Origin of the sequence: Faecalibacterium sp. I3-3-33, assembly GCF_023347295.1 — a bacterium.
Classification (GTDB): domain Bacteria; phylum Bacillota; class Clostridia; order Oscillospirales; family Ruminococcaceae; genus Faecalibacterium.
The window spans coordinates 2,518,173-2,633,515 of record NZ_CP094469.1 but is presented as its reverse complement, the minus strand read 5'-3'; the positions used below and the strand labels follow the sequence as shown (position 1 = coordinate 2,633,515).

Below are 115,343 nucleotides of genomic sequence, written 5' to 3'. Positions count from 1 at the left end.
AACGAACCGGATACAACAAGAACGGCTTTTTCAGGCAGGGGGGAGCCCGCTGCCCTTATAACTTTTTTTATGCGCCTTACTTGCCGTTCTGTTGGCAAAATTGGCAAAAAATGCTTGCATCTAGGCGGTTTTGATGATAAAATTACACTGTTACAGTACGCCCAAAATCGGGGCATCATAGGAAGGTAAATTTGTAAATTGCGGCAACAGGGTGTACCGCGTGCTGCCAAGGTGCGGTGCGCGGAGAAAAAGGCAGGAAAGGTAAAATGGAAACAGGCGAGACAATAAAAAAAGGATTTCTGCGGCTGGAACGCTATGCACAGAATATACCGGGCGGCTTCCATTGCTGCGCAGAGGATCCTGAAAACGGCTATCCCTTTATTTATATCAGCGACCGTTTTCTGGAGATACTGGGGTGGGAGCGGGAAGAATTTGCGGCAAAGTTCGATAACCGATACACCGCGCTGGTGCACCCGGATGATCTGGAAAGCGGGCTGCGCTACCGGAACGCGGAAAACAGCGCGGCCTACGCGGAAAACGGTGACAGCATCTTCCGGCTGTTGGGCAAAAACGGCTACCGCTGGGTCTCCAACGCGGCCAACCGGGTGGAATGGTACGGCAAAGGCTATATCGTGAGCACGATCACGGATATCACCCCCTATGTGGAACTGCGGGAAAAGCTGGAACAGCAGAGCCGTGCCCAGAAGGAAGCGCTGGAAAACGCTAACCATAACCTGTTGCGGATGATGCAGCAGATGGAGGAGCAAAAAGCGCGGTTTGCCCAGACCGCCGCCCGGAATATGGAAAAAGAAAAGCACTACCGGCAGCGGCTGAACCATGACGCCCTGACTGGCACCTACAACCGCCGCTATTACGAGGAAGTGGTGCGTAATAACATCGGCCCGGCGGGCATCGCCCTGATGGATATCGACGATTTCAAGATCTGCAACGATACCTACGGCCACCACGCCGGAGATCTGGCGCTGGAAACCGTTGCAAAGGTTGTCCGCAGCTGCATCCGGGAAACAGATCTGCTGATCCGCTACGGCGGCGATGAGTTCTTGCTGGTGCTGCCCGGCATCCCGGCAGATTACCTCAAGACAAAGCTGGAGCAGATCCGCGATGCAGTGCAAAAGGCTGTGGTGTCGGGCTACCCTCACTTCCGGCTTTCGCTGAGCATCGGCGGCGCGATGCAGACCCTTGCCGACCCCATGGAGAACGTGGTGCGCCGGGCAGACCTTTTGATGTATCAGGCCAAGAATCACAAGGACGCGGTGGCGGTGGACACACAGGACAGCCAGCTGGCTGCACAGAAGGATGTCTTAGGGGAAAAGCCCGTCATCCTGCTGGTGGATGATTCCCTGATGAACCGCATGATGCTGGCCAGTATTCTGGGCGAGGACTACCGTATTCTGGAAGCCGGGAACGGCAAACAGTGTCTGGATCTGCTGCGGGCAAAGGCGGGGCAGATCTCGCTGGTGCTGCTGGATATCAACATGCCGGTCATGGACGGCTTTGAGGTGCTGCGCACCATGAACACCAACCACACCATCGAGGATGTGCCGGTGATCATGATCTCCAGCGACGACTCGGAGGAAGCCATCCGCAAAGCCTACGAGCTGGGCGCAAGTGACTACGTCAACCGCCCCTTTGACGCCAAGATCGTCTACCGCCGGGTGTCCAACACCATCAAGCTGTACGCCAAGCAGCGGCGGCTGGTGCAGATGGTCTCCGACCAGATCCGCGCCCGCGAAAAGAACACCGATGTGCTGGTGGGCGTGCTGAGCCAGATCGTGGAGTTCCGCAACGGCGAGTCCGGCTCCCATGTGCGGCACATCCGCACTATCACCGAGACGCTGCTGCACCGGCTGATAGAGCTGACCAACCACTACGACCTGACCCCCGAACAGCAGGATAACATCCCGCTGGCCTCGGCGCTGCACGATATCGGTAAGATCGGCATTGACGAAGCCATCCTGAATAAACCCGGCAAGCTGACCGCAGAGGAATTTTCGGTGATCAAGACCCACAGTATGCTGGGCGCAGAGATGCTGCAAAAGACCGAAAGCTTTGCGGATCAGCCGCTGTTGCAGACCGCCTACGAGATCGCCCGCTGGCACCACGAGCGCTGGGACGGCAGGGGATACCCGGACGGGCTGAAAGGGGACGATATCCCCATCAGCGCGCAGCTGGTCTCCATGGCAGATGTGTATGACGCGCTGACCAGCGAGCGGTGCTACAAAAAGGCTTTCCCGCACGAGACCGCCGTTCAGATGATCACGAACGGTGAATGCGGCGCGTTCAACCCGCTGCTGACACAGTGCCTGCTGGATGTGCAGGGAGAACTGAAACAGGAAATTTTACAATGGTAATGTGAGGACAACTACGCGTGACAAAACAGCGATCCAACCATAAAATACCCCGCCGCACCTTTTTAAAGGTGTGCGCGGCGGCAGCGGCAGCCGGGCTGACCGCTTGCGGCAAAACGCAGGCGGCGGCAGCGCTGCCCGAGCTTACGGTGGGCAGCGATAACTACCCGCCTTTTATCTACATGAACAATGACAGCACGCCCACCGGCATTGATGTGGACATTGCCACCGAGGCCTTTGCCCGCATGGGGTATGCGGTACGGTTTGAAATCATTGACTGGGAGCAGAAAACCAATCTGGTGGAAAGCGGTGCTATCGACTGCATCTGGGGCTGCTTTTCCATGAACGGGCGGGAGCAGCTGTACCGCTGGGCAGGGCCGTATATGGTCAGCCGTCAGGTGGTGGCGGTCAATGCCAACAGCGGCATTGAAACGCTTGCCGACCTTGCAGGCAAGACCATGATGGTGCAAAGCACCACCAAGCCGGAGGAAATTTTCCTCGCCGGCACCGACCCCCGCATCCCGCAGTTTGGTGAACTGCTGAGCACCGAGGACCGCAGCGTGCAGTACGCCATGCTGAACTGCGGCTATGTGGACGCCATTGCCGCCCACGAGACCGCCATTTTGCAGTATATGCAGGATTGCAATGCCAACTTCCGCATTCTGGAGGAGCCGCTGCTGGTCACCGGCATCGGCGTGGCCTTTGCACTGAACGACACCCGCGGGCTGGATGAAAAACTGACCGAGACCTTTGCCGCCATGCGCGCCGACGGCACGATGAAGCAGATCGTGGGCAAATATCTGCCGGACCCGGAAAAGTATCTGGAGGTGGACGCCCTTGAACCGTAACAAGAAAACGTTCACGCCCAATATGCGGGTGGCGGCGCTCTATCTGCTGATGGGCGTGCTGCTTTTGCTGGCAGTCACCCTCTTCTCCGGGCAGGAGTCCATGCGCGCTACCGAGGAATACTTTGACCGCACCATCAACTTTGTAAAGGTGCAGTCCACCAGCTACGAAAAATACAACGATACCATCACCGCAAAGTCGCTGCGCCGGATGGCAGTGTCGGTGCGGCAGCTGGCTGAAAATGACGCTTTGGATATTTGCGACCCCGAAGCCCTCCGGGCAGAAACGGAGTCTCTCTGGCTTACCGGCATTGCTGTGCTGGACGAAAATGGAGAATTACTGTGTGAATATACAGATAATAATATCAGCTATGCGCAGTTTGCGGAATCTCTGCGGGAGCAAGCCGCGCTGAACGTGCTGCAAAACCCGCAAAAGACCTACCTCAAGCGCATTCTGTTACAGGATGGTACAGCGGTGGATGTTGCCACCCGCCGCGCCGCAGCAGGGGACGCCGTGCTGCTGGCGTACCGGGTGACCCCGCCGGAGTTTGTGGAGGGCGCAGCCCCGTCCATCCAAAGCGTGCTGGACGGCTACCCGAAGAACATCAGCGGCACCATCTTTATCGTGCAGGACAACAAGGTGATCGCTGCAAATGACCCGAGCCTCATCGGACGGTACGCCACGAGCAGTCCGCTGGTGCAGGGCATCCGCAAGGCCGGTGCGCCCGACATTCTGACCCACACCCGCGACTGGGCAAATTCCGGCTGCTATTTCGGGATGTACAGCAACGGACAGAATTTTGACCTGTATCTCTATATCAACGAAAAAGCGGTGTTCCGCAATTCCAGCAGCGCACTGCTGACGGCACTGATCTTCTATCTGATCTGCGTGGCAGTGCTGCAAACGCTGCGCCGCCGCTCTATGAAGCTTGCGGAGCAGCAAAAAAGGAGCAGGAGCAGAAGTACCACGCCCAGCTGGAGGAACAGAACCGCAAGCTGGAGCTTGCCGTCCGGCACGAGGCAGCGGCGAACCGCGCCAAGCGGGAGTTTTTGTTCAACATGAGCCACGACATCCGCACCCCGATGAACGCCATCATCGGCTTCACCTCGCTGGCGGCGACCCATGTTGATAATAAGGAACAGGTGCTGGACTACCTGAAAAAGATCTCTACCTCCAGCCAGCACCTGCTTTCCCTCATCAACGACGTGCTGGACATGAGCCGCATCGAGAGCGGAAAGGTAAAGATCGAGGAAAAGACGGTGCATCTGCCGGATCTCGTGCACGATGTACGCTCCATCATCCAGCCCAACATCAGCTCCAAGCGGCTGTCGCTGTTCATCGACACCATGGACGTGGTGGACGAGGACATCATCACCGACCCGCTGCGGTTGAATCAGGTGCTGCTGAACATCCTTTCCAATGCCATCAAGTTCACCCCCACCGGCGGTATGGTGAGCATCCGTATCGCCCAGAAGCCCGGTGCGCCCAAGGGCTGCGGCAACTACGAATTCCGCATCAAGGATAACGGCATCGGCATCAACAAGGAGTTCCAGAAGCATATCTTTGAGGAGTTCACCCGAGAGGAAAGCTCCACCGTCAGCGGCATTCAGGGCACGGGTCTGGGGCTTTCCATCACCAAGAATATCGTAGACCTGATGGGCGGCACCATCGCCCTTGAAAGCGAACCGGGCAAGGGCAGCGAGTTCATCGTGAATCTCTGCTTCCCCCTCAGCGGGCAGAAGGTAGAAATCAAACAGCTGCCCCAGCTGGAAGGGCTGCGGGCACTGGTGGCAGACGACGACACCAACACCTGTCTGAGCGTCAGCACCATGCTTTCCAAGATCGGCATGCGCCCGGAGTGGACCATCTCCGGCAAGGAAGCGGTCATCCGCACCAAATACGCCGTGGAGCAGGGCGATGCCTTCAGCGTGTATATCATCGACTGGCTCATCCCGGATATGAACGGCATCGAGATCGTGCGGCAGATCCGCAAGGTCATCGGGGACAGCTGCCCCATCATCATTCTGACCGCCTACGACTGGGCGGATATCGAGGAGGAGGCGCGCGCCGCCGGTGTGACCGCCTTCTGCGAAAAGCCGCTGTTCCTCTCGGAGCTGCGCAAGGTGCTGGCAGAGCCCTTCCGGGTGCAGCCGGCGCAGACGCCCGCCCCGCAGCCCAAGGCAGACTTCAGCGGTAAGCGCCTGCTGCTGGTGGAGGATAACGCCCTGAACCGGGAAATCGCCGTGGAGATCTTAAAGGAAGCGGGCTTCCTTGTGGACACCGCCGAGGACGGCGTTGAAGCAGTGGAAAAGATGGAGCATTCCGCACCCGGGCAGTACGACCTGATCTTGATGGACATCCAGATGCCCCGGATGGATGGCTACGAAGCCGCCCGGCGCATCCGCGCCCTGCCCGACCCCCGCAAGGCGGGCATCCCCATTTTTGCCATGACCGCCAACGCCTTTGAGGAGGACCGGCAGAACGCCCTGAATGCGGGCATGAACGGCCATATCGCAAAGCCGCTGGATATCCCGCACCTGATGAAGGTGCTGGAAGAAGCGCTGCAATAAGACTCTCTCAGGCAAAGCCTTACGGCTTTGTCAGCTCCCCCTCGGGGGAGCTTTTTTGTTTCTGCCGGTCAGCGCTTGAGCGAGTTCAGCCCGGCGGGGCATTCCAATCTGTCCCGCGCAGCAAAAAAAGCCGCCGCACAAAAAGTGCAGCGGCTTTGCGGGGTATCACATCACAGCCAGCGCTCAGAGATGATCCACCACATACCGGGCAGGTTGATCCGACCCAGCAGATGCTCCAATACGATCAGCATGGTATTCTCCTTTCAGACCGTCCGTTTCAGCCGAATAGCCCCTTCAGTAAAAACAGAAGCAGCTTAGTCAAGCTGCCGCCGCCCAAAAGGTTGAGCAGCGGCCCAAGGCCTTGAAACATGGAAGGGTTGCTCCTTTCGTTTCATTCCGTCCCGGCGGCTGCCGGGTGCCGGTCTGCCTTGTATACGAACCAGCCCGCCGCAGGATTGCAAATGCTGTGGTGGTAAATATTGGAAAGACGATTGAAAATGGCCTCCGCGTGCGCTTTGGCCATCCTTCAAGGAATATTGTTTATATTTCGCGTTTGTCGCGGCCTGCGGGAACTTGTCGGGGCAAAGCCCCTCCATCTGCTCACGCAGACCGCTCCGCCGCTTAAAAGCCCCACTGGGGCTTTCATTGCTACGCAACCGCGGCCTACTCCAAACGCACTTTCACAGAAGGAGTCACAATGGGAAGCAGCTGCCGTTTGCCTTTACGCCTTTCCTGTGAAAAGGGTACACCGGAGCGTCCGCAGACGCTCCGGTGTACCGAATTATAAATATTATTTCCGCTGAAAATGCCCAAAGCAGCGCGGAGGGCATTCCAAATCGTCTTACTTAAAATGCTTCCATGCCGGGGTAGACGGCGCTTTCGCCCAGCTGCTCCTCAATGCGCAGCAGCTGGTTGTACTTTGCCACACGCTCGGTGCGGCTGGGCGCGCCGGTCTTGATCTGGCAGGTGTTCAGCGCCACAGCCAAGTCTGCAATGGTGGTGTCCTCGGTCTCGCCGGAGCGGTGGGAGCTGATGGCGTTGTAACCGGCCTTGTGTGCCATCTTGATGGCCTCCAAGGTCTCGGAGACAGAGCCGATCTGGTTCAGCTTGATCAGGATGGCGTTGCCCGCACCCAGCTGGATGCCCTTTGCCAGACGCTCGGTATTGGTCACGAACAGGTCGTCGCCCACCAGCTGCACCTTGCCGCCCAGCTCGCGGGTCATCTGCTGCCAGCCTTCCCAGTCCTCTTCGTCCAGACCGTCCTCGATGGAGATAATGGGGTACTTTTCCACAAGGCTCTTCCAGTGCGCGATCAGCTCGGCAGAGGTGAACTCGGTGCCCGCCTTGGGCAGCTTGTAGAAGCCCTTGCCCTTGGGGCTCTTCCACTCGGAGGCGGCGGCGTCCATTGCCAGCATAAAGTCCTTGCCCGGAACATAGCCCGCCTTTTCGATGGCAGCCAGAATGGTCTCGATGGTCTCCTCATCGCTGGAAAGGTTGGGCGCAAAGCCGCCCTCGTCGCCCACGGAGGTAGCCAGCCCCTTGGACTTCAGGATAGCAGCCAGTGCATGGAACACCTCGGCGCACCAGCGCAGCGCTTCTTTAAAGGAGGGTGCACCCACCGGCATGATCATGAACTCCTGCGTGTCCACGGTGTTGGTGGCGTGTGCGCCGCCGTTCAGGATGTTCATCATGGGCACGGGCAGACGGTTGCCGTTTACGCCGCCCAGAAACCGGTACAGCGGCATTTCCAGCGAAGCGGCAGCTGCGCGGCAGGCTGCAATGGACACTGCCAGAATGGCGTTTGCGCCCAGATTGGACTTATCCTTGGTGCCGTCTGCTTTGATCATGGCGGCGTCGATGGCGTAGATGTCGGAGGCATCCATGCCCACAACGGCGTCCGCGATGACCGTGTTGATGTTTTCCACCGCCTTGGTCACGCCCTTGCCCAGATAGCGGCTCTTGTCGCCGTCCCGCAGTTCCAGCGCCTCAAACTCGCCGGTGGATGCACCGGAAGGGGCGCAGCCGCGCGCCACAGTGCCGTCTGCCAGCGTGATCTCGGCTTCCACGGTGGGGTTGCCGCGGGAGTCTAAAATCTCGCGGCCTACAACAGATTCAATTTCCAGATAATTCATCTTGAAACCCTCCTGAATATCATTTTCCCTCCCATACCGCCCGGACGGGCAGACGGGGAACTGCTCTATTTTGGATAGTTATATCTAACTAACCATTCATATCCTACCACGCTTTGCGCCCCGGCGCAAGAGCCGGTGCGGATGTTTGCAGCCCTAAATTTTTAACAAGGACGCAAACCGCCGTGGAAAACCCGTTTACAGTCTGCCCCTTTGCGGCAGCGGGGATGCACTATGACTGCCATGTAAATTTCGTATGGCAGATATACCAAAAATTCTCTTTACTTTTTGGTGGTTCGGTTCTATACTGGTTGCGGCGTTTACGCTGTTTTTCCATTTATAGGTCGTTATAGAGGAGGATTTTTGCAATGAATAAGGATCTGACGGTGGGCAAGCCGTCACAGGTATTGTGGCAATTCTGTCTGCCCATGTTCGGCAGCATCATTTTCCAGCAGCTGTATAACATCGCCGACAGTCTGGTGGCGGGCAAGTTCATCGGCGAGAACGCACTGGCTGCGGTGGGCAACAGCTACGAGATCACCCTGATCTTCATCGCCTTTGCCTTTGGCTGCAACATCGGCTGCTCGGTCATCGTGTCCCGCTACTTCGGCGCAAAGGAATACGGTGAGATGAAGACCTCGGTCTACACCTCCCTCATCGGCTCTGCGGTGCTGTGCGCCGTGCTGATGGGCATCGGTCTGTTTGGCTGCGATGCCCTGCTGGAGCTCATCAACACCCCGGAGGAGATCCTTGCGGGCTCTGCGCTGTATCTGGACATCTACGTTCTGGGCCTGCCCTTCATGTTCTTCTACAACATTGCCACCGGCATCTTCTCTGCCCTTGGCGACAGCAAGACCCCCTTCTACTTCCTTGCGGTCTCGTCTTTGTCCAACATCGGCGTGGATATCCTGTTCGTCGCCGGTTTTAAGATGGGCATTGCCGGTGTGGCATGGGCTACCTTCCTGTGTCAGGGCGTCAGCTGCGTGCTGGCCATGGTGGTGGTGTTCCGCCGCATCCGCGCCTTCCGCACCGAGGGTCATGTGCAGCTGTTCTCGTGGAATATGCTGGGCAAGGTGGCCGTGGTGGCTGTGCCCAGCATTCTGCAGCAGAGCTTTGTCTCGGTGGGCAACATCATCCTGCAGAGCATCATCAACACCTTTGGCGCCAGCGTCATTGCAGGCTATTCTGCCGCCGTCAAGCTGAACAACATGGTCATTACCTCCTTTACCACCTTGGGCAACGGCATCTCCAACTACACCTCCCAGAACATGGGCGCAGGCAAGATGGACCGCGTCAAGGAAGGCTTTGGCGCAGGCCGCAATCTGGTGTGGCTGCTGTGCGTGCCGCTGGTGGTGCTGTACTTCTTCTTTGGCCGCTTCCTGCTGCTGCTGTTCATGAACGACCCGCAGGGCCCCGCCATTGACACCGGTATGCTGTTTTTGCGCATCCTCTCTCCCTTCTACTTTGTGGTGTCGGTCAAGCTGGTAGCAGACGGCATCCTGCGCGGCTGCGGCCTGATGGTACGGTTTATGATCGCCACCTTCACCGACCTGATCCTGCGCGTGGGCATTGCCGCCGTTCTCAGCGCCACCGCGCTGGGCTCCACCGGTATCTGGATGGCATGGCCTGTGGGCTGGTGCATCGGCACGGCGCTTTCCATGGTGTTCTACGTCACCGCCATCCGCAAGGCACTGGCAGAGCCGGTGGCTGTTGCCGAGGCCGAGGGACAAGCCGCAGAGATCCGCGCCGAGGCCGAATTTGCCGCCGACGCCGAGATGGAGACCCTGTAACCTTTTTGCAACTTGTGAATCTGTTTCATGTCACAGATAAACAAAATGAACAATTTGAAATAGTGCACAAAATCGCGCTTTAATTTTTGTATAAAGTATCAACAAAGCCGAGAAAATGCGCCCAAAAGTATGGACGGTTTGTGAATTGCGGATTTGAACCCAGATAGCTATAATAACAGACAAGAACAGAAGCAAGGCCGCTTTTAGAGGGGAAGGGCCTTGCTTCCGTTTTTATCCTTGATTCTATTCTAGCCTATAAATTACTCCGAAGGAGGAGATTTTTATGAAAAAGGTGTTCACTCGTCGTCAGTTCATGGCCGCTGCCGGTGTTGTTGCCGCAGCAAGCGCTCTGACTGCCTGCGGCGGTTCTTCCGCAAGCACGGCCGCTTCTTCTGCCGGTTCCGCTGCTGCTTCCGGCAGCACCATCAAGGTGGGTGTGCTGGGACCCCTGACCGGTGACAATTCCGTTTACGGTCAGGCTGTTGTAAACGGTGCCAGCCTGTACTTGAAGCAGGTCAATGCCGATGGCGGTGTCAACGGCAAGCAGCTGGAGATCATCACCATGGACGAGCAGGGCGATGCTACGCAGGCTGTAACCAGCTTTACCAAGATGGTGGATCAGGGCATCACCGCTCTGGTGGGCGATGTTACCACCACCCCGACGCTGGCTGTCGCCGCTGAGAGCGCCGATTACAATATGCCCATGGTCACCGCTTCCGCTACTGCCGAGGCTGTTACCTACGATGCCGAGACCGACACCGTGAACGGGAATGTGTTCCGCGCCTGCTTTACCGACCCGTTCCAGGGCGTGAAGATGGCAGATTACGCTTACAAGAAGCTGGGCTACACCAAGGCAGCCGTCATTTTCCTGAAGGGCGCAGACTACAACGAGGGTCTGGCCGAAAACTTCGTGACCGAGTTTGAGAGCCTGGGCGGCACCGTCGTCGATCAGGAGAGCTACTCTGAGGGCGATGTGGACTTCAAGACCCAGCTGACCAGCATCCTTGGCAAGAACCCCGAGATGGTGTTCTGCCCCAACTACTATCAGGAAGTGGGTCAGATCCTGGCTCAGGCCGAGAGCGTCGGCTTGACCGTTCCGTTCCTCGGCGGCGACGGCTGGGATGGTCTGGAGGGCTACGCCACCGCCGACCAGCTGAAGGACTCCTACTTCTGCGCCTGCTACGCTAAGGGCTCCAGCGCCGCGTTTGAGGATGCCTACAAGGCCGAGTACGGCGAGGCCTACCCCAACGGCTTTGCACCCTTGGGCTACGATGCCGCCATGACCGTCGTGTACGGCATCAAGGCTGCCGAGGAGCAGGGTCTGGAGGCCGGTTCTGACGAGTACAAGCAGGCTGTCATCGATGCCATTGCCGGCGGCACCATCGAGGGCATCACCGGCACCTTTACCTTCGACGAGCACCACAACCCCGTCAAGAGCACTGCCATCCTGACCTATGTGGACGGCAAGCCCGAGCTGAAGGAAATGTTCTGATCCGCGCCGTTCCATCCACCGGTGATGAAGCCGCCCGCACAGAGCAAACCCCATGATTTTTTTGGAGAACGCCGGAACAGCTTTTTTCTGGTCAGGCGTTCTCCGTTTTTTATATCAAAAAGCGTAAACGCCGCAAAGAAAGGAAGTATCCAACCATGACAGTGTTCTTTAGCCAGCTGATCAACGGCTTGTCCCTTGGCAGCATCTATGCACTGATCGCACTGGGCTACAGCATGGTGTACGGCATTATCCTGCTGCTGAACTTTGCCCACGGCGATGTCATCATGGTGGGCGCATACATGTCCTGGTTCGTCATGAACCAGCTGGGTCTTGGCCCGGTCACCGCTGTATGCGCCACCATCATCACCTGTACGCTGCTGGGCGTGGTGATCGAAAAGATCGCCTACACCCCCCTGCGCAGCGCACCCCGTATCTCGCTGCTGATCACCGCCATTGGTGTCTCCTTCTTTCTGGAGTACACGGCAGAGCTGATCCTTGGCTCGGGTGCAAAGGTGATCCCCGCCTACTACACCAACCAGACCTTCCGTCTGGGCAAGGTGCCGCTGGGTCTTACCTCCATCATCACGCTGGTGGTCACCGTGCTGTCCATGCTGGTGCTCACCTTTCTGGTGCAAAAGACCAAGCTTGGCAAGGCCATGCGCGCCGTCTCGGAGGATATGGATGCTGCCCGCCTGATGGGCATCAACGTCAACAGCACCATCTCCTTCACCTTTGCCGTGGGCTCGGCGCTGGCAGGCATCGGCAGCGTGCTGTACTGCTGCTCCTACCCGCAGGCTACCCCCACCATGGGCTCCATGCTGGGTCTGAAAGCCTTTGTTGCCGCCGTGCTGGGCGGCATCGGCTCCATTCCGGGCGCTATGGTCGGCGGCATTGCCATCGGCCTGTGCGAGTGCTTTGTTTCTGCCATCGGCCTTTCTGCATGGAAGGACGCTGTCACGTTTGCAATTCTGATCATCGTGCTGCTGGTCAAGCCCACGGGCTTCCTTGGCCGCAAGGTGCAGGAAAAGGTGTAAGGGGGCATAACGATGAATACCAAACGCAAGACCCTCAAAATGCCCGTGCGCTACCTGATGAATCTGGTGCTGGTGGGGCTGCTGTTCGTGGGACTTTCCTATGTGACCGGCAATATGCTGTCCACCTACCAGAATAAGGTGCTGCTGACCGTGGGCATCAATATCATTCTGGCTGTCTCGCTGAACGTTGCCACCGGTTATCTGGGGCAGCTGCCGCTGGGTCACGCCGGTTTTATGGCGGTAGGCGCCTACGCCTGCGCCCTGTTCACCAAATCCTCGGGCCTGCCTAAGGGCGTGGCTTTTGCCATCGGTCTGGTGCTGGCATGGGTGATCGCCGGGCTGTTCGGGATGCTGATCGGTATCCCTGCCCTGCGCCTGACCGGCGACTATCTGGCCATCCTGACGCTGGGCTTTGGCGAGATCATCCGCATCACCTTGAACAACATTGATGATGTGCTGGGCTTCAAGCTGTTCTACGGCTCCAAGGGCCTGAAGAACATCCCCAAATATTCCAACTTTACCAACGTGTTCCTGTGCGTGGTCATCACCTGTTTCCTCATCCACGCCATGATGAAGAGCCGCCACGGCCGCGCCGTGCTGGCTATCCGCGACAACGAGATCGCCGCCGAGAGCTGCGGCATCCAGACCACCTATTATAAGGTGATGGCCTTTGCCTTCTCCGCCGCCTTTGCAGGCTTGGCGGGTGGTCTGTACGCCTGCTACATCGGCGTGCTGAACCCCTCCACCTTCGGCTTTATGAAGTCCATCGAAATTCTGGTCATGGTGGTTCTGGGCGGCATGGGCTCCATGCTGGGCTCCATCCTGTCCGCTACCGTGCTGACCATCCTGCCCGAGGCGACCCGCAGCTTTGAAAGCTACCGCATGGTGGTCTACTCGCTGGTGCTGGTGCTGATGATGATCTTCCGCCCGGGTGGACTGCTGGGCAGCTACGACTTCTCCCTGAGCCGCATCGTGGAAAAGGCCATGAATGGCGAACTGTTCCGCAAACATACCAAAAAGGAGGCCGCTGACCATGAGTGAGTTCAAGACCAGACTGCACAGTGTGCCCTCCGGCGGTTTTCTGACCGACCGCGACAAGGACAAAAAGCCCATTCTGGACGTGCGTGAGCTGGGCATCGACTTCGGCGGTCTGACCGCCGTGGACAACTTTAACCTGATGATCGGCCGCAACGAGATCGCCGGTCTGATCGGCCCCAACGGCGCAGGCAAGACCACCGTGTTCAACCTGCTCACCAACGTCTACCAGCCCACCCGCGGCTCCATCCTGATCGACGGGATGCCCACTGCCGGGAAAAAGACCTATCAGGTCAACCGCATGGGCGTGGCGCGTACCTTCCAGAACATCCGCCTGTTCAAGGAGCTGAGCGTCATCGACAACATCAAGGTGGGTCTGCACGAGTCCATGAAGTATAATCTGGCGTCCTCTCTGCTGCGGATGCCGAACTACTGGAAAGAAGAAAAGCAGTGCACTGAGCGTGCGCTGGAGCTGCTGGACATCTTCCACATGGCAGACCTTGCCAACGCACAGGCCGGCAGCCTGCCCTACGGCGCACAGCGGCGGCTGGAGATCATGCGCGCACTGGCCACCGGCCCGAAGCTTCTGCTGCTGGACGAGCCTGCCGCCGGTATGAACCCCTCCGAGACTGCGGAGCTGACCGAGACCATCCGCCGCATCCGCGACGAGTTCAACATTGCCGTGCTGCTCATCGAGCACGACATGAGCCTTGTCATGGGCATCTGCGAGGGCATTGCGGTGCTGAACTTTGGCCGCATCATCGCCAAGGGCACCCCGGACGAGATCCGCGATAACCCGCAGGTCATCGAGGCCTATCTGGGCAAAAAGGAGGGCTGAGCCATGGCTGATACATTACTGAAGGTGGACGGCATCAACGTCTACTACGGCAACATCCACGCCGTAAAGGATATCTCTTTCACTGTCAACGCGGGCGAGATCGTCACCCTGATCGGTGCCAACGGCGCGGGCAAATCCACCACCCTGAAAACCATTTCCGGCCTTTTGAAGCCCCGCACCGGCGATGTGTTGTATAAAGGCAAAAGCATCAAGGGCGTGCGCGCCCACAAGATCGTGGAGAGCGGCCTTGCACAGGTGCCGGAGGGCCGCCATGTGTTTTTGCACATGACGGTGGACGAGAACCTTGACATGGGTGCCTACACCCAGCCCGCTTCCACCATTGCCGCCAACAAGGAAAAGGTGTTCACCCTGTTCCCCCGCCTGAAGGAGCGCCGCAAGCAGCTGGCGGGCACCATGTCCGGCGGCGAGCAGCAGATGCTGGCCATGGGGCGTGCGCTCATGAGCAACGCTTCCATGCTGATGCTGGACGAGCCTTCTATGGGGCTTTCGCCGCTGCTGGTGCAGGAGATCTTTGACATCATCCGCGACATCCACAAGGAAGGCATGACCATCCTGCTGGTGGAGCAGAACGCGCAGATGGCGCTTTCGGTGGCCGACCGCGCCTATGTGCTGGAGACCGGCCGCATAGTCATGGACGGTACCGGTGCCGAGCTGCTGACCAACGAGCGCGTCCGCAGCGCCTATCTGGGCGGGTAAACGGAAAAATAGTTTGATTTGCAGTTCCGAAACGCCTATGGGCGTTTCGGAACTGCTTTTTCCTGCTATCACTTTACTTTCGTAAAAAATTGTGCCATAATGGGTGCAGTATTCCGGCTTTGCAAAAGCCACGCCCCGGCTCGGGAAAGCGGGGCGCAAACCACATAGAATGAGGGGTAAACGTTATGAGCAAGATCATCATCCCGGCAAACTACAAACCCGCGCTGAACCTGTACGACACCCAGCGCGCCATCGGCACGGTGAAGCGGCTGTTCGCCGATACCCTGTGCGCCACGCTGAACCTGTACCGCGTGTCTGCACCGCTGTTTCTGGAGGCTTCCACCGGCCTGAATGACGACCTGAACGGCGTGGAGCGCAAGGTGACCTTTGACATCAAGGACAGCGGCATCGAGGCACAGGTGGTGCAGTCGCTGGCAAAGTGGAAGCGGCAGGCCCTGAAGGACTACGATTTCCATGTGGGCAAGGGCTTGTACTGCGATATGAACGCTATCCGCCGGGACGAGGAGCTGGACAACCTCCACTCCATCTATGTGGATCAGTGGGACTGGGAAAAGGTCATCACGGTGGAGGACCGCAACGAGACCTACCTGAAAAACGTGGTGCGCTGCATCGTGTCTGCGGTGTGCGCCACCGAGATGAACCTGCACGCCATGTTCCCCCAGCTGCAGGATCTGCCCCTGCACACCCCCAACGTGACCTTTGTCACCACGCAGGAACTGGAGGATAAGTACCCCGATCTGACCCCGAAGGAGCGGGAGAACGCCTTTGTCAAAGAGAACGGCACCACCTTCCTGATGAAGATCGGTGCACCCCTGCGCAGCGGCAAGCCCCACGACGGCCGTGCCCCGGACTATGACGACTGGGATCTGAACGGCGACCTGCTGTTCTGGAACGACCCGCTGCAGTGCAGCTACGAGCTGAGCAGCATGGGCATCCGCGTCAGCCCGGAGAGCATGGACAAGCAGCTGACCATGGCGGGCTGCGATGACCGCCGCACCCTGCCCTTCCACAAGGCAGTGCTGGCTGGCGAGCTGCCCTATACCATCGGCGGCGGCATCGGCCAGAGCCGCCTGTGTATGCTGCTGCTGGGCAGCGTCCACATTGGCGAGGTACAGGCCAGCGTGTGGGACAAGGCCACCCGCGAAGCCTGCGCTAAGGCTGGAATCCCGCTGCTGTAAGCGGAACGATTTCGACGGAAAAATATTTTTGATTTGAAATACAGCCAAGCCTGCGGGCTTGGCTGTATTTTGTTTTCACGGGAAGACTTTTGCTCAGGGGGAGAATTTGATTTCCATACAGGTTGAAAAGCATGGTTTTGCGTCTATTCTGCAAACTTTTTGTGAACCCTATTGACAAAGTGGGTGGACAGGAGTATATTTTTAGCAGTCGAGCAGATAGAGTGCTAAAAACAAAACAAACTGCTCCGCAGGAGGTGCGCAAGACCATGAAGAAGAACATCTATACAATTCAATCACGGCTCTGCCGCCGCTGGGCGCGGAGCTATTAGCACAGAACTTATCCGTCCGCTAAAATAAACCTTCCGGTATGAATGGAGGCTTGACTTTATGAATACCAATCAATATACCCAAAAGACCCTTGAGGCATTGCAGGCAGCCCAGCAGCTGGCTGTGGAGTACCAGCACAACGCGCTGGAACCCGCCCATCTGCTGCACGCACTGGCTGCGCAGGAAAACGGCCTGATTCCCCAGCTGCTGCAAAAGCTGAACGTTGACCCCGGCAGTTTTGCCGCCGCTGTGGCCGAAAAGCTTTCCGCACTGCCCCGGGTGTCCGGCTCCGGCCGCGACCCCGATAAGGTCTATATCTCGCAGGCCACCGATAAGGTGCTCAGCGCCGCCGCCCGCGAAGCTAAGGCCATGAAGGACGACTTCATCAGCGTGGAGCATCTGTTCCTTGGTCTGCTGGATGAGCAGGACCAGACCACCAGTGAGCTGTTCCGCGCCTTCAACCTGAAAAAGGATGCCTTCCTGCAGCAGCTTACCGCCGTGCGCGGCAATCAGCGGGTGACCACCGATAACCCGGAGGATACCTACAATGCCCTGCAGAAGTACGGTCAGGATCTGGTGGAGCTTGCCCGCAAGCAGAAGCTGGACCCCGTTATCGGCCGCGATCAGGAGATCCGCAATGTGATCCGTATCCTGTCCCGTAAGACCAAAAACAACCCCTGCCTGATCGGTGAGCCCGGCGTTGGTAAGACCGCCATCGCCGAGGGTCTGGCGCAGCGGATCGTGCGCGGCGATGTGCCCGAAAACCTGAAGGATCGCACCGTGTTCAGCCTGGACATGGGCGCTCTGGTGGCCGGTGCAAAGTACCGCGGCGAGTTCGAGGAGCGCTTGAAGAGCGTACTGAACGAGGTGAAGAAGAGCGAGGGCAAGATCATCCTCTTCATTGATGAGCTGCACACCATTGTGGGTGCCGGTAAGACCGACGGCGCCATGGACGCAGGCAACCTGCTCAAGCCCATGCTGGCCCGGGGCGAGCTGCACTGCATCGGCGCGACCACGCTGGACGAGTACCGCCAGTATATCGAAAAAGACCCCGCGCTGGAGCGCCGGTTCCAGCCGGTGCAGGTGGATGAGCCTACCGTGGAGGATACCATCTCCATCCTGCGCGGCCTGAAGGAGCGCTACGAGGTGTTCCACGGCGTAAAGATCAACGACAGTGCGCTGATCGCCGCCGCCACCCTTTCCGACCGCTATATCACCGACCGCTTTCTGCCGGATAAGGCCATCGACCTTGTGGATGAAGCCTGCGCTATGATCAAGACTGAGATGGACAGTATGCCCAGCGAGATGGACGATCTGGCACACCGCATCACCCAGCTGCAGATCGAGCAGGTGAGCCTGAAAAAGGAGACCGACGCCCTGAGCCAGAGCCGCTTGAAGGATCTGGAAAAGGAGCTTGCCGAATTGCAGGATAAGTTCCGCAGCATGAAGGCAAAGTGGGAGAACGAGAAGAACGCCATTGGCAAGGTGCAGAGCCTGCGTGAGCAGATCGAGCAGACCAATGCCGCCATCGAAAAAGCCCAGCGCGAGTACGACCTGAACAAGGCCGCTGAGCTGAAATACGGCAAGCTGCCCCAGCTGCAGAAGCAGCTGGCCGAGGAGGAAAAGGTTGCTGCCGCTAAGAAGGAGGACAGCCTGCTGCGTGACCGCGTGACCGATGAGGAGATCGCCCGCATCGTGGCACGCTGGACCGGCATCCCGGTAGAGAAGCTGGTGGAGGGTGAACGCGAGAAGCTGCTGCATCTGGACGATGTGCTGCACCAGCGGGTCATCGGGCAGGACGAGGCCGTGACCAAGGTAAGCGAAGCCATTCTGCGCAGCCGCGCCGGTATCGCCAACCCCAACCGCCCCATCGGCAGCTTCCTGTTCCTTGGCCCCACCGGCGTCGGCAAGACTGAGCTTGCCAAGGCGCTGGCACAGGCTCTGTTTGACGACGAGCGCAACATGGTGCGTATCGATATGACCGAGTATATGGAGAAGTTCAGCGTCAGCCGTCTGATCGGCGCGCCTCCGGGATATGTCGGTTATGAAGAGGGCGGTCAGCTGACCGAGGCTGTGCGCCGCAAGCCTTACAGCGTGGTGCTGTTCGATGAGGTGGAAAAAGCCCACCCCGATGTGTTCAACATCCTGTTGCAGGTGCTGGACGATGGCCGCATCACGGATAGTCAGGGCCGCACCGTGGACTTCAAGAACACGGTCATTATCCTGACCTCCAACCTTGGCAGCGATATCATCCTGAACGATCTGGAGCAGCGCCGTGCGCAGGGCTCCAACGAGTTGAGCGAGGATGCAAAGCACCAGATCGATCTGCTGCTCAAGAGCAAGTTCCGTCCCGAATTCCTGAACCGTCTGGACGAGATCGTCTACTACAAGAGCCTGACCAAGGATGAGATGCGCAAGATCGTGGATCTGCAATTGCAGGATCTGCGTAACCGCATGGAGGAGGGCAAGCACCTCAAGCTGGAGGTCACCACCGCCGCCAAGGACTTCATCATCGATTCTGCCTACGACAGCGTTTATGGTGCACGTCCCATCAAGCGCTTCATCCAGAGCCGCGTGGAGACCCTGATCGCCAAGGCCATCATCAAGGGCAATTATGCCGAGGGCAACACCCTGACGGTGGATTATGACGGCAGCGCACTGGTTCTGCGCTAAAATTTACCGGTTTTGTACATGGAGTACGGGCCAAAAGCTTGCACCCGTGTGCAGAATATGTTATTATAAAAAGTAACATTGATGTGCTTTTCATCGCGGAAATGGCAACGATGGAAAGCACATTTTTGTATGTAAGAAAAATATAGGCAAAACCCTCTCAGGCGCGCTGCCGGAGAGGGTACAATTTAAAACAGAAAGTTGAGTGTGATTTCCCTTTTTATGGACGATGGCAGTAGTATGACGCTCTGGGTAGCGCTGGTAGTATTGGTGGCATTCTCCGCCTTTTTCTCCGCATCCGAGACCGCATTTTCTTCCCTGAATCAGATCCGCCTGAAAAGCCGCGCCGAGGACGGCGATACCTCTGCCGCCCGTGTGCTGGCAATGGCTGAAAAATACGATAAGCTGCTTTCCACCATCCTTATCGGCAACAATATCGTGAACATTGCAGCAGCTTCCATCGGCACCATCATTTTCACCAAGATGCTGGGTGCAGAGCGGGGCGCTACGGTGTCCACCATGGTGCTGACCGTGGTGGTGCTGATCTTTGGCGAGGTGACCCCCAAGAGCCTTGCCAAAGAGATGCCGGAAACGGTAGCCACCGCAGTTGCACCGGCGCTCAGCCTGCTGATGCTGGTATTTACCCCGCTGACGTGGCTGTTTACCCAGTGGAAGCGCTTTCTGGGACGCTTTGTCCACAGCACCGAGGAGGACACCATCACCGAGGGCGAGTTGATGACCATGGTCAGCGAGGCCGAGAACGACGGCGAGCTGACCGACCGGGAAAGCGAACTGATCCGCAGCGCCATCGAGTTTGATGACGTGGAGGTGGAAGAGATCCTGACCCCCCGCGTGGATGTGATCGCGGTGGAGGACGATCTGCCGCTGGAAGAGGTGGCACAGACCTTTGCCGAGTCCGGCTACTCCCGTCTGCCGGTGTACCACGACACCATTGATAACATCATCGGCGTGGTACATGAAAAGGACTTCTACATGGCACGCCTGAAAAAGGAGGTCAAGCTGGAGGATCTGGTCAAGCCCACCCTCTACACCACCGGCTCCACCCAGATCTCCCAGCTGCTGCGCACCCTGCGCGAGCAGCACCACCACATGGCTGTGGTGGTGGACGAGTACGGCGGCACCGAGGGCATCATCACGCTGGAGGACATTCTGGAGGAGCTGGTAGGCGAGATCTGGGATGAACACGACGAGGTGACCGAGGACTTCCGCAAGCAGTCAGACGGCAGCTGGATCGTGCTGGGCAGCGCCGGTGTGGACGACCTGTACGAGCGGCTGGGTCTGCCGGAGGACGAGGAGATCGACTCCAACACGGTAAACGGTCTGGTGCAGGAAAAGACCTGCCGCCTGCCCAAGGTGGGCGACCGCTTCACGCTGGGCAGCTACGACGGCGTGGTGACCCGCACCGCCAAGCGCCGCGTGACCGAGGTGCGTCTGACCCCCGCAGAAAAGCCCGAGCCCAAAAAGGACGAAGAGGAAAAAGGCCACTTTGGCCGGATAACCTCTAAATAAAATATCAATCGGCTGCTGCACATAAAACGTGCGGCAGCCGGTTTTGTTGAAGGCCTGCCGAGGGATGTTCTCTTTTGACACCAAAAGAGAACCAGAAAAGTGCCAGCGATTTCGACGCGCTGGAGCCACGAAAAAGGGGCTGCTCGCCCCTTTTAACCCCAAAGAGGAGGGCTGCACCGGAAAAAACTGAAGATTCACGCCTGTTCGGCGTGAAGATCTTTTAACCGTTTTTTTCGGCTCCGCCAATTTAAAACCCTCTCAGGCGCTCCCGCGCCAGCTCTCCCAAAGGGAGAGCCAAGCCGTTACGTTCGTTGCTAAAGTGTTAGGAATAACGAGAAAGCTTCAGGGCGTGCTAGCTCCCCCTCGGGGGAGCTGTCGCGCAGCGACTGAGGGGCTATAAATGGAGAAGCGAAAAAAGCGTTAAAGCGATAGCGCCGACTGGCGCAGCGCTAGCTTTTTTGTGCTTCGACTTCTTCTTTAGGATTGTCAAGGGCGAGCAGCCCTTGACGACGGGTTGCGGCTCCCAGCATCCGCTTCGTGCCTTGGGCGGCACTCGCGTCTTGCTGGCCGCTGCCCCAACAACTGCTCCCTGTTTCCGCCGCTGGCGGCGGTCGCAGTTGTTGCATTGTGGGGTGGGTGGAGTCCAGAGGTAGGGAGGGGGGAGTCGGAACACCCCTCCCTGCCTCTGGCCCAGCGGAGCGTCTTTGCACGCTAAAGACAGTTAGAAACTTCCCCGCGCAGCGGAGCGCATTTAAAATCGTCTAATTTGCCTATAAAAATCCCCCCGGCGAGCAGCGCCGGGGGGATTTTTTCAGGATTTACTTAGGCTGGCGGCCGATATAGGCCAGAATGCCGCCGTCGGCGTAGAGGATCTGGCCGTTCACGAAGTCGGATGCGTGGCTGGCAAGGAACACGCAGGGGCCAACCATGTCCTCCGGGTCACCCCAGCGGCCTGCGGGGGTCTTGGCAACGATGAACTGGTCAAAGGGGTGACGGCTGCCGTCCGGCTGGATCTCGCGCAGGGGCGCAGTCTGGGCGGTGGCAATGTAGCCGGGGCCCATGCCGTTGCACTGGATGTTGTACTCGCCGTACTCAGAGGCGATATTCTTGGTCAGCATCTTTAGCGCACCCTTGGCGGCGGCGTAGGCAGAAACGGTCTCGCGGCCCAGCTCGCTCATCATGGAGCAGATGTTGATGATCTTGCCCTCGCGCTTTTCCATCATGTCGGGCAGCACGGCCTTGGAGCAGTTGAAAGCGCCGCCCACATGGACGTCGATCACCCGCATAAAGTCGGCGTGGCTCATCTCGATCATGGGCACGCGCTTCATCAGACCGGCGTTGTTTACCAGAATGTCCACAGAGCCGACCTCGGCCTTGATCTTTGCCACCATGGCGTTTACGGCGTCCTCGTCGGAAACGTCTGCCACATAGCCGTGGGCGTCGATGCCGGCAGCCTTGTAGGCGGCCATGCCCTTTTCTAAGCTGGCCTCAGAGGAGCAGTTGAAGCAGATGACGGCGCCGCACTTGGCCATGCCCTCTGCAATGGAAAAACCGATGCCGTGGGCACCGCCGGTGATCAGGGCTACCTTGCCCTGCAGGTTGAATGCAGACAGATCCATGATGTTCTCCTTTTTTCACAGTATCCAAGTTAATTTTTTAGCAAAACGCCCCGTACCGGCAACCCGGTACGGGGCGTTTGATTGGTGCTTTTTAGCGCAGGTCAGTGGTAGCGATGTTGTCCATGTCGTCAAACTCCATGTTCTCGCCGCCCATTGCCCAGATAAACGTATAGTTCGAGGTGCCTACGCCGCTGTGAATGCTCCAGGAGGGGCTGATGACAGCATCCTCGTTGTGCATCACGATGTGGCGGGTCTGGGTAGGCTCGCCGCACATATGGAACACCACCTGCCCCTCGGGCAGTTCAAAGTAAGTATAGATCTCCATGCGCCGCTCGTGGGTGTGGCTGGGCATCGTGTTCCAGTTGGAACCCGGTGCAAGCTCGGTCATACCCATGCTCAGCTGGCAGGTCTTCAGCACATCCGGGTGGATGAACTGGTTGATGGTGCGCTTGTTGCAGGTATCCACGCTGCCCAGCGGGCGGTGGTTTGCATCAGCCATCTTGATCAGACGGGTCTGGTAAGCGCAGTGTGCCGGAGCAGAGACCATGTAGAACTTGGCGGGATGCTCCGGGTCGGCGGAAGCAAAGGTGACTTCCTTGGTGCCCTGCGTAATGTACAGGCAGTCTTTATAGCCCAGCTCGTACTTTACGCCGTCGGCCACCACGATACCGGTGGAATCCTTGCCGATGTTGAACATGCCGATCTCGCGGCGCTCCAGGAAGTAGTGGGTGCCAAAGTTGGCCCAGATGTCGATGCCCTTGTCGATAGACACGGTCTCGTGCACCGGCATACAGCCCAGTGTGACCATGCGGTCCACATGGCTGTAAACGGCCACCACTTCATCTGCCTTGTACAGGCCGGTGATCAGCATCTCGTCCCGCATTTCCTCGGTGGTATAGCGCTTGAAATCCTTCTGGTTGCAGGAATAACGGATATCCATAGCGGACTCCCTCCTGCGCTTAGCGCTGGATACGGCCGGAACCGTCGCCGCCGGCCAGCTTCTCGACCTCGGACACGGTCATCATGTTGTAGTCGCCCTCGATGGAGTGCTTCAGAGCGGAAGCTGCAACTGCGAACTCGACAGCCTCCTGAGTGCTCTTGCCGGTCAGCAGGCTGTAGATCAGGCCGCCGCCGAAGGAGTCGCCGCCGCCAACGCGGTCGATGATGTGCAGGTCGTACTTCTTGGAGAAGCAGTACTCGTTAGAAGCAACATCGTACAGCATAGCGCTCCAGCCGTTGTCGAATGCGCTGTGGCTTTCACGCAGGGTGATAGCCACCTTCTCGAAGTGGAACTTGTCAGCCAGCTGCTTGGCAACGCTCTTGTAGCCCTCAGCGTTCAGCTTGCCGCCGTAGATATCGGTAGCCTCGGCCTCGATGCCGAACACGTCCTTTGCGTCCTCCTCGTTGGAGATGCACACGTCAACGTACTGGCACAGATCGGTCATGGCAGCGCGGGCCTGCTCACGGGTCCACAGCTTGCCGCGGTAGTTCAGGTCGCAGCTGATCTTCACGCCGTGAGCCTTAGCAGCCTTGCAGGCCTCGCGGCAGATCTCGACAACGTTCTCGCCCAGAGCCGGGGTGATGCCGGTGAAGTGGAACCAATCCACGCCCTCGAAGATCTTGTCCCAATCAAAGTCGGAAGGCTGAGCCAGCTGGATAGCGCTGTTGGCACGGTCGTAGATGCAGACGGAGCCACGCTGAGAAGCGCCCTTCTCGTTGTAGTAGATGCCCACACGGTCACCGCCGCGGGTGATCATGCTGGTATCGACGCCGTAGCGGCGCAGGCTGTTGACAGCGGCCTGACCGATGGCGTGTGCGGGGAGCTTGGTAACAAAAGCTGCGTCCAGACCGTAGTTGGCCAGAGAAACAGCAACGTTGGCCTCGCCGCCGCCGAAGGTGAACTCCAGGCTGTTAGCCTGAACGAAACGCTCGTAGTTGAAGGGCTGCAGACGGACCATCAGTTCGCCAAAAGTAACGACTCTCATTGGTTATTCTCCTTTATATCAGGTGTTTCATCATCCCGCCGCAGGGCATACCCGCTGCGGTGGGGCTTTTACGGGTAAAAGGGGACAGGCGCTTATGCCTGCACCAGATGGAAGGCAAAGCCGGCGATCTCATCTGCCATGTAGCAGGCAACAGTCTTGCCGTTCTTCACGTTCTTGCTGTCCAGATCGAACTTCACGCCGCGCTGAGACAGGTGGTAGATGGCGCGGTCCACGTTGTTGCAGCCGATGGCGATGTGGCCATTGGTGCCGCGGCCGGGCTTCTTCATGATCTCGAACTCCTTGTTGCCGACAAAGATGCTGGAGTTGCCGGGAGCGACCTTCATGTTCAGCATAGCGCCGATCAGGTTAGCCACCTTCATGGCCTCTTCCTCGTTGTCGGTGTTGATGCCAACGTGCAGCAGCTTCAGACCCAGCATGGTGTCAACAGCTTCCTTGCTCTGTGCGGTGATCTTTGCCCAGTCGCCGGCCTTGATCACATCGCTCTTGCACATCCAGGTGCCGCCCACGGCAAAGATCTGGTCATAGCCCAGATAATCGTTGACGTTCTTGGCGTTGACACCGCCGGTGCACATCCAGCGAGCGCCCTTCAGGGCAGCGCCGATGTTCTTCAGCATGCCAACACCGCCGTTTGCCTCAGCGGGGAAGAACTTCAGAGCCTCGCAGCCCATGTTCATAGCCTGCTGCATCTCGCCTGCGGAGCAGGTGCCGGGCATCATGATGCCGCCCTTGGCGATGACGTGCTTGCAGACCTCGGGGTCGAAGCCGGGAGCAACGATGAAGGAAGCACCGGCAGCCATAGCACGGTCGGCCTGCTCGCAGGTCAGAACGGTGCCGGCACCCAGCAGCATCTCGGGCATCTCCTCGTGGATCTTGCGGATGCACTCTTCAGCACAGGCAGTGCGGAAGGTGACCTCAGCTGCGGGCAGACCGCCCTCAGCCAGAGCCTTGCACAGGGGCAGGGCCTCATCAACGCTGTTGAAAGCGATAACAGGGATAATGCCGATCTGATAGACCTTTTCTACGATGGGATTCATAACGCATTTCTCCTTTTATATTTGAACTCTCTCGGTGCGTCGGGTTTGCTCCTGTGGGCGCAATACCCCCATACGCGCTTATGATACTAGTATAAACGAACAGCCCGTCTTTGGTAATACTCAACAAGCACAATGTTTAGCATAATAGCTTGTATACATTGCACAAAAATGACGAACGACCCGAAAAATCGGGTCAGAACCCGGTGAAAATGCTGTGAAATTGCTGTAAAAACTGGCTCAGATGCCAAGAGTTTCCAGTATCTCCGCTACGCCGTCATGGTCGCAGTCGGCCTTGCTGACAAGGTGCGCCAGCGCCTGAATTTCCGGCATGCCGTTTGCCATCACAGCAGCCACCCCGGCCTTTTGCAGCATGGCGCGGTCGTTCTCGCTGTCGCCCACCGCAAGGGTGGATGCGTGGGGGACGCCCAGCCGGTCGGCCAGCGCGCGCAGTGCCTCGCCCTTGTCCACACCGGCGGCGGTCACCTCCACATTTTTCGGCGACCCCTGCACGATCTCCACGCCCGGGACGGCGCGGAAGCGGGGCAGCGCAGCCGCAGCCTGCTGCGGGTTTTCAAAGAACACGCAGAGCTTTTCAATGGCAAAGGCGTTGCGGCTCATCCACTCGGCTGCGTCCCGTAGGATGGTAAAGCGGCCATCGTTGGGCTGGCGCGCTTCGGTGCTGTCCTTCTTTGCAGCCCGGGCAGCGGCCAGTGCAATGCTGCGGGCATCGGTGCAGGCGTATCCGTCCGAGAAAATGCGCAGGTCGGCGTGGCAGCTCTCGCAGACCGCAAAGGCTTCGCGGGCAGTCTCCACCGGCATCAGGCTGTGCAGCAGGCAGACCGGCGTGCTGGTGCGGTGCTCTTTCGCGTTGGAATAGCGGCTGTACACGGCGCCCACGGGGTCGGAGCCCAAGTCCCACACGGCGGCACCGTTGCAGGTGATGACGTAGCGGATGCCGGGCAGCTGCGCCACCTCCGGCGGCAGACTGGCCAGCGGACGCCCGGTGGCGGGCACGATGTACACGCCCTTGTCCACGGCGGCCTGCAAAGCGGCACGGGTGCGGGGCGTGACGTGCCCCTCGCGGTTCAGCAGGGTGCCGTCCAGATCCAGCGCGACCAGACGGATGGCGGGAAATTCTTGTGGCATGACGTACTCCTTTTATAAATAAGATCCAGCTTATTTTTATTGTATCGCAGGGAAAACATTTGCGCAAGTGGACGGAATGTGCTATAATAGCACGTCAATTCACATAAAAAATAGGAGAAACGACATGAAACTTAGCCAACTGCGCAGCCGGTGCCGCCCGCACCTGTGGTATCAGCTGTACTGGGTGGTGTACCTGATCTGGTTCTTCTGGCTGGATCTCACCGTCACCGCCCCCAAATATATCCTGCACAGTCCGCTGGACGATCTGATCCCCTTCAACGAGTGGTTCGTGCTCCCTTATTGCAGCTGGTTTCTGCTGCTGGCGGGGGTGACGGCGGCACTGTGGTGGTGCGATACCGCCACCTACGATAAGCTTTGCCTGACCATGTTTTCCGGCATGACCTTCTGCCTGATCGTGTACATGATCCTGCCCAATGGGCTGGAGCTGCGCCCCGCCGTGGAGACCCTTGGCCGGGATAACCCGGCGCTGCGGGTCATGCAGCTGCTGTGGAAAGCGGATGCCGCCGTGAACGTCTGCCCCTCCATCCACTGCCAGAGCTCCGCCTGCATGGCAATGGCTTTCAGCCATAGTAAGCTGGCAGAGGGCAAGCCCCTGCGCAAGGTGCTGGCATGGGTGTGGGCGGCGCTGATCTGCCTGTCCACCGTGTTCACCAAGCAGCACTCGGTCATTGATGTGGCCTGCGGCTTGGCAGTGGCTTTTGTGTGGCTGCCGGTGGTGTACCGCCCGGCGCGGGCACTTCATTGAACAAAATAGCAAAAAATTGACCGCAATTTTCGGTTGCTCCTGCTATTGACAGTTGCCCGGCAGTTGGGTAATATGGTCATATACTAGTATATTACAAGATTTACCACCAACTGACCCCGAAGGGAGAACACTGCAATGGCATCTTTGAGTGCGAGGGAACAGGCGTATCAGACCATCCGAAGCCGGATCATCACCATGGAACTGAAGCCCGGCGACCCCCTGAACGACAGGGAACTTGCGGAGCAGATGGGCATCAGCCGCACCCCCATGCGGGAGGCGCTGATCATGCTCAACATTGCCCACATGGTGGACATCAAACCCCAGAGCGGTACCCATGTGGCGCCCATCGACCTGAAGCGGATGGAGCTGGAGCAGTTTGCCCGCTTCACCCTTGAAAAAGAGATCTTGAACCGCGTGCGCGGCCGTTTGACCGACCAGCAGGAGCAGGAGTACCGGCAGGTCATCGAGAACTATCGCCTGCTGGAGGCCGACCTGACCCAGCCGGACCGGGAGACCCACCTGCTGGAGCTGGACAACCAGTTCCACCGCAAGGCCTTTGAGATCACCGGCATGGAAGAGCATTTTGACCACATGTTGGGCGAGCTGCAGCATGTGGAGCGCATCCGCAAGTTCAGCCTGCAGACCAACGAGAACAAATCCGTCTGCGCCGCCCACACCCGCATTCTGGAAATGGTGTTGCACGGCACCGCCGAAGAACTGGGCGAGGCACTGGAAAGCCACCTGAACCGTTATAAGCTTTCGGTGGAGCAGGCGCGCAGCGTTCACCCGGAGTATTTCACCGAGGGGTAAAATACCGCTTGCCGCCGCGCGGATATTTCCGCAGGAAACCAGCGCGGCAGATGTCGTTTGCCGTTACGACCCCTCCTGTGAAAAAGTAGTTTCAAAACGCCCGCAGGCGTTTTGAAACTACGAAATAAAAATAATCTTTCCGCTGAATGTGCCCAGAGCAACGCGGAGGGCATTTCCAATCGTCTTGCTTACCTATTATAGAAAAAAGCCCGTCGGCAGAGCAGTGCATCGCTGTCTGTCGGCGGGTTTTCTGTTAAGCAGGGGGGAAATATTAGTTCTGTTTGCAGGTCTCGGCCTTCATGGCGTTGTAGCCAATGAGCACGGTCCAGACGTAGGCGCAGGTCTTGGGGATCATCAGCATACCGATCAGGGGGTTGACGTCTGCCCACAGGACAACGGGGATATAGAAGCCGAAGCTCAGCACGATGGTCAGCCACATCCAGCGGAAAGCCTTGTCGTTGTTCTGCTTGGCGCTGCGGTAGAACAGCACGATGATCAGCAGACCCAGCAGGGCAAAGGGCACATTGCGCAGGATGCCCCATGCCAGCGGGGTGTGGTTGGTGAGCCACTGGTTCTGCGGCATCATGCACAGCACGATGCGCACAGCGGACAGGGCGTACACGGCGGCGGTCACGTTCTTCTGCCCCTCGATCTGGTAGCGCTTGCGCCAGACGTAGTACAGCAGCACATAGAACACGGTCATAGTCACAGAGGTGATCCACTTGCCCAGACCCAGCGGCACGGCATAGTTTTCCAGACCGGTGGTGCACAGTGCCAGTGCACGGGGCACCAGATGGAAGGAGTCGCCCGCGCCCAGCACTACGGCCATCAGGCCGAACAGGCGGAACTGGGTGCCAGCCTTGCTGCCGCAGATCATGCGGACGCCCACCGTGAGCACGGTGACCAGATAGAAGATATCGAAAACGGTTTCAATAACAGCTCTCATACGTTTTTCTCCTTTATTTGTTTTGATTGCAGTTTTTTTGATTTTATAGTGAACCGGCGCGGCAGAGCCGTACCGGAGGCATCGTAGGGAAAAGGGTTTACAGTAGTATGTTCTGCGGGGCACAGGAGCCAAATTGAACGATGTTCATATTCGAGCTTAAAAACATCCCACAAGGGCTGTGGGATGTTTTTTTACTTAATAAATGGTTCTGCGCACGATCTCCAGCACCGCAGAGGGGTCAAAGCTCTGCTGCACCACCGCGGACAGCATCAGGGAGAACAGGATGCCCGCGAACTGCTCCGGGGTGAACTGCTCGGTAAAAGCGTCAGGACGGACTTTGGCATCGTGGCGCAGCACGTTGCACAAGGCATCCAGAATGTGCTGCCATGTCTGCCGCATCTGCTGCTTGCCGTCGGCAGTGTCCTGTTGCACAAAACCCAGCGCATGGTGTGTGAAGAAGCCGGGATATTGCTGGCAGCCGTATTCCATCTGCCGGTACATCCACCGGATGCAGGACAGGGTGTCCTGAAACACGGCTTCGTCCTCCGGGTGGTGGAAGATGTCGTTCCAGATGCTTTCCACGGCTGCGCTTACCAGCTCGGTCTTGGAGCCGAAGTAGTTGTAGATGCAGCCCACAGAGACCCCGCAGGCGGCGGCGACCGCACGGATGTTGACCGCTGCCCAGCCGTTCTGCTGGATCAGCTCCCGGCTGGTTTTCAGGATGTCCGCCTTGGATGTTGCCATTGGATTCATACGCTCACCTCCCAACATGAACACTGTTCACGATGCACAGTATACAGCGGCGGTGGGGTGTTGTCAAGGGAAAAATAAAAATTTCTTGTCCGCTCCCCGGCAGGCACACGGGGCAGAGCGGAAGGGACATCAACGATTTGCTTCAAGTTTGCATTTCCTAAAATGTGCCAAATTCATGTCAAAATAGTAACAGTTCTTGTTTTATCGTTGATTTTTGCCGAAAAAAGCTTGCCTTTTTTGTCAACATGCGTATAATGAAAGAACATCAGGCCAACCAAGGCAGTTGGTATGCTGCCGGGGGCCTGACACCAACATAAGAATAAAAAGGAGATTTCCCTATGAAGCTCAAGACTGTTGCAATTGCCGCTGCCGCTCTGGCACTGGCTGTTGGCATGACCGCCTGCGGCGGCGCTGCCTCTACCGCTGCATCCTCCACCGCATCCTCTGCTGCTGCCTCTTCCGAGGCTGCTTCCTCCGAAGCCGCTTCCTCTGAGGCTGAGGCCACTTCTGCCGAGTACACTGTGTACAACACCACCGGCAGCAAGGTGACCGAGCTGTACCTGTACGATGCAGGCTCTGAGGACAAGGGCGAGAATCTGGCAGGCGAGGGTCTGGCTGACGGCGAGAGCGTCGTCATCACCCGCGATGTCGAGGCTGACAAGCAGGCTGACGTTGTCTACGTTCTGGAGTTCACCACCGAGGACGGCAATACCCAGAGCTTTGACACCCTGCACTATGAGGTGGCTCCTATCTCTCTGAAGAGCGTGGACGCTGCTGCCGGTGCTACCGCTATTGCTTTCGAGGCTCCCCAGAAGTAAGAGCGACCCCTTACATCCGCAAACAGAAAAAGGCTGCTGCACCGTGCGTGCAGCAGCCTTTTTTGGTAAGGTGGACGATTTTGAATGCGCTCCGCGATGCTCTGCGCATCAATAGCGGAATTTTATTTTTATTTGTAAATCGGGAAAATCTGCGGATTTTCCCGATTTACTTTTTCACGGGGAGAGATGCAGCGGTTGACAGGTAGTTTCCCTTTACGACCCCTCCTGTGAAAATGGGATAGCGGAACGCCCGCAGGCGTTCCGCTATCCCGAAATTTAAAATAATTTTTCCGCTGAATAGGACTAGAGTGCAACGACGACGACCGCCGCCAGCGGCGGAAACAGGGAGGAGTTGTTGGGGCAGCGGCCAGCAAGACGCGAGTGCCGCCCAAGGCACGATGCGGATGCTGGGTGCCGCAACCCGATAGCGGAAGCCATTTCAAATCGTCCTCTTCCCATCACATTCTGAATCCACGGAAGCCCCAGCCGCCGCAGCAGCAGTTGCACAGCAGGTTCAGCAAGATCATGCTCCAGCACCAGCGCAAAAGCCCGCCGGGCTGGGCGTAGGTGGTCTGGGTGCGGTAGGTCTGGCCGGGGTTCTGCATCCGGCGCAGATGCATCTGGTACTCGGTGTTGTTCGGGTCCAGCTGCACGGCGCGGCGGGCGTCCTGCAAAGCGTCCACGCTTTTGCCAAGCCCCTGATTGGCCAGCGAGGAGAGATAATACCACCGCGCATTGCGGCCGGTCATGCTGTCCAGCACCCGGCGCGCCTCGGCGTAGCGGCCATTGGCCACAAAGTTGCGGGCAGCCTGCATCTCCGGGGTATCCGTACCGGAAGCACTGGGCCCGGCCTGCTGGTAGCCGCCAAAGCCAAAACCGAAGCCAAAGGGGTCGAAGCCCTCAAACCCGTCAAAGCCGTCAAAACCGGTGTAGCCGTAGTTCTGCTGGCCGTAGCCCTGCTGCCCATAGCCTTGCCGGTTATAGCCCTGCTGCTGGTAACCGCCGTAGGGGTTGCCGCCCATCTGCGGGCCGGTGTCGCCCTTGGTAATGGCATCATAGGCGGCCTGCACCTCTTTGAAGTGCTCCTCGGCCGTGGGGTCGTTGGGGTTCAAATCCGGGTGCCAGCGCTTGCACTTGGCGCGGTATGCTTTTTTGATCTCGTCGTCGCTTGCGCCGCGCTGAACGCCCAGCACCTCATAGGGATCTCTCATGCTCGGTATACTTCCTCACTCATTATACTGACGGTACAGCACCGCTGCACCGCATCCGTTTTATTTTACCGGAATATCGGCATAAAATCAAGACGCATCGGGCTTTCCGGTGCGTTTTGCGTTTTTGCAGTTGTATTTCAGCCACACGCCGGAATACAGGATGTTGCGCAGCAGGTCTGCGTCCTCCACGCAGGGCAGACGCTCAAAGTTCTGCGCGCAGCGTGCCAGCAGCAGCTCAAAGATGTCCAGCATCTCTTCCTCGTAGTCCGGGCGGGTGCTCAGCTCCCGCAGGGGGTTGTACGCGCCCCGGCGCTTGTCGCGGGGCAGGTCGTCGTAGGCGTCCAGCAGGTAGATGAACTTGCCCAGATGGAAGCCGATGCTGCGCAGTTCCGGTGCCCAGCGGTCCTGCCGGTAGTCGAACAGTTCCGCCATCAGCGCACCGAAGCAGCCGGATACCGCGTCAAGGTCGGTGCTGCCGGCTGCCTCGTACTCGGCAAGCTTGGCGAGACACGCACGGATGGCATTGCACTGGCGCGGCCAGCGCAGAGCGGCTTCGGCGGTGCTGTTGTCCAGCAGGGCGCTGTACCCCAGCGCCAGCAGATTGCGGTCGTCCTGCCATTTGTCCTGCGCGTTATAGTAGTGCAGCGCCACGCTCAGGTCGGCGCAGTAGTCGGTAGGGTCGGCGCTGCGCCAAAGTACACCGTGTACCGGGTGGATGGGGCAGCGGCTGATGCCGCTGTCTGCGGGGGTCTCGCCCTCGTACAGACTGCACAGCAGGATGTTCAAAAAGGTTAGGTCATAGCTCAGGCTGAACCGTCCCCGCAGCCCGTGCAAAGCGTCGATGCGGCGGCACAGCCCGCAGTAGGCCGAGCGGTAGCGGCTCTGCGCTTCCGGGCTGAGGCTGGCCCGATCCGGTATCACATATCCAAACATGGCGGCTCAGCTCTTTTTGATGAACTGGGTGCCGCAGCGCGGGCAGGAGATCTGGATGCGCCCGCGTCCCCGGGGCACGCGCAGCTTCTGGCGGCACTGGGGGCAGCGATAGTAGTGGTACAGCTTGCGGTTGGCCCACTGCTCCTTCAGGCTGCGGAACTTGTTGCTGAACCGGTCCTTCAGGCTGTAAAAGCGGTAGTTCTCCTCGGTGCGCTTGGAGATGTTGCGGCTCAGGCTGCGGTAGTAGCACAAGATCAGCAGCGCCGCGCCCAGCCATGTGAACAGGGAAACGCGGGTAAGCAGCGACAGCAGCAGCATCACGATGGAGCTCATGCTCAAAAACTGGTTCAGGCCATCGGTGCCGTAGCGGCCAACCATGAATTGACGGAATTTTTCTCTCATAGGTTTTCGCATCCTCTTCTCTGGGGCTTTACACACGGAAACGCAGGGCAGCAGCGCCGCCCTGCGGAATACTTTGTACTTCTAGAATATCAGCCAACCATGATAAAATTTTGAACAGACTGCAAATCTATCATGAAAGGACGAAAATCAACCGGGATTCAGGAAAAAATAACCATTTGAAAATATAATACCACAAAGTTGTGAACGAAAAAAGCGCTTACAGAAGGGTTTGCACCATTTTTCCACAGAGAAAGCGGGCAACGGGGAACAAAAACGAATATGGCCGAGGAAGTGTGGCGTATTTGCACAAAAAAGACGCTGAATTCTGTCAATGTGAACGAATTCTTCCGATGACTGGAAATTTGCCGGAGAAAGGGTTGCGGAAATGCGGCATGCGGGCGTAAAATGTAACAAAGTGGTTGGTATGACCGCTCGGAAATAAAAAAGGAGGAACGTGTATGAAAAAACTTATGCGGCTGCTGGCAGCAGTGCTGGCACTGACGATGCTGTGCGAGATGCTGCCGCTGGCGGCGTTTGCCCAGTCCGACATCGGGCAGGCGGTAACGGCTGCGGTGCAGGGGATTGAGGAAGAAAACAGCCTTTCGGGTTCTTGCGGAGAAAATGCGACTTGGGAGTTTGACTATAGCACACTGACTATCAGCGGAACCGGTGCAATGGAAGACTATGGTTTTTACGATAAAGCACCTTGGTACGAATATATGTATTATATCAATAAAGTTGTAATCCAGAAAGGTATTACAAGTATCGGAAAAAATGCGTTTTGGGACTGCGAATGTTTGACAGGTGTTACAATTCCGGAAGGTGTGGAATCCATTGGAGATAACGCGTTTTCGATCTGTAAAAGGCTGCGGCGTATTACAATTCCAGACGGCGTAACACATATTGGAAGGGGTGCATTCTGGGGTTGCGTAAGATTGGTAGATATCACCCTTCCGGAAAGTGCAACAAGCATTGGGGAAGGTGCAACAAGCATTGGGGATGGTGCATTTGAAGACTGCGATGCAATAGAGAACATTGCGCTTCCATCTGGTATGACAAGTATCGCAGCTCGTACATTTTCTGGCTGCCGTGCATTGAAGAATATTGTGATTCCGGACGGAGTGACAAGTATTGGGGAACACGCGTTTAGCTATTGTGGCCTGACGGATATCATGATTCCGGAAAATGTAGAATATATTGGCGAGTGGGCCTTCCGCGGTTGCGAAAAGCTGGAAAGCATTGTGATTCCTGACGGTATAACAAGCATTGGAGATTATACGTTCTGCGAGTGCAGCAGTTTGACAGATATTACGCTTCCCGAAAGTGTGGAGAGCATTGGCAAACATGCATTTGAAAAGAGCTCCATAACAAATATTACGTTTTCGGACAATGTGACAAGCATCGGAGAATCTGCGTTTGCTCAGTGCAATCAATTAACAGATGTTTACTACGGCGGCTCAGAAGAAAAATGGAAAGAAATCGACATCAGCATTTCTAACGATCCGCTTATAAATGCGACCATTCATTATAATTATTCCGGCACAGAGGAAAAACCGAGCAAAGAGTTTGAGTTTAAAAAGGATAATCTGAGTTTTTTGAATAATAGAGGATACTTCTTTTCGTTTGAAGATCGCTTCGTACATGCGGTCAATCAGACGATTCTTCTTAAACCGTTTAGCGAATCAACACAAAATACAAACTATTCGTACCGAATTTCAAATGAGAAATTTAATCAATTGATTGAAGGACTTACACCGGCTACTAAAAAATATATTACGAGCAATCGCTTTGCCGAGTGGGGTGGCTCTTGCCGGGGAATGTCTACAGTTGTGATGCTTCATTATTCCTACCCGGATAGGATCAAACTTTCAAACCTGCCGTCAGTAGCTACAGATACTGTATATGAACTATCTTCGCCAAAAGAAAATTCGGATGTGCAGGATTTAGTTAACTATTACCAACTCGCACAGTACTTGCCGACATATCAGTTAAAAAAAGCCAAAACTCGAACGGACTCTTTTAATAATTTTGAGGAAACGCTTGCGGATTTGATTGCAGCTTTGAAAAAACAGCCTGTGCTTATTGGAATGGCAAGCAATGATGGTGGACACGCGGTTGTTTTTCTTGAAATATTGGAAGAACTGGAAGATTATTACCGAATCAGTATTTATGATCCCAATTATACAGAGCCGCAGACATTAGTCCTTTTTAAAACGCCGTATGCTATGGGCGGAGATGAAAAAGGCGATGACTATGGTTATATGCATGTAATGTACGGGGATTATAAATATATCACCAGCTATATCAAAGCAGACGATTTAAAGAACTTAGACATCAGAAGCTATTTTGGAATGGATGACCATGAATATTACACGAATTATGACATTTCGTATACAAGCATTGCGCCGGGATCGGATATCTCGCTGAGTGTAAACAACGAACTGTATTTCGTTATTAAAAATGGACAAATTGCCGAGAAAAACTCGCTGGTCAATACATTTTATGACGAGGGAGAAGATACTGCCGGTGCTTCTAAGCTTAATATCACCTACCCTGCTATTCAAAGTGGAGATAAAATTGAATTAGAACTCACACCGCGTGAGGACATTTCTGATGCAAGCATTCTCCTCAATGATACATTGCTCAATGTTTCCTCCGACGGCCCTGTAAAACTGACCTACGATGAATCCGCCCGCACGGTGGATGTGAAAGCGGACGACCCCACTGCGGTGAGCCTGCTGATGACCCAGAACACGGTCAACGATTCGTGGCCTTGGCACAGCTGGGCAGTGGATACCACAGGCACCACCACCCTCCATGCCGAACTGGACAGCGAAGGATTGCACCTGACCGGTGACGGCCTGACCGGTGCCAAGTATGCCACCGAGAATGCAGATACAGAGCAGACCAGCAAGGGCACCGTCAATGTCCGGCCGGATGAAACCGGCAAGACCAGTGTGACCATCATCAACAAAAATGATGGTGACACCGATGATACCGAAGTCAAGGGCGAGGACAAGGCGGAAGAAACCACCTATACCGTTACGGTGAACGGTGGTACGGCATCCCCTGCCAAGGCAAAGGAAGGCGAGACCGTTACCATCACCGCAGAAAAGACGGATACCTTCCAGAACTGGACGGTCGTGACAGGCGGCATCACGCTGGAAAACGAGAACCTTCCCACCACGACCTTCACGATGGGCAAAGAAAATGTCGTTATAACGGCAAACTATTCGAGCGGCGGCAATATCACGCCGCCAAGCCCCGGTGAACCGGGACAGTCCCCCTCCGATGATGGCGGCGCAGGCATTGTGCTGGCCATCGGTGCCGCGGCAACCGTGGCGGCAGGCATTGGTGCTATTGCGTTGATGCCGGTCAAGGTAGAGGGCAAGGTAGAACTGGCCGACCATACCGCGCTGCCCGGTGCAAAGATCGCGCTGCTGCAAAACGGGAAGGTCGTGGCGCAGACCACCACCGATGCAGACGGTAAGTTTGCACTCAAGGTCAAGCGCGGCAGCTATGAATTGACGGCGGCTTATACGGATGCCAACGGGCAGCTGATGCACAAAACCGCTTCCTTCAAAGCACCTGCAAAGAACCTGACTGTGACATTCTGACCCCGGCAATGAGAAACCGATAAAAACATAAAAACCCGGAACCATCCTGCCCCTTTAAGGGGAAATGGTTCCGGGTTTTGTGTTGCAAAAAATTACCGGCAGCGCACAGTGAGCACCGCTTCGGTGTCCAGCGCGCCCTCCATGCGGCAGTGCAGCACGGCGCGTCCGGCCTCGCCGGTGGTGGCAAGGTAGGTGCCCGCCATGCCGCCCCGCAGGGGCACCACGCTGGGGCCCAGAATTTTCAGCGGCCCCTCCACGGACAGGCAGACGGCCTCGCCGCAGTAGGGCAGCAGGTTGCCGTTCTGGTCGATGGCGCGCAGGCTGACCGCAGCACAATCCCATGTGGGGCCATCGGTCAGCAGGGGGTTATGCACGGTGCATTCCAGCCGGACGCTCTGCACCGGCTCCCGCACCACAGTGCGCACGGCGCGGCCATGCCACACCGCCTCGAACCGGTACACCGGCGCGGAGCTGCCCAGCACACCGATGTATTTGTAGTACATTCGCAGCAGCTCGTTCCAGCTCAGCCGCAGCGAGAGCATCCGCGCCTTGGAAAGGGGCGAAAGCACCATGGCGTCCCGCCGCAGCTCGTTAAGAATGGCAGCGACCTGCGCACTGGTGGTGTGATCCATGCCCTCGTACTTTTCCAGCAGCGAGCCCACAAAATCGTTGATCTCGATGGGCGGGTGGGGCAGGGCGGCAAAGCGTCCTCGGCGGTCGGGGGTAAACTCGGCCACAAAGTCATTGCCGCGGTACAGCCGCACGCTCTCGGCGTTGGTGAACACCCAGCAGGCGGCGGCTGCGCCGCCGGGCAGGTCGCCCAGCGTCATGGCAGAGGAGACCTCCAGCACGATGTCGGAGGGGGCGCGGGGCGTTTTCTGACTGGCATAGACGGCGGCGGAGAGTTTCGGGTTGCGGAACAGGTCCATCACACCGTGGTAGCAGATGCGGTCGCCGCTGCCAAACTCCCGGTGGGTGTTGTAGTCGGTCATGCACCAGCCAAAGCTGCCCGCCACGCCCGGCTGGGCGATGCTGTCGTTCAGCACGGCGGCGTGGTGCAGCGCCTGTACCAGACGGTGGGGTTCGTCGTCAAAGGGCTTGGCAGGGAAGTTCTGCCCGCCGAATTCGCTGATGAGGTAGCCCTTGCGGGTGTCGGGGGTCACGGCGGCGCGGTTCTCGCAGCCCGCGCCGCGCCCGGCGTAGGAATAATCGTTGTAGGCGTAAACGTCCTCCAGCAGTTGGCTTTTGCGGGTGCTGCGGGTGCCCGCCGTGGGGCGGGTGGGGTCCAGTCGGTGGATGGCTTCGTTGGTGCGCTTGTAAAAAGCTTCGTTGTCAGGGCTGCCGCAGATGCGGGCACCCCACAAAAAGATGCTGGGATGGTTGCGGTACTGGCACACCATCTCCCGGCAGTTCTGCAGCGCCTGCGCCTGCCACACTTCGTCACCGATGTGCTGCCAGCCGGGCATCTCGATAAATACCAGCAGACCCAGCTCATCGCAGGCGTCCAGAAACGCCGGGCTGGGGGGCGCATAGCAGGTGCGCACGGCGTTGCAGCCCAGCTCCTTTTTCAGCAGCTGAGCGTCCAGCCGCTGGATGCTGTCCGGCATGGCGTAGCCCTGATAGGGGTAACTCTGGTGCCGGTCAAGACCGCGCAACTCCACCCGCTGCCCGTTCAGGTACAGCCCGCCCGCCACGAACTGCACGGTGCGGAAGCCGAACCGCACGGTCTTTTCGTCCAGCACCCGGTCGGGCAGACCGCCGGTGCCGGGGCGGATGAGCCGCACGGTCAGGGTGTACAGGGTAGGGTGCTCCAGGCTCCACGGGTGCACGTTGTTCAGCGTGCCGGTGATGGGCAGGGAAAGCTCACCGCTGTACACCGCCCGGCTCCCGGCGGGGCTGCGGATCTCGGCCTGTAGGGTGCAGCCGATGGTCTCGCCCACGGTGGCGGTGTAGATGCGGAAATCACCCTCCGCCTTTGCTTCAATAAACACGTCCCGCAGATAGGCGGGCTCCTTGATATCCAGACTGACGGCGCGGTAGATGCCGCCGTAGGTCAGCGCATCCAGCTGCCCGCCGAAGGGCGGGATGTTCAGATCCTCCCGGCTGTCGCAGCGCACAGCCACCACGTTTTTCTGTCCCAGACGCAGCGCGCCGGTCAGGTCCACCGTAAAGGCGGTGTAGCCGCAGCCATGGTGGAACACCCGTCGCCCGTTGCAGAACACGGTGGCGTCGTGCGCCACCGCCCCAAAGGTAAGCAGCACGGTGCGGCCCAGCCACTCCTTGGGCGCAAAAAACTCCCGCCGGTAGCCGCACAGGCGCTGGTAGTCGTTCTCGCTGCAATAGTTATAGGGCAGGGGCTTGACCGTGTGGGGCAGCCGCACCGGGGTAAGGGAAAGCTCCGGGCACTCCGGGCGCACCAGCGCCGGGTCAAAGGTGGGGGCGAACAGCCAGCCCTCGTTCCAATCGTAGTGTTCCATAGCAGGATCTCCGTCTGAGTGATAAGCTTATAGAGGTATGGTATCACAAAGTTATGAACGAAAAAAGCATTCACGCCCCTTTTGTGCCGGAACAGCAGAAATTTTGCAGTGCGCGGAAGCTGCCGATGACAGGTTGCCCAATAAATGCCGGGTGAAAATTGTGCAACCATCCAAAAAAGAATCGGATGGGCAGAAAAAGGGAAAAAAGGGCTGAAAATACCGCGAAAAGCGGTACAATAAAAAACAGAAGTATAGGGTATGCTTCCGGTGCAAATAAAATAGAAAGGAATTATGAACAATGAAACGAATCCTTGCGGTGTTTCTGACACTGGCAATGGCGCTGAACATTGCGCCCATGGCGGCTTTTGCGGCTGCGGACAGCGATGCGGCATCCATTGTTGCAGTGGAAGAAACCAACGAGACCTCCTCGCCCCAGCTGGACGAGGAAACGGCGAGAGCCATCGCATCCGACCCGTTTTTGCAGACAGCCTATGCCCAAACGGAACAGGAGCAGACACAACAGAAAGCAACTTCTGAAATGTCGGTGACGGGTACGAACAGCTTGGGCAAGCTGCTGGTGAACGGCATCGAGGAACAAAACGGAGCGTCCAGCGGCAGCACCAGCCGTGTTACCAAATTGAAGATGGACGGCAGCACGGCGAAAGTGACGTTTGTGACGGAGAGTGCGGCCGATTTGGTGGTGGCAGTCTACACAGACAGCACTGCCGAAGAGATGGTGGCCAGCGGTACTGTGAAGGTGTTTAGCGATGATACGTCGGCATCGGTGACAATTCAGGGCGAGCTCCCGGAGTATTACACGGTAAAGGCGTTTCTACTGGCTCAGGAAAGCCACGAACCGCTGAGCCCGGTCTACACGGATCAGTCCAACAATGAGGCTATCAAGGATCTGGAAAATGCAACGGCAGATAAGTTCCCGGAAGATCGTGTCATCCAACTGGACAATCAGGATACCACGACGAACTTTGCGGTGGTGAACGACAATACCACGCTGGTGACTTATGAAAACAATACAGATGACCGGAATCAGGTCATTGAAGCAGACGATGACGGCCTGGAGTACATCATCAGAAACCCGGATGAAAGCATCCGCAGCCTGCAGCCGGGCAGAATCCTGACCTATGAGTATGAACCGGGTCAGTTGCTGATCGTCCGGGTGAAGAGCATTGAGGTTGAGGACGATCGGGTGACGATCCAAGGTGATGATGATCTGGAACTGACCGATGTGTTCGATGTGCTGAAACTTGAGGAATCAGCAGGTTCCGGTGAATTTATCCATAGCAACGAGGGCATGGACCCAGCCGTAGAATATCTGGGTGTACATGAAGATACGACGGATCAGACGAACAAGGTACACATTGAGGATGGCGGCATTACGGATACGATCCCCATTGTAGATACGAACGTCCATGATTTCAAGGTTGATGGAAGCGGCAAGAGCGATGCAGCTGGCTCACTTACTGCTAAGGTGACCGGTACACTGTCGCTGAACGTCAACATGGACTTTGCTTATTTTATTTCGGCAGGCCGTCAGTATGCTTTACTGTCGGACGATGTCAATCTTTCGGGATCGGTTTCTGTGAGCGGTGCAGTTACGACCAAGTTCCCGCTTGGCTTGCTCCATACCCCGAAAGGGCTGCAAAAACTTGGCGTTGAAGCGGAAATCACCCCGAATTTTGTGGTGGAAGTTACAGCAAAGTTTTCCTTTAAATTCCAATATTCACAGTATACAGAGTTCTATTATTCCAACACCTTGCCGGATGGTTATGAAGATCGAAGCGAACCGGGTAAGGGCAGCGTAGAACCCGTCAAGGAAAATGGCACCAGTACGTCGGTGGAAATCCAGATCTTTGTTGGTGTGGAAATAGGCCCGAAGATTGATGCTCTGGACAAGCTGCACATGGAGTGCAAACTCAAGGGCGGCGGACAGGTCACATTGAAACTCTCTGATCCGGGCGATGGCATAAAACATGACTGTGCGATTTGCTTTGATATTTCCATGTCTGTGGTCGGTAAACTTACGATCTCGCTTATCATCTGGAAGAAGGATCTAACCAAGGGCACGATCCCGGCAGAACTCAAGTTTTTGGATATCAAGCTCGGCGACTTCTACTGGTCGTTGGATTACGACGAGTTCGGTGCCGATCATTGCCCACATTTGAGTTATCGAGTGCGAACGCAGCTGGACGGCATCAGCAAGGCGGGCATCACCATCTACGAGAGAGATTACACGAGTAATGCGCTCCATCCCACGACGACCAAACTAGGCACGACTGATGCAAATGGTACGTTCGATGCGTACCTGAAACCGGGCTGGCATGAGTTGGTGGCTGTGGTAAATCAGAACGGAGAGGACAAGGAGTACAGCGGCCAAGTGACACTCGAGAAAAAGCCGACGACCCTTGTGCTGAAAACGAAAGCCGGAACGGTCACACCCAATCCGGATCCCGATACGCCCGATACCCCGGTGTACGATGTCTGGACGCTGAAAAACGGCGTGCTGACGGTAGAAAAGATGGGCTTCTACAGCAAAAAAGAGGATGCACCGTGGAACGACTCCCGGGATAAAATCAAGGAAATCGTGATCGCAGGTGATATGATTACCCTGATCGAAAAGTGTGCCTTTGAGGACTGCACGAATCTGACCAAGGTGACGTTCAACCATCATATTGCAGGATTCTACGATAACGCGTTCAAGGGCTGCACATCCATCACGGATGTATACTGCCTGAACGATACCATGAGACAATGGCTGAAGCTCGATGCAGGAAAGGGCAACGAAAGTATTATGGGGGCCAAGATCCACTGTACGGATGGTACGCTCCTAAGCTCCGGTACCTGTGGCAAAAGCCTGAACTGGATCCTTTCGGAAGATGGAACGCTCCGTATCACAGGTACAGGCAATATGGATGCAGACCCGACGTGGCCCAAGGAGCAAATCGTAAAGGTAGTGGTCGGCAAGGGCGCGACCAGTATCAGCGCTAAAGCTTTTATGGACTGCACGAACCTGACCACGATTTCTCTGCCGGAAACGCTCAGAACCATTGGAACCAGTGCGTTCTATGGTTGCAGCAATCTGGATGGCGTCACCCTTCCGAGCAGCCTGACCGCCATCGGCACAAGCGCATTTGCCGAGTGTACGGCATTGACCAGTGTGGCAATTCCGTCTGGCGTGACGACCGTTAACATGGAAGCTTTCAAGAACTGCAAGAGCCTGACGGAGGTGACGGTTGCTGCCGGTGTTCAGAAGATCGACGATAATGTTTTCGAGGGCTGCGAAAATCTGGAAAGCATTTTGCTGCCGAGCAGTCTGAAGACTCTGGGATGGTATGCATTCTGGAATTGCAAGAGCCTGAAGAGTGTGACGATTCCCAACGGTGTCACCAGCATTGGAGATTGGATGTTTATGGGCTGCTCAAGCCTGACGGAAGTTTCTATTCAGGGAAAAGTAACGGAGATCGGCAAGGGTGCTTTTAAGGACTGCACAAATCTGGAAAGTATTTCGCTGCCGGATAGTGTGAGCAAAATTGACTGGTGGGCTTTCGATAGTTGTACAAAGCTGAAGAGCATCAATCTTCCGGCAGGCTTGAAAGAACTTGGCTTCTGCGCGTTCGTGGACTGCAGCAGTCTGGAAAGCATTACCATTCCGGGCGGTGTGCAGGTCATTAATGATCGGACGTTTATGAAGTGCACGAATCTGCAAAGCGCTGTGATTCAGCCCGGTGTGACGGCAATTGAAGACGGCGCGTTCCAAGAGTGCATCAATCTGGAAAACCTTGAACTTCCGGATACGCTGCAGAAAATTGTCTCTGCTGCATTTTCGGGCTGTGATAAACTGACGGAAATTAAGATCCCGGCAGGTGTGACGGAAATCGAAAGATTTGCGTTTGCGGGGTGTCCCATTAAGGAGATTGCAATTCCGGCAGGCGTGACCAAAATCATGGAGGCTACATTTGAATATTGCAGAGAACTGCGGAAAGTAGATCTTCCGGCAGGCTTGACAGAAATCGAAGAGTATGCATTCTATGGATGCGAAAAGTTGCAGAGCATTATCATCCCGGATGGTGTGACAACCCTCAATGAACGAACCTTTGAAGACTGCACAGCTCTGGCAGAGATTTCCTTGCCGGAAAATCTGACGACTATTATTGGAGATTATGTGTTCCTTAATTGTAAAAGCTTGAAAACGGTCATTTATCGGGGAACCATGGCACAGTGGAATGCGAATCCGAATGTCTGCAAAAAATTCCCGTATGTTGCCACCATCCACTGCACCGATGGCGACATTGTCCCCAATACGGAAAACTCCATCACCACCGGTACGGCTTCCACTTCAGACAGCAAGTTCCAGGCTGCCTTTGCGAATGCCAAGGCAGGCAAGGAGTATGTGGTGCTTGTCAGCCGCTCCGGCAGCGACCCGCTGAATGCGGACAACCTGATCTACATCAACCAGATCACGGCAGATGCCGATGGCGAGCTGACTGTGCCGTTTATTACGGCAGCAGACGCAGCAGAGATGACCTATGTGGTCGCCTGCGCACAGGATGATGCAACGGTCGAACCCGGCCAGCCCGGCGGGGACGAGCCCTCTTCCGGCGGTGACGGCGGCGGCGCGGCCATTATCCTGATCGGCGGCGTGGCAGCTGTGGCGGCGGTAGCCGGTGTGGTGCTGCTGATGCCGGTCAAGGTGGAAGGCACCGTGAAGCTGGCCGACCAGCCTGTGGCAAATACCACCGTACAGGTGCTGAAGGGTGATGCCGTCAAGGCAGAAACCGTGACGGACGCAAACGGCCACTTTACCGTCAAGGTAAAGCGCGGCGGCTATACCCTGCGTGTGCAGTGGACGGACGCCAGCGGCCAGCCTGTGACGCGCACGGTGGACTTCAAGGCACCCGACGCAAATCTGAACGTGGCGGCATAAGCTGCGCGTAACAGAAAAGCAGACCCAATAAAAAGACCGGAACGGCCTTGCCTTTTAGGGGCAGAGCAGTTCCGGTCTTTTGTGCGTTTTTTAGCGGATAAAGCTGGTCATGGGGCGGGGCGGGTTCTGCGGATGGTCGATACCGGCAGCCTTACCGGCCTCGATGCAGTGCAGCAGCCATGCCATGTTGCGGCCCAGTTCCTGCATCACGGCGCAGCCCTCGGCGTCCTGCAGCACCTGCTCGGGGTTGGAGCCGTGCACCATGGCCCAGTAGGAGCCGTTGACCAGCGGCATCTGGAAGAACTGGGGGTATTTGACCAGCTGGTCAAGGGTGGAGGTGGTGCCGGCGCGGCGGGCAGAGCAGCAGACGGCGGCGGGCTTGTAGGCCAGATACTTGCCGCCCGCGTAGGCCAGACGGTCCATAAAGCTGGCCATGTTGCCCGCAGCAGAGGCGTAGTGCACCGGACTGCCGAACACAAAGGCGTCGGCGGTCTTGGCCTTCTCGATGGCCTCGTTGACCACGCCGCCGAATACGCACCCGCTGCCGCTGCGGCAGCCGCCGCAGCCGATGCAGCCGCCCACGGGCTGACCGCCGACGTGCAGGATCTCGGTCTCGATACCCTGTGCCTTCAGCTCCCCGGCAATAAGGGAAAGGGCGGTGTAGGTGCAGCCCTTCTCGTGGGGGCTGCCGTTGATGAGCAGAACTTTCATGCTGTATACTCTCCTTTGCTGAAATGCGCCGTAAAATGCGCAATATTGCTGCTATGATTGTAGCACAAAGCCGTCCGCAGCGCAATGCGGGCTCTTGACAATGCTATGCAGTTGGGAGATAATAAAGGATACGAAAGAGTTCAAACCGGCTGCCGCGGGGGCGGCAGCTACGGCAAGGAGGTAACATCATGCGCGTGATCGCAGGAGAAGCCCGGGGCCGCAGGCTGGAAGCACTGCCCGGCACCGATGTGACCCGCCCCACCCTCTCGCAGGTAAAGGAGGCGATGTTCAGCATCGTACAGTTCGACCTGCCCGGGGCCCGGGTGCTGGATCTGTATGCCGGCAGCGGCCAGCTGGGCATCGAGGCGCTGAGCCGGGGTGCGGCCCGGTGCGTCTTTCTGGACGAGAACCGGGAGGCCGTAAGCATCGTGATGCGCAACTGCAAGGCCTGCGGCGTGTTCGACCGCAGCCGAGTGAATATCGGCGAGGCTGCGCGTTTTCTGTCGGCTTGCCGGGAGCAGTTCGATCTGGTGCTGCTGGACCCGCCCTTCCGCGGCGGCACGCTGGAAAAGATCCTGCCGGCCGTGGAAAAGTGCGTTGCCCCCGGCGGCATCGTGCTGTGCGAGAGCGAAACAGGCATCGTGCTGCCCGCGCAGGCGGGCAGTCTGACCCTGCAAAAACAGTATAAATACGGCAAGGTGCTGCTGTGGAAGTACACAAAGCCCATGCAGCCCGCCGCTGAGCAGGAGGGAGAAGCCTTATGAACGTGAACGAGCTTTTGGATACCATTGAGGATGCACTGGAGGAGAGCGCAAATGTGCCCCTTTCCGGCGGCAAGCGCATCGTGGATGTGGAGCAGATCCGGGATTATCTGGACGAGGTGCGGGCGGCTCTGCCCGGTGAGCTGCGGCAGGCGCAGCAGATCGTGAACGACCGGGCGCAGATCGTGGACAGCGCCAACGCACAGGCACAGGCCATTGTGAAAAAGGCCGAGGAACGCGCCCGCATTCTGGTCAGCGATGCTGAGATCGTCAAGGCCGCCCAGCAGCGCGCTTCTGAGATCACCTCCGCAGCCCAGACCGAGGCGCGCACCCTGCGCCAGACCGTGACCGACTACTGCGAGAACATGCTGCGCACCACCGAGGACACCATGGTGGAAAACGCCGCACAGGTCAAAAACATCCGTAACAGCCTGCGCCAGAACGCCAAGAAAAACGGCTGATAACAGCCAACTTTCCACACAAATTCCACACATTGCGGAAAACACAGTCCCTGCGAGCAAAAATGACGGCTCACAGGGACTTTTTTTGTGGATTTTTGCGGCAAAAAGCCGCCCGAAAACCCTTGCATTCACGGGTCTGATTTGCTACAATAAAGATGTATCGGTGGGGCAAAGTGGGTAAAAGTAGGGCACACGCCCTGCGAACGCCCCTGAAAGGGGGAGCAGCGCGTGTTCTTTGGCCGTTATGATTACACCATCGACGCCAAGGGGCGGCTGAACTTCCCCGCAAAATTCCGCGATGCCATGGGCGAGAGCTTTGTGGTGCTGGAATGGGTGGACAACTGCCTGTTCGCACTGCCCATGGAGGAAGTCCAGCGGCTGGCGGACAAGCTGGAAAGCGACGAGCTGATGGACAGCTGGGCCATCTCCGGCGATCTGTTCAGCACCGCCTGCGAGGTAGCGCCGGACAAGCAGGGACGCATCCTGCTGCCCGCCGAGCTGCGCGCCTACGCCGGACTGGAAAAGGACGTGACCATCATCGGCAACCGCAACCACGCCGAGATCTGGGCCACCGAGGTCTGGAACGCCCGCCGCGCCGCCGTGACCAACGACCAGCGCGCCGAGCGGCTGCGCAAGCTGCACCTCTGATACAAAAAACTAAAACCGAGAAAGGAGGCCGTGCCAATGGCCTTTGAAGAACAGCAGCCCTTTGACCCGGCCTCGTTTGAGCATATCCCTGTTTTGCTGAACGAGTGCCTGACGGGGCTTGCCATCGACCCGGCGGGCACCTATCTGGACGGCACCGCCGGCGGCGCGGGACATTCCCGCCAGATCGCCCTGCGGCTGGACGCCGCCAAGGGCGGCAGGCTCATCTCGCTGGATCAGGACCCGGACGCGGTGCAGACCGCGCGCTCCCGCCTTGCCGGGCTGCCTGCCACCGTAGTGCAGATCAACTTCCGCTATGCGGGACAGGCGCTGGAGCAGCTGGGTATTGAAAAGATCAACGGCGCACTGCTGGATCTTGGCGTTTCCAGCCACCAGCTGGACGATGCCGCCCGGGGCTTTTCCTACCGGGCAGACGCACCGCTGGATATGCGCATGAGCCAGCAGGGCGAGACCGCCGCAGACCTTGTGAACACCGAAAGCCGCGAGGAACTGGCCCGCATCCTGCGGGACTACGGTGAGGAGCCCTACGCATGGCAGATCGCAGGAAAGATCGTGGAGGCGCGGGAAGCTGCCCCCATCCTGACCACCCTGCAGCTGGCAGACATTGTAGCAAGCGCCATGCCCCCGGCAGAGCGCCGCAAGAACAAGAACCCCTCCCGCCGCACCTTTCAGGCACTGCGCATTGCAGTGAACCACGAGTTGGATGCGCTGGAAGAGGGCCTGGATACCATTTTTGATCACCTTGCACCGGGCGGCCGGTTGTGCGTGATCACCTTCCACTCTCTGGAGGACCGGCTGGTCAAGAACAAGTTCCGCCGCTGGTCCACGGCCTGTACCTGCCCGCCGGAGTTTCCGGTGTGTGTATGCGGCGGCAAGGCAAAGGCAAAGCTTATCACCCGCAAACCGATTGAAGCTGACACGCAGGAGCTGGAGGAGAACCGGCGCAGCCGTTCTGCTCACCTGCGTGTACTGGAAAAATGCTGAGATGCCGGAAGCACCGGCATCGTGAGGAGGAGAGGAACCATGGGTCAGCCAGCATACGATCGTAACGCGGCGCGCCGCCGCAGGGCACCGCAGCCGCAGCGCAAAGCAAACCTGCGGGTAGCAAAGGGCGGCAAGCGGCGGTTGAACCCGCTGCAGGCCGCCTTACATAACGCCATGAATCTGGTGGCGGCAGCACTGCTGGTGGGCTTTGCCATCAGCCTGCTGTGGAGCGAGGCACAGCTGGTGGAGCTGAACGACCAGATCCAGGCCACAAAAGCGCAGCTGGTCAGCGAGCAGAGCCAGTATACCTACTACAACAGCACCCTGAACAGCAAGACCAACATTGCCAGCGTGGAGGAGACCGCAGGGCGGCTGGGTCTGATGAAGGTAGACCCCAGCCAGATCACCTACATCCGCTTGGGCGAAAGTGGTGAACTGGTACGCCGGGAATCCACCGTGCGGCAATGGACCGACTTTTTGTACACCGGCGCGGTGAACATTCTGGGCACCGTGAGATAAACGGAAAAAGCGTGCGGCAGCGCACGCTTTTTTCGGTTTATGGACACCGCAGTCTGAACAAATAACAGCGCAGGGCGTGCGGAATGCAGTGCACGCCCCGCAGGAGAGAACCAATGCAAGAACCTTTCCGTAACAAAAAAAGCAGGGGCTACCGTCTGCGTCCGGCCTCCGGCCGGGACCGGCTGGACAGCCGGGTGCGGCGGCTTTGCAGCCGTCTGGGCATCCTTGCGGTGGTGGTGGCGGCTGCCATCGTCATCCGCAGCCTGTATAAGATCCAGATCATCCACGGGGCAGAGTACCGCCAGTACGCCGCCCAGCAGCAGCTGCTGGATACCACCATCAAGGCCACCCGGGGCGAGATCTACGATGCCTCCGGCATTACCCTTGCCTCCACCAGCGTGGTGTGGACCATCTGGGCAGACCCCAGTTACAGCAGCATCCTTTATACCAGCAAGACCAACGATGACGACACCGTGACCAAAACGCTGGACCCCGCCATGTGCGCCGAGGTGAGCCGGGAGCTGACGTTGCGTCTGCTCTCCGGGGACGGCGAAAGCATGGACAGCGTGGACACCTCCTCGGCAGAGTACCAGCAGCAGTACCAGACCGTCTACGATGCGCTTTCCCGGCTGGATTCTGCCTACGTCACCCTTGCCACCAAGGTGAACAACGCGGTGAAGCTTTCCATTGAAAAATACGTCACCAGCTTCAACAAGGCGCACAAAAAGGCTACCGACACCTCCCGCAAGGGACGCATCTCGGTGTCCTCGGAAAAGAGCTTCCAGCGCAACTACCCCTACGGCGCCTTTGCCGCAGCGGTGCTGGGCTTTACGGATGCGGATGGCGTCGGCGCCTACGGACTGGAAAAATCCTACCAGTCCACCTTAGCCGGTGTGGATGGCCGCACCATCACCCAGCGCAACGCGGTGGGCAACGCCATTGCAGACGCCAACGCCACCACCTTTGCCGCCAAGGACGGCTCCAATCTGGTGCTGTCTCTGGATGTGAACGTGCAGGAGATCGCAGAGCGGTACCTGAACGAGGCCATTGCAGCCAACACGGTGGAAAACCGCGGCTGCGCCATTGTGATGGACGTCAAGACCGGTGCCATCCTTGCCATGGCCTCCAAGCCGGACTTTGACCCCAACGATCCGCTGAACTACACCGCCAACGAGGCCTACCTCAACGAGCTGGTGCACGCAGAGCCGGAACTTTACGGCATCTATAAAAAGGACGCCGACGGCAACTACATCACCGATGAACAGGGCAATAAAATCTTGGACGAAGAAGCGGACTATTCCGGCTACTACCGGGATATCCTGTGGAAGAACAAGACCATCACCGAGCTGTACTACCCGGGTTCTGTGTTCAAGGTCATCACCTCTGCCATGGGCATCGACTCCGGCGTGGCGACCATGAACACCACCTTTACCTGCTCCGGCGCTTACGGCGTAGCCAAGGAGACCTACCACTGCGCAGGGCGCAAGGCGCACGGCCTGCTCAATATGGCCGAGGCGCTGCGCAAGAGCTGCAACATCTACTACATCCAGCTGGGGCAGCATGTCGGCTCGCAGCAGTTCTATAACTACTTCGATGCCTTCGGTTTTACCGCCCGCACCGGCGTGGACCTGCCCAGCGAGACCAACTTTATGCAGTACTACCGCGCCGACCAGCTGGGCGAGGTGCAGCTGGCTTCCTCCTCCTTCGGTCAGGCCATGGCCATCACCCCGCTGCAGATGTGCACCGCCATTGCAGCCACTGTCAACGGCGGGTATCTGGTCACCCCCCACGTGGTGGATAAGATCACCGATGCCAACGGCAATGTCATTCAGGAGATTGGCGCAAACGTGCGCCGTCAGGTCATCAGCCAGAGCGCCAGCGAGGTCATCCGGGAGATGATGGAGTACGAGGTGGGCAACGGCACCGGCGGCGGCAAAAACGCCTATGTGTCCGGCTACCGCATCGGCGGCAAGTCCGGCACTTCCGAGCAGCTGAATATGCACCGCCGCGCCGATGGCGACTATAAAAAGGTGGCCTCCTTTGTGGCAGTGCTGCCCGCCAACGACCCGGAAATTCTGGTCTACGTCATGCTGGACGACCCCAACAACGCCCGGACGGACTATTCCTCCATCCTTGCAGCCCCTGTGGCGGGCAATATTATCAGCGAGGTGGCTCCCTATCTGGGCATCGCCACCGACGGCGAGGACCGCAGCGGCACCATCGTTACGGTGCCGAACCTTGTGGGCACCGAGTGGAGCAACGCACAGGTGAGCCTGAACATTCAGGGCTTGAAGCATCAATTGCAGGAGAGCCAGAGCAGCCAGTCCGCTGCCCCGGTCACCTACCAGTACCCCCACGCGGGTGCAAAGGTGCCCTACGGCACCACCATCTACCTGTATACCGATACCTACGAGGGCAGCCGCACCGAGGTGCCGGATGTGACAGGCAAGAGCCCGGACTTTGCCCGCCAGATGCTGAGCGCCGCCGGGCTGAACTGCGTGGTGGAAGGTAGCGGCACGGTGCAGGCGCAAAGCGATGAGCCCGGCTCCAGCGTGCAGCGCGGCACCATCATTACTCTGACCTGTGGGTAAAAACGATTTTATAGCGCGTTTTCCGCTGCGGCTCCATTCGTGAAAATGCGATTCCGGGCAGACCGCAGTCTGCCCGGAATCGCCCAATTTATAAGATGATTTCCGCTGAGAATGGCCAGAGCAGCGCGGAGGCCATTTCTAATCGTCAAACGCCGAAAAGGCCGCTGTACAAAATACGGTGCGGCGGTTCCCTATAATAGATAGAACGAGAGGGGATAGAACAATGGAAAAGATCCATGTAAGCAAGCTTCTGGCAGGGCTGGTGCCTGCCGGAAAACTGACCAGTGACCCGGAGGTGGAGCTGGTCACCACCGATAGCCGCGAGGTAAAGCCCGGCTGCATTTTTGTGGCCTTCCCCGGCGAGCGGTTCGACGGCCATGATTTCGCCGCCCGTGCGCTGGAGCAGGGCGCGGAGTATGTGGTGGTCAACCATCCCGTGCCCGGTGTGCCGGAGGAAAAGGCCATCCTTTGCCCGGACAGCTACCACGCCATGATGGTGATGGGCGCAAACTACCGCAGCCAGTACCACCCCAAGATGGTGGGCGTGACCGGCAGCGTGGGCAAGACCACCACCAAGCAGATGACCTACGCCGCCCTGAGCAGCTTTGGCGAGACCATCAAGACTGAGGGCAACCAGAACAACGAGCTGGGAATGCCCCGCACCCTGATGCGGCTGGAAAGCAGCACCGAGTACGCAGTCATCGAGATGGGCATGAGCCACGCCGGTGAGATCGACCGTCTGGTGCGGGCAGCACGCCCGGATGTGGGCATCATTACCTGCATCGGCGTGTCCCACATCGGCAATCTGGGCAGTCAGGAGAATATCTGCAAGGCAAAGCTGGAGATCTGCAACGGTCTGCCGGAGGGCGCGCCGCTGGTGCTGAACTACGACGACCCCTTCCTGCGCAAGGCAACGCTGCCCGCCCATGTGCGCCCGGTGTGGTTCAGTCTGAGCGACGAGAACGCGGACGTCTGCGCCCTGTCTATCCGGCAGGAGACTGACGGCATGAGTTTTGTGTTGGAGGATCAGGAGCACGGCACCTTTGTGGTGAACATCCCCGCCATGGGACGCCACAATGTGGCAAACGCCTTGGCTGCCTACTGCGCCGCTACCCGTCTGGGCTGCGACGCCAAGAGGGTCGTCCGGGGCCTTTCCAACTTTGAGCAGACCGGCCGCCGCCAGAAGGTGGTGGACAGCGAGGGCGTGACCGTCATCGAGGACTGCTACAACGCAAACCCGGACAGCATGAAGGCTGCGCTGGCGATGTTTAAAGATTTCCCATGCAAGCGCCGCTTTGCCCTGCTGGGCGATATGCTGGAGCTGGGCGAGATGAGCCGCGAAGCACACGAGGAGCTGGGACGCCTTGCCGCCGAGAGCGGGCTGTACTGCCTGATCACCTACGGCGAGCAGGCCAAGCGCACCGCCGTGGTGGCTGCCGCCAAGGGGGTAAAGACCCTGCACGCGGAAAATTACCGCGAGGCCGCCGATGCTCTGCTGGACCGGGTGCAGCCCGGCGATGCCGTTCTGGTAAAGGCCAGCCACGGCATGGCACTGGAAAAAGTGCTGGATATCTTCTATGAAGAGCATAAAGAAGCGGAAGTATAACTATTTGGCGAAATGGAGTGTCTGAGTTATGGAGCGTTTCGCCTTGGCAGCGGCGGTGGTGCTGGGCTTTGCCCTTACGGCAGCCCTGTGCAGCCTGTTTGTGCCGCTGCGGCGGGTGCTGGAACGCCGCGAACAACAACAGCAGCCGGTACAGTCTGAGCAGCCCCGGCCTGCACCCCTGCGCGCCCCGCTGTGGGGCGGGCTGTGTGCGGCGGCGGGCACGGTGGCTGCGGTGGGCGTGGGCTGGCTTGCCGCCTGCGTAGGCCAGCCGGAGCTGCTGGGCAGCGAGGGCCGGCTGATGACACGGCTGCTCACGGCGCTGGCTGGGAGCCTTGCCTTTGGGGCAGTGGGTCTTGCAGAAGATCTTGCCCGGATGCGCAGCCCGGCGGCGCTGGGGCTGCGGCGGGACGTGCGGCTTTTGCTGGAAGCACTGGCCGCGGCCTTTGTCCTTTTGCTGCTGCGGGCAGCGGGCTGTTTGCCCCGGGGGCTGGGCGTGCCCGGGGCGGGGTATGTGCTGCTGGGCAGCGCCGTGCCCTTTTTGTGGGCGGTGCTCATGGTGGCACTGGCTGAGTGCGCCCGCATCGCCGAGCGGGACGAGGGCACGGTGTGCGGTGCGGCCTTTGTGGCCATGCTGGCGCTGATGATGACAGAGGCCGGTCTGGGCGTTTCCGGGCTGGCGGTGCTGCCCGCCGCGCTGGCCGGGGCACTGGTGGCACTGCTGCTGTGGGCGTTCCCCCCGGCAAGGCTGGGGGTGGGCTGCTGCGGCAGCCTGCTGGCGGCGGGTGCCATCGGCTGCATTCCGCTGTGTCTGGATATGACCAGCCTGACCGTGCCGCTGGCGCTGCCCTTCTGGGCGGCGGGCGGTCTTTTGGCAGCGCAGCTGCTGTGTGCAAAGCGCACCGGCAAGCCTTTGCGCTGCTGGGTAAAAAAGCATAAAATGAGCCCGGAGACGGTGTTCCTGTACAGCTTTGCGCTGAGCGCTGTCGGCTATGTGCTGGCGCTGGCGCTGCTGCGCTGGTGCTGACCGGGCACAGAGAGGGAAGGGAGCGCAGATGGCGACTATCCGCAAAAAACACAGAGCGCCGGTGTCGGTGTTCCAGCGAGACCCGGGCCCGTGGTCCCGGCTGCTGATCGACTGGCTGGCTACGCTGGCCGTTATTATGATCTTTGGACTGGTGATGCTGTTCAGCGCCAGCTACACCACCGGCTACCTGCGCATGGGCGACAGCTTCCACTACATCAAGCAGCAGGCGCTGTGCATGATGCTGGGGCTGGGCTGTATGTTCCTGATGAGCTATATGGACCACCGTTTCCTGCGCAAGATGGTGGTGCCGGGGTACATCATCGTGCTGGCCATGCTGGCCGTCACCCTGACCATGGCACCCCTGAACGGCTGCCGCCGCTGGATCCGCTTCGGCGGGCTTACGCTGCAATCCTCGGAGGTGGCAAAGTTTGAGATGATCCTGTTCAGCTCCCACCTTGCGGCCAAAGCGCCGCAGGTGGAGCGGCTGGACCCGGAGCGCCGCATCCTGCTTACCCCACAGGAGTGGCTGCGGGTGCGGGTGTGGAAGCAGCTGGTAGTGCCGGTGCTGCCCCTTATACCGGTGGTCATCCTGCTGGCGCTGGAGCCGCACATGTCCGGCATCGTGCTGACAGTGGCGGTGGTGGGCACCATCCTGCTGCTGTCCGGCAGCGGCGGTGTGCTGACATGGGCGGGTGCCATCACGGCGGGCGCGTTGCTGGAGACCCTGCTCTCCCATGTGGACTCCATCCCTTACCTGCAAAAGCGTCTGGACGGCTGGACGCAGGATCTGAGCCAGATGACCGACCAGACCGTGCAGAGCCTTTACGCCATCGGCTCCGGCGGGCTGAAGGGGCTGGGGCTGGGCAACAGCGTGGAAAAGCAGCTCTGGCTGCCGGAAAGCACCAACGACTTCATCTTCAGTGTGGTGTGCGAGGAACTGGGCTTCATTGGCGCAGTGCTCATCATCGTGCTGTTCGTGCTGTTCATCGTGCAGGGGCTGCTCATCGCCTATAAGGCCGAGAATTTGTACTGCACCATGGTAGGCATCGGCATTATGGCGCAGATCGCGTGGCAGGTGTTCTGCAACATCGCCGTGGTCACCAACACCCTGCCCAACACCGGCATCAGCCTGCCCTTCTTCTCCTCCGGCGGCACCAGTCTGATCCTGTTGCTGGCAGAGATGGGCGTAATGGTGAACATAGGCCGCAACGGCGAGCGGGCAGCGCAGCAGCGGGAGCAGATGCGTGCCCAGCGGGAAGCCGCCCGCGCCGAGCGGGAAGCAGAGCTTGCCCGCAAGACTATTGACTTGGCTTCTGCCCGCGCAGCCCGTACAGAACAGTAAAACAAACCGCAAGCCCGCCCGGCCGCAGGCTGGGCGTTTATAAGGAGGAATCACCATGCGTGTTCTCATCGCAGCCGGCGGCACTGCCGGACATATCAACCCCGCACTGGCCATTGCCGGTGCGCTGAAAAAGGCCGACCCTACCGCCGAGATCCACTTTGCAGGCCGTAAGGAGGGCATGGAGTACCGTTTGGTCACACAGGCGGGCTACCCCTTCCACCACATTGAGATCACCGGCTTCCAGCGCAAGCTCAGCCTGCACAACATCAAGCGCAATATCATCACCCTGTGGAATCTGGCCCTCTCCGGGCCCAAGGCCAAGGCCATGATGAAAGAGGTAAAGCCGGATCTTGTCATCGGCTGCGGCGGCTATGTGTCCGGCCCGGTGGTGCGCTGCGCCGCCAAAATGGGCATCCACACCGCTTTGCATGAGCAGAACGCTTTTCCCGGTGTGACCAACAAGCTGCTGGCCCCGGATGTGGATATCGTGTTTGCCGCTGTGCCCGCCGCTGTGGAAAAGCTGGGCGCACCGGACAAGACCCTTGTGGTGGGCAACCCCGTGCGGCCGGAGGTGTTTGTACAGGCCGCGAACCGCGAAGCCATCCGCGCACAGCTGGGTGCGGGCGACCGCACCGTCATCCTGTCCTTCGGCGGCAGTCTGGGTGCACGCCGGGTGAATGAGGTGGTGGCAGACCTGTGCGCATGGGAGCAGCACGAGCACAAGCCGGTGCTGCACCTGCACGCCACCGGACAGTACGGGGTGCAGCTGTTTGAGCAGCTGCAAAAGCAAAAGGACTTTGCCCCCGGTGACAGCCTTGTGGTAAAGGAATACATCAACAATATGCCGGAGCTGCTGGCAGCGGCAGACCTCGTCATCAGCCGCGCCGGTGCGCTGACGCTGGCCGAGCTGGAAGCCGTGGGACGCGCCGCTGTGCTGATCCCCAGCCCCAACGTGGCGGAGAACCACCAGTACTACAACGCCATGGAGCTGCAAAAGGCCGGGGCGGCTGTGGTGATCGAAGAAAAAGACCTGACCGGCGAAAAGCTGGTGCAGACTGTTTCTACTATGCTGGCACAGCCCGGCAAGCTGGCCGAGATGGGCAAAAACGCCCGCAGCCTGTCGGTGGACGACAGTCTGGACCGCATCACTGCGGCGCTGCTCAAGCTGGTCAAGACCCCGTGATGCAGACGTGGAATAAACAGGAAAGAAGGTGCGAATGATGCAGCAGAACCGTGACCGCAACGGCAGACCCCGGAACACGAGACCCTATGATCTGAACCGGGATGTGGCGCGCACCTCTGCGCCTTCGCAGAATAATACGCCCCGGAGCACCGGCAGCAGCCGCTACGGCTACAACGGCGAGCCGCTCAGCCGCCCGCCCTCCCGCAGCGCCAACGGCAGCGTGCGCTCCTCCCGGGCAGATAACAGCATCCAGTTCCCCACCCAGTCCCAGAACCGCCGCCCGGCGCAGGGGAGCAATACCACCCAGCACCCCTCCGGCAGCAGACCCAAAAACGCGAAATCTGGCGGCAAGCAGCGCCGCCCGGCAAACAATGCCCGCAGCGGGCAGAACAGCCAGAAAAACCAGAATTACCAGAATGCAAACCGGCAGCACCCGGCGGGCAGCGGCCAGCGCCTGCGCCCGGCGCAGAGCGCCCCGCAGCAAAGCCCTGCCCGGCGGGAACAGCGCAAAAAGCGCAAGGTGACCCGTGCTACCCTGCGCCGCCGCCGGATGCTGCGCCGCCTGACCGCCTTTGCCATGCTGCTGTGCGTCATTGGCGCAGGCATCTACCTGACCATGACCATGCTGTTCCGCATCAACTCCATTCAGGTGCAGACCCCGGACGGCAAGCAGGTGACCGAGATCGCGGGCTACTCCGCAGACAGCATTTTGCAGCGGATGGGCGTGCAGCTGGAAGAGAACATCTTCAGCTTTGAGCCCGGCGAAAAGGCCGCTGTACTGGAGCAGAACTTCCCGCTGCTGGGCTCCATCAAGGTGATCCGGGACTACCCCAACACCGTGGTGGTGCAGGTGACCGAGGCTGTGCCCGCCTACGCGGTGCAAAACGGCAGTAAGTGGCTTGTGATCTCGGACAAATGGAAGATCCTGTCTGAGGAAAGCACCCAGCCCGAGGGGCTTTGCACCCTGTACGGCGGCAAGCTGCAGGACACCACCCCGGGACAGGGCTTCTGGTTTGTGGACGACGCAGACGCGGCAAGTGCTTCCGGCTCCGAAGCCGCCGAAAGCGAAAGTGCGGTGAGCACCGAGACTGCCCGCATGGAAGCGCTGCGCACACTGCGCAGCAAGCTGGAGGAATACGGCCTGTCGCAGGATGTGACACGGCTGGAAGTGGCAGACACCGAGCAGATCGCCTTTTTGTATCAGGACCGCATCAGCGTGCTGCTGGGTACGCTGAACGATCTGGATTATAAGCTGGACCGCGCCCGCTATGTGCTGACCAACGCCGATGGCAAGGGCTGCGGCCCCACCGACACCGGGCGGCTGGACTTCAGCCATACCAGCGCCAGCAGCACCCGCAAGATCTATTTTGCACAGGGCGAGCCCACCCTGCCCTCCGGCTATGTGGTGCCGCCCAAGGCCGAGGAACCCGCCCCGGCCGAGGATACCGCCGACAGCACGGAAAGCACCGAGGACGCTACGCCCACGGATACCACCGAACCGGCGGCTGAAACGGACACCGAGCAGCTGCCCCTGACCCACCCTGACCGCATGACGGCCAACGAAGAAGAAAACCCCATGTAAAGAAGCTCTTTGGAGGAGACTGTATGAAGCTGGAACAACTGATGGAAGGCGTGCCCTTTACCCTTGTGCAGGGCAGTCTGGATACTGAGATCGCAGATATCATCTACGACAGCCGCAAGGCTGCCCCGGGGCTTTTGTTCGTGTGCATCGTGGGCACCCAGCGGGACAGCCACGCGTTTGCCGCCGACTGCGCCGCCAAGGGGGTCAGCGCGCTGGTCATTCAGCACGACATCGACCTTTCTGACCTGTCCGGTGTGACCGTGGTCAAGGTGGAGAGCAGCCGCTACGCCATGGCACTGATGAGCGCCAACCTCTTTGGAAATCCTGCCCGGCAGATGACCATGATCGGCGTCACCGGCACCAAGGGCAAGACCACCACTACCCACATGATCAAGAGCGTGCTGGAAGCCGCAGGCCGCAAGGTGGGCATGATCGGCACCAACGGCATCTACTATATGGGACGCCACAAGGACACCGCCAACACCACCCCGGAAAGCTACGAGCTGCAAAAGACCTTCCGTGAGTTTCTGGATGCCGGCTGCGACACCGCGCTGATGGAAGTGTCCAGTCAGGGTCTGATGATGGACCGTGTGGCGGGCGTGCACTACGATGTGGGTGTGTTCACCAACCTTTCGCCGGATCACATCGGCCCCGGCGAGCACAAGACCTTTGAGGAGTACCGCAGCTGGAAGGGACAGCTGTTCAAGCGCTGTGATGTGGGCGTGGTGAATATCGACGACGAGAACACCGCTGCCCTGCTGGAGGGCCACACCTGCAAGCTGGTAACCTATGGCCGCGATGAAAAGGCCGACTACCGCGAGACCGGCTATGAGCTAATGCGCACCCACGATTTTCTGGGCGTTGCCTTCCACGTTACCGGCAAGGATGAGATGGACGTCAAGGTGAATATGCCCGGCGAGTTCAGCGTGTACAACGCGCTGGCTGCGCTGGCTGTGGGCAAGGTGCTGGGTCTGCCGGATGCCGCCATCCACGACGGTCTGGGCAAGTGCGTGGTCAAGGGCCGTGTGGAGCTTGTGCCCATCAGCAAAAAGTTCACCATCCTGCTGGACTACGCCCACAACGAGGTATCCACCGAGAGCCTGCTTACCACCCTGCGCGCTTACAAGCCCCACCGTCTGGTGGTGGTGTTCGGCTGCGGCGGCAACCGCTCCAAGCTGCGCCGCTACGGCATGGGCGAGATCTGCGCCAAGATGGCCGATTTCTCCATCCTCACTGAGGACAACAACCGCTTTGAAAAGGTGGAGGATATCATCGCCGATATCCGTGAGGGCATGAACAAGGGCAACCCGGACGCAAAGTTCGTGGAGATCCCCGACCGTCTGGATGCACTGCACTACGCGGTGGATCACGCACAGGAGGGCGATTTGATCGCCGTCATCGGCAAGGGTCACGAGACCTACCGCGACCGCGAGGGCGTCAAGACCCCCTTCCTTGAGCGGGAATTGCTGGAAGAATACGCCCAGCAGATCGGGCTGGAATAAGAAATATTATTATTGCGGGAAAGGCCGCTGCACAAAGTACTGTGCAGCGGCCTTTTTGTGCCCTGTGGGTGCCCCTATATATAAAGGAAGCAAACTGTGACAAAAATGTAAAAGATAAAAATCTTTAACTAAAACCATTGACTTATCCGACGGTTTGGCTATAATGGTCGTGTTCGATACCTCACAACTTTTAGGTAAATAATTAAAAACAACCATAGAACATAAAGGAGAATACTACCATGACTTTCGAGGAAATGAAGAAGATCGTTGTCGATACCCTGAGCTGCGATGAGGACAAGGTGACCATGGAGGCCAGCCTGACCGAGGATCTGGAGGCCGACAGCCTGGACGCTGTGGAGCTGAACATGGCACTGGAAGAGGCCTGCGGCGTGTCCATCCCCGATGAGGAGCTGGCAAACCTCAAGACCGTGGGCGATATCTTCAACTACATCAATGCCCATGTCTGAGGCTGACCGAGGCGAAACGCGATGAACAGTATCAAAGACCTGCTGCCGGGCAGCATGCGGGAGCGCACCTTCCAGCTGAAAGCCCGGCGGGATGCGGGTGCCGTGTGGAACGACCCGCAGTTCGTGGAATGCAAAAAGTGCGGACGCCGCGCCACCCGCCAGATCTGGAACAAGGCGCAGTACGTCTGCCCCAACTGCGGGGTGCACCTGCCCATCGGCGGGTACTACCGCCTGAGCCTCGTCCTTGACAAGGGCAGCTTCCGGGAATTGGACGCCGACCTTGCCCCGCAGGATGTGCTGCAGTTTCCCGGCTACCCGGAAAAGCTGGAAGCACAGACCGGCAAGACCGGCCTGAAAGAAGCTGTGATCACCGCCACGGGGCGCATCGAGGGCACCCCGGTGGTGGCTGCGGTGCTGGACAGCCGGTTCTTTATGGGCAGCATGAGCACCACCGTGGGCGAAAAGATCACCCGCGCCGTGGAGCACGCCACCGCAAAGCACCTGCCGCTGATCATCTTCTCGGCCAGCGGCGGCGCCCGGATGCAGGAGGGCATTTTCAGCCTGATGCAGATGGCCAAGACCTCTGCCGCCATCGAGCGGTTCTCTGCCCGGGGCGGGCTGTACATCAGCGTGCTGACCCACCCCACCACCGGCGGCGTGACCGCAAGCTTTGCCAGCCTTGGCGATATTATGCTGGCAGAGCCCGGGGCGCTGATCGGTTTTGCGGGCCCCCGGGTCATTGAACAGACCATCGGCGAAAAGCTGCCCGCAGGCTTCCAGCGCAGCGAGTTCCAGTACGAGCACGGCTTTGTGGACAAGGTAGTGCCCCGTACCGAAATGCGCGAAACACTGGCGCAGCTGCTGCGTCTGCACGCCTGAGGAGGGAGCGCCTAATGATCAAGGACATTTTACAACAGCTCGCACCGCTGGATGAAAAGATCGCCGCCCTGCGCGGCGACCCGGCGGACGAGAACATGACTGACATCACCAACCACGCTGCCGAGCTGGCAGAGCTTTCCGCACAGGAGGACGCTTTGCTGTCCGGCTGCGGGGCGCTGACCGCAGAGGACAGGGTCTTTCTGGCACGCCACCCGGAGCGCCCCCACATCGACGAGATCGTGGATGCACTGTTCACCGACTTTTTTGAGCAGTGCGGCGACCGCCAGTGCAAGGAAGATGCCGCCATTCTGGGCGGTGTGGCGCTGTTCCATGGCCAGCCGGTCACAGTCATCGGCCACCGCAAGGGCAGCACGCTGGAGGAAAACCTGCGCTGCAACTTCGGTATGCCCGGGCCGGAGGGCTACCGCAAGGCCCTGCGCCTGATGAAGCAGGCCGAAAAATTTGACCGTCCCATCATTACCTTCATCGACACCCCGGGCGCATACCCCGGCAAGGACGCCGAGGAGCGCGGACAGGGCGAAGCCATTGCCCGCAACCTGATGGAGATGAGCGGCCTGACCGTGCCGGTGATCGCAGTGGTCACCGGCGAGGGCTCCTCCGGCGGCGCACTGGCGCTGGGTGTGGCAAACCGCATCCTGATGCTGGAAAACGCTGTCTACTCGGTGCTGAGCCCCGAAGGCTTTGCCAGCATCCTGTGGAAGGATTCCTCCCGCAGCGGCGAAGCCTGCGAGATCATGAAGCTGACCGCGCAGGATCTGTACAAGGACGGCATCGTGGAGGAGATCATCCCGGAGCCGGTGGGCGGCGCACAGCGCGCCCACGGGGTACTGTTCGGCAATCTGGACGAGGCATTGCAGCGTCAGCTGCGCAGTCTTGCCCGCATGAACGGCCGTCAGCTGGCCGAGCAGCGCTACCAGAAATTCCGTCAGATCGGAGAAATGAGGAAAGCATGAAGGGTTTGCGTCTGATCGCCACCGGCGGGGCTTTGCCCGGCCGCACGGTCACCAACGAAGAGCTGAGCCGCACTGTGGATACCAGCGACGAGTGGATCACCACCCGCACCGGCATCCGCACACGGCACTACTGCACCGAGGGCGAAAACGCCGCCACACTGGCCATTGCCGCCGCAAAGCAGGCGCTGCAGCGCAGCGGCCTTGCCCCGGCAGACATTGCCTGCTGCGTCTGCGCCACCCTTTCTGCACCGGACGCCACCCCAAGCGTGGCCTGTCAGGTACAGGCAGCGCTGGCATTGCCGGAAAACCGCCCCGCACTGGATGTGAACGCCGCCTGCTCCGGCTTTTTGTACGGCACGGCGGTGGCACGCGGCCTGCTGGCTACGCTGGGTGGGCGGTACGCGCTGGTCATCGGCACGGAAGCACTTTCCCGTCTGATGGACCCCGCCGACCGCTCCACCTGCGTACTGTTCGGCGATGGTGCCGGTGCGGCAGTATTTGAACTGACCGACACCTCCGCGCCCTTTGCCATCACGCTGGGTGCCCGGGGCGATGCCGCCATCCATGCCGGCGGCCCCAGCCGCGCAGGCTCTGACCCCATCAGCATGGACGGCAGGGCAGTGTTCCGCTTTGCGGTGGATGCCCTGCCCAAATGCCTGCACACTGTACTGGACGAGACCGGCCTTACGCTGGACAATCTGGACTGGGTGGTCTGCCATCAGGCCAACAGCCGCATCATCGACCACTGCGTCAAGGCGCTGCACGCCGATGGTGCAAAGTTCTATAAAAACATGGACCGCCACGGCAACACCAGTGCTGCAAGTATCCCGGTGGCGCTGAACGAGCTGGCTGAAAGCGGCCAGCTGCTCCCCGGCCAGACCCTTGCCTGCATCGGCTTCGGCGGCGGTCTGACTTGGGGCGGCATGATCGTGGAGTATAAAGGATAAAGACCATGAAACTTTTAAACGAGATCCTGGGGACGAAGTACCCCATCATTCAGGGCGGCATGGCCAACATCGCCACCGGCGAGTTTGCCGCCGCCTGCTCCAATGCCGGTGCGCTGGGCATCATCGGTGCGGGCGGCATGAATGCCGATACCCTGCGCCAGAACATCCGCCGCTGCCGGGAGCTGACCGACAAGCCCTTTGGTGTGAACATCATGCTCATGCACCCGCAGGCAGATGAATTTGCCCAGATCGTGGTGGAGGAAAAAGTCGCTGTGGTCACCACCGGCGCAGGCAACCCGGGAAAGTACGTTCCCATGTGGAAAGCTGCCGGCATCAAGGTGATCCCGGTGGTGGCTGATGCCGTGCTGGCACGGCATCTGGAGCCGCTGGGCATCGATGCCGTCATCGCCGAGGGCACCGAGAGCGGCGGCCATGTGGGCGAGATGACCACCATGGCACTGGTGCCGCAGGTGGTGGACGCGGTCAGCGTGCCGGTCATCGCCGCAGGCGGCATTGCCGATGGCCGTCAGCTGGCGGCTGCGCTGGCGCTGGGTGCCTGCGGTGTGCAGGTGGGCACCTGCCTGCTGGCAAGCGAGGAGTGCCCCATCCACGAAAACTACAAGGCTGCCTTGCTCAAGGCCAAGGACAGCGACACCATCGTCACCGGACGCACCGTGGGTGCACCGGTGCGTGTGCTGAAAAACCGCATGAGCCGGGAGTATGTCCGTCAGGAAAAGGCGGGCGCGGACAAGATGGAACTGGAAAAATACACGCTGGGCAGCCTGCGCCGCGCCGTCTTTGAGGGCGACACCGACACCGGCAGCCTGATGGCCGGTCAGGTGGCCGGAATGCTGCACGAGGTGCGCCCCGTGGCCGACATCCTTGCCGACCTGTGGCAGGGCGGGAGGCAGCGCATTGCCGCGCTGAACGCCGAATGCTGACCCTTGGCGGCAAGTCCCTGCAACTACCCATTTTGCAGGGCGGCATGGGCGTGGGCGTCTCGCTGGGAGGGCTGGCCGGTGCGGTAGCAGCCTGCGGCGGCATGGGGTGCATCTCCACCGCCGATGCAGGCTACCGCGAGCCGGATTTTGCCCGCGACCCGGCGGCAGCCAACCACCGCGCCCTGACCGCAGAGATCCAAAAGGCCAAGGCCATTGCCGGGGGTATGGGTCTGGTAGCCATCAACGCGATGGTAGCCACCCGGGACTACGCCGACGCCATCCGCACCGCCGTAGCGGCGGGGGTGGATGCCGTGGTCTCCGGTGCAGGTCTGCCGCTGGAGCTGCCGGGCATCGTGGACACAAAAGAAGTGGCTATTGCGCCCATCGTATCCAGCGCCCGGGCGGCAAAGCTCATCCTGCGCCGCTGGGCAAAGGGCTTTGACCGCACCGCCGATTTTGTGGTCATCGAGGGCTGCAAGGCGGGCGGGCATCTCGGCTTTGCCGAGGAGGACCTGCTGGCCGACCACTGCCAGACTTTGGACGAGATTCTGCCCGGGGTGCTGGCGGAGGTAAAACCTTACGAGGAACAATATGGCCGCGCCATCCCGGTATTCGTGGCGGGCGGCGTGTACACCGGTGCCGACATGGCACATTTTACAAAGCTTGGCGCTGCGGGCGTGCAGCTTGCCACCCGCTTTATCCCCACCTACGAGTGCGACGCCTCCCAGACCTACAAGGACGTGCTGCTGGCGGCAAAGCCGGAGGATGTGCGCATCATCCACAGCCCGGTGGGAATGCCCGGCCGCGCGCTGAACACCCCACTGGTGCAGGCGCTGGCCGAGGGCAAGCGCTTCCCGCCCAAGCACTGCGCCCGGTGCCTCAAGACCTGCGACCCCGCCGCCGTGCCCTACTGCATCACCCACGCCCTCATCGAGGCGGTGAAGGGCAACGTGGAGGAAGGGCTCTTCTTCTGCGGCGAAAACGTGGGCAGGCTGGACCGGATGCGCACCGTGCGCGAGCTGATGGACGAACTTGTGACCGAATGGAGGCAGAATTTATGAAGCTTGCCGTACTTTACGCCGGTCAGGGTGCACAGCACCCCGGCATGGGCAAGGAATTTTACGAAGCATCTCCCGCCTTCCGGGCGGCCTTTGACAGCGCAGCGCTGGATTTTGACCTACACCGCGTCTGCTTTGAGGACCCGGACGGCGTTTTGAACCAGACCGAATACACCCAGCCCTGCATGGTGGCCTTTGCCTGCGGCGTGACCGCTGTGCTGGCCGAAAAGGGCGTAAAGCCCGCCTATCTGGCGGGGCTTTCGCTGGGCGAATACTCCGCGCTGCAGGCAGCCGGGGTGTTCACCGCAAAGCAGGCCATCGAGCTGACCGCCTTCCGGGGCAAGGCCATGGCCGAGGCTGCAAAGGGTCTTGACTGCGGCATGACCGCCGTGCTGGGTCTGGACAGAGAAAAGCTGTCTGCCTGCTGCGAGCAGGCGGCAGAGGCAGGCTGTGTGCAGATCTGCAACTACAACTGCCCGGGGCAGCTGGTCATCGGCGGCGAGAAGGCCGCTGTGGAGCAGGCTGCTGCGCTGGCAAAGGAAGCCGGTGCCCGCCGCTGCATCCCGCTGAAGGTCAGCGGCCCCTTCCACACAAAGCTGATGGCTCCCGCAGGGGATGCGCTGGCACAGCGCTTTGCGGGCGAGCAGTTCGGCGCTATGGAGACCCCGGTGCTGTTCAACTGTCTGGGGCATGAAAAGGCCGAGACCGACAGCATCCCGCAGCTGCTGGTAAAGCAGGTGCAGAGCAGCGTCTACATGGAAGATACCCTGCGCCGTCTGGGTGAACTGGGTGTGGACCACATTCTGGAGGTCGGCCCCGGCAACGCCCTGAGCGGTTTTGTGAAAAAGACCCTGCCCGGGGTGGTCTGCACCGCAGTGGAGACCCCGGAACAGCTGGATGCGGTGCTGACCGCATGGAAGGAAGCAGAATGAGCGAAGAAAAGCTGACCCGCGCCGCCATTGTTACCGGCGGCAGCCGGGGCATTGGCCGCGCAGTGTGCGTGGCACTGGCAAAGCAGGGCTGCAATGTGGTGGTGAACTACTGCCACGGCGCAGAGCCTGCGGAGCAGACGGCAGCCCTCTGCCGCGCCGAGGGCGTGCAGGCGGTGACCGTGCAGGCGGATGTATCCACCGCCGAGGGCTGCAAGGCACTGTTCGATGCCGCAGCCGAGGCCTTTGGCCGGGTGGATGTGCTGGTGAACAACGCGGGCATCACCCGGGACAACCTCATCCTGCGCCTGACCGAGCAGGATTTTGACGCGGTGCTGGACACCAACCTGAAAAGCGCCTTTCTCTGCTGCAAGGAGGCCGCCCGCCGCATGGTGCGCCAGCGCTATGGCCGCATCGTGAACCTTTCCAGCGTGGTGGCGCTGCGCGGCAATGCCGGGCAGACCAACTACGCCGCCAGCAAGGCGGGGCTCATCGGCCTGACCAAGAGCCTTGCCCGGGAATTGGCCGCGCGGAACGTGACCGTGAACGCGGTAGCGCCCGGCTTTATCGACACCGACATGACTGCCGTGCTGCCGGAGGCGGTGCGCACCGGCATGACGCAGGGCATCCCCGCAGGCCGCGCAGGCCAGCCGGAGGATGTGGCGCAGGCAGTGGCGTTTTTTGCCGCAGAACAAAGCAGCTATCTCACCGGGCAGGTGCTCTGTGTGGACGGCGGCATGGCAATGTAAAGGAGAACCCTTATGGAAAAACGCAGAGTTGTGATCACCGGCCTTGGCACGGTGAACCCGCTGGGCAACAACGTGGCGGACAGCTGGGCAGCAGCCCGTGCCGGTAAATGCGGCATCGGCCCCATCACCCAGTTCGACACCACCGACTTCAAGTGCAAGCTGGCCGGTGAGGTAAAGGATTTTGATCCCGAGACTGTGGTGGACAAAAAGGAAGTCCGCAAGATGGCCCGCTTCACCCTGCTGGCGCTGGGCGCTGCGGCAGAAGCCATTGCAGACAGCGGCCTTGATACCGAGGCCGAGGGCAAGGACATCGGCGTCATCCTGTCCAGCGGTATCGGCGGTCTGCCCACGATCGAGGAGCAGCACGCCCGCGGCGAGGAAAAGGGCATGGAGAAGGTAAGCCCCTACTTTGTGCCCATGGCCATTGCCAACATGGCAGCGGCACAGGTGGCCATCCGCTTCGGCCTGAAGGGCATGTGCACCTGCCCGGTCACGGCCTGCGCCGGCGGCACCAACGCTGTGGGCGACGCCTTCCACCGCATCCGGGACGGCTACGAGCCGGTGATGGTCTGCGGCGGCGCGGAAAGCTGCATCAGCCCCTTGGGCATCGGCGGCTTTACCAGCATGAAGGCGCTTTCCACCGCTACCGACCCGGACGCTGCCAGCCTGCCCTTTGACGCCCGCCGCGGCGGTTTTGTCATGGGTGAGGGCAGCGGTGTGCTGGTGCTGGAAGAGCTGGAGCACGCAAGAGCGCGCGGCGCACACATCTATGCCGAGGTGGTGGGCTACGGTGCCAACTGCGACGCCTACCACTTTACCGCGCCCGCACCCGGCGGCGCAGGTGCCATCGACTGCATGAAGCTGACCCTGGCCGATGCGGACATCGCACCGGAGCAGGTGGACCACATCAACGCTCACGGCACCGGCACCCACATGAACGATGCCTGCGAGACTGCCGCCATTCACACAGTGTTCGGCGCACACGCCAAGGAGATGACCGTGGTCAGCACCAAGAGCATGACCGGCCATCTGCTGGGCGGTGCGGGCGGCATTGAGGCCGTGTTCACCGCGCTGGCACTGCGGGATCAGTTCGCCCCGCCCACCATCCACTACGCCCAGCCCGACCCGGAGTGTGATCTGGACTATGTGCCCAACACCGGGCGGCAGCAGGAGATGCAGTATGCACTGAGCAACAGCCTTGGCTTTGGCGGCCACAACGCCTGCATCGCCCTGCGCAGATGGGAGGGCTGACCCATGGCAGAGCCCCGTACCGTGCGTGAAAACGCCAACACCCTGAGCAGTGTACAGATCGCGGAGATCCTGCCACACCGCTACCCCTTTGCTCTCGTGGACCGCGTTCTGGACTACGAGCCGGGGCAGTGGGCCATCGGCCGCAAGTGCGTCACCCGCAACGAGGAATTCTTCAACGGCCACTTCCCGGCGCAGCCGGTCATGCCCGGCGTACTGCTGCTGGAAGCGCTGGCGCAGACCGGCGCTGTGGCGGCGCTGAGCCTACCGGAAAACAAGGGCAAGCTTGCGCTGTTCGGCGGCATCAAGAGTGCCCGCTTCCGCAAGCAGGTCACCCCCGGGGACGTGCTCACCCTCCACTGCGAGCTGGTGCAGCAGCACGGCGCTGTGGGCGTAGGCAAGGCCTCGGCATGGGTGGACGGCAAGTGTGCCGTCACCGCAGAGCTGACCTTTGTGCTGACCGAAGCAGCGGAATAAAAATGAATGCAAAAAGAGATAGGCGATCCCTTTTCGGGAAAGCCTATCTCTTTTTTGTTGGGATTATTTGTGCTTATTCCGGCCGACTTACTCTGCGGCAGCTGTCCCGGCGTCTGCTTCAGCAGCGGGGGCAGACTCTGCCGGGGTGGTTTCTGTTGGGGCGGTCGCCGCTTGTTCCTTCTCCACCCACTCCCGCACACGGTCGGGGCGGTTGGTAATGTAGGCATCGGCGCTGGTGCGCAGCAGGCTGCGGACGGAATCCTCTGTGTCCACTGTCCACAAAGACACCTTGATGCCCATCTCGTGCAGTTTGTCGATGAAACCGGCGTTTTTGTAGGCGGTGTGGTACTCACAGCTGACCCACTCCGGCACAAAATCCAGACTGCGGATGTAGGTGGGCAGGTCCCGCTGCGCCATTAGGTTCTTGTAGATCTCGTTCAGGCTCTCACCGGGGAAGTTTGCCCGCAGCATACTTACCTTGTCGCTCATCCAGCGGGTCATCCAGCTGCAATTTTCCTCATCTGCGTCTGCCGTCGGCAGGGCAGTGTCCATGGCTTCCATGTCGTCCATGCCGTTGGTCAGTCCCAGATCCTTCCAGATGATGGGCGGCGGCAGCAGCATGCTTTCCAGCTCGCCGTATACCAGCGCACCTACCCGCAATTCGGGCATCAACTGCTTTGCCTGCCGCAGCAGCGCGTGGTTGAAGGAGATCAGAATCACCTGATCCACGATCTCCGTCTGCCGCAGCACCTCCAGCACCCGGGGCACAAAGTCCGGGTCGTTGTCCATGGTGGATTTCAGTTCCAGATGCACGGTGCATCCCGGCATCTGCTTGCACAGCTCCATGGCTTCCTGTAAGGTAGCAATCTTTTCGTCCTGATAGATGGCGTCCTTCCAGCTGCCGAAATCCAGCTCTTTCAGATCGCCCATGGTCATATCATAGATCTTGCCGGAAATATCCGTGTGCAGATCGATCATATAGTCGTGGTGGATCACAAGCCCGGCGTCAATGGTCTGCTGTACGTCCATCTCTACGCCGTCCGCGCCAATCTCCATGGCTTTTTTAAAGGCTGTCAGGGTATTTTCCGGTGCAAGATAGGAAGCACCGCGGTGTGCAATGATCTGTGGTGTCATAAATTTTCTCCGTTATCAGTTCGTCCTCACACGTTTACGCCCCGGCGCTGCCATACCGCAAACAGTGCCGGGGCGCTTGCTCAGGTCAGGTCCTCGCCGTCCGAGGCAATGACCTTTTTGTACCAGTAAAAGCTGTCCTTCCGGCTGCGGGCAAGGGTGCCGTTGCCGTCGTTGTCCTTGTCCACATAGATAAAGCCGTACCGCTTTTTCATCTCGCCGGTAGAAGCGCTTACAAGGTCGATGGGACCCCATGTGGTGTAGCCCATCAAGGGCAGACCGTCCTCGTTGATGGCCTTTTCCATCTCCTCGATGTGCGCGCGCAGGTAGTCGATGCGGTAGCTGTCGTGGATGGAGCCGTCCGGCTCTACGGTATCCACCGCGCCCAGACCGTTCTCCACGATGAACATGGGCTTTTCGTACCGGTCGTAGATGGTGTTCAGGGTCACCCGCAAACCCACCGGGTCAATGGCCCAGCCCCACTCGCTGGCCTTCAGGTAGGGGTTCTTCACCGATGCAGACACGGCGTTGCCTTCCGCATTCTCTGCCGCCATCAGCGCTTTATCCACCGTGATGCAGCGGCTGGAATAGTAGCTGAAGGACACAAAATCCACCGTGCCCTCCCGCAGCGTGCGGTCGTCCTCGGGCTGTGTGTGCAGCTGCACACCGGCGCGCTCCATCCGCTTTTTTGCCCACACGGGGTAAGCGCCGCGCACCTGTACGTCGGTAAAGAAATAGTTGTCCCGGTCGGCCTCCTGTGCCGCCCGCACATCCTCCGGGGCGCAGGTGCGGGGGTAGAACTGACCCGCCGCCAGCATACAGCCCACCATGGCGTCCGGCATTTTTTCGTGCGCCAGTTTTACCGCCTTTGCGCTGGCTACCAGCTCGTGATGGGCGGCCTGATATTTGACCTGTTCCACGTTCTCGCCGGGGTAGAACACCAGCCCTGCACCGGTAAAGGACAGGTGCAGCAGCATGTTGATCTCATTAAAGGTGAGCCAGTACTTTACCTTGCCCTTGAAGCGGTCGAACAGCACCTCGCAGTAGTGGACGTAGGCGTCCACCATGCGGCGGTCCTTCCAGCCGCCGTATTTTTTGATCAGGGCAATGGGGGTATCAAAGTGGCAGATGGTGACCAGCGGCTCGATGCCGTACTTATGGCACTCGTCAAAAATGCTGTCATAGAAAGCCAGCCCCGCCTCGTTGGGCTGGGCGTCATCGCCGTTGGGCAGGATGCGGGTCCATGCAATGGACAGCCGGAAGCACTTGAAGCCCATCTCTGCAAACAGGGCGATATCCTCTTTATAATGATGATACAGGTCAATAGCCTCGTGGCTGGGGTAGAAATGCGCGGCATCGCAGTCCAGCATTTCCATATAGCCCGTTGCCACCGGAAAACGGTCCGCACCGAAGGGGGTCACATCCACCGTTGCCAGACCCTTGCCGTCTGCCTGCCATGCACCCTCGCACTGGTTGGCGGCGGTAGCGCCGCCCCACAAAAAGCCCTTGGGAAATTTGCCCATACTCTTTACCTCCCTGTTTACTTTTGCGCCCCTGCGGAGCGCAGATATACTCATACTATTATGATACCGCAACTGGCGGCGCTTGTCCATGACTGCATTTTGCAAAGGTGGGTGCATTTGGGGATAAAGTACGACTTTTATCGTCAAAACGCCGAAATTTCCTGCTGCTTTTTGCGCACTTTTCACGATAAAAACACAAAACTTGCCTGTTTTTCTTTTATTCTGTTCCTTTTAAACCGCGCGGCAGTATGGTAGAATAATAGGGTAAGAGCTGTGCTGCGCTGCTGCGCTGCTGAGAACATGGAAAAATGGAGTGTTTGATTATGACAGAGTTCAAACCCATCAAAGAAGGCAAGGTCCGCGAGATCTACGACAATGGCGACAGCCTGATCATGGTTGCCACCGACCGCATTTCTGCGTTTGACGTCATCCTGAAAAACAAGGTCACCAAAAAGGGCACCGTGCTCACCCAGATGAGCAAGTTCTGGTTCGATTACACCCGCGATCTGCTGCCCAACCACATGCTGAGCGTGGATGTGCAGGATATGCCGGAGTTCTTCCGTCAGCCCCAGTTCACCGGCAACAGCATGATGTGCCGCAAGCTGACCATGCTGCCCATCGAGTGCATTGTGCGCGGCTACATCACCGGCAGCGGCTGGGCAAGCTACCAGAAGACCGGCAAGGTGTGCGGCATCCAGCTGCCCGAGGGCCTCAAGGAGTCCGATAAGCTGCCCGAGCCCATCTACACCCCCTCCACCAAGGCAGAGATCGGCGACCACGACGAGAACATCTCCTACGAGCAGAGCATCGACGTGCTGGAGAAGCAGTTCCCCGGCCACGGTCTGGAGTACGCCACTAAGCTCCGCGATTACACCATTGCTCTGTACAAGAAGTGCGCCGAGTATGCACTGTCCCGCGGCATCATCATTGCCGACACCAAGTTCGAGTTTGGTCTGGACGAGGACGGCAACGTGGTGCTGGGCGATGAGATGCTGACCCCGGACTCCTCCCGCTTCTGGCCGCTGGAGGGCTACGAGCCGGGTCACAGCCAGCCCTCCTTCGACAAGCAGTTCGTGCGCGACTGGCTGAAGGCCAACCCCGACAGCAACTACGACCTGCCGCAGGATGTCATTGACAAGACCATTGCCAAGTATCTGGAGGCTTACGAGCTGCTGACCGGCAAGAAGCTGTAAGCGTATCCCATATCCATAAAAATCAGGGCCGCTGCGGAAAATTTTCCGCAGCGGCCTTTTTGCGTCCCGCCCTCTTGACATTGAGCGGGGATATGGATAAAATATGTATCGTATCAAACAGTTTCACATCGAACAATTTGAACAGAGGAAAAACATTATGTGTACACAGCACCCTATTGAAGAGCCCTGCAAGCTGGACCCGCCGTGGGATGGGCCGCAGGTCATCCCCGCCCAGCTGCGCCGGGTGGATAACCTGATCTTCCGCAGGCTGAACCAGTTTTCCCGCGCCAACGGGGTAGAGCAGATCACCCCCATGCACGGGTGGATCATCGAGTATCTTTACCGCCACCGGGACGAGCAGGTGTTCCAGCGGGACATCGAGCGGGAGTTTTCCATTACCCGCTCCACGGTGACGAACATTTTGCAGCTGATGGAGCGCAAGGGCTACATCCAGCGGCAGAGCGTGCCGCAGGACGCCCGGCTCAAGCAGCTGGTTTTGACCGAGGAGGGCATCCAACGGCACGAAAAGACTCTGCTTTCCTTCCACCAGACCGACGATTATGTGGCCGGACTGCTGACCGAGGAGGAGAACGCAGAGCTGCTGCGGCTGCTGAACAAGCTGCGGGAGGCGTTGAAATAAAGGAGAGCGAACCCTCTCAGGCGCTCCCGCGCCAGCTCCCCCGAAGGGGGAGCCAAGGTCTAAAGTTTGTTGCTAAAGTATTAGGCATAATGAGAAAGTTTCCGGCAGTGCCCTTGCCTCTCCCTTTGGGAGAGGTGTCACCGCAGGTGACGGAGAGGGCGCACGCCGTTAGACCTAGTGCTAAAGCTTTAAACGCAATAAGAAACTTTCCCGCATGCCAAAGGCTCCCTCCCAGAGGGAGCTGTCGCCGCAGGCGACTGAGGGAGTTCAGCCACCTTTTCCGTCAAAGTGCTGAAAAAGGGCTTGTTAAATTAGTAATTATGAACATTTTACGAAACGCCTTGACATTTAAAATGTTTTGTATAGAATTGTTTCGTACCAAACAAATAAATTCAAATAGGAGGGAACTCAGATGATCAAAAAGCTTGTGTCGCATCTGGGCGAGTATAAAGCCGCCTCGATCAAGACACCGCTCTTTGCTGCGCTGGAAGCCATTATGGATGTGCTGCTGCCCACCATCATGGCCTTTATCATCGACCAGGGCATTGAAAAGGGCGATATGAACGCCATCATCCGCTACGGTCTGCTTACCTTTCTGGTGGCAGCCATTGCGCTGGTGCTGGGCGTGCTGGCGGGCAAGTACGCCGCCGAGGCATCCACCGGCTTTGCCGGAAATCTGCGCGATGCCATGTATGAAAACATCCAGCATTACTCTTTTTCCAACATCGACAAATTTTCCACGGCAGGTCTTGTCACCCGCATGACTACCGACGTGACCAACGTGCAGAACGCCTTTCAGATGATCCTGCGCATGTGCGTGCGCGCTCCGGTGCATCTGGTGTTTGCCATGTTCATGGCCGTAGTCATCGGCGGCCCGCTGTCGCTGGTGTTTGTGGTGGCAGTGGCTTTTCTGGTGGCGGTGCTGGCTGCCATCATGATCCCCACCTTCCGCATCTTTGACCGGGTGTTCAAGAACTACGATAACCTCAACGCCTCGGTGCAGGAGAACGTTTCTGCCATCCGCGTAGTCAAAAGCTTCGTGCGCGAGGGTTTTGAGAACGAAAAATACACTGCCGCCTGCGAGAGCCTGTACAAGCAGTTCGTCAACGCCGAAAGCCGTCTGAGCTTCAACAACCCTGCCATGTTGGTGGCAGTGTACGGCTGCAATATCGCGCTGAGCTGGTTCGGCGCAAAGTATGTGCTGCACGGTGCCATTACCACCGGTCAGCTGAACGCCCTGTTCGGCTATATCATGAACATCCTTATGGCATTGATGATGCTGAGCATGGCCTTTGTCATGATCGCCATGTCCGCCGCTTCTGCCAAGCGTATCGTGGAGGTGCTGGACGAGCACACCGACCTGCCCCCGGCAAAGCAGCCGGTGCAGCAGGTGGCAGATGGCAGCATCCAGTTTGACCACGTTACCTTCAAGTATAAGCATGGCAGCGGCCAGCCGGTGCTGAACGATATCAGCTTTACCATCCAGCCCGGCGAGACGCTGGGCATCATCGGCGGCACCGGCAGTGCAAAGTCCAGTCTGGTGCAGCTGATCCCCCGCCTGTACGATGCCGAGAGCGGTACCGTGCGGGTGGGCGGCGTGGATGTGCGGGATTATAACCTTGACGTGCTGCGCCGCGAGGTCTCCATGGTGCTGCAGAAGAATGTGCTGTTCAGCGGCACCATTCTGGATAACCTCCGCTGGGGCGATGCCAACGCCACCGAGGAAGAGTGCATCCGCATGGCAAAGCTGGCCTGCGCGGATGAGTTCATCCAGCGCTTCCCGGATAAGTACAATACATGGATCGAGCAGGGCGGCTCCAACGTGTCCGGCGGCCAGAAGCAGCGCCTGACCATTGCCCGCGCCCTGCTGCGCAAGCCCAAGGTGCTGATTTTGGACGACTCCACCAGCGCCGTGGATACCGCGACCGATGCCAAGATCCGCAAGGCCTTCCGGGAGGAGATCCCCGGCACGACCAAGATCATCATTGCACAGCGCATCTCCTCGGTGCAGGATGCAGACCGCATTCTGGTGCTGGATAACGGCCAGATCAACGGTCTGGGCACCCATGAGGAGCTGCTGGCGACCAATGCCATCTATCAGGAGGTCTACAACAGCCAGACCCAGGGCGGCGGCGATTTTGACAAGCAGGGAGGTGCGCAGTAATGGCAGTAAAAGAAGTACATGGCCCCGGCCCGCGGGGCGCACGGGGGCCGCGCCCCAAGGTGGAAAACCCGGGCAAGCTGCTGAAGCGCATTATGGATGAAGTGTTCCGCAACTATCTGCCCCACTGCATCCTTGTGCTTGTGTGCATCGTGGTCAGTGCGCTGGCCAATGTGCAGGCCAGCCTGTTCTTGCAGACTTTGATGGACGATTATATCGTGCCCATGACCCGCCAGCAGGACCCCAGCTTTGCACCGCTGGCCGATGCACTGGTGCGGATGTGCTGCATCTACCTTGTGGGCATTCTGGCCGCATGGGCCAACGCCCGCATCATGGTCAACGTAACACAGGGCACGCTGCGCAATCTGCGCACCAAGCTGTTCACCCACATGGAAAGCCTGCCCGTCCGGTATTTTGACACCCATCCCCACGGCGATATCATGTCCGTGTACACCAACGATGTGGATACCCTGCGCCAGATGCTCAGCCAGAGCATCCCGCAGCTGGTGTCCAGCGTCATCACCATCGTGTCGGTGTTTTTCAGCATGTGTATGCTCAGCTGGCAGCTGACCATCGTTACCATGCTCATGGTGGCGCTGATGCTGTTCTGTTCCAAGCAGATCGCAAAAAGCTCCTCCAAATACTTCATCCAGCAGCAGCGGGATCTGGGCAAGGTGAACGGCTACATCGAGGAGATGATGGAGGGCCAGAAGGTGGTCAAGGTGTTCACCCACGAGCAGCAGACCCTTGCCGGCTTCCGTGCGCTGAACGACCAGCTGAAGGAAAGCGCCAAGCAGGCCAACGCCTTCTCCAACATTATGATGCCGGTCAACGCCCAGCTGGGCAACATCAGCTACGCCATCTGCGCACTGACTGGTGCAGCCATGGCCGTTGGCGGCGTTGGCGGCATGACCCTTGGCACCGTGGTGGCTTTCCTCAGCCTGAACAAGGGCTTCAATATGCCCATCAGTCAGGTGTCCATGCAGGCCAACAGCGTCATCATGGCACTGGCCGGTGCAGAGCGCATCTTCAAGATGATGGACGAGCCCAGCGAGACCGACGAGGGCTATGTGACGCTGGTAAATGCCAAGTACGACCGCAACGACCAGCTGGTGGAAACTGCCGAGCGCACTGGCCTGTGGGCGTGGAAGCACCCCCACCACGACGGCACCGTTACCTACCACAAGCTGGCGGGCGATATCACCTTTACGGACGTAGACTTTGGCTATGTGCCGGAAAAGACGGTGCTGCACGACATCAACCTGTATGGTCGTCCGGGACAGAAGATCGCCTTTGTCGGCTCCACCGGTGCAGGCAAGACCACCATCACCAACCTGATCAACCGCTTCTACGATATTCAGGAGGGCAAGATCCGCTACGACGGCATCAACATCCACAAGATCAAAAAGGCCGATCTGCGCCGCTCGCTGGGCATCGTGCTGCAGGACACCCACCTGTTTACCGGCACGGTGATGGAGAATATCCGCTACGGCCGGCTGGATGCCACCGATGAAGAGTGCATCGCTGCCGCCCGTCTGGCCAACGCCGATGGCTTTATCAAGCGCCTGCCGGAGGGCTACAACACCATGCTGACCGGCGATGGCGCCAACCTCTCGCAGGGACAGCGCCAGCTGCTTGCCATTGCCCGCGCAGCCGTGGCAGACCCCCCGGTGCTGATTCTGGACGAGGCGACCTCCTCCATTGATACCCGCACCGAAGCGCTGGTGCAGCGCGGCATGGACGGCCTGATGTACGGCCGCACCAGCTTTGTCATCGCCCACCGCCTGTCCACCGTCCGCAATGCAGACTGCATCGTGGTGCTGGAACAGGGCCGCATCATCGAGCGCGGCAGCCACGACGAGCTGATCGCCAAAAAGGGCAAGTATTACCAGCTTTATACCGGTAATCTGGCCGAAAACTAAGCAATTTCCAACCTTCTTACAAAGCCGCCGCACAGCCATGCCGCCGTGCGGCGGCTCTTTTTTACTCCCATGAAGAAGTAATTCTGGAAAATCCGCAGATTTTCCAGAATTGCAAATATAAAAATAATTTTCCGCTGAAGATGGCCAAAGCGCACGCGGTGGCCATTCAAAATCGTCCGCTCCACGGTATACAAATGCCCCGGGCTGTGCTAGAATGGAGCAAACGAGTAGAAAAGGCTGGTGAGTGTATGCACCCTCTGACGGAATATCCCCGCCCGGCCATGCGCCGGGACAGCTACGAGAACCTGAACGGCCCGTGGCAGTACGCCATCACCGCCTCGGCACAGCGCCCGGCGGGCTGGGATGGTGAGATCTTGGTGCCCTACGCGCCGGAGTGCCGCGCCTCCGGGGTGGGGCGCACATTGCAGCCCGGGCAGTGGCTGCACTACCACCGATACTTTGCGCCGCCCGCCGGGACGGGCGGCAGGGTGCTGCTGCATTTCGGTGCAGTGGACTACGCCTGTGCCGTGCAGGTGAACGGCCATCTGGTGGGCGGTCACCGGGGCGGCTACTGGTCCTTTACGCTGGATATCACCGCGCAGCTCAACGGCACAGGCCGCAACAGCCTGTGGGTGGCGGTGCAGGACCCCACCGGCCACGGCACACAGGCGCGGGGCAAGCAGACCTTGCAGCCCGGCGGGATGTTCTACCCCGCGCAGAGCGGCATCTGGCAGACGGTCTGGCTGGAGCGCGTGCCGGAAAATTACATCCAGTCTCTCACCGTTACGCCGGACTACGATGCCCGCACCGTGACCGTGAAAGCCCATACCTCTGCACCCGGCGGCGCAGCGAACCTGTGGGCGGTGGTGCGCGCCGGGGGCGTGACCATTGCCGAGGATTGGGGCGGTGATGAGGCCGACCGGGACGGCACGGTGACGCTGCATATTGCGGACGAATATTTCTTTCCGTGGAGCCCGGATACGCCCTTTTTGTACGACCTGACCGTGGGCACCACGCAGGGAGAGGAAGAGCAGTTCGACACCGTGCACAGCTACTTTGCCCTGCGCAAGTGGAGCTGCGCACCGGACGCACGGGGCGTGCTGCGCTTCTGCCTGAACGATAACCCCATTCTGCTCAACGGCCTACTGGATCAGGGCTACTGGCCGGAGGGGTTGTACACCCCGCCCTCGGATGCGGCGGTGGAGCGGGAGTTGAGCGAGGTAAAGGCGCTGGGCTACAACCTGCTGCGCAAGCACGCAAAGCTTGAGCCGCAGCGCTGGTACTACCACTGCGACAGGCTTGGGCTTGTGGTCTGGCAGGATATGGTCAACGGCGGCAGTAAGTATAACTTGTGGTTCGTCACCTACCTGACCAATGTTTTGCAGCCGCTTATGCGCCGCCTGCCGGACAAGGCGGCGCTGTGGGGGCTGCTGAGCCGGGGCAGCGAAAGCAGCCGGGAAGAATACCGCCGGGAGCTGGAAGATACGGTGCAGGCGCTGCGCTGCCACCCCTGCGTGGGCTGCTGGGTGCCCTTTAACGAGGGCTGGGGACAGTACGATGCCGCCGGGGCAGTACAGGCCATCCGCGCGCTGGACGACACCCGGCTTGTGGACGAAGCCAGCGGCTGGTACGATCAGGGCGGCGGGGATGTATACTCCCTGCACAACTACTTTTACCCCCTGCGGGTGCGCCCGCAGACCCGCACCATAGCCCTGAGCGAATACGGCGGTATTGCATGGCCTATGCCGGGGCATGAGCCGCCCCGCAAGACCTACGGCTACGGCACGGCCAAAAGCAGGGAGGAGCTGACCGCCCGGTACAAAAAATTGCAGCTGGGCACGGTGCTGCCGCAGCTGCAAAAGGGGCTTTCGGCGCTGGTATACACCCAGCTGACCGACGTGGAGGACGAGGTGAATGGTCTGTTCACCTACGATCGCACCGCCATCAAGCCGGACGCCAACGCCGTCCGTTCGGTGAACGCCGCCCTTGCCGCAGAGTTTGCAAAAGTAATAAAATAAAAAACAACGCCCGGATTTTCCACCTTCCGCAGAAAGAATGTGGAAAACCCGGGCGCATTATTTTACAAGGTCATCAGCTGTTGGTGCTGTTGGCGCTGGTGGCGTTCACGATCTTGGCGGCGGGCAGCTTGCCCATGGCAGAGCTGCTCAGGGTGCTCGCCATCTGGGCACCGTAGGCGGCAAGAGCATCGTCCAGCTCCTCGCCTTTCAGGTCGCTCAGGATCTGGCTGCGCAGAGCATCCAGCGTGGAGACGCCCAGCGGGTCCAGACGGACGGCCAGCATCAGGGCGTAGCCGGAGTACTGGATGGCGGCTGCCTGCCCGTAGGCAAGGCCGCGCAGGGTATCGGCGGCACCTTCCTGCGTAAAGGCATCGGTCAGGTCGCTTTCGCTCAGCAGGTCGGTCTGCAGGGTGCTGGTGGAGGGGACCTCTGCGTCCAGTACGGCGCAGATCCCGGGCAGTGCGCTGCTTGCAATGCTGTTAAAGGCGGTCAGCTGGCTGGAAGTGTCCTCCGGGGCATTGGCATTGTAGCTGTCCGCAGCTGCCTTGGCAAGGGAGAGCATCTCGGCCTTCTGGTCATCAGTGGCAAAGGCGAAGGTGCTGGTGTTGTACAGGGGCACGGTGATAAAGCCGATCTCGTACATGGTGCTGTCCAGATGCTCGGTCAGCTCACCATCCTCCACAGGGGTCTCGCCGTCCTTGCCGTAGACAAGATCCAGCAGCAGGGTGTGCTTGTACTGCAGCTGCTGGAACAGCTTCAAAGTCTCCAGCCCGATGCCGTTGGCGGTGTAAGTGTCGCCGTAGTTGTCCATCAGCTGCTGGGCGTAGCTGTCGGCGGCAGACTTCTGCTCCTCGGTCAGCTCGCCGCCCAGCTCGGCAAAGCGGGCGTCTACGGCGGCAAGGGTCTGCAAAGTCTCAAGAGTCTTTTGCGCCACATAGTCCTTTACCACGGCGGTCTCGCCGGTGTCGGCATCGGTGGTGATGGTGGCCTTGAGGAAGGACTTTACCTTGCTGGTGTCCTGCTCAGAATCCGCCAGCTGCGCAGCCTGCTGGTAGGCATCGTACTGCGCCAGCAGGTACAGGCCGCTGGTCACCTCAAAATCGCCGATCTTGCCCACGGTGTCCGGGGTGGAGAGTGCACAGCCCACAAGGCTGACGGTCAGTGCAAGTGCGCATACCAGCGCAAGCAGTTTCTTTTTCATGCGTTTTGCTCCTTATTGTTTAAAATAGCATCCATTGCTTTCAGGATGTTTTGCAGCAGTTCCAGCGGCTTTTCGTCCGGCTGCAATACCACCGAGAGATAGGGCTTTGTGCCCGCCCCGGCGGTGACCCGGCCATTGAAAGCTTGCAGCAGGCCGCGGATCATGGCAAGGTCCAGCGTTTCCAGATTCAGCACGAGCGTATCCTTCTTCTGGGTCACCTCGTACACGCCCACGGCAGCGGCCTGTACGCGGACAAGGGAAACGTTGACCAGATCGCTCACCGAGGGCGGCGGGTCGCCGTAGCGGTCGATGAGTTCGTCCAGCACGTCGGCGGCGTCCTCCGGGGTCTGGATGGCGGCAATGCGCTTATAGGCTTCGATGCGGCCCGCGCCGTCCGGGATATACTTTTCCGGGATAAAGGCGTCCACCCGCAGGTCCACAAGACAATCGCTCTTGTCCCGCTGGACGGGCTCGCCCCGCGCCCGGGCAATGGCCTGTCCCAGCATTTTAACATAGAGGTCGTAGCCCACAGCTTCCATGTGGCCGTGCTGGCTGTGCCCCAGCAGACTGCCCGCGCCGCGGATCTGCAAATCCCGCATGGCGATGCGGAAGCCCGAGCCGAAAGCGGTGAACTCCCGGATGGCAGAAAGCCGCTTCTGGGCGATATCGGTCAGAGTCTTGTCCCGGCGGAAAGTGAAGTAGGCGTAGGCCTTGCGGCCGGAGCGCCCCACCCGCCCACGGATCTGGTACAGCTGTGCCAGACCCATGCGGTCGGCGTCCTCAATGATTAGAGTGTTGCAGTTGCGCACATCGATGCCGGTCTCGATAAGGGTGGTGCAGACCAGAATATCGATCTCGCCGTTCAGCAGGTGCTGCCACACGGGGTTCAGCTCTTCCTCGGTCATCTTGCCGTGGGCGATGCCCACCCGCGCACCCGGCACCATCTGGCTGACATGGGCGGCGCAGGCTTCAATGTTGTCCACCCGGTTGTGCAGGTAGTACACCTGCCCGCCCCGGGCAAGCTCCTTCTTCATGGCCTCGGCAAGGATGACGTCGTTATATTCCAGCACAAAGGTCTCCACCGGCTGCCGCTCGATGGGCGGCTGCTCGATGGTGGAAAGATCCCGGATGCCGCTTATGGCCATGTTCAGGGTGCGGGGAATGGGGGTGGCCGACAGGGTGAGCATATCCACCCCGATGAAGTTCTCCTTCAGCTTTTCCTTGTGCTTCACGCCGAAGCGCTGTTCCTCATCAATGATGACAAGGCCGAGGTCGTGGAACTTCACATCTTTGGACAGCAGCCGGTGGGTGCCCACCACGATATCCACGCTGCCGGCCTGTAAGCCGCGCAACGTCTCCTTTTGCTGCTTTGTGGTGCGGAAGCGGGACAGCATCCCGATCTTCACCGGAAAAGCCTCCATGCGGGAGAGCAGGGTGTTGTAGTGCTGCCACGCCAGCAGGGTGGTGGGTGCCAGCAGGGCGCACTGCTTGCCGCCCATGATGCACTTGAAGGCGGCGCGCAGCGCCACTTCGGTCTTGCCCACGCCCACATCGCCGCAGAGCAGCCGGTCCATGGGGTAACCCTTTTCCATGTCCTGCTTGATCTCGGCGGTGGCGTGCAGCTGGTCGTCGGTTTCGTCGTAGTCAAAGCGGGTCTCAAAGTCCCGCTGCCAGTCGCCGTCCGGCGGGAAGGCGTAGCCCGTGGCCTGACGGCGGCGGGCGTAAAGCTCGATCAGCTCCTGCGCCATCTCCTCGGTGGCCTTTTTCACCTTGGCGCGGGTGCGCTGCCACTCGGCACCGCCCAGCTTTGCCAGCTTTACCTTTTCCTCGTCGCCGGGGGCGGTGTAGCGGCTGAGCAGATCCAGCTGGGTCACCGGCACATACAGCACATCCGAGCCGGAATACTGCACCTTGAGGTAGTCCTTGGTAGCGCCCTGTACCTCTAACCGCTGGATCCCGGCGTACATCCCGACGCCGTGGCTCTGGTGCACCACATAGTCCCCGGGCTTGATGTCCGAAAGGCTGGACAGGGCGTTTTTGTTCTTTTTGCGCTTTTTGGCCTCGGCGGCGGCTTCCTCGTCCAGCCCGTGGCGGCGGCTGGAAAGCACCGCTGCGTGGGCAAAGGGGAAGGTGCACCCGGCGGTCAGGTGTCCGGGCAGAACCTGCAAAATGCCCTTGGCGGGGCGCACATCCCGGCTCATGCTCACGGCATAGCCCTTGTCGGCAAGGTCGCGGGTCAAAGCGGCTGCGCCCTTGGGCGTACCGGCAAACAGGGTGACAGCGTAGCCTTGGGCGATGAGCGGGTCTAAGTCCTCCCGCAGGGAGGCGAGGTCGCCGTTCCAGTTGGGGGCGGCAAAGGCTTCGGCATTGATAAGGTCTTTGAGCTTGAACTCGTTCATCCCGCGCAGGAAGTTCTCGCACAGCAGGGTGCTGTGGTTCTGAGCGGCAATGACAAGATCGTCCATGGTCTGGTACAGTACATCCAGTCCGGGGCAGAGCACGCCCTCCTCCAGCAGCCCGGTCAGCTCCTCGCTGCGGCGGAACTCGGTGGCCTTTTGGGCATCCCGGATGCCGCCCACTTCGTCCAGAATGAACAGCGGCGCGTCCAGATGGTCCAGCAGCGTGGCCGGGGCGGGGTAGCGGATGCCGTAATATTTATCCATGGCCTCCGGCATCAGGCCGGAATCCAGCTGGGAAAGATCGGCTTCGGTGGCCTTTTCCAGCGCGGTGCGGTGCTTGCCGCGCGCCTTTTTGATGGCGCTGCGCAGCGCCTCGGCGGTCTCGGCGGTGCTGCCGAACAGCACCTCGCGGGCAGGGGAGAGGTAGATTTTTTCCAGTGCGCCGTCCCGCCGCTGGGTCAGCAGGTCAAAGGAGGACATGGAGTCGATCTCGTCGTCCCAGTACTCCACGCGGGCGGGTTGACGCATATCCGGCGCGTAGAGATCCACGATATCGCCGCGCACGCTGAACTGTCCCGGGCCGTCCACCTGACTGCGCCGCACATACCCGGCGGCAAACAGCCGTGCCACCAGTGCTTCGCGGTTATACACCATGCCGGGCTTCAGGGTAAGGGTGTTCTGGATAAATTCTGCTCGGGGCACGGTGTACTGCAAAAGCGCTTCGGCGGGCACGCAGACGGCCTGCAGCCGCCCGCCTGCCAGTGCGCCCAGCACCGAAAGGCGGCGGTACTCGTACTCGCGGCCTGCACCCTCCACCGGGCGCAGCATAAAGTCCCGGGGCGGGAACACCGCAGCGGCAAGCCCCAGCGCCTTGAGGTCGTCCGCAAAATGGGTGGCCTCGGCCTCGCCGGGGGTCACGATGCACAGTACCCGGCCAAGGTCTTTTTGCAGGGCGGCATACAGCAGCGCCCTGCCTGCGGGCGGCAGGCCGAACAGCGCCGCCGGCCCTGCGGAGCCAAAGCTTGCGGCAACCTTCTGATATTCCGGGGTGGCCTTGAGTAAGGCTTCGTACATGGAAAAACCTCCTTTCCTGTCAGGATGACCATTGAAAATGCGCGGCGGTTAGCGGGTTCGTTCCGCTTACCCGTTATACTTGCTCTGTGCCAGACTTAGCTTACCGTCCATGATGAGCTTTGCGGCGGCTTCAAGGTCGGCGTAGCGGTCGGCGATGGCCTTGGCGTCCTCCGGCGGGAACTTGCCCAGCACCCATGCGGCAAGGTCGTAGTCCGGGTGGGGCTTTGCGCCGATGCCGATGCGGATGCGGGGGAAGTTCTCCCCGCCCAGCCGGGCAATGATGCTTTTCAGGCCGTTGTGCCCGCCCGCAGAGCCGGAGGGACGGATACGCAGCTTGCCGGGTGCCTGTGTGATATCATCGCACAGCACCAGCACATGGTCGGCAGGAATCTTGAAAAAGCCCGCCATGGGGGCGATGGAATCGCCGGAGAGGTTCATGTAGGTCAGGGGTTTCAGCAGCACCACCTTGTGGCCATTCACCTCGCCCTGTCCCCACAGGCCTTGGAACTTGGTCTTGCCCACAGAGATGTTCCATTTGTCGGCTAAAGCGTCCAGCGCGGCAAAACCGGCGTTGTGGCGGGTGCCATCGTACTTTGCTTCGGGGTTGCCCAGCCCTGCAATGAGCCAGATATCGTTTTCATTCATGATATGATAATACCTTTTCCTGATAATAGTGTGATACAACATCTAAGTATAACATACGCGCGCGCAAAAAGATATACATTATAAGCGAAATGGGCAAAAAATGCCCCCATGCCGCAGGGCACAGGGGCAAAAGGGTTTATTACAGGTTCAGCGTGATGGCGGCGGCCTTCCAGCGGCCGTCCTCCTTCACCATGGTGATGGTGCCGGACACCTGCGCGGCGGCGGTGCTGTCCGTGGCGGTCAGCAGGGCGGCGGAAAAGTCGTAGCAGTTTTCTGCCCCGGCGCGCTTTTTCAGGGTGAGGTCAGCGGGTGTCAGCTTGTCGCCGGACTGCCCGGCCAGCGCGGTGATGCGGGTGGGCAGGCGGTTTGCCATGACTTTATCAAGGCAGTCGGCTGTCATGGCATCGCCCAGCTGCGCTTGAAGAAAGGCGTACAGCCCATCGGTGTCCACTGCGGCAAGCCCCGGTTCGCTGCCGGAGGGTGCGGCGGCGTCTACGGCCTGCTCCACGGCAGAAGAGCATGAGAGCAGCTGCTGCACCACGAACTCGGCCTGCTTTTTGGCGGGGTCGCTGCGCAGACGGGTCAGGGCGAACACGGCGGCAACAGCCGCGAAGAAAAGGACAAGGCTCAATGCCTGCTTGCGAAAGCTTTCAGACTTCATACGCAGCTCCCTTCCGGCAGAACGTTACTTGCTCTGCTCGTTTTCCAGCTTCTGCTTTTTGGCGATGTAGGCTTCCATCTTGGGCTCTGCCCAGCCGTCCAGATTGGTCTGGCGCTCCCGGGCGATGCCCAGTGCCTGTGCGGGCACATCCTTGGTAATGGTGCTGCCGGCGGCGGTGTAGGCACCATCGCCCACCTTGACCGGGGCCACAAGGTTGGTGTTGCAGCCGATGAAGCAGTAGTCGCCGATCTGGGTGCGGAACTTGTCCTTGCCGTCGTAGTTGCAGGTGACGGTGCCGCAGCCGAAGTTGCAGTACTTGCCCACATCACTGTCGCCAATGTAGGTCAGATGGCTCACGGTGTTGCCACGGGCAAAGTTGGAGTTCTTGGTCTCCACATAGGCACCCAGATGCACGCCGTAGTCGGTGACAGTGTTCACCCGCACATGGGTGAAGGGGCCGATGTTGTTGTGGGGGCCGATGTGGCTGCCGTAGATCTGGCTGGCATTCACGGTAGTGCCCTCGTCCACGGTGCTGTCCTCGATGAGGGTGTTGGGGCCGATGACGCAGCCTGCGCCGATGACCGTTTTGCCCCGCAGGATGGTGCCCGCAAGGATCACAGCACCCGGGGCAATGACCACCTCCGGGTCGATCTGTACGGTGCGGCTGTTGATGACAACGCCGTTTGCAATGTGCTGCACAAGGATGTCCTCGCGGGCAGCCTCGGCGGCGTCCAGCTGTGCCAAGGCAGCGGCACGGGCCTGCTCAGAAATGGAATTCTGCATAAAAAAGTCTCCCTTCCCACCAAAGCGCGCGGCGGAAGAGAGACAGGAAAGGCGACCGGAAAATTGTTGCCTGTCCGCCCCAGCACCCCGCTGCGGAAAGCTTTGTTCCGACAAAATAGAATTTGAAAAGTTACAGGGATAGAAAGTTGTATCCAACAGGACGAGAAATCGCGTGTATAAACAAAAAACCTCTCGAACTTTCTCCCATTCTATACTACCTTAAAACTTGGAGAATTTCAAGAGATTTGCATAAAAAATAACAGACAAATTCGGGATTTTGCATGGTGGAAAGGAATGGATTTTCTGGTATAATAGTTTAGCATTCACAAAACAATGTTCATCGTACGTTCAAGACAAGGCAAACGATGAGACCACGGCAAGTGTACCGATGGTCACGAATGGGAGGTAAACAACGCATGAGCAAAAAGTATCTGTACTACTTCAGCGAAGGCAATGACGCTTTCGGCGGTGACAAGGTCACCATGAAGAACACGCTGGGCGGCAAGGGTGCCGGTCTGGCCGAGATGACCGCAGCCGGTATGCCGGTGCCGCAGGGCTTCACCATCACCACCGACGCCTGCACCCAGTATTACGCAGACGGCCGTCAGATCAATGACGACATCACTGCTGACATCTTTGAGCACCTCAAGGGTCTGGAAGAGATCACCGGCAAGAAGTTCGGCGACAACACCAACCCCCTGCTGGTCTCCGTCCGTTCCGGCGCACGTCAGTCCATGCCCGGTATGATGGACACCATCCTGAACCTGGGCCTGAACGACGAGGCTGTTGAGGGTCTGGCAAAGAAGACCGGCAACGCCCGCTTTGCATACGACTGCTACCGCCGCTTCGTGCAGATGTTCGCCGACGTCGTTATGATGGTCCCGAAGAGCCTGTTCGAGGTCGAGATCGACAAGATGAAGGAAGCCAAGGGCGTCAAGAACGACGTGGACCTGACTGCTGACGACCTGAAGGAACTGGTCGGCACCTTCAAGAAGATCTACGAGGAGAACGAAGGCCGTCCCTTCCCGCAGGATCCCCGCGATCAGCTGATCGAGGCTGTCAAGGCCGTGTTCCGCAGCTGGGATAACCCCCGTGCAAACGTCTACCGTAAGATGAACGAGATCCCCTACGAGTGGGGCACCGCTGTCAACGTGCAGCAGATGGCCTTTGGTAACTCCGGCGACCGTTCCGGCACCGGCGTTGCATTCACCCGTGACCCCGCCACCGGCGCTAAGAAGCTGATGGGCGAGTACCTGATCAATGCACAGGGCGAGGACGTTGTTGCCGGCGTGCGCACTCCTTCTCCCATCAGCCACCTGAAGGATCAGATGCCTGAGGTGTACGATCAGTTCGTCGAGATCGCTACCCGTCTGGAGAACTACTTCCGCGATATGCAGGATATGGAGTTCACCATTGAGGACGGCCACCTGTATATGCTGCAGACCCGTAACGGCAAGCGTACCGCACAGGCTGCTCTGCAGATCGCCTGCGATCTGGTGGACGAGGGCATGATCACCGAGCAGGAGGCTGTCCTGCGCGTGGAGCCCAAGCAGCTGGATACCCTGCTGCATCCCCAGTTCGATGCTGCTGCCCTGAAGGCTGCAGAGGTCGTCGGCAAGGGTCTGGCAGCTTCTCCCGGTTCTGCCTGCGGCCAGATCGTCTTTACTGCTGAAGAGGCAGAGGAGATGGTCAAGTCCGGCAAGATGAAGAAGGTCGTTCTGGTGCGTCTGGAGACCAGCCCCGAGGATATCGTGGGCATGCAGGTCTCTCAGGGCATCCTGACCGTCCGCGGCGGCATGACCAGCCACGCAGCCGTTGTTGCTCGTGGTATGGGCACCTGCTGTGTTTCCGGCTGCGGCAACGACAACGAGGTCAAGATCGATGAGGAGGCAAAGACCTTCGAGATCAACGGCCACAAGTTCGTCGAGGGCGACTGGATCTCCATCGACGGCTCCACCGGCAACATCTACGGCGAGCAGGTCGCAACCGTGGCCGCTACCGGCAACAAGAACTTCAACCGCTTCATGGGCTGGGCAGACGCAGCTCGTCAGCTGCTGGTCATGACCAACGCTGATAACCCGCGTGACGCACAGCAGGCAGTGGATCTGGGTGCTGAGGGCATCGGCCTGTGCCGTACCGAGCACATGTTCTTCGCTGAGGACCGCATCAAGGCTGTCCGTGAGATGATCTGCGCACGCACCGTGGAAGAGCGCGAGGCTGCTCTGGCCAAGGTCGAGCCGTTCCAGCAGGGTGACTTCGAGGCTATGTACCGCATCATGGGTGAGCGCCCGATGACCATCCGTTATCTGGACCCGCCCCTGCACGAGTTCCTGCCCACCAAGGACGAGGACATCAAGGAACTGGCTGCCGACATGGGCATGACCTACGAAGACCTGAAGAACGTGGTTGCTTCTCTGCATGAGTTCAACCCCATGATGGGTCACCGTGGCTGCCGTCTGGCTGTTACCTACCCCGAGATCGCTGCTATGCAGACCCGTGCTGTGATCAAGGCTGCTCTGAACGTCTCTGCTGAGACCGGCCATGTGATCACCCCGCACATCATGATCCCGCTGGTCGGCGAGGTCAAGGAGCTGAAGTTCGTCAAGGACGTTGTCGTCAAGGTTGCTGACGAGCTGATCGCTGCTGCTGGCGTTGACATGAAGTATCAGGTCGGTACCATGATCGAGATTCCCCGTGCAGCCCTGACTGCCGGCGAGATCGCCAAGGAAGCTGAGTTCTTCAGCTTCGGCACCAACGACCTGACCCAGATGACCTTCGGCTTCAGCCGTGATGACGCTGCCAAGTTCCTGGGCGCATACTACGAGAACAAGATCTACGAGAGCGATCCGTTCCAGCATCTGGATCAGATCGGTGTCGGCAAGCTGGTCAAGATGGCTGCCCACGACGGCCGTGAGACCCGCCCCGATCTGGGTCTGGGCATCTGCGGCGAGCACGGCGGCGACCCCACGAGCGTGGAGTTCTGCCACAACGTCGGTCTGGACTACGTCAGCTGCTCTCCCTTCCGTGTGCCTATCGCACGTCTGGCCGCTGCTCAGGCTGCGATCAAAAATCCCAGAAAGTAAGATTGTTGCATGAAGATGCACTAATCGTGCAAAACATGGGAAGATAAGCGTATGATAAACCTCCCCGGTGAAACTGAATGGTTTTGCCGGGGAGGTTTTTGTATATTAGGAGGAAAATGGTTGTGGGCAGACTTACAAAAGAAATGAAAAAAGCAGAACTGATGGAGCAGTTAACAGAAGCAAACGAAACTTATCTTGAAAAAATTTCCCAACATATGGAATGTCAATACCGTGAGATGCAAAGAGTAGAGCGAAGAATTGAACGAAAGAAAAAATTGATAGATAAAAAACACATCGTATCTATAAAGAAACTAGAAAAAGAAAGAAAAGAAAAATTAGAAAAGATTGTTGGAAGATATAGACGCATTGGAGAAAAGGTAAGAGAAGCAACGATAGACAAGGTAGATTTAGCAGAAATAGAAAATATAGAAAAGGGATACATTACACTTAGACAATTTTTGCTAAATATATTGAGAGAAAGAGAAACTGGCAAGCTTCCGAATTGGAAAGAAAGAATAACAGAAAGAAGTGTCGAGTCAGAGATTTCGACAGATGGGGGAGTTGTAGTAAGCAAGTTGAGAGCGTTACAATATGAATTTACAAGCAAGTTTAATATTGTAATGGGACAAATGCCGGATTCTGATGTTTCAGCATATAGCTATCTGTCAAGAGGAGGATACATCTATCTTACAGAGCAAAATTGTGAATTCTTTAAGCTGTTTATGGGAAATGATGAAGATTGTGAGCATATAGAGTATGATATTATAGGGTGCATAAAGTCAAAAAAAGTAGAAGAGCTGGATGAAAGAGTGAAAGATCAAATAAAAGAAGGAATGTACTCCTTGGCCAATAATCCGAGGACGAAGTTTGAAGAGAGTATAATAGAGAATAGGTTGACGGAATTATTTGGAACAGGAAGCGGCAAAACAGAAGAGGCGTTACAAAGTTTGATTACTATGGTGAACGAAATGCAATCGCTTAAATGCACATCAGAGGGGCAAAGAGTAATTTTTGAAATGGTTACGAAGGCTTTGGATAAATGTCGAGATAAAGTAACGGAAGAGTATAGAACTTATATGAGTCTATACAGGGATGAAGAAGCAGTAGAAGGATTTCTAAAGTCTCTAGAAAACAAGAAATCGAAATAAAGTGAATACCCTTACGCGAAAAATAGTTTTCGCGTAAGGGTATTTTTCTTTTGGGTAGCTTGAGCGAGCGACAACCACCAGCTCTGCTGGTGGAGTAGAAAATGCTTTAGCTATAAAATTCGAGCGAAGCGAGATGGCAGAGAAATTGTCATCTTGGAAGATGCACTTTGCAACATAGCTCGTTAGAGCGGTAGGGCAGGTAATGCAGATGAAAGATGCTTGCTCGTGGCCCCTTAAGGGGCTTTGCCAGTAAGGTGCCCTTCTAGGGCTTACTCAAGCCACCGGCTCAGCCGGTGGTTTTGACTGGAATATGAATAAAACATGAACGATACGAATAGATGAAATATGAAACGAAAATAAAATGACGAAAATTCGATTAAAAAGTTTTTTGCTTGCCCGCACCTATAAATTTTATTAGTGGCATAATAAAAGTACCCCTAAAAAGGAATATGTATAAAGGAGCGATATTATGGGCAAGCAAAACAAAAATATTTTTGACTGTCAGGGAGGTGACTTCTCTCTAAAATCTTTGGATGATAGCTTCGACGCAGAGGATGGTGAGTGGTACCCGGATAACAGCGATGAAACCGATGTGGTTCTTGCGGCATCACTTTTCAAGAATAATGCGGCGAAGAAAGAAAAGAAGAAAAAGAAAGGGAAAAAGAAGGAAAAAAGTACGCAGGAAAATAACCCGTTAAAAAAATTGTTCAAATATGATGAAAAGAAAGAGGATGACTTAGAATCAGAGGATGAAGAGGTTGAACGAACGGAAAGGAGTCAATCAAAATACCACCCGATGTATGAAATGGCACATGCACTGGAGGAATTTTGCGATCTTAAGGTTGTAGATGGTGAGGTGTACTACTATGAAAACACATACTATATGCATCTGACAAAAGATCAGATAATCGAATTATACAAATTGAGAGTTGATCCGAAGCTTCATGGTGCAGTGAATTTGAGAAATTACAGAGATCTTTATGACTACATAAAGATGGAGCAAATCCTGAAATACGAGATGCCCAAAAATGAAAAATTGTACTGCCCATTCGAAAACGGAATTCTTTTTGTTAAGAAAGGTAGATTTGAAGACCATGACCCTGAATTTGTCACATTTACCTGTTTGAACGCAAAGTACAATGAAGATGTAGAAAGCCCTGAAGAGGCAGATTGTCCAGTGTTCGATAAATTTATGAAAGAAATTTCTGGCGGACGTAAGGACATTGAGGAACGCCTCTGGATGGCATTGGGTTACCTCTTAGTTGAGCCAGCTAGAGGAAAATTTTTCTTTATTATGGGATATGCCAGAGATTCAGGAAAAAGCATATGGGGCAATTTCGTACAAAAACTTTTTCCAGAGGAGGCAATAAGCAACCTCTCTTTGAGAGAACTCGGAGGAAAATTTGAAACGGAATCGTTGCTTGATGCGAGAATAAACATCTCGCTTGATTTACCGCGAGAAAGGCTGGATGTGAGTGCTGTGTCAAAATTAAAGCGTATTACAGGTGGCGATGGAGTTGAAATTCAACGAAAAAACCAACGCTCAAAAAAGCTTCACCGCAGAATAAAATTTCTGTTCGCCAGTAATTTTCCGCTTGAAATTGAGGGAGAGGACGAGGCTTTTTTCAAACGTGTTGTATATCTTCCTTTTACTCATTCAATTCCAGATGATGAACAGGATCCAAATTTGGAAAAGAAGATATGGAAAGAACGCAATGAAATAGTCACGAAGGCTACATTCTATGCTCGAAGACTCGAAGAATTAGACTGGCACTTTCCAGAAATTCCAGATGTGGATAGCATGAAGGGGGTGCAAAGAAAGCCTCCAATTGACTATCTCTGGGAGTTTATTGACTTGCACTGTGAAAAGGTCAATCATGAAACTTTTTGTCCGACAACTGATTTGAAAAATGCCTACGAAAACTATTGTGAGGAAAAAGGAGTTTGTCCGTGTAGCCCGATAGTGATTAACAAGTGCGTCGTTAAATTTGGAGGAAAACATGATCGGAAACGTCTCAATTCATCAGAAAATGCGGTATGGGGATTTTATGGAATCAAGCTCCGTCCGTAACTTCTGATTCTTCGATGATACGTTATACCTCTGACTCTGAGCACCATTAACGATAACCAAGGGAGGTATCACAATGCTGGAAATTGACGAAAAGGCGATGGCCTATTGTCTGGTGGAAGCTCTCTTTGCGGCAGGGGTAATCAACCTGCCTACCTATCAGAACTTCCTTCGGATGAAACGTGAGCAGGAGGAAGAACCGCCTGCAAAGGCTTCGTAAACAACAGAGAAAGGCTCTGGCGGAGGGGATTTGGCCAGAGCCTTTCTTTTTGCCGCAGAAAAGAGTCAGAGACAGTGGAGGTTAAATTTTATGAGGATAGCCGTGTACGCGCGTGTCTCAACAGAACATGAGGCACAAATCAACGCACTGGAAAATCAGTTGGAGTGGTATAAAATCGAATGTTCCCGGCATTCGGACTGGGAAATCGTGGAGGTCTACGTAGACCAAGGTATTACCGGAACGCAAGCACAGAAGCGGCCAGAGTTTTTGCGCATGATGGAGGATGCCCAGAAGGGCAAATTTGACCTAATCATTACTCGCGAAGTGAGTCGCTTTGCACGAAATACAGTTGATACGCTGTCCTACACACGCGAGTTGAAAGCGCGTGGGGTGGACGTGTTTTTCATCAACGATGGTATCAACACCGCGACCAATGATGGTGAACTTCGGTTGACAATCATGTCTTCTATGGCACAAGATGAGAGCCGCAAAATTTCAGAGCGCGTAAAGGCTGGGCAGAAAATCAGCAGAGAAAAGCACGTTCTGTATGGCAGTGGAAATATCTTAGGATACCGCAGGGAGAACGGAACCTATGTTCCTGACCCTGACCAAGCTGAAACAGTAAGGCTGATTTTCCAAATGTATTCTACCGGAGAAAATGGGCTGGTTAAAATCGTAAACGAATTATACCGCCTTGGCCGATTAGATGCAGGCGGCCATGTTTCGTGGGACGCTTCCAAGGTGAGCAGAGTCCTACATAATGCAACCTATAAGGGGTGTATTTGCTACAATAAATCCCACAGCGACGGATATTTGACACAGAAACGTGTTAAAAATCTGGACGAGAGCAGCTACATCTATGTGAAAGGTGACTTTGAGCCTTTGGTATCAGAAGAAATGTGGGATAGATGCCAGCAGATTTTGGCATCGAAATCAGCACGGGTAATAGATGAAAATGGGAAAAAGCACAAGTACATGAGAAATACGCCAAAGTCAGTCTGGACGGCAAAACTGCGGTGCAGCTGTGGCGCAGGATTTATCCAGTTCAAGTGGCGTGTAAATCGGGATGGTGCAGTGGTTCATGGATTTCAGTGTTATCGCCGTACCCGTAGGCCAAGCATCAGCTATTTGCAGGAGCATGGCTTGGACTTGGGAATTAGCTGCCAAATCAAGGCAATCTGTGAGTGGAAGCTGGACTTGATGGCAGCAAAAGTATTTGAACATCTCACCTTTGACAAGGGCAAAACAGTCAAAGAGGTCTATAAAATTTTGAACCGCTGCATGGCAGAAGAAAAGACTGTCCGCATTTCCAGAAAGGCGATGCTGGAAAACAGCATCGCCAGACAGAGGGAGCGTCTGGATAAGTACATAGACCTGTGTGCAGACGGAATCATCACAAAACAGGAATTGGCAGAACGGCGAAGGGGACTGGATGCGCAGATTGCAGAATTGCAATCTCAATATGAGAATGTGGAACAGGAGGATGAGCGCAGTGGAACCCTTGATATGAATTTAATTGCGCAGAAGTTGGATGAGTGGCAGAAGGCATCTAGAAATGATGTTGACCGGGAGCTTATCAATAGCTGTGTGGCGCAGATCACGCCGCTGACAAACGAGGAGTATCGCTGGGTGCTTGATTTCCAACTGACAGAAGTGCAGAGTCGAAATAGTGCTACTTGTACGTTGGATGGCTTTATGGAGATGGCTCGTTTTAGGATTTCTTTTGAAGAAGCTAAGGCTTTTAAGGCTTCCCGGAATCAGAGGATTCGTAAAAATGAGTGGCATGACCTCACGGTAGCCGTGGGTATCCGCACAAAGACTTGAACGTAAAACACTGTGTCAGTTGTGCCGGATGTGTCAGAATTTTCGAGAAACCTTTATTACATTTTATATTTTTACCCTATCGCATATCTAAGAAAAATAGAGAGGAAGGGGATAAAAATAAAGAATATATAGAGAGTTTCATAAAAGCCTGACACATTTGACACACCTGACACAAGACGAAGCGTATCTGAAAAAATTACAGTTATATATTATCTTTGTAGAAAGACCTGTGAGCAGTTTGATTCTGTCCACAGGTCTTTACTTTTTACTTGAAAATGGAGGAAAAACAATGGCTGATGTTATGGTAAAGATTCTGATGAAGGGTGCAAAGGCAATCGGGAAAACTGCCGTAATACTCATTATTTGGATCGCCCATAAACTCGAAAACAAGTAATCACATTAAAATTTTAGGAGGTAGTAGTTATGTCTGCAAATGTTGAAACCATGTTCTCTGTCCGTGAAACCCCTTGGCACGGCCTTGGCCGTATCGTGATGGATGCCCCTGCAAGCCGTGAAGCTCTGGAACTGGCTGGTCTGGATTGGCAGGTGGAAAGTCGCAATATCTATTCCGGCATTGGTGCCATGATTCCCGGCTATCGTGCCAATGTCCGCAGCACCGATGATGCTGTTCTGGGTGTGGTGTCTGACCGCTACCGCATTGTGCAGAACGAAGAAGCGTTCCAGTTCACCGATGACCTGCTGGGTGAAGGCGTTACTTATGAAACTGCCGGTTCTTTGCAGGGCGGCAAGAAAGTCTGGATGCTGGCAAAGCTGCCGGAGAAGTACATCATCGCCGGAGATGAAGTGACCCCATATCTTGTGTTCTTTAACAGTCACGATGGCAGTTCTGGTGTAAAAGTCGCTATGACCCCGGTTCGTGTGGTCTGCCAGAACACCTTGAATTTGGCTTTGGGTACTGCAAAGCGCATCTGGACTGCCCGCCACACCGAAAATGTTCTGCTCCGGGTGCAAGACGCTCGTGAAACCTTGCAGCTTGCCAACGGTTACATGGCAGAACTGGGTAAAGGCATCCATGAGCTGACCACCATCAAGCTGTCTGACCGCAAGGTGCAGGAGTTCATCGATGAGTTTTTCCCTGTCACCGAAGACCTGACCGATGGCCAGCGGAAGAACAACCTGCGCTTGCAGGAAGATTTGAAGGCTCGCTACTATAATGCACCCGATCTGGAGTGGGTCGGAAAGAACGGCTGGCGGTTCGTAAACGCTGTTTCGGACTTTGCTACCCATGCAGACCCCATCCGTAAAACTCGCAACTACAACGAAAATCTGTTCCTGCGCACCGCAGAGGGCAATCCCATGATCGACAAAGCCTACAAGATGGTGCTGGCAGCAGCATAAAGGAGGACGTATGAACGATGTGAGCAACCGGGCTGTCCGGGAATTTTCTGAGTTCCTGAACAGCATCGAAGCTGATTTTCCAAAGCCTACTTGCACCACGGCATACGAGATCACGATGAAAAGCACCATTGTCAGTGCTTTAATCACGCTGGACACCGAAAAGCAGATGGACGAGCGTTTCTGGAACCATCTCCGAGTGCAGCGAAATATTCTGGATTTCCTGTATGCCCTGTGGCTGGACGATGACCGTACCTTGGTGGATGAATTTTCCACCATTATCAAAGACTTGGTGGAATATGATTTCTCTATTGCGGAAGAACAGATGAAAGAGAGGTTGAACATTGCATGAAACGACTTGTATCTACACGGAACCTGTCCAAAGAAGATTGGCTCCGCTACCGCAAATGCGGCATTACCGGCACGGATGCCGGGGCTATCCTGGGCCTGAATCCCTATCGCTCCGCATTTCAGGTGTACTACGATAAAATCAGCGATACCATTGAAAATATCGACAACGAGGCCATGCGGCAGGGCCGTGACTTGGAGGATTATGTGGCGCAGCGGTTTTCCGAAGAAACGGGCTTTAAGGTGCGCCGTGCAAATGCCATCTACCAGAGCGAGGAACATCCGCTGCTTCTGGCAGACTTCGACCGCCTGATCGTTGGGCAGAAGGCCGGGCTGGAATGCAAAACGGTCTCACCGTTCTCCGCAGACAGGTGGGCAGATGGCAAAATCCCGGCTCACTATCTGGCGCAGGTTGACCACTACTTAGCCGTCAGCGGTTTCGACTGCTGGTATGTGGCGGCTCTGATTTTCGGCAAAGAGCTGGTGATCCACAAAATCGTGACGGATAAGCAGGTGCTTTCTGACCTCATTGATAAGGAAGAACGTTTCTGGACGAACCATGTTGTGCCCCAGATTCCCCCTGCACCCAACGGTTGCGATTGTGACACCCAGCAGATCAACCAACTATATGAGGTGGATGACCGCGACAAGACCGCTGACCTGAGTGCCCTGCATGGACTTCTGGATAAGCGGCAGGAGCTTTCCGACCAAATCGAGCAGATGGAACAGGAGAAAACGGCTATCGAGCAACAGGTCAAGCTGAAAATGCAGGATGCTGCCTATGGCACAGCACCGGGTTACAAGGTATCATGGGTGTCCTCCGAAAGCAAGCGTGTGGATTCCCCGCGTTTGAAGAAAGAACAGCCCGATATTTTCAATCGGTACAGCAAAAATGTAAGCAGCCGCAGGTTCACCATCGTTCATGCGGCATAAATTTTGTAATTGGCGGCAGGGAGTAAATACTCTGCCGCCTTTTTTCTTGGAGGTTATCTTATGGCCACAGAAAATCCGTTCGTAAAATTATTCGCTATCGACTTCAAAGATCATCTGGAAGTCAAAAAGTCCGGCAATACCGAGCTGAAATATGTAAGCTGGGCGTATGCCTGGGCAGAGGTGAAGAAGCTGTATCCCGCTGCCAGCTACGAGGTCAAGAAATTCAACGGCCTGCCCTATGTTTATGACCCCATAACCGGCTTTATGGTGTACACCTCGGTCACGATAGAGGGCGTTTCGCACGAAATGTGGCTGCCTGTACTGGATGGCGCAAACAAAGCCATGAAAGCTGAGCCTTACACCTATACCACCCCGAAATGGGACTACAATCCTCAGACTCGCCGCCGTGAAAAGATCGGCATGGAAGAGCGCACCGTAGAAGCAGCCTCTATGTTCGATGTGAATAAAGCTATCATGCGGTGCTTAGTGAAGAACCTTGCTATGTTTGGTCTGGGCCTGTACGTTTATGCCGGAGAAGATTTGCCGGAGGATGCCGCACCGCAGCCGGAGACAGAACCGCAAAAGCAGCCGAAACCGAGATCCGCTAGCCCGAAGCAGGAACAGCCGCCCATGCCCTGCATCTGCGCCCGGTGCAACCAGCCTATCAAGAGGGTCAAGCTGAAAGATGGCTCCATCATGCAGGCGGCAGAGTTTGCAGCCACCCATGAGGGAATGTGCGCTGACTGCTATAAGGCTACAAGGCTAAACGTAGCATAAGGAGAAGGAGATTTTACGATGAAAGAAGAAAAAATCAAAGTCCTTGCGCTCCTGCCAATGGAGCTGCCAAAGGAGATTAATCTGGACAACACTCTTGAAGCCATGCAGAACTTTGTAGGCGGGCTGATCGAATGCATCACATTGAGTGACACCGGTTCAGAGGTCACACTGGTCTGCAATGATGAAGGCAAGCTGCTTGGCCTGCCGCTCAATCGTCCGCTGTGGGATGGAGCCGATGTTCTTGCCGGGCCGGGATTTCTGGCCGGATGTGACAACGAAGGGAATCTGACTTCTCTGCCGCAGAGTGCAATGGATTTCTACAAAGAGAAATTCAGAGCTTTTATCATTGAAATCTAATAGGAGGAACGCCTTATGACCTTTAATGCAATGACCGAACACTACGAAGAAATTACGGTTTGCGGAAAGCCTGCGCTGTTCACCAGTATCCGCATCAAGAGAGATACCATCCCGGACGGCTTGTACGCTTACGATGTCCGGCACGATGATGAGTGCCGGGGCATCCCTTGTGAGATCGCACCCTTCGTGATGGTCAACCACTGGGGCACCATCATCCTTGCGGAACCGCTGGAACTGCCGGATGATGGGCGGCGATATATTGACGAGGATACCGACTGGAACTACGCTCCGTTTGGAGGAACAGAGAAAAATCAAAAGCCATGTGTCACAGTGGAAGAATTTATAAAGACCTATGTGAAGCAAGAATAACAGAAAACTTGTGCCGGAAAAGTATTAAAAATGCCGTAGAGGTAAAAGAGTATCAAATTATCTATCGTTTGAGAGAGTTGCGTCAGCAAATCGGCAACGCTAAAATGACGAACGGCATTTTTGATACAGAAAGAAAAAAGTTATGAGCATTTATGGCTACTGCAGAATTTCAACTGCAAAACAGAGCATTGACCGTCAGATTCGCAATATCAAGGCCGAATATCCGACCGCCCACATTGTACAGGAAGCCTACACTGGCACATCTATCTTTCGCCCGGAATGGCTGAAGCTCTACCGGGTTCTGAAAGCAGGAGATACGGTGGTGTTCGATTCGGTGTCCCGGATGTCCAGAAATGCAGAAGAGGGGTTTGCTCTGTACGATGACCTCTACCATAAGGGCATCCGGCTGGTGTTCTTGAAAGAGCACCACATCGACACCGAGACCTACAAAAAAGCCCTGTCCGGCAGCATTGCCATGACAGGGACGAATGTGGATTTCATCTTGAAAGGCATCAATGAATATTTGATGGCCTTGGCAAAAGAGCAGATCAAACTGGCCTTTGAGCAGTCCGAAAAAGAAGTTGCCGATCTGCACCAGCGCACCCGTGAGGGTCTTTTGACTGCCCGGTTGAATGGTAAGCAGGTTGGCCGCAAAAAGGGCACTGGGTTTGAAACCCAAAAGTCCAAAGCAGCCAAGGAGAAGATCCGTATCCATTGTAAGGCGTTTGGCGGCACATTGGATGACATGGAGTGCATGAAATTGACTGGACTTGCCCGGAATACCTATTATAAGTATAAGAGGCAGATTCGGGAGAACACTGAAATGAAGGATTGACTTTTATGTAGAAGAAGTGCTGCAAAAGCGGACAGAAGGAACACGGGACATTCAAAACGAGAATGCCGTGTTCCTTTTTTGTGGCTTGTGTAGGATGGACAACCATACCGTCCAGCCCAATCTGTATAATGGGGGCAGAAAAGTGATGGAATCATAAGATAAAGGGAGAAGAGCATATGAAAAAATTTTTGATGGTGCTGTTGAGCATTGCATTTGTGTTGAATCTTACAATTGTGATGGGGTTGATTGGTGGATATGGTTCGCCACGCCGGGCGCTTTACACCATCACAGATGAACTGATGAACAGTGCCTATCGCTTCAAAAGAGGTTGGCAATTTAAGAATAGTCTACCTTGACTTTTTAGAAGATGGACAGACTGCCTGTCCATCTTTTTTTGTATACTGGGGTTGTGCAAAAGAGACAAAAATTTTTTTGTAATTCCGTGAAACGACAAAACTTCACACAAAGAATTGCAGTGATAGTTGTGTTGTGTTACAATGAGCAGAGAAGGAGAATGAACTGTGCGTAATAGTAGATTGGACCGTATACTCTATATCCAACAGGTGCTGGTACAGGGCGGTGTGCTGAACAAACAGCAAACGGCTGATCGCTTCGGTGTCAGTGAGAAAACCATCCAGCGCGACCTTGACACCCTGCGCAATCATTTTGCAGACAGTGAGCCGCGCCGAGAGATCTTATACAACTCCGCAAAGGGCGGCTATCTGCTGGATGACACGCTTTCACGCTTCCTCACCAGCAGCGAGATTCTGGCAGTGTGCAAGATTCTGCTGGAAAGCCGCTCCATGGTCAAGGAGGAAATGTTCCCCATTCTGGACAAGCTGATCCTGGCCTGTACACCGCTGGACCGGTTGAATCAGGTCAAAGACCTTATCAGCAACGAGCGTTTCCACTATGTCGAGCCGCAGCACGGCCGGAAATTTATTGAAAGCCTGTGGGAGATCGGCACGGCGGTAGAAAACCACAACCTGATGGAGATTACCTACTGCCGCACCCATGATGGTGAGACCCGGGTGCGCACCATCGAGCCGGTGGGCATCCTGTTCAGCGAGTATTATTTCTATCTGGCAGCGTTCATTGAGGGCATTGACAAGGACAAGCATTTCCAGAACCCGCAGGATAACTCCCCGACGATTTATCGCATCGACCGCATCCAGAACTATAAGACCCTTGACCGGCACTTTGCCCAGCGCTATAAAGACCGCTTTCAGGAAGGCGAGATGCGCAAGCGCATCCAGTTCATGTACGGCGGAGAGTTGCAGACTATCCGGTTCGAGTACACCGGGCCAAGTCTGGAATCTGTGCTGGACCGTCTGCCGACGGCAAAAGTTTTGCAGGTGACGGAAAAAGGCTGGCTGCTGGAGGCGGAAGTGTTTGGAACGGGTATCCAGATGTGGATACGTAGTCAGGGCGACTATGTAAAAGTATTATAGAGACTAAAATGAAGAAAGAGTGAACTAGTATGTTTGGCTTATTCAAAAAGAAAAAGCAGCAGACAGAGGCGTTGATTGAAAAAGATGAGCACTCCGGCAGCGATAATGGTGCAGTGGATATTGCAGCACGCACGGCTTCCAATCAGGCAACGCAGATTCAAATGCAGAAGGCTGCACAGACATTTGCAAAACCAAGCCAATACACAGGCAATCGAAATTTGTTTGACAGCGAATCGGCCAAGCGGAGAGCTAAGGAACAGGCTTTTGCAAATGGGCAGAGACCGGTTGATCCATATCTTAAGACGGAACTGTTTCGAACGAAAGAAGAAGCACAACGTGCATATCCAGAAGAGTATATGTATCATGCGGCGGAAGTCGACCATACAGTTCCGGTGGAAAGAGTTTTTGAGATGTTTAAGAATGATCCTTTTCTGACAAACGAGGACATTCGGGACATTGTGAACTGTGATGAAAATCTTACTGTTATCTCTGCCAAATTAAATAATGTAAAGCGCAGCCGGACGAATCAGGAACTGGTTGCTGACAAGGAATACCGAGAGAGCAAAGGCGTTAATCTTGGACACGAGGAAGAAGAGAAACTTGTATCTGATGGCTCGGAGACATTTAATGCGCTTGCCCAAAAAGGACAAAGAAAGAGAAAACAACAGGAGCTTAAGCTGGGCCATGAAGCGGGCATGGCAGGTGCACAGTATGCCGGTGTGACAGGGCTGACCATGTCTGGTATCAACAATGTGACAGCATTACTCAACGGCGAGAAGTCAGCAGAGGAGGCTATTGCAGATACTGTTGCACAGTCCGGCAAAGCTGCGGTAGATGGCTATGTGATGAGCAGCAGCCTGACCGTGTTGGGACGTAAAATGTCCAGTTCGTCTTCGGAATTTATCCGCAATTTGGCAGAGGCAAATGTTCCGGGCAAGGTGGTCACGGCGGTCATGGTCACTGGTGACACACTGGCAAAGTGGGGCAGCGGTGAGATCACGACACAGGAGTGTATGATAGAATTGGGCGACAAGGGTCTGAACATGGCAACCATGGGCTATTTTATGACCATTGGACAAGCGGCAATTCCCATTCCGATTGTGGGTGGTGCCATTGGTGCTATGGTAGGCTCTACATTGACCAGCGGCTATTATCAGGAGCTGATCCATATTCTGAAAGACCGCGAAGTGGAACATCAGGAGCGGATGCGCCTGATTGCCGAATCGGAACGTGCAGCAGAAGAAACCCGGCAGTTCAATGAGCAATTGCGGCAGTATCGTGATCAGTATTTTGCAGAGTGCCACGAATTTTTCGATACTACTCTTTCTACTATGCACTTTGCCTATGAGACCGGTGACGCAGATGGCGTAATTCACGCAGCTAACAAAATCACAGAAAAACTGGGCGGTAAGGTCCAGTACGAAACAGTGGATGAATTTGAAGATTTTTTGGATAGTGATGAGCCATTTGTGCTCTAAGGAGGAAATATGCCGCTTTTAACATTACTAGGTGGAGCCGCCGCTCTTGCAGCAGGTGCGCTGGGCGTAGGTGGACATCTGGATGCGAAAGATAAAAATGAAGAAGCAGAAAAGACGCGGCAGATGGCACAGAGTTATTATGACGCCGCAAAAGACCTGCTGGATCATACCCGTGAGGAAACCCAAGAAGCTCTTGTTAATCTGGGTACGACCAAGCAGACCGTGCTGGAAAACTCGATGGAGCGGTTTATCCGTAGCTTTGAAAAAACTAAAGAAATACAGATGGAACTTTCGGATGGCATTGATGAGCTGGAAAATTTCCGGTTTAGTTCAGATGATGCTATGGAAATCCAGAAACTGGACAGTGCTTATACCAGTGCAATTTCCACTGACGCTGTGGATACCGCCGCAGGTGCAGCACTTCTGTTAGCGGCGGGTGGATCGCTACCAGTTCTGGCAGAGGGCGCATCTTTAGCAGGTACCATGCTTTCAATCGGTGAGGTTGGCACAGCGGCCAGTATTGCTGGCAGTGCTGTTGGTGCTGCCTTTGCGCCGCTGGCGGCTGTGGCTGCTCCGGTTGTGTTGTTTACGGGCTTTACTGCCAGCATGAAGGCTGACGAAAATCTGGAGAAGGCACAGGTAATGATGTCGCAGGCAGGAGAGGCTGTGGACAAGATGGAAACATCGCGCATTCTGTGCGAGAGCATTACCGAAAAGGCAAAAATGTTTAATGGCCTGATTAACCAACTGAACGAAATGTTTGATGAATGCAGCCGCATGATGGAGCAGATGGTCGATCGGCGCGAGGCAGAACGCAGAAAGTACAAGAATAAAAAGCTGCAAAGCAAGGATTTTACCAAGGATGAAAAGCGTCTGATGGCTGTTACTGGCGCACTTGCTAAAGCCATGAAAGCGGCCATCGATACTCCCATGCTGAAAAATGACGGCTCCAGTGGGCTAACAGAAGAAGCTGAAAGCGGGTTTGCAGATATGAAAGCTCAACTTCCTGCATTCAAAGAGAAAGTTAGCATTGTTGAGGCGGCAGAGCCAGAGGGTGGTTATGGCTCGCAGAAAGTATTACTTGAGGGGGAGGAAAAAGACCCACTGTATCTCGTCAAGAGTGCTTTTGGTCAGAAGCGCACAAAGAGCGTAAAAAGCGCCGCATCCACCGCGTCCGCACAGCCACAGGGAAAAAGGCGTACGCTGCGGAACGCCGTGCTCTGGATGTGCTGTGTGTGGATGGGACTGACTGCTATCCTTACTGTAACAACAATATTCCCCGATCCCCTCTGGTTTACAGTGTACTATGTGATATGGGCAGTTATACTATGCCCAAAGGTGGCTCCAGAACGGCCTGTCTGGAAGCGTATCCTTATGGGGATCGGAGCGTCGTTTCTCTTGGATGCGTTTCTCTAAATTACAAAAACTGACTTGAACTTAAAAATCTACTATACTTTCAGGTTATTACAATCCCGATCGATTGCACATACAATACAAGTATCACTTCAAAACATGGAGGGTACTTGTATTATGGTGGACTACGCCGACATCGGAAAACGCATCCGTGCCTGCCGTCTGGCAAAGGGCATGACGCAGGAACAGCTGGCCAATGAGGTCGGCGTGGTGGTCACGCACATCAGCCATATCGAAACAGGCAACTCCGTGCCCAGCCTGAAAACGCTGATCGACATCATCAACGCACTGGACTGTTCGGCGGACGAGTTGCTGTGCATCGAAATCAAAAAAGCAAAGCCGGTGTTCGACAGCTGGATGACCGAACAGCTTGCAGATTGCTCTGCCGATGAAGCAAAGATCATCAAAGAAACGGTGGTCAGCCTGAAAAAATCGCTCCGAAAAGTGTACGGAAAGTCCTCTAAATACAGATATGACTAAAACTTCAAAAACTAAATGCCAGTTGGTAGGCATTGAGTGTTTGAAAAAGCACCCATAAAGTAAATGAACCGCCCCGGCTTCCATAGCAGGAAGCCGGGGCGGTTTTTCTATGTAAGGCTATATAGAAAAATCCCAATGGAAGTTTGCCGGATGGACAATATTGGTGTCCAATCAACGCTTTATAATAAAAGCATCAAAATGATTCATTGGAATCATTCCGAACGGAAAAGGCTACGCATCCATTGAGATGGGAGGAAACATCATGAAAGAATTATTTGAAATCTATGATGGCAGTGCAGAGGCTAAAAAAGCCAAAGGAAAATCCAAAAATCTGAGCGGCTTTCATCCGCTGTTTACCGCATCTGCGCGCAGAAGCATCGCGCTAGATGGCTTAAAGATCTGGCTGCTGCTGGGATTCGTTGTGGGCGTGGTGACAGGTGTTGCAACTGGTGCCGGAGCAGTATCCGTCTTTTTGGGGCTTCTGATCGCCGCAGTAATCTATTTTGGCTTCCGGGATGATGTCTACAAAAAAGTATACGGCCCGGAGCATGACAGAGGCCAGCTGCCTTTGCCGGAAGGAATGAGCTGGGAAGAAGCCGTAGATCGCATCCGCCGTGGATTTGCCAACCCGGATGTTGAACAGGTGACGGATACTGCGGATGCCATGACCTTTTACAGCAAAAAGCGTGGTACCTATCAGCTGAAAAACACAGCCGATGGTTTGAAAATGACCATCCTGACCAAGCCATCCAAGAGTAGCAAGAAAGAATACCTGTATGCGGTGTTCAGCAGCGTTCTGCTGTCGCAGGTGATCGCCATCCTGTACCCTGAAAAAATTTCTACAGAGCAGGTAGAAGAAGAAAAGGCGGCAGTCCGAAAGCTGTTTGGCGCACATAAGATGCCACTGGTCATTGAGCTGGCGATTACGGCGGCGTTTGTTGCATTCGCAGCGTATGTGCTCTATACTATGCTCTATTCGGATAGTGCCCGCTCCAAAGGGATCTCGGACAGCTATCTGAACCTGTTCCCGGCAGAAGCCACGGTAGGCGAGGTGCTGGACGATTTCTTTACGGACGGCAAGTGGGACAACTACGAGCAGAACGGCGTGACTTATGTCAGCTATACCGGCATCGGGCAGAATACGCAGACCGGTGAGAAAATCGAAATCAGCATTTATTTTAAGCTGAACAACGATAAAACCTTTGGCATCGACCGGATGACATGGAACGGCGATACCATGAATACCTTGGAGCAGCTTGGAGTGATCTCGGCTCTGAACGACAGCTACCGGGAATCTCACGACCTTGCCAGCAGCAATGCGCTGGACAGTGCATTCGATGAACTGGAAAATGCACTGGATGAAGCCCTTACGGATTCAGCCTCCAGCGAGGCAGCGCCGGAGAGTGAAGCGGTAAGCACGAGTGTTACAGAAAGTGTGCCTTATACCGAAACAGCGGATGCTTATGATGCAGATGATATTTTCCCCGCTGCGACACGCTTTGATGAACAGGCCACCAGTACAAATGGAATGGATACCTACTCAAAGCTGGCAGGGGAAATCTCGGTAGAGTATAATCATTATGACGAACTGACCGAAGAAATCAAGGAATATTTCCTCAGCTATGGCCCCTATTTCCGGACGGCATGGCTCAACGCCATGTATACGGATATTTATGAGGATACCGGAAGATACGGCAACGCCACGGCACTGTATGACTTTGTGAAATATATGAGCTTTTACGATGAGATCACCTCTTATTACGATCCTGCTCCAATGAGTCAGGCGTTTCATGATGTGATACTCTCCATGGAAGATCAGATTTATGTAGATACGGCAACGGATCGTGAAGCCGCTCCTTATGTGGATGAGGTAATCCAAACTGCCGAAGCCAACGGTGCCGAACTGCAGATCTGGTAAAAACATAAAAGTATACGGGCCATCTTGTGAAAACAGAACTGCGTTGAAAAATAGGTAGGGATGAATCCCGCTGGATTCTTGTTGCGGAGTCCAACGGGATTCTTTTTACACAAACGAAGGATATAGCTCACTGACATTGGCTCATATACTGGATCAGGTCTTGCTTGTAAACCTTCCAGAGTTTTCCCATCTTGAAGGCGGGAATTTCGCCGCTGTTCAGAAGACGCAGCAGTAGATTTCTGCCAACATGCGTAATTTCCATGACCTGCCGGAAGCTCAGGACATCGGGATAGGTGTCTAGCATTGAAAATCAACTCCATTCTTGTGATTCTGATGAATTTTCGTTCTGCTTTGCACGAATCATTTTTGTTAGCTCAAAGCCCTTGTACCCTTGTGCATAAGGGCGCACAAGGAAACCTGCCGCATTGACGATCGTTCAGGATGCGGCAAGGGATGATCACGTCGTTGATCTCTAATTTTTCCAAAGCCTTTGCGATTTTCTTTTTATGATGTATCTTATCAGTCAGTTCCGGCTCATCCTGCGCTGCGATATACGCAGCGACAAGTTCTTTGGTATCGTCATCAAGGTTGCTCGTTTGTACGGCTTTCAGAGCAGTTGGAACGTTATACCACGAATGCTTGCCAAAAAAATCGACGGCATACCGATATAGAAAGAGCGGAATATCATCGCTGATTTTATCAAAATAATGAAACAGCGCATGATTTTCAAACTGGAACTTTGAAGATTTCGATTCCAACTTATCGTGCTCAAATTCTTTCAGACTGGGACGCTTTAATTGAATTTCATATCGAACCAGATTTTTTGAGCGTTCCAAATCGTCTGGAGAAATCGGATAGCTCTCCTTTTCACAATTCAAGAGCTGCTGGTGCTTGTCATAGAGTGCAAAATCGTACCACGTTTTTTCAAATTTACAGCTTCGGATCTCATTGTGCTGGTTATAGTGTAGTGCGCGACCTTTTCTGTACGGGTCAACGCTTCCTGCATAACGAATGATTTTTACCATCAGTGAGGGATCGCATTTCACATAGAAGTCTTGTGTAATATCCAACCGGTGCATTTTCCATTTAACAGAATCCTCAATTTCAAGGAGTCCAAGCTGCTCCAATTCATCCAGAAATGCCTGCTCTTGCATGACCAAACCTTCTGGTGATAAGTCTGTTAAACTTAAACGAGATGGATCACCTGCAATCCGAGCGAGGTTCACACCAGATAACGTTATGTATCGCTTCTTAAAATCTGGATAATCTGCCAATGTGATGGTCAAACCGCCATCTTTTCTTTTATAAGAGTAGCCTTTTTTCGAGGAGCCATGATACGGAATCCGATAGTATTTTCCAGCGGATACCATTTTTTGAATTGCCATAAATACAGTACGCTTCGCTTCGCAATCCGTGTACGTTCCATTCACTTCAAACGTATGAATGGAAGGTGCTAAAAGTGGGAGCTTCTTTGCCATTGTCATAAAAACACCTCTTTTGTGATTTATCAGGATGTTATGAATCAAATAGAAATTGATCGGGAGGAACAACTACTATAAAAACGCATAGCATTCTATCTGGTGATTTATGACACTGTTATCCATAGATCGAAATCTAATAGGATGATAATAAACTGCTTTTTGGGATTTCTTATAGGGCGATTTGATCAAAGGCAGCGTATTTTCTATCTTTGCACTTCAAATTCATTGTGACAAATGAAAAAATCATTACAGATCACAGTAAATCCAGTTTCGACATTTGGGATGGTTTTCGTCTGATCGGACAGGTCTGGTTTTCTTTATCAAGAGCCAACGGGCATTTTGTGTCTTGTTTTGTGAGTGGAAAGAAGGTACAATAATAGCAAATGACTCACATCTGCGAGGTGATACCATGCTGAACATCTACTTTGGAGATATGCCGGAGGCTGTCTACAATACTTCGGTCTATTTTAACTATACCTACGAGGACGAGTGGCTGACTTCTGACTTTGCCAAAGAGGTCATCAAGAAAATTGATAAGTCCGATGTCAAAGGCCCTCATGCGGTGGAAAGCCCGGTTCTGGGGGTCATCTCGCCGGAAAAACTGTCTGGAGGCACGAAAACGCTGTTGCTGATGGCAAACGACCCGGAAAAGGTATTCAATGCCTCAACTTGCGGTGACAACTGCGCACCCTTCATTCTGAAGCTGGCGAAAAAGAAGGACTTGACCATCAACCTGAGGCATCTCATGGACTTTGGTAAGAAAAAATTCCCGGTGGATATAAAAGTCCTGAACACCGGTGATGTGGTGCACAGCATGGAAGAACTGATGCCGATTGCATTTCAGTTTGTGTGAGGCGATAGGATGAAGGGAAAACATAAAATCGAAGTCCGAAGCGGACGGGTCGTTTTCACGATCGAACTGGAACGGAACATTACGATTCTGCGAGGGGACAGCGCCACCGGAAAAACAACGCTGGTAGAGATGCTGCAAGCATACGAGACCTACGGCAGACAGAGCGGCGTGACAGTGAGTTGTGATAAACCGTGCCGGGTGCTGTCGGGTGTCAACTGGGAATTGCAGCTGAATGCGACCCATGACAGCATCATGTTTGTGGATGAAGGCAGTACCTTTGTTTCGAGTCTGGACTTTGCCCGTGCAATTCAGCATTCGGACAACTACTATGTGCTGGTCACAAGAGAAGATTTGAGCACCCTGCCGTACAGCGTAAACGCGATTCTGGAACTAAAAAAGACCACGAGCCGCTTCAAACGGACTTATAACAAAGCGTACCCGATCTATGATTCGCTGACAGCCAGCAATGTGCAGCTGGAAGGTGTTGAAAAGCTGCTGACAGAGGATGCAAATTCCGGGTATCAGCTGTTTACAAAAATCGGTGAGAAATACGGCATTGTCTGTATCTCTGCGGCAGGAAAAGATAATATCAAACAAAAGATCTTCCCAATGAAATCCGAGAAGGTTCTGGTAATTGCGGATGGTGCGGCGTTTGGCCCGCAGATGAACGACATTTATCGCCTGATGCAGGAGGACAACGCAAAGTTCGGCTTGTACCTGCCGGAATCGCTGGAATGGCTGCTTCTGAAAGCAGATTTGCTCGGACAGCCGGACGTTCTTGAAATTCTGGAACATCCGGCAGATTTCATCGAGAGCAGCGAATTCTTCAGCTGGGAGCGGTTCTTCACCAATTTGCTGGAACAGCGAACGAAGGATGTTCCCTATATGCGGTATGACAAGGCAAAACTGCCGGAATTCTATTTGCAGGAAGAAAATTTGGAGAAGATCATTGCGGAGATGGAGTAAGGCGAACTGAAAAATCACAAATAACGTATCACCGTTACTCCGAACGCTCTGCAATTTTGGCACCCGCCCAGGCTGCTATCAAGAACCCCCGCAAGTAATTGCGTGAGCGCTTGAAAAAGCACAAATAAAGCAAACGAACCGCCCCGGTTTCCGTAATGGAAGCCGGGGCGGTTTTTTGCGCTGCAACTTGCAGGGAAAAGCGGAAATAGCAAAAACATCCTGCATGGAAGGACAAGCAGGCTGTCCAACAGGATCGTTATAATAGACAGACAAAAGAATGTAAACGCCGTCAAAGGAGAGCACACAATGAAAAAACGATGGATGTTTCTGCTGGGCGCGGCATTTGCCGCCGGGCTGTTTCTGGTTGTCTGTATGGTAAGCAGAGGTGCATCGCTGCGTCAGGTAATGTATACATTTAAGGATGACGTGTGGGACGTGGTCTACCGGCTGAACCGCAGATGGAATTTGTGAGAAAAACACTTGACTTTTTAGAAGATGGACAGGCTATCTGTCCATCTCTTTTTGTATACTGGAATTGTGCAAAAGAGACAAAATCTATGCTGTTATTCCGCAAAACGACAAAAGTTCACACAAAGAATTGCGACTGCTGTTGCACTGTGTTACAATGAGCCAGAAGGAGAATGAACTATGCGTAATAGTAGATTAGACCGGATACTCTACATCCAGCAGGTGCTGGTACAGGGCGGTGTGCTGAACAAACAGCAGACGGCTGACCGCTTCGGCGTCAGTGAGAAAACCATTCAGCGCGACCTTGACACCCTGCGCAGCTACTTTGCAGACAGCGAGCCGCGCCGGGAAATCTTATACAACTCCGCAAAGGGCGGTTATCTGCTGGATGACACGCTTTCGCGTTTCCTTACCAGCAGCGAGATTCTGGCAGTGTGCAAGATCCTGCTGGAGAGCCGCTCCATGGTCAAGGAGGAGATGTTCCCTATTCTGGACAAGCTGGTGCAGGTGTGCACCCCGCTGGACCGATTGAATCAGGTCAAAGATCTCATCAGCAACGAACGTTTTCATTATGTTGAGCCGCAGCATGGCCGGAAGTTTATCGAGAGCCTGTGGGAGATCGGCACTGCGATCGAAAACCACAACCTGATGGAAATTACCTACTGCCGCACCCATGACAGCGAGACCCGCGTGCGCACCATTGAGCCGGTGGGCATCCTGTTCAGTGAGTATTATTTCTATCTGGCAGCGTTCATCGAGGGCATCGACAAGGATAAGCATTTCCAGAACCCGCAGGATAACTCCCCCACCATTTACCGCATCGACCGCATTCAGAACTATAAGACCCTCGACCGGCACTTTGCCCAGCGCTATACCGACCGCTTTCAGGAGGGCGAGATGCGCAAGCGCATCCAGTTCATGTACGGCGGCGCGTTGCAGACCATCCGGTTCGAGTATACCGGGCCAAGTCTGGAATCGGTGCTCGACCGTCTGCCTACTGCAAAAGTCTTGCAGGTGACAGAGAAGGGCTGGATTTTGGAAGCGGAAGTGTTTGGCACGGGCATCCAGATGTGGGTAAGAAGTCAGGGAGACTATGTGAAGGTGATTCCGTGCAATGGGTAAGGCGTTTTTCGGAAAGACAGCATAAAAAGGAGAAACCAGATGCTTTTTACAAATGTCAAGAGAAAGGCGGAAGAAGGACTGAGCCGTGAGCGAATCGAATACAGAGAACGCTATCAGGAGACGCTGAGCAGCGCGGAAGTGCTGCTTGATACCCGGTACGAAGCGGTTCAGCTTCTGCACGAGTGCGAGGAATATCTTCAGATGATCTCAAACCATCCCTATACATACGATTTGAAACGCAGCAAGGTCTACAAGGAATATCAGGCGTTTGAAAAGCAACTCAAAAAATATAAGCCGCATAAGAACAAGGCGGAGTTCCTGCTTGGTGGGAGGAAAGCCCTTGGCGCTGGCAGTGTATTGTTGGGCCCGAATGCGATGCTGGCAGCGGTAACGACGTTTGGATTAACGCCGACCAGTGCAGTTCTTGGGCTGTTGGACGGCACAGCGACTGTGAATGCAGCACTTACATGGTTGTGCGGCGGAGCATTTGCGCTTGGCGGAGGAATCATGGTGGCGCCGGTGCTTTTTGCACTGGCTGGCCCTGTCGGCATGGCAGTGGGGGCAGGCTGTTCTGCGGCGAACCTTCTCACGGCGGATAACAAGAAGAAAATACAGCAGGCGGAGGTGAATACCGCAGCACTCAAGAGCGAGATCGTATGGCTTCGCAGTGTGAAAAAACGAACTGAGACGCTGCAGGCTGAAACGGTGTCGCTGAGCCGGTTGGTGAAGAAAGAGCTGGAGGAACTAAAGACCTTGAAAAAGCAGGAATACAGCAGCTTTTCCGGCGGAGAGGCCCGGAAGCTTGGGACGATGATGAACAATGCGCAGTCGCTGCGGGAAAAAGTCGTTGAGACGATCCCGCTAAGCCGGTAACGGGGGGATACAGGATGCAAAAGCAGCTGGAAAAGTCGCGGTATCATGCCGAGGTGAAAAAGCTGGATGTTCAGATGGACTGGTGTGATAAGTACGAGTTTGGCTTAGCGGCGTTCTGTGGTGCAATGGCAGGCTTCATTGATGTCTTTTTTGTGCAGTCACCGGCAGCAAGGACCTCGCTGTTGGGACTCTCGGATGCCGCTGCAGATGAGATGGTGAAGAAGTTTGCACGGTTCACAGGCTGGAAGCCCAGAGCGGGCAACGAAAACAATGTGGCCTCTGCGATCGGTTATCTGGAACGGACGTTCCGGGTCAACTACGACCAGAAGAACCAGGTAGAAGTGGGTGGTGTGGTCAAGCTCTCGACCAAGAACCACCACATCAAGTCGCTGGCGCACTCGCCGGACGTGGTGGGCCTGTTCTTCTCCATTCTGGATCAGTTTCAGGGTAAGTCGTCCTTCCTCGACAACGGAAAGCTTATCCGCATCGATACCAGCGGAGGGGATTTTGAGCTGAAGGGCGGCAACTTTCCGGCAAAGCTCTTTGCGGGGTTTGCAAATTGGTTGGGGCATATTATGTCGGATGCAGCCGGAAGCACCGGCAGCAGAGGTAACGGAGGGCGCGGCACCGGTGTGCCGATGCCCTTTATGGAACTGACCCAATTCTGTAAATTCGGCCGGTTTCAGATCGGCAAAGACCGCCAGAACTTCGCCGATCTTATGGTACGGACTTTCCAGAACGGTTACGATGCCCGCTTCGGCGCGGCGACGATGGTGCCGGTGCTTTTCCAGCAACTGGCGACCAGTGCATGCTGGGCCATCAAGCGGCATCTGGTGGATAAGAAGCCTTGGGTGGACTGCATCCCGTCCGATAACTACGGCAGCTACCGGATGATGCAGCTTGTCTCCAACGGGACGCTCTGCCTTATTGATGTGGGGGATGCAGCACTGAGGAGCGGCGGCAACGCGCTGACCTTCTGCCTGCACTTCAACTTTGCAGCGGCGCTGCGGCTGGCCTATCTGGTGCTGAAGGAAATCAACATCCGGTTTGGCGCGGTGCTGGAAGAAAAGCTCAAAGCGTTCTACAATGAGATTCTAAGAAGCTCTACGCCGGAAGAACGGGAGTATCTCCGGCAGATGGACCTGCGGCTGCAGAACGATCAGGCGCGTCTGGATGAGCTGTACCGCAGCTACTGCGCCAGTGTGGAAGAAGAATACAGACGATTTGCAGGTCAGGTGAAAACCATGGACAGTGTATGGACAAGGCAGACAGCAAAAGCGGCAGCGTCCGTGCAACTGGCAGAGTCCAGCGGCGTGAAGAAAGAGAAAATCATACATTCGACCAAGGAACTGGATGAGAAGTTCGGAAAACGGGAACGAAAAGGACTCTTTGGATTCTTTAAGAAGTGAGGAGACAAAAATGGCAGAAAACAATAAGCTTGCAAGATTGAATATCCTGCTCATTGGCAAAACAGGTGTTGGAAAAAGTACATTGGTCAACAATATTTTCGGAAAAGAACTGGCGAAGGCGGGCGTTGGCAGACCTGTCACAAAATCGATCAATGAACTCAAAACCGAAGGCTCACCGCTTGTGATCTATGATACACCGGGTCTGGAATTGGGCGGAGAGAATTCGTTGGACAACATGCTGAAAGAGTTCGTCGGACAGGTCAAGTCCCGTGCGTACCGCGGCGATACAGACGAAATGTTCCACTGCATCTGGTACTGTATTGATGCGATGTCGGGCCGTCTGGAACCGTCTGAAGTCAAATTTTTGGAGAAGTTCACAGAAAAAACAAAGCAGTTCAAGATCCCGGTCATTATCGTGCTGACAAAAGCACTCCGGGAAGAGGATGTCGAGGCGATGAAAAAGACAATCGTGGAAAAACGGCTTCCCATCGCTGGAATCGCTCCGGTCCTAGCGGCAGACTACTCGTTTGGAAAAGATGTGCCGCCTGTGAAGGCCCACGGACTGAAGGAACTGGTCGATTTAGTGTATGATGTGCTTCCAGATGCTCAGAAGAACACCCTTGCGGCGGTCCAGGTGGCAAATCTGGATCTGAAGCGGAACGCAGCGCAGAAAGCAGTGGTAGTTGCTGCGGCTGCAGCGGCTGTTACCGGTGCAGCACCGATACCCTTCTCTGACGCCATGCTCCTGGTCCCGACTCAGATAGCGATGCTGACGAGCATTACGGTGATATTCCGTCTCCCGGTCCAGAAAGGCGTATTGCGAACGCTGGCAACGGCAGCAATCGGTATCACGGGAACGACAGTCATCGGAAAAACAGTGGTCTCCAATCTGCTGAAAATGATCCCGGGCGCAGGCACTATGGCGGGCGGTGCCATCTCGGCGACGACAGCAGCAGCTCTGACAACTGCGCTGGGAAATGCCTATATCGGGATGCTGATGAAAGTCTGCAGGGGCGAAATGGACCTGAGTGAGCTGTCTACCAAAAAAGGTCAGGAGTTTATGAAGGAAGAATTCCAAAAACAGCTGAAAGCAAAGAAAAATTAAAAATATGACGAGGAGAAAACTGCAATGGACGACGAAATGAAAAAAGCAATACAGGAAACCGTCAAAGAAGCGGTGAAGGAGGCCATGGAAGATCAGCAGACCCCACAGCCTAAGAAAACGACGTTTCAGGAGCTGGCAAGTGAGCTTGCGCAGAGGACGGTGGGATATATGCTCACAGCGGGCGTGGCGCTTGTGATACCCATGCTTATGACAAAGCTGTCGCAGAAGGATTCGATAAAACCGCCGCACTTTGGCAAAGAATGGAAGCCTGAGTATATCGAAGTGGATGAGACGGAGGAGAAAAAGAACGATGGCAGCATTTGATTCTGGCAATATCTTTGAGCTCATAGACAAGATGAGAGACAACATCGACAATGAATACCAGAAATTTACAACGCTGAATATTGTGGTGGCAGGTAAAACGGGTGTGGGAAAAAGCACCTTGATCAACAGCGTGTTCAGCGAGAAGCTGGCCAAGACCGGTTATGGCGACCCGGTCACTGAGGATATCAAAAAAATCAGGAAAGAGGGTTACCCTCTTGTGATCTACGATACGCCGGGCTTGGAATTGAAGGGAGAACATTCAACGCAGGAACTGTTGGACGATATTCAAGAACTGATCCAGTCCGGAATGAGAACAGGCGATGCAAACGAAGCGATTCACGCCGTCTGGTACTGCATCAGTACGGCTTCTGGGCGCATTGAGCCGACGGAAATTGAGTTTCTGAACCAGCTTTCGCAGCGCACCAGCTATTGCGAGGTTCCATTTTTTGTGGTCTTGACGAAGTCGATCTCGCCGGAAGAAACCGATGCCATGAGAGCCGCGATCGAAGGGGAAAATCTGCCGATCACGAAGGTCATTCCGGTCTTGGCCGAAGATTACCGTATTGATGCAAAGCGAATCGTCCCGGCAGGTGGTTTGGACAATCTGGTCTATGAGATGTCAAATGTTCTGGATGAGAGCGTGCAGAAAACGTTTGCCTCCATTCAGAATGTCAGTCTGGAACTCAAACAGCAGAGCGCCAGAAAGACCGTCAGAAATGTAGTTGCTGCTGCTGCCGTGACGGGTGCGGCACCCATCCCTGGCTCGGATGCACCGGTTCTGACAGCGGCAGAGGTCGCAATGATCGCATCGATCACGGCAAAGTTTGGTCTGCATTTTAAGAGGGAAGAAATCGTGAGTCTGGTGACTGCTCTTGTGGGAACAACGGGTGCGACCGGTATTGGCAGGACGACGGTGGCGAATGTTCTCAAATTGATTCCCGGTGCAGGAACGGTCATCGGCGGCGCGGTTTCTGCCGTGACGGCAGCGACCCTGACGGCAGCGCTGGGCGAGGCTTACATCATCATTCTGTCCAAGATCGCAAAGGGAGAACTGAAGATGTCGGATCTGTCCACAAAGAAAGGCCAGAAGGCAATGAAGCAAGAGTTCGATAAGCAGCTGAAGAAAAGCAAAAGCTTAGTATCCTAACGGAATATGCTTTAAAAAGTCCACTGCACTTTCAGGTTATTACAATCCCGGTCGATTGCACATACAATACAAGTATCACTTCACAAAACGGAGGGTACTTGTACTATGGTGGACTACGCCGACATCGGAAAACGCATCCGTGCCTGCCGCCTTGCAAAGGGCATGACGCAGGAGCAGCTGGCCAATGAGGTCGGCGTGGTGGTCACGCACATCAGCCATATCGAGACGGGCAACTCCGTGCCCAGCCTGAAAACGCTGATCGACATTATCAATGCACTGGACTGCTCGGCAGATGAACTGCTGTGCATCGAGATCAAAAAAGCAAAGCCGGTGTTTGACAGCTGGATGACCGAACAGCTTGCGGATTGCTCCGCCGATGAGGCAAAGATCATCAAAGAAACAGTGGTCAGCCTGAAAAAGTCGCTCCGAAAAGTGTACGGAAAATCCTCTAAATACAGATATGACTAAAACTTCAAAAAGGTATTGAACGCCTGAAAAAGCACCCATAAAGCAAATGAACCGCCCCGGTTTCCGCAGCAGGAAGCCGGGGCGGTTTTTGTAT

General features: G+C 56.5%; 96 protein-coding genes and 1 pseudogene. 74 read left to right on the top strand and 23 right to left on the bottom strand.

Features of this window, described 5'->3' with window-relative positions:
- Positions 1–266 precede the first annotated feature (266 nt).
- The 4 genes from MTP39_RS12360 to MTP39_RS12345 are packed head-to-tail and all read left to right on the top strand — an operon-like array spanning position 267 to position 5,785.
- Positions 267–2,372, top strand: a complete 2,106-nt coding sequence (locus MTP39_RS12360; protein WP_249240749.1) for a diguanylate cyclase — start codon at positions 267–269, stop codon at positions 2,370–2,372.
- Between the two features lie 17 nt (positions 2,373–2,389).
- Positions 2,390–3,217, top strand: a complete 828-nt coding sequence (locus MTP39_RS12355) for a substrate-binding periplasmic protein (protein WP_249240748.1) — start codon at positions 2,390–2,392, stop codon at positions 3,215–3,217.
- Entirely contained in the window at positions 3,207–4,277 is a 1,071-nt protein-coding gene (locus MTP39_RS14125) for a hypothetical protein (protein ID WP_249240747.1), read from the top strand. The genes MTP39_RS12355 and MTP39_RS14125 overlap by 11 nt, the downstream gene beginning before the upstream one ends.
- Complete coding sequence (locus MTP39_RS12345) at positions 4,274–5,785, top strand: response regulator (RefSeq protein ID WP_249240746.1); 1,512 nt, start codon at positions 4,274–4,276, stop codon at positions 5,783–5,785. The genes MTP39_RS14125 and MTP39_RS12345 overlap by 4 nt, the downstream gene beginning before the upstream one ends.
- Positions 5,786–6,630: 845 nt before the next feature.
- On the opposite strand, the gene eno is transcribed toward MTP39_RS12345, so the two are convergent.
- Positions 6,631–7,917 carry a phosphopyruvate hydratase gene (eno, locus tag MTP39_RS12340; protein ID WP_249240745.1) on the bottom strand — a complete coding sequence of 429 codons (1,287 nt, stop codon included), beginning with the start codon at positions 7,915–7,917 and terminating at the stop codon, positions 6,631–6,633.
- A 365-nt stretch (positions 7,918–8,282) separates the two neighbouring features.
- On the opposite strand from eno, the gene MTP39_RS12335 reads away from it, so the two are divergent.
- The 9 genes from MTP39_RS12335 (at position 8,283) to MTP39_RS12295 (ending at position 20,546) form a co-directional block, all read left to right on the top strand.
- A complete protein-coding gene (locus tag MTP39_RS12335) occupies positions 8,283–9,704 on the top strand; it encodes an MATE family efflux transporter (RefSeq protein WP_249240744.1) in 1,422 nt (473 codons plus the stop codon).
- 283 nt (positions 9,705–9,987) lie between these two features.
- Positions 9,988–11,196 carry an ABC transporter substrate-binding protein gene (locus MTP39_RS12330; RefSeq protein ID WP_249240743.1) on the top strand — a complete coding sequence of 403 codons (1,209 nt, stop codon included), beginning with the start codon at positions 9,988–9,990 and terminating at the stop codon, positions 11,194–11,196.
- Positions 11,197–11,351: 155 nt separating this feature from the next.
- A complete protein-coding gene (locus MTP39_RS12325) occupies positions 11,352–12,230 on the top strand; it encodes a branched-chain amino acid ABC transporter permease (RefSeq protein ID WP_005922993.1) in 879 nt (292 codons plus the stop codon).
- A gap of 12 nt (positions 12,231–12,242) precedes the next feature.
- Positions 12,243–13,271 carry a branched-chain amino acid ABC transporter permease gene (locus MTP39_RS12320; RefSeq protein WP_249240742.1) on the top strand — a complete coding sequence of 343 codons (1,029 nt, stop codon included), beginning with the start codon at positions 12,243–12,245 and terminating at the stop codon, positions 13,269–13,271.
- A complete protein-coding gene (locus MTP39_RS12315) occupies positions 13,264–14,103 on the top strand; it encodes an ABC transporter ATP-binding protein (RefSeq protein WP_005922990.1) in 840 nt (279 codons plus the stop codon). Before MTP39_RS12320 ends, MTP39_RS12315 begins: the two co-directional genes overlap by 8 nt.
- Before the next feature lie 3 nt (positions 14,104–14,106).
- The gene (locus MTP39_RS12310) at positions 14,107–14,820 is read left to right on the top strand and encodes an ABC transporter ATP-binding protein (protein WP_055185514.1); all 714 of its coding nucleotides are present in this window, start codon (positions 14,107–14,109) and stop codon (positions 14,818–14,820) included.
- Positions 14,821–15,005: 185 nt separating this feature from the next.
- Positions 15,006–16,019, top strand: coding sequence for an aspartate--ammonia ligase (asnA, locus tag MTP39_RS12305; protein WP_249240741.1), 1,014 nt, complete (start codon positions 15,006–15,008; stop codon positions 16,017–16,019).
- Between the two features lie 387 nt (positions 16,020–16,406).
- On the top strand, positions 16,407–19,019 hold the full coding sequence (gene clpB, locus MTP39_RS12300; RefSeq protein WP_249240740.1) for an ATP-dependent chaperone ClpB: 2,613 nt from the start codon (positions 16,407–16,409) through the stop codon (positions 19,017–19,019).
- 219 nt (positions 19,020–19,238) lie between these two features.
- Positions 19,239–20,546 (top strand): HlyC/CorC family transporter, encoded by a 1,308-nt coding sequence (locus tag MTP39_RS12295; RefSeq protein WP_249242064.1) that lies wholly within the window; start codon positions 19,239–19,241, stop codon positions 20,544–20,546.
- An 818-nt stretch (positions 20,547–21,364) separates the two neighbouring features.
- Here the strand turns inward: MTP39_RS12295 and MTP39_RS12290 are convergent.
- The 5 genes from MTP39_RS12290 to MTP39_RS12270 form a co-directional block, all read right to left on the bottom strand.
- Positions 21,365–22,165 carry a gluconate 5-dehydrogenase gene (locus tag MTP39_RS12290; protein WP_112090775.1) on the bottom strand — a complete coding sequence of 267 codons (801 nt, stop codon included), beginning with the start codon at positions 22,163–22,165 and terminating at the stop codon, positions 21,365–21,367.
- 91 nt (positions 22,166–22,256) lie between these two features.
- Positions 22,257–23,105: a 5-dehydro-4-deoxy-D-glucuronate isomerase gene (gene kduI / locus MTP39_RS12285; protein WP_005921078.1), complete on the bottom strand. Its 849-nt coding sequence runs from the start codon at positions 23,103–23,105 to the stop codon at positions 22,257–22,259.
- Positions 23,106–23,124: 19 nt separating this feature from the next.
- Positions 23,125–24,150, bottom strand: a complete 1,026-nt coding sequence (locus MTP39_RS12280; protein WP_249240739.1) for a sugar kinase — start codon at positions 24,148–24,150, stop codon at positions 23,125–23,127.
- Between the two features lie 92 nt (positions 24,151–24,242).
- Positions 24,243–25,205, bottom strand: coding sequence for a bifunctional 4-hydroxy-2-oxoglutarate aldolase/2-dehydro-3-deoxy-phosphogluconate aldolase (eda, locus tag MTP39_RS12275; RefSeq protein ID WP_005921074.1), 963 nt, complete (start codon positions 25,203–25,205; stop codon positions 24,243–24,245).
- Between the two features lie 237 nt (positions 25,206–25,442).
- Complete coding sequence (locus tag MTP39_RS12270) at positions 25,443–26,351, bottom strand: Cof-type HAD-IIB family hydrolase (protein ID WP_249240738.1); 909 nt, start codon at positions 26,349–26,351, stop codon at positions 25,443–25,445.
- A gap of 124 nt (positions 26,352–26,475) precedes the next feature.
- Here MTP39_RS12270 and MTP39_RS12265 point away from each other — a divergent pair, with 124 nt between their 5' ends.
- Both MTP39_RS12265 and MTP39_RS12260 read left to right on the top strand, forming a co-directional pair.
- Positions 26,476–27,117, top strand: coding sequence for a phosphatase PAP2 family protein (locus MTP39_RS12265; protein WP_249240737.1), 642 nt, complete (start codon positions 26,476–26,478; stop codon positions 27,115–27,117).
- A gap of 135 nt (positions 27,118–27,252) precedes the next feature.
- Positions 27,253–27,927: a GntR family transcriptional regulator gene (locus MTP39_RS12260; RefSeq protein ID WP_249240736.1), complete on the top strand. Its 675-nt coding sequence runs from the start codon at positions 27,253–27,255 to the stop codon at positions 27,925–27,927.
- Positions 27,928–28,198: 271 nt separating this feature from the next.
- Here MTP39_RS12260 and MTP39_RS12255 read toward each other — a convergent pair whose 3' ends face one another.
- Both MTP39_RS12255 and MTP39_RS12250 read right to left on the bottom strand, forming a co-directional pair.
- Positions 28,199–28,873 carry a hypothetical protein gene (locus MTP39_RS12255; protein ID WP_249240735.1) on the bottom strand — a complete coding sequence of 225 codons (675 nt, stop codon included), beginning with the start codon at positions 28,871–28,873 and terminating at the stop codon, positions 28,199–28,201.
- A gap of 195 nt (positions 28,874–29,068) precedes the next feature.
- Entirely contained in the window at positions 29,069–29,626 is a 558-nt protein-coding gene (locus MTP39_RS12250; protein ID WP_249240734.1) for a TetR/AcrR family transcriptional regulator, read from the bottom strand.
- A 338-nt stretch (positions 29,627–29,964) separates the two neighbouring features.
- Here MTP39_RS12250 and MTP39_RS12245 point away from each other — a divergent pair, with 338 nt between their 5' ends.
- Positions 29,965–30,444, top strand: coding sequence for a cytochrome C (locus MTP39_RS12245; protein WP_249240733.1), 480 nt, complete (start codon positions 29,965–29,967; stop codon positions 30,442–30,444).
- A gap of 458 nt (positions 30,445–30,902) precedes the next feature.
- Here the strand turns inward: MTP39_RS12245 and MTP39_RS12240 are convergent, their stop codons facing one another.
- The 3 genes from MTP39_RS12240 to MTP39_RS12230 all read right to left on the bottom strand — a co-directional run bounded on the left by MTP39_RS12240 (position 30,903) and on the right by MTP39_RS12230 (position 32,990).
- Complete coding sequence (locus tag MTP39_RS12240) at positions 30,903–31,655, bottom strand: J domain-containing protein (RefSeq protein ID WP_249240732.1); 753 nt, start codon at positions 31,653–31,655, stop codon at positions 30,903–30,905.
- A gap of 87 nt (positions 31,656–31,742) precedes the next feature.
- Positions 31,743–32,588 (bottom strand): DUF5685 family protein, encoded by an 846-nt coding sequence (locus tag MTP39_RS12235; RefSeq protein WP_249240731.1) that lies wholly within the window; start codon positions 32,586–32,588, stop codon positions 31,743–31,745.
- A 6-nt stretch (positions 32,589–32,594) separates the two neighbouring features.
- On the bottom strand, positions 32,595–32,990 hold the full coding sequence (locus MTP39_RS12230) for a hypothetical protein (protein WP_249240730.1): 396 nt from the start codon (positions 32,988–32,990) through the stop codon (positions 32,595–32,597).
- 458 nt (positions 32,991–33,448) lie between these two features.
- Here MTP39_RS12230 and MTP39_RS12225 point away from each other — a divergent pair, with 458 nt between their 5' ends.
- Positions 33,449–36,607, top strand: a complete 3,159-nt coding sequence (locus tag MTP39_RS12225) for a leucine-rich repeat protein (protein WP_249240729.1) — start codon at positions 33,449–33,451, stop codon at positions 36,605–36,607.
- Positions 36,608–36,699: 92 nt separating this feature from the next.
- On the opposite strand, the gene MTP39_RS12220 is transcribed toward MTP39_RS12225, so the two are convergent.
- Positions 36,700–39,084: a glycoside hydrolase family 2 protein gene (locus MTP39_RS12220; RefSeq protein ID WP_249240728.1), complete on the bottom strand. Its 2,385-nt coding sequence runs from the start codon at positions 39,082–39,084 to the stop codon at positions 36,700–36,702.
- Between the two features lie 298 nt (positions 39,085–39,382).
- Here MTP39_RS12220 and MTP39_RS12215 point away from each other — a divergent pair, with 298 nt between their 5' ends.
- On the top strand, positions 39,383–44,023 hold the full coding sequence (locus tag MTP39_RS12215) for a leucine-rich repeat protein (protein ID WP_249240727.1): 4,641 nt from the start codon (positions 39,383–39,385) through the stop codon (positions 44,021–44,023).
- A gap of 90 nt (positions 44,024–44,113) precedes the next feature.
- Here the strand turns inward: MTP39_RS12215 and MTP39_RS12210 are convergent, their stop codons facing one another.
- Positions 44,114–44,734, bottom strand: a complete 621-nt coding sequence (locus tag MTP39_RS12210) for a flavodoxin family protein (protein ID WP_249240726.1) — start codon at positions 44,732–44,734, stop codon at positions 44,114–44,116.
- 188 nt (positions 44,735–44,922) lie between these two features.
- Between MTP39_RS12210 and rsmD the strand changes: the two genes are divergently transcribed.
- The 22 genes from rsmD to fabZ all read left to right on the top strand — a co-directional run bounded on the left by rsmD (position 44,923) and on the right by fabZ (position 67,624).
- Complete coding sequence (gene rsmD, locus MTP39_RS12205) at positions 44,923–45,498, top strand: 16S rRNA (guanine(966)-N(2))-methyltransferase RsmD (RefSeq protein ID WP_097778484.1); 576 nt, start codon at positions 44,923–44,925, stop codon at positions 45,496–45,498.
- Positions 45,495–45,956 (top strand): hypothetical protein, encoded by a 462-nt coding sequence (locus tag MTP39_RS12200; RefSeq protein WP_005921047.1) that lies wholly within the window; start codon positions 45,495–45,497, stop codon positions 45,954–45,956. The genes rsmD and MTP39_RS12200 overlap by 4 nt, the downstream gene beginning before the upstream one ends.
- Positions 45,957–46,184: 228 nt before the next feature.
- Positions 46,185–46,604: a division/cell wall cluster transcriptional repressor MraZ gene (gene mraZ / locus MTP39_RS12195; protein ID WP_249240725.1), complete on the top strand. Its 420-nt coding sequence runs from the start codon at positions 46,185–46,187 to the stop codon at positions 46,602–46,604.
- A 36-nt stretch (positions 46,605–46,640) separates the two neighbouring features.
- Positions 46,641–47,606 (top strand): 16S rRNA (cytosine(1402)-N(4))-methyltransferase RsmH, encoded by a 966-nt coding sequence (gene rsmH / locus MTP39_RS12190; protein ID WP_249240724.1) that lies wholly within the window; start codon positions 46,641–46,643, stop codon positions 47,604–47,606.
- Between the two features lie 39 nt (positions 47,607–47,645).
- The gene (locus MTP39_RS12185; RefSeq protein ID WP_249240723.1) at positions 47,646–48,125 is read left to right on the top strand and encodes a cell division protein FtsL; all 480 of its coding nucleotides are present in this window, start codon (positions 47,646–47,648) and stop codon (positions 48,123–48,125) included.
- 113 nt (positions 48,126–48,238) lie between these two features.
- Complete coding sequence (locus tag MTP39_RS12180) at positions 48,239–50,716, top strand: PASTA domain-containing penicillin-binding protein (protein WP_249240722.1); 2,478 nt, start codon at positions 48,239–48,241, stop codon at positions 50,714–50,716.
- A 223-nt stretch (positions 50,717–50,939) separates the two neighbouring features.
- The gene (locus tag MTP39_RS12175) at positions 50,940–52,322 is read left to right on the top strand and encodes a UDP-N-acetylmuramoyl-tripeptide--D-alanyl-D-alanine ligase (protein WP_249240721.1); all 1,383 of its coding nucleotides are present in this window, start codon (positions 50,940–50,942) and stop codon (positions 52,320–52,322) included.
- 28 nt (positions 52,323–52,350) lie between these two features.
- Entirely contained in the window at positions 52,351–53,346 is a 996-nt protein-coding gene (locus MTP39_RS12170; protein WP_249240720.1) for a glycosyl transferase family 4, read from the top strand.
- Positions 53,347–53,374: 28 nt separating this feature from the next.
- Entirely contained in the window at positions 53,375–54,688 is a 1,314-nt protein-coding gene (locus tag MTP39_RS12165) for an FtsW/RodA/SpoVE family cell cycle protein (protein ID WP_249240719.1), read from the top strand.
- A 55-nt stretch (positions 54,689–54,743) separates the two neighbouring features.
- Positions 54,744–55,871 (top strand): undecaprenyldiphospho-muramoylpentapeptide beta-N-acetylglucosaminyltransferase, encoded by a 1,128-nt coding sequence (gene murG / locus MTP39_RS12160; protein ID WP_249240718.1) that lies wholly within the window; start codon positions 54,744–54,746, stop codon positions 55,869–55,871.
- Between the two features lie 34 nt (positions 55,872–55,905).
- Positions 55,906–57,453, top strand: a complete 1,548-nt coding sequence (locus MTP39_RS12155) for a cell division protein FtsQ/DivIB (RefSeq protein WP_249240717.1) — start codon at positions 55,906–55,908, stop codon at positions 57,451–57,453.
- Between the two features lie 23 nt (positions 57,454–57,476).
- The gene (locus tag MTP39_RS12150; RefSeq protein WP_249240716.1) at positions 57,477–58,955 is read left to right on the top strand and encodes a UDP-N-acetylmuramoyl-L-alanyl-D-glutamate--2,6-diaminopimelate ligase; all 1,479 of its coding nucleotides are present in this window, start codon (positions 57,477–57,479) and stop codon (positions 58,953–58,955) included.
- Between the two features lie 239 nt (positions 58,956–59,194).
- Positions 59,195–59,422, top strand: a complete 228-nt coding sequence (gene acpP / locus MTP39_RS12145) for an acyl carrier protein (protein WP_015537410.1) — start codon at positions 59,195–59,197, stop codon at positions 59,420–59,422.
- A gap of 21 nt (positions 59,423–59,443) precedes the next feature.
- Positions 59,444–60,301 carry an acetyl-CoA carboxylase, carboxyltransferase subunit beta gene (gene accD, locus MTP39_RS12140; protein ID WP_097785517.1) on the top strand — a complete coding sequence of 286 codons (858 nt, stop codon included), beginning with the start codon at positions 59,444–59,446 and terminating at the stop codon, positions 60,299–60,301.
- Between the two features lie 14 nt (positions 60,302–60,315).
- Positions 60,316–61,275, top strand: a complete 960-nt coding sequence (locus tag MTP39_RS12135) for an acetyl-CoA carboxylase carboxyltransferase subunit alpha (RefSeq protein ID WP_015537412.1) — start codon at positions 60,316–60,318, stop codon at positions 61,273–61,275.
- Entirely contained in the window at positions 61,272–62,222 is a 951-nt protein-coding gene (locus MTP39_RS12130; protein ID WP_249240715.1) for a beta-ketoacyl-ACP synthase 3, read from the top strand. The genes MTP39_RS12135 and MTP39_RS12130 overlap by 4 nt, the downstream gene beginning before the upstream one ends.
- A 5-nt stretch (positions 62,223–62,227) precedes the next feature.
- Entirely contained in the window at positions 62,228–63,163 is a 936-nt protein-coding gene (locus MTP39_RS12125) for a DUF561 domain-containing protein (RefSeq protein WP_249240714.1), read from the top strand.
- On the top strand, positions 63,157–64,224 hold the full coding sequence (locus MTP39_RS12120; protein WP_249240713.1) for an NAD(P)H-dependent flavin oxidoreductase: 1,068 nt from the start codon (positions 63,157–63,159) through the stop codon (positions 64,222–64,224). The genes MTP39_RS12125 and MTP39_RS12120 overlap by 7 nt, the downstream gene beginning before the upstream one ends.
- The gene (gene fabD, locus MTP39_RS12115; RefSeq protein WP_249240712.1) at positions 64,221–65,153 is read left to right on the top strand and encodes an ACP S-malonyltransferase; all 933 of its coding nucleotides are present in this window, start codon (positions 64,221–64,223) and stop codon (positions 65,151–65,153) included. Before MTP39_RS12120 ends, fabD begins: the two co-directional genes overlap by 4 nt.
- Positions 65,150–65,899, top strand: a complete 750-nt coding sequence (gene fabG, locus MTP39_RS12110; RefSeq protein WP_015537417.1) for a 3-oxoacyl-[acyl-carrier-protein] reductase — start codon at positions 65,150–65,152, stop codon at positions 65,897–65,899. The genes fabD and fabG overlap by 4 nt, the downstream gene beginning before the upstream one ends.
- Before the next feature lie 12 nt (positions 65,900–65,911).
- Entirely contained in the window at positions 65,912–67,150 is a 1,239-nt protein-coding gene (gene fabF, locus MTP39_RS12105) for a beta-ketoacyl-ACP synthase II (protein WP_249240711.1), read from the top strand.
- Between the two features lie 3 nt (positions 67,151–67,153).
- Entirely contained in the window at positions 67,154–67,624 is a 471-nt protein-coding gene (gene fabZ, locus MTP39_RS12100; protein WP_005921009.1) for a 3-hydroxyacyl-ACP dehydratase FabZ, read from the top strand.
- Positions 67,625–67,711: 87 nt separating this feature from the next.
- Here the strand turns inward: fabZ and MTP39_RS12095 are convergent, their stop codons facing one another.
- Both MTP39_RS12095 and MTP39_RS12090 read right to left on the bottom strand, forming a co-directional pair.
- Positions 67,712–68,758 (bottom strand): glycerophosphodiester phosphodiesterase, encoded by a 1,047-nt coding sequence (locus tag MTP39_RS12095; protein ID WP_249240710.1) that lies wholly within the window; start codon positions 68,756–68,758, stop codon positions 67,712–67,714.
- 80 nt (positions 68,759–68,838) lie between these two features.
- On the bottom strand, positions 68,839–70,278 hold the full coding sequence (locus MTP39_RS12090; RefSeq protein ID WP_249240709.1) for a 6-phospho-beta-glucosidase: 1,440 nt from the start codon (positions 70,276–70,278) through the stop codon (positions 68,839–68,841).
- A 323-nt stretch (positions 70,279–70,601) separates the two neighbouring features.
- Here MTP39_RS12090 and MTP39_RS12085 point away from each other — a divergent pair, with 323 nt between their 5' ends.
- From MTP39_RS12085 to MTP39_RS12070, 4 genes are all read left to right on the top strand, one after another.
- Positions 70,602–71,471 (top strand): phosphoribosylaminoimidazolesuccinocarboxamide synthase, encoded by an 870-nt coding sequence (locus tag MTP39_RS12085; protein ID WP_112090827.1) that lies wholly within the window; start codon positions 70,602–70,604, stop codon positions 71,469–71,471.
- A 157-nt stretch (positions 71,472–71,628) separates the two neighbouring features.
- Complete coding sequence (locus tag MTP39_RS12080) at positions 71,629–72,111, top strand: MarR family winged helix-turn-helix transcriptional regulator (RefSeq protein WP_249240708.1); 483 nt, start codon at positions 71,629–71,631, stop codon at positions 72,109–72,111.
- 412 nt (positions 72,112–72,523) lie between these two features.
- Positions 72,524–74,275, top strand: coding sequence for an ABC transporter ATP-binding protein (locus tag MTP39_RS12075; protein WP_249240707.1), 1,752 nt, complete (start codon positions 72,524–72,526; stop codon positions 74,273–74,275).
- Positions 74,275–76,194: an ABC transporter ATP-binding protein gene (locus tag MTP39_RS12070; RefSeq protein WP_249240706.1), complete on the top strand. Its 1,920-nt coding sequence runs from the start codon at positions 74,275–74,277 to the stop codon at positions 76,192–76,194. The genes MTP39_RS12075 and MTP39_RS12070 overlap by 1 nt, the downstream gene beginning before the upstream one ends.
- Here the strand turns inward: MTP39_RS12070 and MTP39_RS12065 are convergent.
- Complete coding sequence (locus MTP39_RS12065; RefSeq protein WP_249240705.1) at positions 76,191–76,379, bottom strand: hypothetical protein; 189 nt, start codon at positions 76,377–76,379, stop codon at positions 76,191–76,193. The genes MTP39_RS12070 and MTP39_RS12065 overlap by 4 nt on opposite strands.
- Before the next feature lie 63 nt (positions 76,380–76,442).
- On the opposite strand from MTP39_RS12065, the gene MTP39_RS12060 reads away from it, so the two are divergent.
- A complete protein-coding gene (locus MTP39_RS12060) occupies positions 76,443–78,212 on the top strand; it encodes a glycoside hydrolase family 2 protein (RefSeq protein ID WP_249240704.1) in 1,770 nt (589 codons plus the stop codon).
- 73 nt (positions 78,213–78,285) lie between these two features.
- Here MTP39_RS12060 and MTP39_RS12055 read toward each other — a convergent pair whose 3' ends face one another.
- From MTP39_RS12055 to MTP39_RS12035, 5 genes are all read right to left on the bottom strand, one after another.
- Positions 78,286–79,413 (bottom strand): foldase, encoded by a 1,128-nt coding sequence (locus MTP39_RS12055; protein WP_249240703.1) that lies wholly within the window; start codon positions 79,411–79,413, stop codon positions 78,286–78,288.
- Positions 79,410–82,886: a transcription-repair coupling factor gene (gene mfd / locus MTP39_RS12050; RefSeq protein WP_249240702.1), complete on the bottom strand. Its 3,477-nt coding sequence runs from the start codon at positions 82,884–82,886 to the stop codon at positions 79,410–79,412. Before mfd ends, MTP39_RS12055 begins: the two co-directional genes overlap by 4 nt.
- A gap of 66 nt (positions 82,887–82,952) precedes the next feature.
- Positions 82,953–83,531 carry an aminoacyl-tRNA hydrolase gene (pth, locus tag MTP39_RS12045; protein WP_249240701.1) on the bottom strand — a complete coding sequence of 193 codons (579 nt, stop codon included), beginning with the start codon at positions 83,529–83,531 and terminating at the stop codon, positions 82,953–82,955.
- 139 nt (positions 83,532–83,670) lie between these two features.
- Positions 83,671–84,192 carry a hypothetical protein gene (locus MTP39_RS12040; RefSeq protein ID WP_249240700.1) on the bottom strand — a complete coding sequence of 174 codons (522 nt, stop codon included), beginning with the start codon at positions 84,190–84,192 and terminating at the stop codon, positions 83,671–83,673.
- Between the two features lie 24 nt (positions 84,193–84,216).
- Positions 84,217–84,975: a UDP-N-acetylglucosamine diphosphorylase gene (locus MTP39_RS12035; protein ID WP_249240699.1), complete on the bottom strand. Its 759-nt coding sequence runs from the start codon at positions 84,973–84,975 to the stop codon at positions 84,217–84,219.
- A 416-nt stretch (positions 84,976–85,391) separates the two neighbouring features.
- On the opposite strand from MTP39_RS12035, the gene ppdK reads away from it, so the two are divergent.
- The 18 genes from ppdK to MTP39_RS11945 all read left to right on the top strand — a co-directional run bounded on the left by ppdK (position 85,392) and on the right by MTP39_RS11945 (position 105,033).
- Positions 85,392–88,058: a pyruvate, phosphate dikinase gene (gene ppdK / locus MTP39_RS12030; RefSeq protein ID WP_249240698.1), complete on the top strand. Its 2,667-nt coding sequence runs from the start codon at positions 85,392–85,394 to the stop codon at positions 88,056–88,058.
- A 122-nt stretch (positions 88,059–88,180) separates the two neighbouring features.
- Complete coding sequence (locus MTP39_RS12025; protein WP_249240697.1) at positions 88,181–89,206, top strand: hypothetical protein; 1,026 nt, start codon at positions 88,181–88,183, stop codon at positions 89,204–89,206.
- Positions 89,207–89,675: 469 nt separating this feature from the next.
- A complete protein-coding gene (locus tag MTP39_RS12020; RefSeq protein ID WP_249240696.1) occupies positions 89,676–91,277 on the top strand; it encodes a DNA primase family protein in 1,602 nt (533 codons plus the stop codon).
- A 73-nt stretch (positions 91,278–91,350) separates the two neighbouring features.
- Positions 91,351–91,494 (top strand): hypothetical protein, encoded by a 144-nt coding sequence (locus tag MTP39_RS12015; protein WP_015537439.1) that lies wholly within the window; start codon positions 91,351–91,353, stop codon positions 91,492–91,494.
- Between the two features lie 90 nt (positions 91,495–91,584).
- Entirely contained in the window at positions 91,585–93,318 is a 1,734-nt protein-coding gene (locus tag MTP39_RS12010; RefSeq protein ID WP_249240695.1) for a recombinase family protein, read from the top strand.
- A 423-nt stretch (positions 93,319–93,741) separates the two neighbouring features.
- Positions 93,742–94,677, top strand: coding sequence for a DUF932 domain-containing protein (locus MTP39_RS12005; protein WP_249240694.1), 936 nt, complete (start codon positions 93,742–93,744; stop codon positions 94,675–94,677).
- 10 nt (positions 94,678–94,687) lie between these two features.
- Positions 94,688–95,026, top strand: coding sequence for a DUF3848 domain-containing protein (locus tag MTP39_RS12000; RefSeq protein ID WP_112149172.1), 339 nt, complete (start codon positions 94,688–94,690; stop codon positions 95,024–95,026).
- Entirely contained in the window at positions 95,023–95,955 is a 933-nt protein-coding gene (locus MTP39_RS11995) for a YqaJ viral recombinase family nuclease (RefSeq protein ID WP_249240693.1), read from the top strand. The genes MTP39_RS12000 and MTP39_RS11995 overlap by 4 nt, the downstream gene beginning before the upstream one ends.
- Positions 95,956–96,015: 60 nt before the next feature.
- Entirely contained in the window at positions 96,016–96,732 is a 717-nt protein-coding gene (locus MTP39_RS11990) for a Sak single strand annealing protein (protein ID WP_249240692.1), read from the top strand.
- 18 nt (positions 96,733–96,750) lie between these two features.
- A complete protein-coding gene (locus MTP39_RS11985; protein WP_249240691.1) occupies positions 96,751–97,089 on the top strand; it encodes a DUF3846 domain-containing protein in 339 nt (112 codons plus the stop codon).
- Positions 97,090–97,104: 15 nt separating this feature from the next.
- Complete coding sequence (locus MTP39_RS11980) at positions 97,105–97,458, top strand: LPD28 domain-containing protein (protein ID WP_249240690.1); 354 nt, start codon at positions 97,105–97,107, stop codon at positions 97,456–97,458.
- A 142-nt stretch (positions 97,459–97,600) separates the two neighbouring features.
- Positions 97,601–98,293, top strand: coding sequence for a recombinase family protein (locus tag MTP39_RS11975; RefSeq protein ID WP_249240689.1), 693 nt, complete (start codon positions 97,601–97,603; stop codon positions 98,291–98,293).
- Between the two features lie 176 nt (positions 98,294–98,469).
- Positions 98,470–98,649: a hypothetical protein gene (locus tag MTP39_RS11970; RefSeq protein WP_249240688.1), complete on the top strand. Its 180-nt coding sequence runs from the start codon at positions 98,470–98,472 to the stop codon at positions 98,647–98,649.
- A gap of 165 nt (positions 98,650–98,814) precedes the next feature.
- A complete protein-coding gene (locus MTP39_RS11965) occupies positions 98,815–99,744 on the top strand; it encodes a helix-turn-helix transcriptional regulator (RefSeq protein ID WP_249240687.1) in 930 nt (309 codons plus the stop codon).
- Between the two features lie 29 nt (positions 99,745–99,773).
- Positions 99,774–101,222 carry a hypothetical protein gene (locus MTP39_RS11960; protein ID WP_249240686.1) on the top strand — a complete coding sequence of 483 codons (1,449 nt, stop codon included), beginning with the start codon at positions 99,774–99,776 and terminating at the stop codon, positions 101,220–101,222.
- A 9-nt stretch (positions 101,223–101,231) separates the two neighbouring features.
- Positions 101,232–102,638 carry a hypothetical protein gene (locus MTP39_RS11955; protein WP_249240685.1) on the top strand — a complete coding sequence of 469 codons (1,407 nt, stop codon included), beginning with the start codon at positions 101,232–101,234 and terminating at the stop codon, positions 102,636–102,638.
- A 114-nt stretch (positions 102,639–102,752) separates the two neighbouring features.
- Entirely contained in the window at positions 102,753–103,115 is a 363-nt protein-coding gene (locus MTP39_RS11950) for a helix-turn-helix domain-containing protein (RefSeq protein WP_015537470.1), read from the top strand.
- A 262-nt stretch (positions 103,116–103,377) separates the two neighbouring features.
- A complete protein-coding gene (locus MTP39_RS11945) occupies positions 103,378–105,033 on the top strand; it encodes a hypothetical protein (protein WP_249240684.1) in 1,656 nt (551 codons plus the stop codon).
- 127 nt (positions 105,034–105,160) lie between these two features.
- On the opposite strand, the gene MTP39_RS11940 is transcribed toward MTP39_RS11945, so the two are convergent.
- Both MTP39_RS11940 and MTP39_RS11935 read right to left on the bottom strand, forming a co-directional pair.
- Positions 105,161–105,337 carry a helix-turn-helix domain-containing protein gene (locus MTP39_RS11940; protein ID WP_249240683.1) on the bottom strand — a complete coding sequence of 59 codons (177 nt, stop codon included), beginning with the start codon at positions 105,335–105,337 and terminating at the stop codon, positions 105,161–105,163.
- A gap of 70 nt (positions 105,338–105,407) precedes the next feature.
- Positions 105,408–106,517 (bottom strand): hypothetical protein, encoded by a 1,110-nt coding sequence (locus MTP39_RS11935; RefSeq protein WP_249240682.1) that lies wholly within the window; start codon positions 106,515–106,517, stop codon positions 105,408–105,410.
- A gap of 406 nt (positions 106,518–106,923) precedes the next feature.
- Here MTP39_RS11935 and MTP39_RS11930 point away from each other — a divergent pair, with 406 nt between their 5' ends.
- The 11 genes and pseudogenes from MTP39_RS11930 (at position 106,924) to MTP39_RS11885 (ending at position 115,249) form a co-directional block, all read left to right on the top strand.
- Entirely contained in the window at positions 106,924–107,367 is a 444-nt protein-coding gene (locus tag MTP39_RS11930) for a DUF4869 domain-containing protein (RefSeq protein WP_249240681.1), read from the top strand.
- 9 nt (positions 107,368–107,376) lie between these two features.
- Entirely contained in the window at positions 107,377–108,333 is a 957-nt protein-coding gene (locus tag MTP39_RS11925; protein ID WP_249240680.1) for a hypothetical protein, read from the top strand.
- Between the two features lie 306 nt (positions 108,334–108,639).
- A complete protein-coding gene (locus tag MTP39_RS11920) occupies positions 108,640–108,804 on the top strand; it encodes a hypothetical protein (RefSeq protein WP_249240679.1) in 165 nt (54 codons plus the stop codon).
- 177 nt (positions 108,805–108,981) lie between these two features.
- A complete protein-coding gene (locus tag MTP39_RS11915; protein ID WP_249240678.1) occupies positions 108,982–109,923 on the top strand; it encodes a helix-turn-helix transcriptional regulator in 942 nt (313 codons plus the stop codon).
- Between the two features lie 39 nt (positions 109,924–109,962).
- Positions 109,963–110,796: a hypothetical protein gene (locus MTP39_RS11910; protein ID WP_249240677.1), complete on the top strand. Its 834-nt coding sequence runs from the start codon at positions 109,963–109,965 to the stop codon at positions 110,794–110,796.
- A 14-nt stretch (positions 110,797–110,810) separates the two neighbouring features.
- Positions 110,811–112,205 carry a hypothetical protein gene (locus MTP39_RS11905; RefSeq protein ID WP_249240676.1) on the top strand — a complete coding sequence of 465 codons (1,395 nt, stop codon included), beginning with the start codon at positions 110,811–110,813 and terminating at the stop codon, positions 112,203–112,205.
- Positions 112,206–112,215: 10 nt separating this feature from the next.
- A complete protein-coding gene (locus tag MTP39_RS11900) occupies positions 112,216–113,310 on the top strand; it encodes a GTPase (RefSeq protein WP_249240675.1) in 1,095 nt (364 codons plus the stop codon).
- A 24-nt stretch (positions 113,311–113,334) separates the two neighbouring features.
- Entirely contained in the window at positions 113,335–113,634 is a 300-nt protein-coding gene (locus MTP39_RS11895; RefSeq protein ID WP_249240674.1) for a hypothetical protein, read from the top strand.
- Positions 113,597–114,085, top strand: a pseudogene (locus MTP39_RS14120) (GTPase); the annotation flags it as partial. The gene MTP39_RS11895 and the pseudogene MTP39_RS14120, both read left to right, overlap by 38 nt.
- Positions 114,086–114,124: 39 nt before the next feature.
- Entirely contained in the window at positions 114,125–114,781 is a 657-nt protein-coding gene (locus MTP39_RS14115) for a DUF697 domain-containing protein (protein ID WP_442899426.1), read from the top strand.
- A gap of 105 nt (positions 114,782–114,886) precedes the next feature.
- Positions 114,887–115,249: a helix-turn-helix domain-containing protein gene (locus MTP39_RS11885; RefSeq protein ID WP_015537470.1), complete on the top strand. Its 363-nt coding sequence runs from the start codon at positions 114,887–114,889 to the stop codon at positions 115,247–115,249.
- Positions 115,250–115,343 lie beyond the last annotated feature (94 nt).

Bases quoted from the DNA above. Each gene is read 5' to 3' on its own strand.
- accD (WP_097785517.1), top strand. From the start codon at position 59,444: ATGAACAGTATCAAAGACCTGCTGCCGGGCAGCATGCGGGAGCGCACC.
- fabD (WP_249240712.1), top strand. From the start codon at position 64,221: ATGAAGCTTGCCGTACTTTACGCCGGTCAGGGTGCACAGCACCCCGGC.
- MTP39_RS12075 (WP_249240707.1), top strand. From the start codon at position 72,524: ATGATCAAAAAGCTTGTGTCGCATCTGGGCGAGTATAAAGCCGCCTCG.
- MTP39_RS11975 (WP_249240689.1), top strand. From the start codon at position 97,601: ATGAGCATTTATGGCTACTGCAGAATTTCAACTGCAAAACAGAGCATT.
- MTP39_RS11925 (WP_249240680.1), top strand. From the start codon at position 107,377: ATGAAGGGAAAACATAAAATCGAAGTCCGAAGCGGACGGGTCGTTTTC.
- MTP39_RS11910 (WP_249240677.1), top strand. From the start codon at position 109,963: ATGCTTTTTACAAATGTCAAGAGAAAGGCGGAAGAAGGACTGAGCCGT.
- eno (WP_249240745.1), bottom strand. From the start codon at position 7,917: ATGAATTATCTGGAAATTGAATCTGTTGTAGGCCGCGAGATTTTAGAC.
- MTP39_RS11915 (WP_249240678.1), top strand. From the start codon at position 108,982: ATGCGTAATAGTAGATTAGACCGGATACTCTACATCCAGCAGGTGCTG.
- MTP39_RS11885 (WP_015537470.1), top strand. From the start codon at position 114,887: ATGGTGGACTACGCCGACATCGGAAAACGCATCCGTGCCTGCCGCCTT.
- clpB (WP_249240740.1), top strand. From the start codon at position 16,407: ATGAATACCAATCAATATACCCAAAAGACCCTTGAGGCATTGCAGGCA.
- MTP39_RS11980 (WP_249240690.1), top strand. From the start codon at position 97,105: ATGACCTTTAATGCAATGACCGAACACTACGAAGAAATTACGGTTTGC.
- MTP39_RS12225 (WP_249240729.1), top strand. From the start codon at position 33,449: ATGAAAAAACTTATGCGGCTGCTGGCAGCAGTGCTGGCACTGACGATG.
- MTP39_RS12320 (WP_249240742.1), top strand. From the start codon at position 12,243: ATGAATACCAAACGCAAGACCCTCAAAATGCCCGTGCGCTACCTGATG.
- MTP39_RS12295 (WP_249242064.1), top strand. From the start codon at position 19,239: ATGGACGATGGCAGTAGTATGACGCTCTGGGTAGCGCTGGTAGTATTG.
- MTP39_RS12015 (WP_015537439.1), top strand. From the start codon at position 91,351: ATGCTGGAAATTGACGAAAAGGCGATGGCCTATTGTCTGGTGGAAGCT.
- MTP39_RS12200 (WP_005921047.1), top strand. From the start codon at position 45,495: ATGAACGTGAACGAGCTTTTGGATACCATTGAGGATGCACTGGAGGAG.
- fabZ (WP_005921009.1), top strand. From the start codon at position 67,154: ATGGCAGAGCCCCGTACCGTGCGTGAAAACGCCAACACCCTGAGCAGT.
- acpP (WP_015537410.1), top strand. From the start codon at position 59,195: ATGACTTTCGAGGAAATGAAGAAGATCGTTGTCGATACCCTGAGCTGC.
- MTP39_RS12120 (WP_249240713.1), top strand. From the start codon at position 63,157: ATGCTGACCCTTGGCGGCAAGTCCCTGCAACTACCCATTTTGCAGGGC.
- MTP39_RS12060 (WP_249240704.1), top strand. From the start codon at position 76,443: ATGCACCCTCTGACGGAATATCCCCGCCCGGCCATGCGCCGGGACAGC.
- MTP39_RS12280 (WP_249240739.1), bottom strand. From the start codon at position 24,150: ATGAGAGTCGTTACTTTTGGCGAACTGATGGTCCGTCTGCAGCCCTTC.
- MTP39_RS12070 (WP_249240706.1), top strand. From the start codon at position 74,275: ATGGCAGTAAAAGAAGTACATGGCCCCGGCCCGCGGGGCGCACGGGGG.
- rsmH (WP_249240724.1), top strand. From the start codon at position 46,641: ATGGCCTTTGAAGAACAGCAGCCCTTTGACCCGGCCTCGTTTGAGCAT.
- MTP39_RS11985 (WP_249240691.1), top strand. From the start codon at position 96,751: ATGAAAGAAGAAAAAATCAAAGTCCTTGCGCTCCTGCCAATGGAGCTG.
- eda (WP_005921074.1), bottom strand. From the start codon at position 25,205: ATGAATCCCATCGTAGAAAAGGTCTATCAGATCGGCATTATCCCTGTT.
- murG (WP_249240718.1), top strand. From the start codon at position 54,744: ATGCGTGTTCTCATCGCAGCCGGCGGCACTGCCGGACATATCAACCCC.
- MTP39_RS12010 (WP_249240695.1), top strand. From the start codon at position 91,585: ATGAGGATAGCCGTGTACGCGCGTGTCTCAACAGAACATGAGGCACAA.
- mfd (WP_249240702.1), bottom strand. From the start codon at position 82,886: ATGTACGAAGCCTTACTCAAGGCCACCCCGGAATATCAGAAGGTTGCC.
- MTP39_RS12035 (WP_249240699.1), bottom strand. From the start codon at position 84,975: ATGCAGAATTCCATTTCTGAGCAGGCCCGTGCCGCTGCCTTGGCACAG.
- MTP39_RS12220 (WP_249240728.1), bottom strand. From the start codon at position 39,084: ATGGAACACTACGATTGGAACGAGGGCTGGCTGTTCGCCCCCACCTTT.
- MTP39_RS11900 (WP_249240675.1), top strand. From the start codon at position 112,216: ATGGCAGAAAACAATAAGCTTGCAAGATTGAATATCCTGCTCATTGGC.
- MTP39_RS12260 (WP_249240736.1), top strand. From the start codon at position 27,253: ATGGCATCTTTGAGTGCGAGGGAACAGGCGTATCAGACCATCCGAAGC.
- MTP39_RS12255 (WP_249240735.1), bottom strand. From the start codon at position 28,873: ATGAGAGCTGTTATTGAAACCGTTTTCGATATCTTCTATCTGGTCACC.
- MTP39_RS12245 (WP_249240733.1), top strand. From the start codon at position 29,965: ATGAAGCTCAAGACTGTTGCAATTGCCGCTGCCGCTCTGGCACTGGCT.
- MTP39_RS11970 (WP_249240688.1), top strand. From the start codon at position 98,470: ATGAAAAAATTTTTGATGGTGCTGTTGAGCATTGCATTTGTGTTGAAT.
- fabF (WP_249240711.1), top strand. From the start codon at position 65,912: ATGGAAAAACGCAGAGTTGTGATCACCGGCCTTGGCACGGTGAACCCG.
- MTP39_RS11905 (WP_249240676.1), top strand. From the start codon at position 110,811: ATGCAAAAGCAGCTGGAAAAGTCGCGGTATCATGCCGAGGTGAAAAAG.
- MTP39_RS11895 (WP_249240674.1), top strand. From the start codon at position 113,335: ATGGACGACGAAATGAAAAAAGCAATACAGGAAACCGTCAAAGAAGCG.
- MTP39_RS12020 (WP_249240696.1), top strand. From the start codon at position 89,676: ATGGGCAAGCAAAACAAAAATATTTTTGACTGTCAGGGAGGTGACTTC.
- MTP39_RS11945 (WP_249240684.1), top strand. From the start codon at position 103,378: ATGAAAGAATTATTTGAAATCTATGATGGCAGTGCAGAGGCTAAAAAA.
- MTP39_RS12310 (WP_055185514.1), top strand. From the start codon at position 14,107: ATGGCTGATACATTACTGAAGGTGGACGGCATCAACGTCTACTACGGC.
- MTP39_RS12180 (WP_249240722.1), top strand. From the start codon at position 48,239: ATGCAAGAACCTTTCCGTAACAAAAAAAGCAGGGGCTACCGTCTGCGT.
- MTP39_RS12170 (WP_249240720.1), top strand. From the start codon at position 52,351: ATGGAGCGTTTCGCCTTGGCAGCGGCGGTGGTGCTGGGCTTTGCCCTT.
- MTP39_RS12080 (WP_249240708.1), top strand. From the start codon at position 71,629: ATGTGTACACAGCACCCTATTGAAGAGCCCTGCAAGCTGGACCCGCCG.
- MTP39_RS12250 (WP_249240734.1), bottom strand. From the start codon at position 29,626: ATGAATCCAATGGCAACATCCAAGGCGGACATCCTGAAAACCAGCCGG.
- MTP39_RS11960 (WP_249240686.1), top strand. From the start codon at position 99,774: ATGTTTGGCTTATTCAAAAAGAAAAAGCAGCAGACAGAGGCGTTGATT.
- fabG (WP_015537417.1), top strand. From the start codon at position 65,150: ATGAGCGAAGAAAAGCTGACCCGCGCCGCCATTGTTACCGGCGGCAGC.
- MTP39_RS12240 (WP_249240732.1), bottom strand. From the start codon at position 31,655: ATGAGAGATCCCTATGAGGTGCTGGGCGTTCAGCGCGGCGCAAGCGAC.
- MTP39_RS12325 (WP_005922993.1), top strand. From the start codon at position 11,352: ATGACAGTGTTCTTTAGCCAGCTGATCAACGGCTTGTCCCTTGGCAGC.
- MTP39_RS12055 (WP_249240703.1), bottom strand. From the start codon at position 79,413: ATGAAAAAGAAACTGCTTGCGCTGGTATGCGCACTTGCACTGACCGTC.
- MTP39_RS12130 (WP_249240715.1), top strand. From the start codon at position 61,272: ATGAAGGGTTTGCGTCTGATCGCCACCGGCGGGGCTTTGCCCGGCCGC.
- MTP39_RS12265 (WP_249240737.1), top strand. From the start codon at position 26,476: ATGAAACTTAGCCAACTGCGCAGCCGGTGCCGCCCGCACCTGTGGTAT.
- kduI (WP_005921078.1), bottom strand. From the start codon at position 23,105: ATGGATATCCGTTATTCCTGCAACCAGAAGGATTTCAAGCGCTATACC.
- MTP39_RS12005 (WP_249240694.1), top strand. From the start codon at position 93,742: ATGTCTGCAAATGTTGAAACCATGTTCTCTGTCCGTGAAACCCCTTGG.
- pth (WP_249240701.1), bottom strand. From the start codon at position 83,531: ATGAATGAAAACGATATCTGGCTCATTGCAGGGCTGGGCAACCCCGAA.
- MTP39_RS12235 (WP_249240731.1), bottom strand. From the start codon at position 32,588: ATGTTTGGATATGTGATACCGGATCGGGCCAGCCTCAGCCCGGAAGCG.
- MTP39_RS12290 (WP_112090775.1), bottom strand. From the start codon at position 22,165: ATGGATCTGTCTGCATTCAACCTGCAGGGCAAGGTAGCCCTGATCACC.
- MTP39_RS12230 (WP_249240730.1), bottom strand. From the start codon at position 32,990: ATGAGAGAAAAATTCCGTCAATTCATGGTTGGCCGCTACGGCACCGAT.
- MTP39_RS12155 (WP_249240717.1), top strand. From the start codon at position 55,906: ATGATGCAGCAGAACCGTGACCGCAACGGCAGACCCCGGAACACGAGA.
- MTP39_RS11940 (WP_249240683.1), bottom strand. From the start codon at position 105,337: ATGCTAGACACCTATCCCGATGTCCTGAGCTTCCGGCAGGTCATGGAA.
- asnA (WP_249240741.1), top strand. From the start codon at position 15,006: ATGAGCAAGATCATCATCCCGGCAAACTACAAACCCGCGCTGAACCTG.
- MTP39_RS12150 (WP_249240716.1), top strand. From the start codon at position 57,477: ATGAAGCTGGAACAACTGATGGAAGGCGTGCCCTTTACCCTTGTGCAG.
- MTP39_RS12000 (WP_112149172.1), top strand. From the start codon at position 94,688: ATGAACGATGTGAGCAACCGGGCTGTCCGGGAATTTTCTGAGTTCCTG.
- MTP39_RS11920 (WP_249240679.1), top strand. From the start codon at position 108,640: ATGAAAAAACGATGGATGTTTCTGCTGGGCGCGGCATTTGCCGCCGGG.
- MTP39_RS11930 (WP_249240681.1), top strand. From the start codon at position 106,924: ATGCTGAACATCTACTTTGGAGATATGCCGGAGGCTGTCTACAATACT.
- MTP39_RS11955 (WP_249240685.1), top strand. From the start codon at position 101,232: ATGCCGCTTTTAACATTACTAGGTGGAGCCGCCGCTCTTGCAGCAGGT.
- MTP39_RS12095 (WP_249240710.1), bottom strand. From the start codon at position 68,758: ATGACACCACAGATCATTGCACACCGCGGTGCTTCCTATCTTGCACCG.
- MTP39_RS11950 (WP_015537470.1), top strand. From the start codon at position 102,753: ATGGTGGACTACGCCGACATCGGAAAACGCATCCGTGCCTGCCGTCTG.
- MTP39_RS11990 (WP_249240692.1), top strand. From the start codon at position 96,016: ATGGCCACAGAAAATCCGTTCGTAAAATTATTCGCTATCGACTTCAAA.
- MTP39_RS14115 (WP_442899426.1), top strand. From the start codon at position 114,125: ATGAGAGCCGCGATCGAAGGGGAAAATCTGCCGATCACGAAGGTCATT.
- MTP39_RS12335 (WP_249240744.1), top strand. From the start codon at position 8,283: ATGAATAAGGATCTGACGGTGGGCAAGCCGTCACAGGTATTGTGGCAA.
- MTP39_RS12270 (WP_249240738.1), bottom strand. From the start codon at position 26,351: ATGCCACAAGAATTTCCCGCCATCCGTCTGGTCGCGCTGGATCTGGAC.
- MTP39_RS12345 (WP_249240746.1), top strand. From the start codon at position 4,274: ATGAGCCACGACATCCGCACCCCGATGAACGCCATCATCGGCTTCACC.
- MTP39_RS12360 (WP_249240749.1), top strand. From the start codon at position 267: ATGGAAACAGGCGAGACAATAAAAAAAGGATTTCTGCGGCTGGAACGC.
- MTP39_RS12040 (WP_249240700.1), bottom strand. From the start codon at position 84,192: ATGAAGTCTGAAAGCTTTCGCAAGCAGGCATTGAGCCTTGTCCTTTTC.
- MTP39_RS12125 (WP_249240714.1), top strand. From the start codon at position 62,228: ATGAAACTTTTAAACGAGATCCTGGGGACGAAGTACCCCATCATTCAG.
- MTP39_RS12210 (WP_249240726.1), bottom strand. From the start codon at position 44,734: ATGAAAGTTCTGCTCATCAACGGCAGCCCCCACGAGAAGGGCTGCACC.
- MTP39_RS11995 (WP_249240693.1), top strand. From the start codon at position 95,023: ATGAAACGACTTGTATCTACACGGAACCTGTCCAAAGAAGATTGGCTC.
- MTP39_RS12090 (WP_249240709.1), bottom strand. From the start codon at position 70,278: ATGGGCAAATTTCCCAAGGGCTTTTTGTGGGGCGGCGCTACCGCCGCC.
- MTP39_RS12135 (WP_015537412.1), top strand. From the start codon at position 60,316: ATGATCAAGGACATTTTACAACAGCTCGCACCGCTGGATGAAAAGATC.
- MTP39_RS12175 (WP_249240721.1), top strand. From the start codon at position 50,940: ATGGAAAAGATCCATGTAAGCAAGCTTCTGGCAGGGCTGGTGCCTGCC.
- ppdK (WP_249240698.1), top strand. From the start codon at position 85,392: ATGAGCAAAAAGTATCTGTACTACTTCAGCGAAGGCAATGACGCTTTC.
- MTP39_RS12215 (WP_249240727.1), top strand. From the start codon at position 39,383: ATGAAACGAATCCTTGCGGTGTTTCTGACACTGGCAATGGCGCTGAAC.
- MTP39_RS12315 (WP_005922990.1), top strand. From the start codon at position 13,264: ATGAGTGAGTTCAAGACCAGACTGCACAGTGTGCCCTCCGGCGGTTTT.
- MTP39_RS11935 (WP_249240682.1), bottom strand. From the start codon at position 106,517: ATGACAATGGCAAAGAAGCTCCCACTTTTAGCACCTTCCATTCATACG.
- rsmD (WP_097778484.1), top strand. From the start codon at position 44,923: ATGCGCGTGATCGCAGGAGAAGCCCGGGGCCGCAGGCTGGAAGCACTG.
- MTP39_RS12185 (WP_249240723.1), top strand. From the start codon at position 47,646: ATGGGTCAGCCAGCATACGATCGTAACGCGGCGCGCCGCCGCAGGGCA.
- MTP39_RS12085 (WP_112090827.1), top strand. From the start codon at position 70,602: ATGACAGAGTTCAAACCCATCAAAGAAGGCAAGGTCCGCGAGATCTAC.
- MTP39_RS12330 (WP_249240743.1), top strand. From the start codon at position 9,988: ATGAAAAAGGTGTTCACTCGTCGTCAGTTCATGGCCGCTGCCGGTGTT.
- MTP39_RS12165 (WP_249240719.1), top strand. From the start codon at position 53,375: ATGGCGACTATCCGCAAAAAACACAGAGCGCCGGTGTCGGTGTTCCAG.